Below are 114,438 nucleotides of genomic sequence, written 5' to 3' on the forward strand. Positions count from 1 at the left end.
GTTTTTTTCTAGAGGTGTGGTTTTTGGTTGTGGAAGGGGTGCATCGCACCCATTCCACAACCAATAACCACACATGTGAAACACGACCCCCGATTCTCTCAAATTGTAATTCGTTGGATTTTGCGAAACAGTCGCTAAACCCGCATTTCATCCTATGCACTGCGCCACAATCTTCTCTTTGATCTGAATCAAGGGTTGGCGATCGCACCCATTTAGTCTATTCTTAGATCTTGGAGCGAATCGAATCAGTCCCTCTTTGCGATTTTGACTCCCCATTGCGCGCGGATGTGGCGGAATTGGTATACGCGCACGTTTGAGGGGCGTGTGGCTTTGCCTTGCGAGTTCGAGTCTCGCCATCCGCATTGGCTCGTTCAACTCAGTCTCCTAGTTTGAGCAGGTTTCTACTGTAAGAGCCTGCTCAAATTATGCTGGCCTGCGATTTCTCATTGGCCTACATCGCAGTCGCGACATTGAGATGGGTGATCGGCGCTTTTTGCCCAGGGCGATGGCGATCGCTCCAAAAAAACTGGCTAGCTTGTTGAGCTAGCCAGGATAACCACCAAAAGCAATTTGAAAAGAATCGACGCAGGAGCCAACGGTGATACACCGTGGCTAAACCTAAGATGCAGGCTGTTGGGTTTGCACTTGTAAGAAGGTCATCATTTGCTCCATGCCTCGCTGAATACGGCGAGTCACAGTCATGGGGCTAACGCCAATCCGCTCGGCAACCTCTTTGCGCGACATATCGCTGAAGAACACAAATTCGATAGCGGCACGAGTTTTGTCTTCCAGTTGGCTCATGGCTCGCTGCAACTGTTGGCGATCTTCTTCCAGCCGTTGCAAGGCTTGATAGTGGGTATCAGGCAAGGTCTCACCCAAGGTGATTGAAGAGTCAACTTGCTGTACCGTTGCATCCAAGCTGAGAAGCATCCGATTTTTGACCGCCATCCGAATCTCACGCCATTCGTAAACCGAAATCCCCAAGCGCTCGGCGACTTCATCGTCTGTCGGTTGATGGCCCAGTTCTTTCACCATCTCTGTTCGAACTCGTTGCCCCTCTTTTTGAAGATCTTGCCAACGGCGGGGTACTTTAAGAGCACTGCCGCGATCGCGCAAGAAGTGCAGCATCTCACCACGAATGTAGGGCACGGCAAAAGAGCTAAACGCACATCCCTGGCTAGGGTTGAACCGTTCAATTGCTCGGATCAAGCCAAGGTAGCCAATCTGCTCAAGATCTTCGTAGGGCTCAGCACATTGATGGCTAACGCGGTGAGCAATCTTACGAACCAAACCTGCATTCAATTTCACTAGTTGATTGCGAATACCAACGGTGGGGTTTTGTTGGTATGCCATTAACAGTTCCATGCTGCGAGACCGGAGAGAGGATTGTGTAGCCGTCATCTGGGGATACCTGTGCGTCAGATTTAGGCTTATTGTCGGCAGAGATGAGGGGTCATACCATCGTTGATCTACGGGAATGCGTGGGTGTGCCCTTTAGAGTTTCCGCAGAAACACGGACTCTACCTTTGGGCATAGAAAAGGTGGCCGTTTGATTTGTTGCATTCACTACAAAATGCAGGGAGCTTAAGCATACCGACTCAACCGCGATGGTGCTTTCACTTCTGGTGTAGGCTGAAAAGGAGAGCACAATTGCATGATTAAGCGATATGAACGAGACCGCGTTTCCAGTTGTTTATCTAAGCCTTTTGGTAGGGTTGCTCGTGCTTGTGGCAGTCTTCCTGATTCGGCAAGTGCTGAAGACTCGTCGAGTAGAAACACGGCTTAATAATTTGCAAGCCAAGTTGAGCAAAGAAAAGGGAACAGCACAGGAATATTACGAACTCGGCAGTATTTTGCTGGATAAGCGCTTATATTCCCAAGCGATCGCCCAGTTTCAAAAAGCCCTCAAGTCCAAAGATTTGACTGGTGATGAAAATGTTGCGATTCTTTACAATGCGATCGGTTATGCCTACTCCGCCCAAGAGCAATACGACCTGGCAATTCGGCAATACAAAGAAGCCTTAGAAAAGCAGCCCGGCTATGTTACCGCGCTGAACAATATTGGTTTTGCCTACGAGAAAAAGCAGCTAATCGCCCAGGCCGTCGAAGCCTACGAGCAAGCACTAAAATTAGAGCCGAAAAACTCTACAGCTAAGCGCCGTTCAGATTCCTTGCGCAAGCGTCTCGTTCCAACCACCTAGACACCACCGAACCATTAGTTGGCAAAATAAAATTCTTCTAAATCAACAATGCGTTGCTCACAACTTCGAGCGATTTAGCCGAAACGCTTGTTTCAAATTCAGTCCAAATGTTTCCGGTGTCAAAACGCTGACGGCGATTTAATTAATGTTAAGCTAAGCGAAGAGTTTAGACATAAATACAGACAGCGTCTTCAATCCAATTCAAGATGCTGTCTGTATCTGTAAGTACCTCGACGCTATTAAAACCGAGACCTTAGAACTCTATGCCACCCGCACTGCGGGTGGCATAGAGTTCTAAGGTCTCATGATTAATAATGGCTGCTCTAACGCTCCTAAGTAAAGCAGAACTTTACCTTTGTTTAGGGGCACGGATTCTTGGACAAGCTGCCTCAAAATACATCGCTTTACCACTTATTGAACCGCATGAGACGAGGAGAGTTTTGAGGGTGATTCGGCTACATTTGGGGTCGATTTTGTAACGAGTGGAACCGAGAAAGTTTGCGGAGTTTGGATGACGAAAACAGCACAATTGGCATGGTGTAATACATAATTGCTGACGCTGCCCAAGACTGCTTCTGCCAGTCCTTTTCTTCCCCGTCGTCCAACAACAATTAGGTCTGCTCCCCAATGTTGAGCCGCTTGGCAAATTCCCAGACCCGGTTCTTGATGGCGGCAGAGCCATTGGGCCGCAATGCCATGCTCATGCGCTTGCTGAACATAATGCTGAAACATGTCCTGAAGTTGCTGGGTATGCTGCTCCAAATAAATTTGTTGAGATTGGTAGGCTTGGCTAATCATGTGGGACGACAGACCTAGTTCGCCGGGAAGCAGCATGGGACCTGTGGTCATGTCTTGCGTGAGGCAATGAAAGAGCATGAGCTCTGCTTGGTATTTAACCGCTAAGTCCAGAGCTTGCTCAAAGACACTTTGCCCTAATAAAGAATGGTCAATCGCAACAAGAATTTTGGAAATGGCCATTGCATACTCCTGCCTGCCCGGCACAATGCTAAGTCAGCGAGTTGAGAGCAAGACATGTGTGAAGGAGATTCCACATGCTCTCCTTTCACGCTACTGCACTAAGGAGCGATCGCCACATTCTTGCAACAGTCGCTCATATTTCTCTAAAGAACTTTGTTTGCGACACTCCGGGCAAGACAAACATAACGATTGTGAGGACTATCCTTGGGTTGCTTACATCAGCAATCGTTCGAGTTCATCAATATTGGGGATCGTAAGAATGTCACGATCGCGCACGATTAAATTTTTGCGCTCCAGCTTGCTAAGGACGCGGGTTACCGTTTCGCGGGCGAGACCGCTGAGGCTGCTCAGCTCGCGATGGGGTAGGTTTGGAATCTCGATGCCACCCTGAGCTTTTTTGCCCTGCCCGTCGGCTAAAAACAAGAGAATATCAGCAACACGCGATACACTATCTGACTCGCGCAATCGTAGGCGTCGGTTTACCTGGCGCAGGCGACGTGCCATGAGCTGAGCTAGCTTAATGCCCGCTTGAGGCTCAGTTCGCAGCAATTTGACAAAATCCTGGGCTGGCATATTGCCAATCATGGTAGGAACGAGCGTGATCACATCGGTTGAGCGTGGCACTTCATCAAGAGGTGCCATCTCTCCAAACAGCTCACCCTTGCCAATAATGTTGAGTGTGACTTCTTTGCCGTCCAGGTTGTAGGTGCGAATCTTGACCCACCCCTCCAAGATGAAATAGACCGAACTCCCCCAGTCGTTTTCAAGCAAGAGTACTTGATTCGGAGGATGACTGCGAATCACAACTTGAGTAATCGCACTTTCCACAGCTTCAGCAGGCAACCCCTCAAAGAAAGGGGCAGATCGGATCAACGAAGCATCTCTTGTGTCGCGGAGGCTAAACCGATCTTGCATGGAGGGCGTCATAATCCAACAGTTTGGGGGCAGCCTTAGAGAATGCTAAAGATTGCACTCCCAAGGTTTTCCCAAGTCTAGATGCAATCTTAAACTATTTGCGTCGCTGCGTACCGCTTTAGGGTTGAGTTCTTTGGCTATGAGGTGTAAGCACTGCCAAGTGGTTGCTCAGTTCATGGAGAATTTCGTGAAGAAATATGGAGCGTGTGGCGAGCCCAGCTTGCATCAAGACGCAGCTGTCGTTTTTTTGGCTAAGCACAGTTTACCTGCAGAGCAGGTTTGGACCTATCAAACCACTAGGCTGTTGAACGTCTGGTTGGGTTTCACATGTCTAGAACATTCCCGAACGTTTGTGCGAATTGAAGTGTACTGATGGGTCTCAATTGAACCAAAATTAGAGAATGGTGGAATGAAGTTTAAGCTGATTTTTATCCTAAAAGGAGGCTGAAAAGCTGAGAATTTTTAATGCTGAGATTATCTTCATCTAAGCTTTATGACTGAAGGTGAAAATTAAATATATTGGATCGCGATCGCACAACAATTCATGCTCTATAGAGCTGGCTAATCTAAATCGCATGGGTGAACTAATACGTCGCTTTGTAAACTTCAATAACTAATTGTCGAAATTAATAAATTAAATTCGTTTTCATAGAGAAGGGAGAAGGGCGATCGCCCTTCTCCCTTCTCTATGAAGAAACTCTGTATCTCTCTGTCAGCTTGGATTTCGATAATTCTCCTCAGACTGATACTGCTTTGTCCAACAGCGCTCAAGATAATCCATTCGATAGCAATACCAGAATCTTTGAGGGCTCCAGATCATGGGCGATCGCGGATCAAAAAGACGCTGATTCAAAAACTTCCAAACGGGCATAAGAACGGGTTTGTGAGTAAAGTTCATAGGAGAATGTGAGGTGCAATAGAAGCGTCAATGGAGCGATAGGTTCGAGCGTTAGAACTTGATTGATTCTGATCGGCAATGATGCTGGACAGAACAATATATTAGTACTTCGCCCATTTCTTTAGATGAATTAAATTAATGCTGTGTCGGTTGTAGTCCAATTCAGCTCATCCAAGATCATCTTTCCCACTCCGCCACCAAATCTCGCACTTCCATTCAAGAAATTGTCATCAAATACACATCAAAAAAGGGAGTGCGATCGCACTCCCTTTTTTGACTACAAGTCTTGAACTGTATAAGTGGAGCTGAGGAGAGTCGAACTCCTGTCCGCCTTGGGTATTAGTATCCCATTCATTCACAGGTTTAGCTTCTCTTACCCTCGAAGCGGGAACCGACACTTATCCCTGTCGGTGGGATTCTTTAGTAAAGTCTTAACTAGCAGCTGACTAAAGGCAGGCTACTAGAGCATCCGTTGGGGTTAAGTCTGTAGCCCTTAACGGAGTCAAACTACAGACGCTCGAACCTAAGAGAGGTTTTTTTAGGCGGCAGCAACAGCTACGCGCTTACGAGCAAAAGGAACGATGTTGTTCGCAGTTACGTTTTGTTTGAGCCATTGATTTACGAGAGTTAGCCCGCTCTCGACCTGCATCACAAGATAGTGTTCGCCAAAACGTCGAAACCGGTACAGCCCCGCGTTTAGGTTATGAACTCATTATAGTCAATCTCAGAGAGATATGGAGCAGGACTTTGGGGGGCAGCGTTACCAAGCTACTCTCTCGGCGGTGATAGAGTTGTAGCCCAACGATCGCTTGACCGACGCTTGACCGAGTCCATAGCTTACCTGTGAACGAGGGAGTGGGTGAACGCTTGCCTTGTTTAGTTGGCTCCACTGTAGCCAGTGCCGCGCTGGAAGAGCACGTCATCATCCACAACAGTTACCACGGCAACCGGCACATCGGTATAGGCTCCCAAATGGCTAAAGCCGATGATAGACAACGAGAGCGATCGCTCCAGGTTGTTCGTCGTATTGCCCAACAGCGTCAGCGGTACCCAGGCCGTCGTTTGCCCCGCCGCAAACCCAACCGTCACTAACTGGCCCACATAGTCCACCCCGGCGATCGCCGTGCCCCCCGTCAACCGCACCTGCACCGCACTGGCAAACGCCACATTGCCCGTCCGCACCACCGGAATCAGCACCGTGTTTTGCTGATTGCCCTCCGGCACCCGGAAGCTGGATGCCCCAAAGTTGTAGGCCGTCATCGCATCATCATTCACAACCTGAGCTACCCGTCGCCATGCACTGGGGTTGATAGCGCCATTCACCGGATTGGCTAACTGCACAAAGAAGGTCTCATTCCCCTCATAGCGAACATCCCCATTGACGGCCACCGTCACCGTCTGCTGAGTCATGCCAGGAGTAAAGGTCAGCCGGGTGGGTGCCACTCGGCGGTAGTCGCCATTGCCCACCGTCGCGGTGCCATCCACCGTGGCGTAGTTCACCGTCACCGCCTGGTCGCTGGCATGGGAGAGTGAAACCCGGTAGCTCACCAACCGAGTTCCCGAATTGCCCTCCGCAACGGAATTTTGAATGGGAGTGAAGGAAATGATGGGGTCATTGGCTGCAATCGTCAGGTTGGCAGCCTTGGCAATTGGATTGAGCGCATAGCTGCCAGGCACCAGCGTAATGCGAATGGTTTCGCCCAGTTCACTCAGGGTATCGTTGATGGGGTTGATGACCACATCGACAAAGGATTGACCAGCGGCGATCGTGGCGACGCCAGAGAGGGGAGTATAGTCGATGCCGTTGGTGGCGGTTCCGCCGATGAGGTACTTGACGCTGAGGGGTTGCGAGAGATTGCCCGCGCGGCGAATGCGGAACTTGCCAGAGTTTGGAATGTGCTCGTTGACGATGCCATCAGGTACCCCCAGCGACACCACAGGAGCGTCAAGAATATTGACAGTAGCGGTATTCTGGGTGGCACCGACCGCGTATTGACCGTTTGCCAACCTCAACACTACCGATTCATTTCCTTCTGATACTGCATCCAGGATGGGATTGATGTTGATGTCTACGAAGGTTTGTCCGTTGGGAATGGTGACAGAGATGCGGTTCCCAGAAACTGTCACGTTATTGCTAAAGCGGTAGTCGCTGAGCGAGGCTGTGCCTGCTAGTGTCAGGTTAACGGTCAAGCTACCAACGGTTGTATCCCGTGTGATGCGGAAAGTGCCTCTGTTCCCTGGTATTTCGGTGGCGATCGCATCTGTAGCCACAATTTGCACCTGGGGTAAGGTGGCTTCGTACGCCCCAATATCAATGGTGCCGTACAAAATACGGGTAACCCCGCGCTGATCCACAACAGCACTCACTCCGGTGTTGTTGCCTGCGTTGATGGCTTGGCTGGTGGGCAACAGGGCATGGGTTTGGGTCGAGCCACCGTTGTTTGCTAGCGGAGCCAAATTGGGATTTACTGGAGCGGCGATCGTTCCGACAATGCTGCCGTTGACTCCATTGACTACGCCTGTGCTGCCATTGCTCCTGCCAACCAGGTTATTGCCTCCGTTAATGAACGCTCCTGCCAAATCGGGAGCAGCGGTATTGAGATTGGTCGCAACAATTGTATTTCTAAGGGTAACCGTCCCTTCAACAATCGAGATACCGCCACCAACGCCAGTCGTGGCTGTGTTGTTGGCGACTGTAACATTCGTTAGCGTGGTCTTGGGAACAACGGAACTCGTATTTTCTCTGTTGTAAACACCACCGCCATTTTCGGCACTGTTTCCGCTAATGGTGCTGTTGGTGATATTGGTTGTGGCAGCATTGCTGATGCCACCGCCACTTTTTGCGGTATTGCCGCTAACGGTACTGCGATTAAGGGTAAGCGTTCCGCTGAAGACGCTGATGCCACCGCCGACAATAGACGTATTGCCTGCAATCGTACTGTCTGTAACGGTCATGATTGAGACAATGCTCTCGTTTTGGAGACCACCTCCATCTTGTTCGCTGATGTTGTTGCGAATGATGCTGTTATTGACAGCGAGGATGCCATAATTGCTGACGCCGCCACCAAATAACGATGCGCGATTGTTGCGTATGGTTACATTGTTGAGGGTCAAGTTACCAGCGTTGTTGATGCCGCTACCAAATAAGCTGCGACCATTGGCAACGGTGAAGTCGTTGAAGTAAGCCCTGTTGCCAATGGTGACATCGAAAATTCGAGATGCGTTGTTACCGCTGATAATGAGACGATTTGCTCCAGTGCCATTGATGTAAAGGGTGCTGTTAATTTGCAACTGGCCGCTGGTGAGAGTAATGATGTCGGTTGTGGCGTCGGTAAAGGTTGCTCCCGCAAAGGTTATCGTGTCTGCCCCTGCGATCGCATTGGCGTTTAGGATTGCCTGTCGTAGTGAGCCTGTGCCGCTATCGTTGGTGTTGATAACAACAAAGCCATTTTGGGTAATGCTGATGGCGGCATTGGCATTGGTGCCAATTGTGTAACTGCTGTCGGTTGTCAGATTGAGCTGTAAAGTCTCGGTTGCTTCGGCAAAGCTCAAGGCTTCAGCGATCGCCCCCATGGATACGCTGACTGAAGTTTGCCCATTGGGAATGGTGACCGTTAGGCTGTTGCCCGAGATAGAAACGCTGCCCCCACTCAGGGTATAGTCTGTGGTGGAGGCTGTGCTGCTGCCATCAATCGTGAGGTTAATCGTGAGATCTCCACTGGTGTCGGCTCCGCGAGAGATCACAAAACTGTCAGTTGTACCTTCGGCGATCGCAGCGGTCGATGAGGTGATGGTAACTTCGGGAAGGGTGGGACTGGGCGATCGCAAACTGTCAATCCATGTCGTGTTGTCGCCGCCATTGCCAAGGCCGGGAGTAACGGTGCTGCTGTTGGCCGCGGATTGAGTCCAGTTTACGGCTGTTGCAACTCCTGCTGCACTGTTCCCTGTATAGTAAACAGCTTGGTTTGCGACGGGTCTTAACAAGCCTGTGAATGCGCCGCTATTGGTTTGATCCCAATCGTGAACAATGGCTGAAGCACTATTACTTAAGACTGGATTATCTGTGGCGGTGGCATTGGCAAAGCCCTGCCAGCCAACCCCTACGGTGAATAGGGTGGCGTTGCTATGCGGGGTAATGATTGTAAAGTTGTCATCTGCAAAATTTGTATCATCTGCTGGCAGAATAGTGTCGCGATCGCCGTCATTATAGATAACAATCAGTGTGCCTGCGGCCACAGAGGCCCATTCGTTCACGTTGGCAAAGGTGAAATATGGCGAGGCGGCATTCCCATCGATAAACGTCCATCCCCGCAGATCGGTTGTTTCGGTAACCAGCAATTCCACCCATTCTCTGAGGCCGCCGTTTCCATGCGACCACTCATTGATCACAACGCTGAGGGTATGGCGATAGGCTTCGGTTGCGGAAAGGGCCAAGGGGCTGTCTGCTGCGATCGCTCCAGTGGCAAACTCGAGCACCCAATCCCCGTTATGGGTGGCGCTGCCAGTCAAGTTTTCGGAAGCGGCAACATCGGCTCCGGTGAGTTGGCTGAGGGCTGCAACAAAGGACTTGCCCTGCTCCGTTGCCGCAACGTTGCATCCGTATAGCAGAATGTCGGCATCGTGAGTGAGAGCTTGGCTCCATTGCTGAAGCTGGGGGGCATAGCTGTCCAGGTTGCGGCCTGTTAGCCAATCCCGTCCCACTTGCAGCCCACCGTCTACTCCATGCGACACAATGTGGATGCTGCCAATACCCGACTGATTCTGTAGAGCCTGGGTAATTTGGGCGATCGCATCATGTTCGGGTGTCAGTACATAAACCTGAGTTCCAGCGGCAACTCCAGCGATCAAACTTTGGTAATGATCTACCCGAGAATCGATGAACAGCAGAGATGGAGCGGCTGAAACACGGAGGTTGTTTAAAGTAGGAACAGGGAGCAATGCAGATTGAGGTACGAGGCCATCGGTGGGAACGTTCTCAACCCCTCCAACCTGCCCAGATGAAGACATGGGAATAAAGCTCCGGATGATAGATAGTAAAAGGCTGGGATAGATTCAGCTCAATTGATTGAATTAAAGTGTTGCTGATCGGTTCTTGTCTCAAACCCGTAGGCCTACTGAAGTAACTCGAAAAATGCTGAGAAATTTCCGTAAAAATGCGGTGCAAGATCCGTCGGAACTCCGAAAAATCTAGCAGCCCCAGATTTGGCGAGAATTTAACCAGAGTCTCAACTTTAAAGATAGGATAATTATTTTTGATCAGAGCAATAAGGATGTAGATGCTCATGGCTTAAGGATGCTGTGAATTATCCATTTGCGACAGTTCGGATATGGTAGACAGAATCATCGGTATAACGCAGAGCGATCGCTTTTGGGAATGCGATTCTGATGCAGCCACCGAATTCTAGCTACTACTATCACCATCGCTATTATGAATTGATGAGTGCATCTAGCCGCATTCGAGTGATGTGGGCAATTTCGGATAAGGCCTGCTGAATTTCAGAGTTGACCGAATGGTTGAGCCGTTCTTGAAATGCTTGCAAGATGCTGTCTTTTGTATGGTTTCTCACCGCAACAATGAAGGGGAAACCAAATTTCTCTTTGTAGGCTTGATTGAGGTTTTGGAATAACAAAAATTCTTGGGGGGTTAATCGGTCTAATCCTGCCCCCGCTTGCTCTTGTACCGAAGCCTCTGCCATTTTGGCTTTGCTTCCCAAGTCGGGATGCGCTCGAATGAGGGCGATCTGGCCGGGTTGCCCCATCGCATAAACCACCTGCATCATGTGTTCATGCAGGTGGGCTACATCGTGATATGGACGAGCTTCCCAAGCTTTGTGTGCGATCGCAGGGGTTTCTTCAAATACATTCCCCAATGTTTCCACAAATTTATCTTGGCTCATCTGGTTAATGTCTTGAATGGAATATGACATCACAAATATACGTTTGAATAGGGTTTACTTTGATTTCAAGCTCAATCATGCAATGTGAGTTAGGCTGAGCGTTTGTATCTCTTCCTAGGTCTCCGGTGCAAATGGCCATAACATGTTGAACAGCCTGATTTGGGGCATTGCTTAATTCGGCTATGAAATTTGTTTTGAGAGACATGCTCCGTCTCTCAGAACAAATTTCATAGCTATAATCAGCAACGCCTGATTTAGCTGTCGATTTTAACCCTATGAATGATGTGGGGATATGTCAATCCATACACAATAAATTAAAAAAATGGCTGAGTTTCAACAGTTTGACGTTTGGGTACTGTTTGGCTTTTGGTTCTCTAGCAGACTCATCAGAGTCCACAAAAATTCTGGCTGTTGCAGATGAAACATCCACGACGAAAACGCCACTTGCTCAATCGGCAAAATGCGATCGCGTTGATCGTGCTTCTGCTGTGTCTAGGGCTAACGGGCTGGCTGTGGGCTCAGTCAGAATGGAACATCTTTTCTGCAGAAGGTTTAGAGCAAGCCATTCAAAGCTGGGGTTGGCACGGAGTCTTTGTTTACATTGCTGTTTTAACGCTATCGGTCGTTGTGAGCCCGCTTCCGAGTGCGCCTTTGGCTGTCGCGGCAGGCATGGTGTGGGGGCCTGTATTAGCGGGAATCTACAGCGTGATTGGTGGCTTTTTGGGCGGTTTGTTAGCATATTTTATTGGCTATACGTTGGGGCGTTCTGCCGTTCGTCGCCTAACGGGAAAGCTCATTTACTTTTCTAAGGATCGAGGAGAAGTTTATTTGGGATGGGTTATTTTTATGACTCGGCTACTTCCGGTTCTTTCTTTTGATTTGATTAGCTATGGAGCTGGGATGGCTGGCCTGTCATTGCCAATATACGTTATGGCAACGTTGTTTGGTATGATTCCATCTACGTTTTTGCTAACGTTTTTAGGATCAGTATTAACGATTAATTTTTATATTGCTGCGATTCTGTCAAGTCTATTCCTAGTAGTATTGGTTGGGTTGCCGTATGGAATTCATCGATATAACTGGTTTGGTATGCAGGACATTATTCATATTGAGTAATTTCTTTGAGTCATTTCTACATTTAGGCGATCGCAACAGGCGTAAACTCACTTGATATTTCTGATGTAGCAGCTGATTCTAAACCTGACGTGGAATTCAGTTGGGGTTGGGGAATGGACCGATGGTGTGATGGATAGGCCGCCAGAAAGTGGATTTTCTAAGTTGGCGGCCTGGTGCGATCGCCCGTTATGCGGTTGTGAGAGTGGGTTCGGGTTGCTGTACTGGCAGCTTGGCTGCTTTCCAGGCATTCCATGAGCCAGGAACATTCATGACCTGCTCGAATCCATGCTGTTGCAGCAGACTGGCAGCAATCGACGCGCGGTATCCGCTACCGCAGTAAGTTGCAATGATGTGATCTTTATCTAACTCATCTAAATGTTGAGTCAGATGAGGTACGTAAATGTGTTTTGCTCCAGGTACTTTGCCGTGTTGATATTCATCATCCCCACGTACATCAAGAACCGTAACATTGGCTTGATGTCGATATTCGTTGAGTTCATGTACCGTCCACTCGCCGGTGTGTTCTAGTGGTAAGCCTGCATTCTGCCAAGAGGTCATGCCATTGTGCAAATATCCAATCACGTTGTCATAACCAATGCGAAATAACTGCTGTGAAGCAAGCGTGACACCACGTTCACTTTCTAAGACCAGCAATATCTTGTGTTCAGGATCAATCATCCACCCAATCCAGTTGGGAAATTCGGGTCGCAGTGCGATATTGATGGCTCCGGGAATGTGACCGCCACCAAATGCAAGAATAGAACGAGCATCAATCACGATGGTGTTGTCTTCTTGCATGCGCTGCTGAAACTCTTGCGGCGAGAGCGGTGGCAAAATGGGTACATCTCCCTTAATCGGTGCGCCTTTGGCGTTGACTTTTTTGAGCCGAGCATAATGGCGCGGTGGCTCTGGCATTTCGCTCATAATCCACTCGACAAATTCGGCTTCGGATCGCTCTTTGAACGCTGGGCTAAAGATCCGTTCGTTGCCAATGGTGCTTTGGCGGCGATCGCCAATAGACTTACCACAGGATGACCCAGCACCGTGAGACGGGTAAACCTCGATGCGATCGCCCAAGGGAAGGAATTTGTGAAATAAAGACTGGTAGAGTGCTGCCGCGAGTTTGCGTTCTGTGCCGCCACCCATCAGATCTGGCCGACCAACATCCAGGTTAAACAGCGTGTCTCCGGTGAAAATGCCAAAGGACTCTTGCCCTTGCTTGGCGTCGGAGATCAGAAATGAGACATGTTCTGGCGTATGACCTGGGGTATGGAGTGCCCGCAGCGTTACGTTACCCAGATGCAACTCATCGCCCTCCGTTAACTGATGCAGCTCAAACTGGTAGTCATCACTTTTGCCTCCGTAAATGGGAGCACCCGTGCGCGCCTTTAGCTCGTGTGCACCTGAAACAAAATCCGCATGAATGTGAGTTTCCAGAATGTGGGTAATGCGAACGCCTAATTCGCGCGATCGCTGCAGGTAAACATCGACATCGCGGCGAGGATCGATGACGGCAACCACGCCAGCTTTGTCGTCTCCAACCAGGTACGATAAATGCGCTAATCCTTCTGAGTTAATTTGTTCTAAAACAAGAGCCATGGGTTTGCTCCTAAGCGATTTGCTCCTAAATTGTTCAACTGGCTTGGTGATGTTGCTTGATGTAGTGTTGAAAAAACTGCTTCATACGCGGGCTGGCATCGCAGTTGAATCCATGCTGCTGCCCCATCTCCATGGCTTGCTCGGCAGAGAGACCCTGGCGAGTTGCCACATGCATAAGCGCGATCGCCCCCGAACGCAGGCCACTCTTGCAGTGGATCAGCACGGGTTTGGGAAGTTGGTCAATCGACTGCAGCACCTGATCCGCCAGCTCCTCGGTGATGCGGTCGGGGCTGACCGGAATGTTGGCGTACTCCAGCCCAGTGGCTTGGGCCTGTGCTGGCTCTCCATGCCAAAATCCATCTTCCTGAGGCGATCGCAGGTTTAGGACCGATTGAATGCCTTGATGTGCGCCCTGCTGCAACTGTTCGGTTGTGGGTTGGCCCATTGCAACCGTCATTTGCTCGGTGATTGGTTGAGTTCCTTCCATGCCGTATCCTGTGAACCACTTATTACTAAATTGCCATCTGGGAATATAATGGCATCTAACTTTGGGCAGGGTTTTGGGCAAAAGGCAGGGTGATGTTCTAGCCATGTACAACACAACCGATATCCCAGCAGAGGACAACACGTTTTGGGGAGATGCGGCGGAAGTTCTGCTGTTCAGACGATTCTGTTGTAAGGGGATGTTTCATTCGGTAATGCTCAATTCAAGGTCACGCTTAGGGTCATTCCGGTTTGGCGCAGGCGCTCAGCCAAAACATCGCCCAGGCCGGTCGCCGGGGTCAAGATGCCGCCCCGCGTTGGCCCACCGGGTAGCTCGTGGCTATGGAGGGCTAGGCTTAGGGCTGATTCGCACACAAACTTAACGGTTGCGCGATTGCCTGGATCGCCCTGGTCGCGGATGATGCCTCGTGCCTTGCGTCCATCGCTGCTGGTGCCCATCACTTCGCAAATAAACCACCCCTCGTTCATAGTTTGCTCGGATGGACCACTGCCGGGTTGGGGCAACAGGGGCTGCATGAGCGATCGCAGGGCGGGTTGCTGCAACATTCCCATAAATACCCCCAAACCGGCTGTTACGCCCGCTGCCTTGACCCAGGAAAACGGCTCATCCAGTTTGAAATACTCCTGATAGGTAAAGTTGGGGCCGTAGGGTTCTTGCCACTGCTCATACAGCGCGCTGCTGCGCCGCACAATGCGTGTGTTGACAGGCCCCATAAAGAAGGGAGCCGCCCAGGTGTTGAGGTCGGGGGCGAAGGTGGGAGATTGGGGATCGCGGTTGGCTTCCCATTGGGGAGAGGATTGTCCTTGAGTCCGAAACTCGGGCGGGTTCAGCAAAAAGGGATCGTTGAACTGATCGGTGTCAGTGGAGTCGTAAAGATTGACAGCAGATGCCAGAGTGCCGCCATTTAAACCGCCGTATGCCTGAAAATAGGCTTTCACATCTTGGCAATCAGTGCCCCAGTCTCGCTGCATAGTGCGCACAACCAAGTACGTACCCAAATCGGAAGGCACCGAGTCAAAGCCACAGCAGGGAATGATGCGGGTGCATGTGGCGGCGGCTTGGGCGTGGTAGCGATCGATCAGCGTTTTGACCCAGGGAATTTCTCCAGTAATGTCTACGTAGTGGGTGTTGTGGCGAACGCAGGCATCGACCAGGGTGTTGGCATACAGCGCAAAGGGGCCAGCGGTGGTGAGCATCACTCTGGTTTGGGCGGCGATCGCATCCACAGCAGCTTGATCGGCACTATCGGCAACGAGCACATCAACCCATACCCCAACCTTGGCTCGAACGGCCTCTAGCTTTTGGGGATTGCGTCCGGCGATCGCCCAGCGCAGGTTGGCGGGTGCATGGGTGGCGAAGTATTGCACCGTTTGCCTGCCGACAAAGCCGCTGGCACCGTACAGCACAACATCATAAGTTCGATCAACCATTGGCGAAATCGTCCTAAAGTTGGAGCATTCCCATTCACATTAACGTTAACTGGGTGATCCGTTTCTCTTCCACTTGAGAGATAAATTCTGGTTTGAGATGGCGAAAGGTGAGGTTGTATCGCGGTGTGGAAATGGGCACTGCTTTATGCAGCAGTTTGGTGTTCATCCGTATCACCATTCCATCGGTGAGGGTGTGTCGTTGTTCTCCCAATTCGTAATCGCGCTCGTAATACACGGCTTCGCCCAGGTTCACCATAACGGCGGTGCCTACAAAATGGCCGTGGTCTCGGTGCCAGTGAATGGTGGTGTCGCCGCCACACACCAGCAGGCTGTGCCATCCCGGTAGCAGGCGATCGCCCAAGGCTCGAATGCGATCGCCCGGATCAGCTGCTTGTACAAGCTTGGCGCGACCTTTGGCAATGGATTGCAGGTTGGAGGCAATGCCAAAACACTTGACCCGGCGATTTGGCGCATAGCGGCTGCGCAAAGCCGTTTCCGACAGGGGCACGTCCTCTACCCATTGCCACAGCTCAGCCAATGCCGATCCTTGAATGTGTCCTAAAATTTCCATCCCATAGACCCGATGCCGTTGAATGAGGTGCGATTTCAGCCCACCTACCCTTCTCTAAACAAGCTAGTTCTTTGCATGAGTGCATAAGCCTGACTTTGGGGCGAGTGATGTAAGTTTGCTCATGGCAGAATCGTGGCGATGATCATGGCTATGTCTATTCTCATGCCAATTTCCACGTTTTTGGAATTGGCTGGTGTGGCGTCTTGCCCTATCGCTTGCAGCAATGCTCATCAAGCGTTAAGTTCCATTCATGGCTGCGATCGCGATCGCAGTATAACCCTGTTGCGAGTAGGAGATGGAAGGAGCGATGGCAACTTACCTAGTAACCGGAGCGAATCGAGGCATTGGCTATGAGTATTGCCGCCAACTGCAAGCGCGAGGAGAAACCGTGATTGCAGTCTGTCGCCAAGCCTCGGATGAACTGAAGCAACTGGGGGTACAGGTACAGGAGGGCATTGATATTACATCGGATGCGTCGGTAGCAGAGTTGCGATCGCGCTTGGGTGACCAATCGATTGCGGTGCTAATCAACAACGCAGGCATTCTCCATCGCGTCACGTTAGAAGAGCTGGATTTTGACAGCATTCGCCAACAGTTTGAGGTGAATGCACTGGGGCCGCTGCGGGTGACGCATGCCCTGCTCCCCAATTTAGAGGCAGGCTCCAAGGTGGTGATGATGACCAGCCGCATGGGGTCAATTGAAGACAATACGTCTGGCAGTTCCTATGGCTATCGCATGTCGAAGGTGGCGCTATCCATGGCGGCAAAATCGCTGTCGCATGACCTAAAGCCACGCGGCGTTGCCGTTGCCATTTTGCATCCCGGATTGGTGCAAACCCGTATGACGAACTTCACCTCTAGCGGCATTACCCCCGAGGCTGCCATTAAAGGACTACTCGCCCGCATTGATGAGCTAACTCTGGAGAACACAGGCACTTTCTGGCATTCCAATGGAGAAGTGCTGCCCTGGTAGTTACAAACGATGCATTGCTTTTTGCGAAAAATCGTTTACAAAAGAGTAATTTGCCTCTCATATTTCTTGCTCAGCGCAACAAATGTGACACCAGAGCAAAATAGCGTGACGGCTGACAAAGGCGCCACCCAGATTCGAACTGGGGAATGGAGGTTTTGCAGACCTCTGCCTTACCACTTGGCTATGGCGCCGCTTCAGCCAACTATCATAGCATCTTCTGAGGAGGAAGAGGCAACTTTGCCAGGATGCTGTTGGATTGTAGGCAAACGCGATCGCCCATCCCTGCCGCGATCGCACAGCGATATAATTCTGGATAGAGTTTTGGCGGTGGATATGGGGTCAGCATTGGTAGCGCAGCTTACGGATACGCACCTATTTGCCGAGAGCGATCGCCAAATGAAAGGAGTCACCACAGCCCACACCTTCGAGGCCGTTGTGCGCCAAGTGGCCCAGCTCGTTCCCCAGCCCGACCTGCTGCTGCTGACCGGAGACCTCACCCAAGACGAGACTGTGGAATCTTACCAGCGGTTGCAGTCTGCCCTTGTACCCTTGGGCATTCCAACCCACTGGATTCCTGGGAATCACGATATTCCAGAACTGATGGCCAGTACGCTGGTGCAAGCGCCATTTTCGGCGGCAAAGCAGGTTGAGATGGCAGGATGGTCGATTGTCATGCTGAACTCGGCAGTGCCGGGGCAAACGGCGGGGCGCTTATCGGCGGTGGCCTTGGGGGAGTTGGAGCACCGATTATCGGCTGTGAGCGATCGCCCAACCCTCGTAGTGCTGCACCATCCCCCCTTGCGCATTGAGTCGGAGTGGATGGATGAAATTGGATTAGAGAATAGCGACGAATTTTTGGCCGTGATCGATCGCCATGCCCACGTCAAACTGGTGGTGTTTGGGCATATTCACCAAGCCTTTAGCACCGAGCGCAACGGCGTGCGGTATGTGGGCACCCCTTCGACCTGTGTGCAGTTCAAGCCCAAAAGCCGCGACTTGGAAATTGATGAGAAACTGCCAGGATTCCGGCTGATTTCGCTAGGAGATGACGGGCAATTTGAAACACAGGTGCATCGTGTGGTTTCTCTCCGTTGAATGATGATGCGCCTCCATGCCGACTTTTTCCCAAGTTTGTAGGATGGTTGTTTGAGTGAGGTAATTGTTGGGAAAACGGTTTACCGTGCTGCTGTCATAACCCATTGTTTGCCACAAACCATGACTCCAGATGGGCAACCCGTGTGCGATACAACCGATAGATGGGGCAGGCCAAAGTGATTGAAAGTGCGCGAATTCAGGCGGTACAGTCGCCCATTATTCCGGTGGTGGGTGAGCTAATTCGCCAGCATCCGGGGACGATTTCGCTGGGGCAGGGCGTGGTGTATTATCCGCCGCCCCCGCAAGCAATGGAGCAGGTGACGCAGTTTTTTGCCGAGCCAGAGTACAACAAATATCAATCGGTTCAGGGCATTGCGCCCTTGCAAGCGGCGATCGCCACCAAGCTCCAAACCGAAAACGGCATTGCCCTGTCGGAGCGCAACTGTATTGTGGTGACGGGGGGCAGCAATTTGGGGTTTGTGAATGCGCTGATGGCAATCGCCGATATGGGCGATGAAATTATTTTGCAAACGCCGTATTACTTTAACCATGAAATGGCGATCGCCATGGCGGGTTGTCGCGCTGTCTTGGTGCCCACGGATGAACACTATCAGTTGCAATTAGATGCGATCGCCCAGGCGATGACTCCACGCACCAAAGCGATCGTCACCATTTCGCCCAATAATCCCACGGGAGCCGTGTACTCTGCCGAGTCCCTAAAAGCGGTGAATCAACTCTGCCAATCGCACGGAATTTACCACATTTCCGATGAAGCCTACGAGTACTTTGTGTATGACGATGCGCAGCATGTCTCGCCCGCATCGATTCCCCAAAGTGAAGACTACACCATCTCGTTATTTAGCCTATCCAAAGCCTATGGATTTGCCAGTTGGCGCATTGGATATATGGTGCTTCCCACTCACCTGCTCACAGCAGTCAAAAAGATTCAAGATACGATTTTGATCTGTCCGCCAGTGGTGTCGCAATGGGCCGCAGTTGGGGCATTGCAGGCAGGGCGGCATTACTGTCTGGAGAAACGAGGAGCGATCGCCCACATGCGCGAAAGTGTGCTGCAAGAGTTGTCGAAGATATCAGAAATTTGCACGGTTCCACCCGCACTCGGAGCATTCTATGTGTTGCTGAAGGTGAACACTGCCATGAACGCAAATGAGATGATGGAACGATTGATCCGTGAATATGGGGTTGCCGTAATTCCAGGAACAACATTTGGATTGGAAACAGGATGCTACTTGCGCGTTGCCTATGGTGCTTTGCAACTGAATACGGTACAAGAAGGTATGAATCGATTGCTGAACGGATTAAAGAACCTTGCATAAAGTACACTAGATCTTGAGCTTTGGATGCTTACGTGTGGTGAGCCATTTTGGTTTTCATCATGCGTAAGTTTTTTTTAGTCTATCCAAGCGCGATCGCCATTCGTTTACCCGATGCTTCAACGATGCATTCAGCCAGTCATCATACTGGGGATAAATCGGTAAGCGGGGTTGCAGCTCCCAATCATGAGCCTCCAGCATTTCTGCAAGCTGGGCATCGTGGGGATGGGGATAGTTGGGGTTCACTTCATCTTTGGGGCCAATTCCTCCCAGATCGCGGGCTCCAGCCTCCACGCAAGCTAGCAAAAGCTGTGGTGTGGAAATGAGATTGGGCGGAATTTGCACGGTAATATCATCCGGCAATACCTGCCGCGCTAACTGAATAACCTCCACCAGCTGATGGGATGGAAACGGTTGACCCTGCCAGTGCTGCAAGCTGCCCGGACTGTGGGGCTGCAAAATGACTTCTTGAATATGGCCAAACTGGTGATGGAGTTGGGCGATCGCCCGCAATGTTTCTTCTCGATCTGTCTCGCGTTCGCCCAGTCCCAGCAACAATCCTGTGGTAAACGGAATGCGCAGTTCACCAGCCCATGTCAACTGCTGCAAGCGCACTTCGGGCACTTTGCTGGGCGCGTGTTGATGTACCGTCTGCAATAGAGTTGGGGTCACTTGCTCCAGCATCAGCCCCATCGATACATTGACCGATTTGAGCTGAGCCATTTCATCAAAACTGAGCGGGCCAACATTGGTGTGTGGCAAAAAACCAAACTCCAGTGCCAGCTCACACAGCTCGATAATGCGCTGAAACCATGCCGTGCGACGCGGGCTTTTGGGATGCACCTCTCCACTTAAGATCAGGATTTCGATCACGCCTTGGGCTACCAGGGGCTGCAGTATTGCTTGGGCGTGCGATCGCGTCATCCATTCGTCTTGGCTCGGGTCAACCCGAAAGTTGCAATAGCTGCATCGATTAAAGCACTCGTACGTGGGAACCAGCGTAAAGGCAGGGCTGTAGGTGACCAATCGCGATGTCATGCGCACAGTGTCGTTCTAACTATCGTCCTAGCTAACGTCCTAACTATCGCAGGACTTACGCATTTGTGTTGTGGGGGGGGTGTTGGCCCCCCCCCCCACAACACAAACACACCAGACTTAGTGACTTGCGTAAGTCCATTATTGTTCTAACTAACGCCGAGTAGCATGGCCAGGAGCGCTTTTTGGGCATGGAGACGGTTTTCGGCCTCATCCCACACCCGCGATTGCGGGCCTTCTAGCACGGCGTTGGTGATCTCTTCTTCCCGATGGGCAGGTAGGCAATGCAGCACGATCGCCTCTGGGTCTGCCAATGACATTAGCTCCTCGTTGACCTGAAACGGCTGGAAGAGGGGAACGCGGCTTTCGGCTTCATCCTCTTGACCCATGCTGGCCCACACATCGGTATACACGGCGTGGGCACCTTTGGCGGCTAGCTTCGCATCTTGAGTCACCAATACCTCGGTGCGATCGCCCGCAAGGTGCTTGGCCTTGGCCACAATATCGGGATGCGGCATAAATCCTTCGGGGGAGGCCACACGCACGTTCATGCCCACCAACGCACAGCCCAGCATTAGGGAATGAGCCATGTTGTTGCCATCGCCCACATAGGTTAGGGTGAGCCCTTCCAATCCGCCAAATTCTTCTTGAATGGTTTGCAAATCGGCCAGTACTTGGCAGGGATGCTCCCAGTCGGTCAAGGCATTGATTACGGGAATTTTGGCATAGCTAGCAAAGGTTTCGATTTCGGCCTGGGCAAAGGTGCGAATGGCCACTACATCCAGATAGCGATCGAGCACACGAGCTGTGTCGATGGTGGGTTCGCCGCGCCCAACTTGGGTGAGGGATGCATTCAGATCCAGCACTTGTCCTCCCAGTTGGTACATCGCCACCGAAAAGCTCACGCGGGTTCGGGTCGAGGCCTTTTGGAACAACAGGCCCAACACTTTTTCACACCGAACAATGGTGGTGCCAGCTTTTAGTTCGGCGGCCAGGCTCAAAATCGCGCGAACCTCGTCGGATGTGAGGTCTGCCATGCTCAATAAATCGCGCCCTTTTAATGACATCATGCTTATCCCAACTGGTCTTAACCCTGCAAGAAACTTAAACCCTACCAGATCCATCCCAATCTCTCAATGGACTTACGCAAGTCCACTAAATCTGGCGTGTTTGTGTTGTGGGTGGGGTGCAAAGCACCCCACCCACAACACAAATGCGTAAGTCCTATCTCAATTGGATTTGGTTACCAAATGGCAGGGCAAGCGCAGCGTCTCATCAAGCTGCCAGACACCCAAGGCAAAACCCAAACCAATCGATGCCGGAACCAATCGGCACACGTTTCTCTGCTGAAGATGGGTGATCGCCAATCCTCACTTCAGGTCCCCGCATGGGAGTTGGTTACACAATGGGAACTTGTTGGCGGAGAGTTTGTTTGTTGCGGAGTAGGGTGTCGTTCATTTGATTGAGATGATCGAGCTGGGCTTGCAGATTGGGCAACTTGCGCTTTTCGGCAACTTTACGCTCTAGGGCTGCACGGGCGGCGGCTTCTTTGTTTTGCTGAAGGGCGAGCTGGGCCACCCGGTGCCAGGTGTCCATATCTTTGGTGATGTGGTCGAGTTGGGCTTGCAATTGGGCGCGGGCGATCGCCACGTTTTGCAACGCCTGTTCTATCAAAATTGCAGATTGAATTGGATCTTCGGCTTGGGTGGTCGCATCCACCAAGCCACCCTTGCGAGCGATCTCAACCAGATCAAGGTCGAGGCCAAAGTTGGAGATTTGCTTGCTTTCGTTTCGGCCTATCTTGCACCAAGTGGCAAAGTGTTCGCAATTGTTGGATAGCAGACTGTAGCTGCGATCGCCCAATCGGCTTTCGGCCCGCTCAACCACCACATCGGGAATGTAGCTGACTTCGTATTCTTTAACGTAGACGGGATTTCCCCAAGAAAAGTCTTGCCAACTGCTGCGCTTAATCACGGGCTGAGCTTCGGCCTTACTGAAGTGGATGACAGTGCCGTCTCCGCAGTCAATACCGTGATGCTCGTACACACCATCCATATTGAGGAGAGGACGCATGACATAGATTTGGTCTCCGCGTGCCATAAGAGCTGTGAATCACCGATGTGGAAGTTGGGTTGGGGGCGTAAAAAATTGTGGGATGTACTGCCATGCTACCGTCATAACGTTGATGCGGGCACAGCCTGGGGACACATCAGTTGGTATGCGATGGCTTGAAGACTCTGATGAGGAATGGGGATGACTGGTTGCGGCTTATTTGTAGGCTTGGTGACGCTGGATATGCTGTATTTGGTGGAGCGTGTGCCCGCTAGCAACGAAAAAATTGTGGCAATGGAGAGTGCGATCGCAGTGGGTGGACCTGCAACCAATGCGGCGATCGCCTTTAGCCAGTTAGGGGCTGCAACCGAGACCCACGGCTACCGGACTCAGGTGGTGGGAAGGTTGGGTAACCACCCGCTGGGGCAGCTCATTCGGGCGGAGTTGGAGCAGTACTCAGTAGCGATGCTGGATCTGGCAGCGGAACGACCAGAACCGCCCCCAGTGTCTTCGATTTTGGTGACACGGGAAACGGGCGATCGCGCAGTGGTATCGCGCAATGCAGTCAAGGCGCAGGCAACCGTGGCCGATATTCCAACGGAGGTGTGGGAGGCGATCGCACACCATGCGGTAGATGTGGTGTTGCTGGATGGGCACCAAATGGCGGTCAGTCGGGCGATCGCGCAGCAGACTAAGGCACAGCGCATCCCCGTTGTGGTGGATGGCGGCAGTTGGAAAGCTGGATTTGAGGAGGTGTTGCCCTATGTGGACTATGCCATTTGCTCGGCCAATTTTCACCCTCCAGGCTGCACCACCCCCTCGGAGGTGATTGGCTATCTCAGCGGATTGGGCATTCCGCACATTGCCATTACCCACGGAGCGCATCCCATTCGCTATCAAACGCCGCACCGCGAAGGATCTATCCCGGTTCCAGTCGTGCATGCCGTCAATACACTGGGGGCAGGCGATATCTTTCACGGCGCGTTCTGCCACTTTCTGCTTCAGCATGGATTTGTGGTGGCGCTGGAACAGGCCGCTCAGGTTGCCGCCGAGTTCTGCACCGATTTTGGCCCACGGTTGCAAACGTCGCGATAAAGGTGCGATCGCCAGCCGAATGCCGATTGCAGCGAAAAACCGTAGGGTGGGCAGTGCCCACCCTACAGAAAGCTCAGAAAAGCCCATTTTTGCGTGCACAACGCGCACGCAAAAATGGACGCTTCAGCTTATCCATAACTCACGTTACATAAGGGTTGGATGGATTGGCTCGACGCTGTGAGCTATCTCACGTTCACCACGGCTTGGATAGAGCTTTGGTTTTTGACCAGCACGCCGGGCTCACGCTGAATCGGCAACGTATCGAGAATGTCGAGCTTGGAGCAATAGGCTAAATCTTCGGTGCAGTTCAACCGCAGCAGGCGTTGGCCGTGGGTTGCACTTTTCAGCAAGTCGAGCAGTTGGTCTTGCCATTCCGAAAACAGAGCGGTTGCAGCGATCGCCTCATCATTGCCAGCCAAATCGCCCATCGACACACCCAACGCTTTTTGCAGTTGGTAAATAATGGCTCCTGCACAAACCGTATCTTCTAGCGAGTAGGCTCCTTCCCAACCGGACCCAACAATCCAAATGGTTTCGGGCTTGTGCGCCAGCAAATACTGCACAACCGCCTGTCGATTAATTAAGGCCCCTGCCAAAACCGTCGAAGCCGATTGAATAGCCGTAAGGGCGCGGGTGCCATTGGTTGTGCTGATAAACAGGCGACGGCCTGCCACCGCATCTTCGGTGCAGTCCAGCGGCGAGTTGCCAAAGTCAAACCCATCCACTTTGCTACCACCGCGCTCTCCCGCACGTAGGCGCTTTTGAGGCTCCCACGCTTCGCTAACCTTCATCAGTTCATTGAGATCGCTAAAGACCTGAACAGCTTCAGCACCAACAGATAGCGCGGTTGCCATCGTGCTGGTAGCCCGAAGTACATCAATCGCGATCGCACAATCGGGCGTGCCTTCTGCAGGAATTTGCTCAGGCGTATGAAAAACGAAAACCTTCACGATTCAGCGAACCTGTCACGAGAATGATCGATTTTAATCATACGGGTTTTGGTGAGCAATCCACCATTCGGATTCAACGGAGAGGGAGGGATTCGAACCCTCGGTACCTTTCGGTACACTCGATTTCAAGTCGAGCGCATTCGACCACTCTGCCACCTCTCCAACGGCTAATCTATATTACTGCAATCCTTCGGGCCTGACGAGTCTTGGGATTGAAACCGGGAAATATCCGGCAGTAGGTGGGATATTTCCCGGTGGGATGTCAAATGAGAATGATGCTTATTGCAGAGCATCGGAACCTGGTTGGGTCACCAACTCCGGCTCGGGAAATGGCTTTTGATAAAAAATTTGTTTGGACTTGATGTTGAGATCTTCACTCAGCCACACCAGCGCTGCCTGAGTCACCTCTCCATCTCGCAGCGTCACTAGTGACACATTGCGAAAGCAATCCTCGTCTGTGCGAATAATTCGCGGAACATTGGCCGCGTTGACGTAAACTGTTCCAGCCTCATCCACATGAGTGGGACGCCGCAGCCGATCGCGCCGATGTCGCAACTGGTGATGCATATGCCCAAACGCCACCAGTGGAATTGTTTTGCCCAGGTTTCGAGTTTGGCCGATCGCCATCTGCAAATCGGGGTCACCAAAATCACCGCCCAGCGGCTTCCAATCTCGTCCACAGGGATCTTCCGGCTGATTTCCTAACCCTGTTGGGCCACAGTGACCAATAAACAGCACCGTGTCATAGGCCGTTGCTGCTGCCGCTTTGACAATCCGTTCCGTCGATTGAGCCATATCCTCAACGCCGTAGCGATCGCGATAAAACTGGGCATACTTCCACTCCGAGCCACCCCAGCTAAACGGTCGCCCGCCCACCACCGAAAGCCCAAACTCAGGAAAATCCAGCTTGCCGTAGCCCACATGCGTTTCCCCAAGTAAATCGAGCTGTTGCTGCACCCAATCTTCCTGGGTGCGATCGTAGGGGCACTTGCTGCGGCCCCATTCTGTGGCGGTGTACCACGCATCGTGATTGCCCAAAATGACGGCTTTGGGTAGCTTCATACTGGCGATCGCTCGCACCACGGGCACCGACTCATTGCCAAAATCGCCCACCAGCAGCACCAGGTCAGCACCGAGTCGCCGCAGGGCTCGCTCATCCTGAGCATCCCAGGCATCGTGCACATCTCCCACAATGGCAATGGTCAACGAGTTAGAGGGGTTGGGTTGGTTGTCCTTCTTCATGCTTGCTTTCTGGTCAACTTGCGCGATACAAAAGAAACATTCGTCAATGCCCCAGCCCAAAGATGACCCTGTTTTAGACAGGCCATTTTAGACCATGGGATGGCTTAGGGATGTTGGTGGGGTGCAGATACCGCCCGACGTTGCTGAAAGATTCAGGATTCATAACAATTCAAGCCGTGCATCTGCAACAGGACTGAATCAAGTTCAGAGATATTGGTGTGTTTTGTTGCATATTGAGTGAAAAACACCCAATATGCAGCCAGAAAGCGTGAGTCCTGTGCAAGCTTGAATGCCGCGAACCGTCATCACGAATTGTGAATAGGATGCGTCCTGTTGCGCTGGGTCAGGCTAACCGCATCGCTAGGTCGCGAACGCGTCTGCTGGCTCAAGTCGTCCTCCACCAGGGTTTTTAGGGGCGCAAAGCTCCCAAAAAAAGATTTACAGGGGTTTGATTAGGTTGGCAACTTACCAAAACCTGCGTGGCAGAGTACTAGTCATCCATCCTGTTTATAGCGTAAGGGGTTTGGTGGGTGTTTCGCCCTCTTCCTTTGGCGTTGAGCTGAGGCAGATGTTCTGAAATGTGTTGTGAAGTTGCTGTTGGCTGGGCTGAGGTTTGCTTGATGATGCCTGTTGCTTGTGTGCTCGTTGCTCAACGGTTATTCGCTGGTTGACGCTTGTGAATTGAGTGTTGGGGCTGGGTTTTGAATGGGGGATAGGCATCGCACACCGAATCCGCATACGCTAGATTGTGTGGCCTTGTATTGGCCCTGCTGATTGCAATGTTGGTTTCAGGCATTTAGTGCGGAAAGGATGAATTCCTCGGTGGATCTAATGGCCTGATTGATCCTCAATCTGTTGTGAAGGAGAGTTTGAGCATATGCCTTTCCAGATGGTAAAGTCCGGCAGCATGTGGGTTGGCGTACAGCGCCTGTGGGCGGTACCTGCGCTGGCGGTGGTCGTGGCTGGATTGGCGATCGCCTGCCAAACCCAGACATTGCCTCCCGACACCGCTCAGACATCGCCGCCCGATACCGCAACGCCCAGTGCTACCGCCAATATTCCGGCTACTGATGAGCCAACGGTCTATACCAATTCGGAATATGGCTTTTCCTTTACTTACCCAGAGGGCTATGTGCTGGAAGCTCAATCCGATCCTCGGATGGAGGAAGATCCAGAGCAAAAAGAATCTCTTGATCTGTGGACGGCGCAAAACTATTCGGCTATTCGCTCCAATGTGTATGAAGGGTCGGAGCTGCCTGCCAATGTGAATGTATCGGTGTATGCCAAGCCCGAGTCTGTCGCGCTTCAGGACTGGATTCGGCAGGGTAACCGATTTGTGGAAATTAATAATCCCCAATCCACGCAGCTGGCTGGACAAGATGCGATCGCCTTCTCGTCTACTGGACTGTATGAGCATCAAAACATTGTGCTTGCTAGCCCAGACGGAGCTAATGTTGTGGTGATTAACCTCGCCCGATTTGACGAAGAAAACGAAGCCTACAAGCCTGCGTTTGAAACCGTGGTCTCTACCTTTGCGTTTCAATAACAGGTCGTCCAGGGGCGCGCATCCATTGAGATGAAGTCTTTTGAGATGAAGCCCTTTGAATTCGGTTTAGCGGTGGCATCTGGGGAGTCGCCTTCGCTCACTGCTCAAATCGGCCTCCTGGGGTGCAATCGCTCTGGCTAGCCTCCCAGCCCAGCATGGCGGCCTTGCGCGACAGACCCCAACGGTAGCCGCCTAGCTCACCCGATTCGCGAATGACCCGGTGGCAGGGAATGAGGTAAGCGATGGGGTTTTGGCCAACGGCATTGCCGACAGCCCGAGCCGCTGTGGGCCGACTCATGGCTTGGGCAATGCCCCGGTAGGTCGTCATGTTGCCCGACGGAATTCGCAACAGCGATCGCCACACTTGAATTTGAAAGTTCGTTCCCTTGACCAGTACAGTGAGGGGTTTGCTCGTATCCCAGCGAGACGGATCAAAAATTTGGTCGCACAGGTCTACCGTTGCGGTATTGTCGGGCTGAATATCGGCCTCGGCCCAGTTGTAGCGCAACTCTTCAATAGCTTCGGCCACCGAATCGATAAACTGAAGCGCACAGACCCCACGCGGCGTTGTGGCAATCATCGCTAACCCAAACGGCGTATTGTGCAGCCCGTAGCGAATGCACAGCCCGGCTCCATGGGCTTTGTATTCCCCTGGCGACATGGCCTCCAGCTTGACAAACAAATCGTGCAACCGTCCTGGACTCGACAAACCCACATCCCAGGCCAGGTCAAGCAGGCTACTGCGGCTTTCGTGCAGCTTGGCCTTGGCATACTCCACGGTCAAATATTGCAAAAACCGCTTGGGGCTAATGCCCGCCCATCGGGTAAACAGTCGCTGAAAGTGAGTGTCGCTCAAATGGACCTGCTGAGCGATGGTGGCCAGATCGGGCTGGCTGCGGTAATTTTCGCGCATGTACTGGATGGCGATCGCAATTCGCTCGTAATCTTGATTCGCCTGACCCAAAGGGGGAAGTGCAGCAGTCATAATGAAGGGAGGCAAAGCGTGTGGATAGAATAACCTTACAGTAGCGATCGCCCTGGCCGAACTTCCACCCGTTTCTTGCGATCGTTGCGGGGTATTCTTAACGCGAACTGTAAAGAAGTTTGTATCATTAGTAAAACAACCCCAAGATTTCAGCCTTATCTCAAAAACAAGCTGGTACATTAATCCAATCTCTAAATGTGATCAATGCACTCGCTTGAGGGCTTGCTAAGCGATCGCCCCAGTGCTCTTCCAACCGCACACGGCAATAGCAGTTGCTCTGTCCCACATCAACCCCTGATGGATTGTTCACTCATTCAGCAATCCTGGCGATCGCGCACACTTCCCCCGCCCAACACCGCTTTTCGCCACCCCAAAAGCCGCCCTCCACAGGCGATCTAGTTGCCTTCTTCAGAAGCATATGTGTATCGTAGTGAACTTCCCCCTTTTCCATCCCCTGTATTCCATCTGCTGTTGATCCCTCGCGCCTTCTAAGGAGTTTCGAATGAACGTCACCACTCCTCTCATTCCCACCGATATTGAGCTACCGGAATGGCTAAAAAGCTGCCTCATCTCCGATGCGTCTCCGGTTGTGGGTGACAGCTCCGAAAATCCTCGTTCCGATGCGCACCTGGTTTGCTCGGCGTTTGAATTTGCCTATCGCCTGCACGAAAACCAATATCGACAATCCGGCGAGCCCTACATTGCCCATCCCGTTGCCGTTGCCGGCCTATTGCGCGACCTAGGCGGCAGCGGTGCCATGATTGCCGCTGGCTTTTTGCATGACGTTGTGGAAGACACCGACGTCACCCTAGAAGACATCGAGCAGCGCTTTGGTGAAGAAGTAAAGCATCTCGTCGAAGGGGTCACCAAGCTCTCCAAGTTCAACTTTTCCAGCAAAACCGAACGCCAAGCTGAAAACTTTCGCCGCATGTTTTTGGCCATGGCACAAGATATTCGCGTCATTGTTGTGAAGCTGGCCGATCGCCTCCACAACATGCGCACCCTGGAGTACTTGCCCGACGAAAAGCGTCGTCGCATCGCCCAGGAAACCATGGACATTTTTGCCCCACTTGCCAACCGCCTGGGAATTGGGCGCTTTAAGTGGGAACTGGAAGATCTGTCCTTCAAATACTTGGAGCCCGAAGCCTACCGCTCCATGCAAAACTTGGTGATTGAAAAGCGAGCCAACCGCGAAGCATTTTTGGATGAAGCCACATCGCTCATTCGCCCAGAGCTAGAACATGCCGGAATCAAGGTTCACGAAATTAGCGGTCGCCCCAAGCACCTTTACGGCATCTATCAAAAGATGCAGCGGCAGCAAAAAGAATTCCATGAAATCTTCGACATTGCGGCCATTCGCATCATTGTGCAAACCAAGGACGAGTGTTATCGCACCCTTGCCTTCGTCCACGATCTGTTCCGTCCTATTCCAGGCCGCTTCAAGGATTATATTGGCCTACCCAAGCCCAACCGCTACCAGTCGCTGCATACGGTTGTGATTGGCCTGCGAGGCCGCCCTGTAGAAGTGCAAATTCGCACGGTGGAAATGCACCACATCGCCGAATATGGAATTGCGGCCCACTGGAAATATAAGGAAGTGGGTCACTCTAGCTCTAAGCTTTCCACTGAAGACGAAAAGTTTACTTGGCTGCGTCAGCTTATTGATTGGCAAAGCGACCTCAAGGATGCCCAGGAATATTTAGACAACGTACGCACCAACCTGTTTGATGACGATGTGTACGTTTTCACCCCCCATGGTGATGTGGTTGCCCTCTCTCAAAAATCGACTCCGGTTGACTTTGCCTATCGCATTCACACCGAGGTGGGCAATCACTGTGCTGGAGCCAAAATCAACGGTCGAATTGTGCCGTTGGGTACCCAACTCCACAATGGTGACATCGTTGAAATCATTACGCAAAAGAATTCACACCCGAGTCTGGACTGGCTTAACTTTACGGTGACTACCGGGGCGCGCAACCGCATTCGCCAGTGGTATAAGCGCTCCAACCGTGAGCAAAACATTCAGCGTGGCCGCGACATGCTGGAAAAAGAGCTGGGCAAGCAGGGATTTGAAGCCTTGCTGAAGTCGGAGCCGATGCATGCGACTGCTCAGCGCTGTAACTATCACAGTGTGGATGATTTGCTGGCGGCGCTGGGCTATGGAGAAACCACGCTCAATCTCACCATCAATCGTCTACGAGAAGAGATCAAAGCACGGCAGCCGATTGCCCCGGCGACTGAGGAAAAAGGAGAAGACGTTGGTAAGCTGCTGAATGCTGCTCCATCGGCTCCGGTTCGCCCGAGCCACCGCACACAAGATTGCCCGATTGTGGGTGTTGAGGGATTGCTGTACAACTTGGCGGGCTGTTGCAATCCGCTACCGGGTGAAGCCATTATCGGTGTGGTGACGCTGGGGAGCCGAGGCATCTCGATTCATCGCCAGGGTTGCCCAAATACGGATACGATTCCGGGCGATCGCCTCATTCCCGTTCGCTGGAACAAGTGCGATGCGGTGGCCCAGCCACAGACCTATCCCGTTCAGGTGCAAATTGAGGTGATTGACCGTGTGGGCGTACTCAAGGATATTTTGTCTCGCCTGAGCGACTACAACATCAACGTGCGTAGCGCCCAAGTGAAAACCTTTCCCGGCAGCACTGCCATCATCAACCTCGGCATCGACATTCGCGACCACGACCAGCTAGAGCGCACCTTCACCCAAATTCGCAAGATGAGCGATGTGATTCAGCTTCGCCGAGTCAGCGAAGGAGAAGAACCAAAACCCTTTGACAAACAAAGTGCGGGACATGCATAACCTGTACAAGGCTTGTCTTTGCTTTGCCCAAAGCGCTTGAGTCTTTGAAGGTGCCCGATATAAAAAAGCCCAAACTCCGCTGTCTCAAACGGGGTTTGGGCTTTTGAGGTTGAGTCCCTTGAGGCAGAACCCTAGTGCCCAATGAGCGGATAAATCATGGTTGTTTTGAGCACTCTTGCTTGATCAGAGTCTTTAAGAGGCACAACAGCCCTCCTGTACGAATGACGTTTTGCAGCAATCATTCATGCAGGAGGTCTACTGATTTGCCACCCATGGGCGATTGCGGTATCGGGACAGCACGGTATCGAGACAGAACTATGGCCGGAGGGATAGCTCTGTGCGGGGGCTTGTTTGGCTGCCCTCGGTAGCGGTGGCCTGAATGCGATAGCTCAACTGAGCTGGAATGTTGGTTAATGCTGACGATGGAACCTCCACCTCAAATCGACCATTGCGATCGGCTGTTACAGACTCATCAACCAAGGTTTGGCCATCGAGCCCAATGCCCAATACCGAAGCCCGCAGCACCACTCGCACTTGCACGGTTGCGTTGGGTCGAGTTTGTCCAACTAAGCGGAAACCACTTGTACCGACGCGATCGCCCTCACGATGGCTGGTAAACTGCGGCTGCAATTCTGCCGAAGGTGATGGGCTGGGTGATGGGCTGGGCGTTGGAGATGGGCTAGGGGTGACAGTACCTGCCACATTAAATGCTGCTGCTTGGGGCGCTGCTGCATAAACTGTTTGTCCCTGCCGACGCAAGCGACCAACCACAATGGCCTCATCCATGCGATCGCTCCTTTCCACCCGAACATTGGCGGTATAGGTGCCTGCTGTGGTTTCCCTCGCGGTAATTTCGCGAACCATTTGCCCATCGTTAGAAATGAGCAAAATGGAGGCTTGAGCATCGGGCGTGCCGTTGAGCGTCACTGAGAAGTTATTGCCTGTCACCAAGGGAGTAACCGCATTGTGAGTGACTGCATTAATCCGAATTGCCGAGGGAGCCTGAACCGTAAAGGTCCAGTTTGACGAGAGCGACTGACCGTTGACATTGCGATAATCGACCCGAACCTGCACAACACCGGGAGGAAAAGGCTGCGAAGGCCGATAGGTAAAGAAGTTGCGGGTAATTGTGCTGCGGCTAGTGACATCTAGGTTGTTGACGTACACTCGAACGGAACTTGGATCAACTGCAGGTCTACCCTGGGTTTCAAACTGACCCGTGATAGATGTATCGGGTAAAGCGCTGGTGCTGTTAGACTCGGGGGTTACATCAACAACACGCTGGGCAACTGCCGCAGGAGGAGTGATCCCCGGTAGTAGCAGCAGGCTGGCTGCTGAGAGTAAAGTCCACAAAGGTTTTCGCATGGTATACATCCTGCAAAGAGGCTGAAAACTATCGAGAAATGCCGCTCTTGGATGAGGATGGAACATGACCAACCCATCGTTGAGTGGTTGAACAGTAATGGTATTGTGGTGCGATTGCAAGCGCATGTATGAATGCACCAACCATGCAACATCCACAAATATGGATACCCTATCGATCATTGACCGACCATTCACAGGGCATGTTCCCCTATGAATGGCCAAGCCTCTGGTAATTTATCGCTCAGTCTGGTCTGTGCAAAATCCGTGTGATTACAGAAGAATGAGGGTTGTGTTTCACAGTTGTGGATGGGTGTGGTAGAAGGGCGATGGAGCCGTCCTTCTACCACACCCATCTACATGTTTAGAACATTACCGTTTCGGTTGAGGGTTTTTCTGAGGTTTGCCCGTCGCACACGCAAAAATGGGTTCTCCAGCTTATCCAAAACTCAGGTTGGCTAAATTTTCGGTTGGTGGGGTAGGTCGTTCGGTAGACTGAGAAAACGAAACGAACGCCATTGAAAAGGACGATCTGGCAATGCGACTGTCTCAAATGCTCTTTGTTACCTTGCGCGAAGATCCCGCCGAGGCAGAGATTCCCAGCCACAAGCTGTTGTTGAGGGCGGGTTACATTCGCCGAATTGCCAGCGGAGTGTACGGCTACTTGCCATTGATGTGGCGCGTGTTGCAAAAGGTATCGCAAATTGTACGCGAAGAAATGAACGCCACAGGTGCACAGGAAGTTCTGTTACCTGCACTGCAACCGTCGGAACTCTGGAAAGAATCGGGGCGGTGGGATACTTACACCCAAGCCGAGGGCATTATGTTTGCCTTTACCGATCGCCAAAAGCGTGAAGTTTCCCTAGGGCCAACCCACGAAGAGGTGATTACCGCGATCGCCCGCGATATGATTCGTTCCTATCGTCAGCTCCCCGTGCATCTCTACCAAATTCAAACGAAGTTTCGAGATGAGATTCGGCCTCGCTTTGGCCTGATGCGTGGGCGCGAATTCATCATGAAGGATGGCTACTCGTTTCACACAAACGAAGAGAGCTTGAAGCAAACCTATGCCGATATGGACCAGGCATATCGCAACATGTTTCGCCGTTGCGGGTTGGAATTTCGGCCTGTAGAGGCTGATTCTGGAGCGATTGGGGGTTCTGGTTCGCAAGAATTTATGGTGTTGGCGGATGCTGGAGAAGATGAGATTCTCTTCACCGAAGACGGCAAATATTCTGCCAATACCGAGAAGGCGGTGTCGCGGCCCATGGAGGCCGAGCCCTCTAGCTTCACCCAGTTTGAAATCCTCGAAACCCCCAATACGCCCACGATTGAAACGCTGGCCAATTTCCTAAAGTGTTCGCCCACGCAGATTGTGAAAAATGTGCTGTACCAGGCTGTTTACGATAACGGTATGACCGTGCTGGTGCTGGTGAGCATTCGCGGCGATCAGGATGTGAATGAAGTCAAACTGACCAATGAGCTGGTGAAGGTGGGCGATCGCTTTGGTGGAAAAACGCTGCTTGCCCTGACCGTTCCCGATGCCGATGCTCAACAAAAATGGGCAGCGAAGCCGTTGCCCCTAGGCTATATTTCGCCGGCATTGGAAGATGAGTACATTGCGGCTACCAAGTCAGTACACCCCAAGTTTTTGCGGATGGTTGACCAAACCGCCGTGGAACTCACCCACTTTGTGACCGGATCGAATCAGTCGGGCTACCATACCGTTGGTGGCAACTGGGGTAAAGAGTTTGCCAAGCCCGATCTCGTGGTGGATGTGCGCAAGGCACGTCCGGGCAATCGCGCAGTGCATGACCCCAGCCAAACCCTGCAAAGCGCTCGCGGCATTGAGGTGGGGCATATCTTCCAGCTTGGCACCAAATATTCCAAAGCGATGGGCGCTACCTACACCAATGAGCAAGGAGAAGAAAAGCCCTTTGTGATGGGCTGTTATGGCGTGGGTGTGTCGCGTTTGGCCCAAGCTGCGGTTGAGCAAAATCATGATAGGGATGGCATTATTTGGCCAGTGGCGATCGCGCCTTACCATGCCATCGTTGTGATTCCCAACATTAGCGATGCCGACCAAATTGCTGCGGCTGAAAAGCTCTATGCTGATCTCAACGCCGCTGGTGTAGAAACCTTGCTAGATGACCGCGACGAACGCGCCGGGGTCAAGTTCAAAGATGCAGAACTGGTGGGCATTCCCTACCGCGTTGTGACCGGGCGATCGCTCAAAGATGGCAAAGTAGAAGTGGTGCAGCGTGCCACAAAAGACTCCCAAGAAATCCCCGTCGATGAGGTTGTTTCCACGCTCAAGCAATGGATCGCCGACGCGACCTCCTAGAGGGGCAAATAGGGGCGAATAGAAGCGAACGCTCCTAGCCATTCCCCTATGCGTTATGCAAAATGCCGTGCCCATTGCGCCCGGCATTTTTTACCTGGGCTTCGGTGAAGGACTTTTTTGAGATTTACGCAATGCGAGAACTTCAAAAAGACCATGATTGCGTACGCCTTACACACGCAACAATGGTCACTTCAGCAGACCTCCTGCACGAATCGTTTTTTGAAGCATGAATCATCGCGCGGCACCGCCGCGCAATGATTCATGCCGGAGATCTAGTGTATTCAGAACTGATGTTTTTAGAACCAACGCATTTCGGGTGTGAATGGGGTTCATTCCACCGCATCCAACCCAGGGATGTAACCGAATTGGACCTCTCCGTAAATCTACGTATCGTTTAGCAAAAATGTCGGGCGATCGGTCTGTTCCTTAACCTACTATTTAGCAAAGACAACTTGTGCTAGACTTTCGCAGCTTATTGGGCGATCGAAAGAATTAGCGTATGGGAGCAAAACCAACCGTTTCACCTCCTATGCCACCAAGAGGTTTTTGTTTCGGAAAAAATGAGTTTGGTAGCGAGAGCAACAAACTAAAACGTAAACAGCGCTTCAATGCAAATGGTTTGGTCGTGAGGATACCGCAACGCGATGACGATTGAATGGTTACAGCTACTTCACTATCCCTCGGGCTTTGTTCTTGCTCAGGGAACTGGCCTTACGCTGGATTTTGGCAGAATTTCCGACAACATTCCGTTTATTCTGCAAGGAATTCCCATCACTTTAGCCTTTAGCATCGTGTCGGCTTTGTTTGGCTTTACTTGGGGAACAATTCTTTCAATTTTCAAAATCTCAAATATCAAGCCGCTCAAGTGGTTTGCCGATATTTACACCTCAATTTTTCGGGGAACGCCGCTCATTTTGCAGTTGGCTATCATCTACTTCGCCACACCTCAGCTCACTGGTTTCACCCCAACCGGATTCCAGGCCGGGGTCGCCACCTTTGCGCTCAACTCTGCTGCGTATAGTTCCGAAACCATTCGAGGCGGCATTATGGCTGTCGATCGCGGTCAGCGAGAAGCCGCCATGACACTTGGGGTGAAATATCCCACGATGATGAAAGATATCATTTTGCCCCAAGCTTTTAAGAACATCTTGCCTGCTTTGGTGAATGAAAGTATTGCCTTGTTAAAAGATTCGGCATTGGTTTCCACCGTGGGAGCCCTCGACCTGATGCGACGGGGCCAGGTGGTTGCAGCTGAGAAATTTATCTACTTTGAGCCGCTCATTTTTGTGGCGATCGTTTACTACGTGATGGTGATGGGGCTCACATTTTTTGCTCAACGACTTGAAAGGAGAATGCGGAAAAGTGATTAGAACCGAATTTTTATGCAAATCGTTTGGTAGCTTGAACGTCTTAAATGAAATTTCTACCGAAATTCGTAGAGGTGAGGTGGTGGCGATTCTTGGCCCCTCCGGCTGTGGAAAATCCACGTTTTTGCGCTGCCTCAATCTACTAGAAATCCCAACTCGTGGTCGGGTATACATCAATGATGTGGAGGTTACCAATCCTAAAACAGATGTCAACCGAGTTCGGCAAAAAATGGGGATGGTATTTCAACATTTCAACCTATTTCCCCATATGACCGTGCTGGGTAATGTGACCTATGGCCCGATTCAAGTGCAGAAAAAGACCAAGGGACAGGCCGAGGAGCTGGGCATGGAGCAGCTTCGGATTGTGGGGCTGGATGAGAAGGCTAATGTGTATCCTTCTCGCTTGTCGGGTGGGCAAAAGCAGCGAGTGGCGATCGCTCGCGCGTTGGCCATGCAGCCCGAAGTCATGTTGTTTGACGAACCCACGTCGGCCCTAGACCCCGAAATGGTCAAAGAAGTGCTGCAAGTGATGAAAAACCTGGCTAATTCGGGAATGACCATGGCGATCGTAACCCATGAGATGGGGTTTGCTCGTGAAGTGGCCGATCGCATTTTGTTTTTGGAAGGTGGCCGCGTGGCAGAAGATGCCCCCCCTGACATTTTCTTTTCCACACCCAAGAGCGAACGCGCTCAGCAATTTTTGGAGAAAGTGCTGTAAGCGACCATTGGCCCCCCTGTGAACCCTCCAACGGGAGTTTTGGGTCAGGGCTTTTTCGCGTATCCAAATCACGTGATTCAACAATGAGGGCCACGAGAAACGTGGGGTTGGCAGTGTTTCTCGTAGCCCCAAATTATCTAATTGCCTCACAAGGCCGACGCAAATTTACAGATTGAACTCATCTTGGAAATCGCCGCGGGTCATGGGTTGATCGATCATGATGCCCTCTCCACCTAACACTTCCAGCGGTTGGCCCTCTACAGAAATCCACACCTCTGCATTGGGATCGAGGGTAGAAGCCGTGTAAATGACTTGCGCCAATCGCCCCATCATTGAGGCGCTACCGCCGCCCGTTGTAAATTCTTTTGACAGGTCAACATGAATGCCATCGCTTTCAACATCCAGGCTGCGCAGCTGGGTGTTGTTGGGAATGGTGGAGGCAACTGTGGTTGATTCAGGGCCTTGCAACAATTGCTCGAAGGCAACTGTGAGAACGTCCTGAGGTTGGTCTTGGTCTTGAATGGTAATGGGTGCTGCGGCCAACTCCAGGCGCGTGCCCGTATCTTTAACCCAGTAAATTTGCACAGTGGTTTCAGCTTGTGCGGCCGGGTTTTCCGAAGGCTGATGTGCGGTGTTTTGCGGAACCTGAGCGGTGGGCGCGGTGGGAGATGGCTGCGTTGGTACCACCGTTTCGATGGGCGATCGCGATTCTTCGGTTTGCCGTGCGGTAATCGTTTGCCAGGTAAACCAAGCCGTTGCGCTGCCCGCCAGCAATACGACAGCAGTGAGTGCAGTGGCAACACTCAGCGGAATTCTAGATGCGTTGTGGTGGCTGGATTCGACTGGTGTAGCGGGTTCAGCCTGATGAGACGTGGGAACGGACTGTTGATGAGTATGGTCATTATGCATAATCGGCCCCTCCATTGAGCAATTGGCGGTAGAGCGATATCGCGAGGAGACCCTGATGATCGGGATAAATCGAGATGTGAATTGGGTTGAGATGCTTGCTTGAGAATGAATGCAACGGTGAGGTTCAATTCCTAAGCGTTGAGGCTTAGGAGCAAAGCATCTCTCATCTCATCCACTACACCGACGATTGCCTAGATTCCGGAGATTGCTTCAGGCTTGACTTGAATGAATGCTGCGATTTCAAGTTGCTCCTCATCTATCTTTAATTGTAGGAGTCGAGCTGTAATTTCCCCATCCCCCAAGCTACCGATATCCAATAAGGGCAAAAAACTTTGGGTAATCAGGGGAACGAGTTCCCGAGGTAGGGTTTGACCATTGACCTGCAAGCTGGGGTCGGTGAGCTGGAGCTGGGTGCTGCTTTGGAGTCCTAGCCCTGTTTCTATCACGATTGTAATGGGCTGGAGCGATCGCCCCTCTTGCGCACTGGGTTGCAACGTGACCTGGAGCTGAAGCCGGCCATTGTCGAGCAGGTTAATGGTTGGGTTTTGCACGTCGTACCGTTGGCCCGTGGCGGCTCCGGGAATAGCCAAACTCAGCTGCTGAAGCCGGGCTTGTACCATGGGTGACTGGAGCGATCGCTGCAAATCTGCCTCGGTTAACACCAGCCGAACTCCAGCCTGCAACGGTTGCTGCAATTCCACCTGTCCAGAGCGAATGCGCTGTGGATTGAGGGCGATCGCATCCGTATCCACTTCCAACGCTTGAATGCGCACCCCCTCAATGGGCACAAGCCCACGACCCGCAATCCGAACTCGATCGACTCTCCCCTGCACCAGTTGGTAACTTGGCGTGTTGTCGATGCGAACCTGCAACGACTCAGCCGATTGAAGGCGATCGCGCAGGGCGTTTTCCGCCAGGGTATCGGCCACCACGCCAACAGGAGCCCCCAGGCCCAACAACGCCGACAGCAAAATCGTGACAAATTCCATGCATCACTCCAGATTGGGTACGGTCAGGTTTGGATCAGCCATTGGGTCGCAGGCTAAGTCTACTCTGGCACAATGGGCTGCGGTGGTTGACGATCGAACCCGGCTTCGAGTTGCGCAGGAGTGAGCGATCGCACCAAACTTAGCGGCATCGGTGCACGGCTAATGGATGAAGCATAAGCTGAGCTGAGGTAAGGCCGATAGCGGTCATCCCCCGCGACGTGAACCTGCATCATAGCCAGGGTTATCGCTTTTACATACTCGCTACCCAGCACCGGATCGGGACCCTTGGTCAGCATGAGCAGCAAGCTAGTAACTCGGCTTGGATCGGCCAGTTCAGGATAAAACGTGGCGTGGTTGCCCTGGTCAATCAGCGCTAGATAACGCTCTGATGTGGTAAGCCAGGTAAACGGATGCACTTGCTCGGTCATCATGGGTGTGAGGATGTCGTCGCTGGAGGTGAGCATCATCACAGGAATGTCGATTTCCCCCACATCTTCGGGCGACATGATCCACCCTCCTGCCGGATTCAGGGCTACTGCTGCTTGAATTCGCTCATCCTGTAGATCGTAGCGATCGCCCGGAAGGCTGACCGCATCGCACTGCAACAGAACCGAAAAGTTGAGAAATGGACGCCGATTGGCGCACACCTCTCGCAGTCGGGCAATATCCAGATCGGCACCTGCTACAGCCAAGGTTGTGTAGCCACCGTAGGAGTGCCCCACCAGCCCAATTCGCGAGAAATCCAGGCGATCGCGCCATGATGCACTGGTCTGTGATAGCCGCTCCAACTCATCCAGCGCGAAGCGAATATCTTGAGGGCGATCGAGAAATTCCGCTGGGTTGGCCCGCTGATAGGTTTGGCCCGTGTCCACAGCATTTTGATAAGCGAAATTGCTGCCAATGTGCTCTGGTGCTACCACCACAAACCCATAAGAAGCCAAATGCTCCGCCAAAAATCGCAAGCTGCCCCGATCGGAACCTAATCCGTGAGATAGCACCACCACCGGAGCAGGCTGGGGCGTATTGGGTACATACACATCAACCGCATACTGGCGTAAAACGGGCGCTCCCGCCCATTCCGAAGCGGCACTTTGGCGACTCAGTATCAGCACACGCTTCTCAAATGTAGTCGTTCCGGCTTGGCGCAGATCGGCCAACTGGCCAAAGTCCACATCTGAGATATCGGCGGTTTCCGTTTCGGCCTGCATTTGAATGGTTGCTACGGCGGAGTCACGATAGGTGATCGCCTCCAAGAGCGATCGCTGCAGCCGCGACAATTCTGGCAAATCGACTCGCAACTCTGACGTGGGGAACTGCTGCACCACATTCAGCAGGCTCAGGCCTTCAGGACTGGCGGCTGCCAGCGTAAGGGCTGCTCGCAGCGCCTTCATTCCGTTTTGGCCCGACCCGGTTTGAATGGCCTCTCCCACATCGGTCAAAAACGTTTCTCCCAACTGGGAATAGCCAAATTGATTAATAAAAAGCAAATCGATGGGAATGGGCCGCTGCAACAAAGCTCGAAATTGCTCTGGCTCTGTCACGCCCGCCGTTTGCAGCAAAAAATGAAGTTTGGCATCGGGCTCCCCCGTTTCGGCAAATTGCTCCAGCGACTCCACAGGTAGCGTAAACTCCAACAGCCCCGACGAAAACCGCAGCGTCTCTGCGCTCCAAGCGCTGGCCTGATACCAAAGTGGAGCCACAGCGCCAGCACCCATCACCACCAGCCGCGCAAGCCACACCGAAGTCCGAGACAAAAACGAAGCAGCCATAGTCAACTGTACAAACTATGCCTCTAGCTTATATCAGGTCTTTCTGGCCAGAAGCCGCCGATCGCGCTTCTGGTTTCTGCCACTGTTTATGAACGTTAGTTTTGAATGAGTTTTGAATAACTAAAGCATCCCTTTTTGCGGATGCGATGCCATACAAAAATGGGCTTTTCTTTAAGGGTCGCACAGCTCGCAATCCTCCCCAAAAAAACCTTCACGAAAACAGATAAGCATTAAAAAACAAACCCTAAAACCCTGTGCCGTCCGCATTGCGGACGGCACAGGGTTTTAGGGTTTTATATTTGACTATAGCTGATTACTTAGTGTGTTTGAGAAAATGCGAAGCTACATGCGCTTGTTGGCTCTGAGCATTTCTGCGATCGCACTTGAAGATACCGATGGACTAAACACATGGCCCTGCATGGCATAGTAGCCAATTTGCCGCAGCACGCTGAGTTGCTCCAACGCTTCCACTCCTTTGGCGATCGCCTGAATTTGGAATAAATCGGCGATCGCCACAATAGCTTTAGCCACCGCTAGGGAATCGGCACTGACTGCAATTTTTTGTACAGACGCGCGATCAATTTTTACACTATCGATCGGCAGCTGTTGACCTTGCAGCAACGCTAACAGTTCAAGGCCACAGTCATCGACCGTAATGCTCACCCCTAACTGACGCAACCGTTGCAGCGTTTGATAGCCATAGGCGTGGTCTTCTAGCAGCATTGCTTCCGACACATCCAGCGACAAAGAGGCTGGATCAACCCCACTACAAAAGGCCACGCGAGAAATATGCTCTACCAAGTTGGACTGTTGTAGCTGCGGTTTGGATAAGTTAACCGCCACCCTGAGCGGTGTACGACATTGGGTTTGCCAGGTTTGTGCCTGACAACATGCTGTTTTCAGCACCCATTCGTTAATGGGTACCATCACTCCAGCCTCATGCGCGAGGGGCAAAAACTGATGAGGATATACCGTGCCCAGGGTGGGATGCTGCCAGCGCAACAACGCCTCAACTCCAATAATTTGGCCTGTTTGTAGGTTGACCTGGGGTTGATATTCTAAGTAAAACTCCCGACGCTCAAGGGCTTGGCGCAGCTGCAACCGCATCCACTGATGGTGTTCCAGTCCGCTATCCTGCTGGGCATCGTAAATGTGATAGGCACCGGCACCTTTGCGCTTGGCCTGGCGCATTGCTACGCGGGCATGGTGAAGCAACTCCCCTGCGTTATCGCATTCGGCTGTTTGCTGGGCCAGCCCAATGCTGCTCATGAGCTGGAGCGATTCACCCCCGAGCTGAATGGGTTGGGCGATCGCGGATTGGATAGTTTGCGCTACAGTTTGCAGGTCTTGTGGGGAATTGGCATAACAAATGAGCAGCCCGAATTCGTCGTCTCCCAATCTGGCCAGGGTGCTAGGTTCTGTCACGGCTTGCCGCAATCGATCGGCCACGGTGCAAAGAATGCGATCGCCCACTGCATAGCCATAGCGCTCATTCACCTGAGTAAATTGAGCCAAATTGATGTAGCAAACTACAACAGAATGCTGGAGCTTGCGCTTATAGGTCAAAGCTTCTTTGAGGCGATGGTGAAAAACCGAGCGATTGGGCAATGCTGTGAGGGGATCGGTGTAAACATCGGCACTCTTCTCCTGTGGAGAACTGGGGCATTGCCTGGGATGAATGACGGAGGATGTTGCCCGCAGTCGAAGGGCGATCGCTCTCAACAGTTCGTCTCGTGTAAAAGGCTTGGCCAAGTCTCCCTGACTGGTTGGTCCCTTGCCACAACATTCTTCATCTTGGGCTAACTTAGGCCGCAAAAAAATCACCGGAATCGATGCCGTTCTGGCATGTTGTTCCAATGCTACCTGCACTTGATACCCAGTCCAACCTGGCATCATCATGTCGCACACAATCAAATCTGGCTCGTGTTCTTTGGCAAGGCGCACTCCTGCTTGTCCATTTGCAGCGCTCACAACTTCGAACTTGGCAGACTGAAGAGAGTTGATCATGGCATTGCGAACGAGCTGATCATCCTCAATGACTAGAATTTTCTGCACACAAGATCCCCTGACGTTAAAACTGAAAACTCCAGGACATCACGCACCAAATGATTCAATCAATCAGCGCGTGCTGCTCAGAACTCTAACGATTGATAGATAGGCTAATAAAATGATTTTGTAACTGACGGCTGATAATCTCGCTACCCAATTAGCATCATTTCGATCGCGGCTTTGATAATGGCGAGAGGACCTTAAAATCAGCAATTCAACGTGACAGCTTTCAGTAGGCTCCTTCAGCAAATCAGCACTTTAGAATTTCGCCTCAAGAAATAGTATTCACTATTCTTGTAAAACCCAACTCGGCAATTTCGCTGATTTCTGCTGTATATCTAAGTCATTTAATCAGATGCATACTGAGACAAATAACCCATGGATATGTCTCCAATTTCCCTTTGTAAATCTCTAGATGTCGGGCATTCTTTAGATTCAAAAATAGGCTTCCCTTATCTGAGTGGCCAGCTTAATGCGGTCAATTGGTGATTTGATCCTCGATATAAACGATAGATGCATTTTTGCTTTGCTTCTTATTTGAGCAGCCAATACAGCTCAAATAAGAAATTAAACATACAGTTAGAAATATTATTTTTGAAAATTAAGTGAGGCGATCGCATAGTTTAACCGTAATTTATCTACAAGATGTGCGATCACCCAAACTCGACTTTTGAGAAAAAGCAAACTCCAAAAATCCTCAAAAAGCTTTTAGCATCATGAGTTGTTCGGCTGGATGATGTGTTGTGAAGTTGGGCGATAAAAGATTGTCTAAACCGTAAAAAAAACTGTACAAAGTTTTCTGTGCAAACCTCACAAATTGCGAACTAAAAATGTGCCTGATCAATTTATGGCAGTCACTGAGTTGATTAGGTTCCTTTTGGCCATTCGCCATGTCTTGAACGTGACTCGCAATTGCCTTTGAAAACATCGTAAACAACTCTGAAACGTATTCGTGATCCTAGACAAAGCTGCCATGCGGTTAATTGTAGCTATGACGAGCTATCAACCCGGCATGTGGCATGAATTACGGGTTTTTTTCATGGCGTTTTTAACAATTCTTCAGTTCTGTTCTACGAGATGCAAATTCACAGCCGTTGGTTAAATTTTCAGAACAGCGAATTGGCATCGAGTTGAATAAGAACACACCTGCAAAGTATAAAACGTAACTTGGGTGCCCGTATGGCGAGGCTTGAATATTCAGCAAGTACGACGAATTTGGTCTCAGCATCATGGCGGATAGCTCTCGGCAAATTTTGTTTTGGGATGACAACCGAGGCTGTAATTTCTATTCCTGGTAAGGTCACTTTATGCAGGAGGCTTATGTTGTAGAGGAGTGCTCTCGCTGCAGCTCTGGATTTCAACAGAATTGACTTCATCCTCGGCGATGGCTGAACAGCACTTTTTGGCGATCGCGCATTGATTCGTCAATATTCAGAGGGAACACTACATGCATGTCGTGTTTTCTCTGGCAATTATGAGTCGTCAACCCAGTTTGGTACCCCCCTTACCTCAAAGCCTCACCTCCCAAGAGACTTGGGGCTTTGGATTTAGTGGTTTACTGCTGTGGTTGGGAACGGCCCCCGCAATGCATGCTGCCCTAGGTGCACAAGCAATTTGGGTATGGCTACCTGGCACCATCATTGGCGTCATGCTCAATCTGCAAGTCAAACGATTAGGCAGCTATTATCTGGATGTGGCTGGCGGCACCCCAAACTATATCACTCGCTTGTTGAGTCGATATCCAGGACTCGCACGCTATGGGGCGATTGGTTACTTGCTGGGTTGGGTGTCTGTGCCACCCATGAATGCAATTATTCTCACCGACCTGATTCAATCCAATCTCACACCTCTCGGGATTCCTTGCCCGGAAACGCTGCTAAGAATTGGATTTACCCTGCTGCCGTTTATTGTGGCGTTGAGCGGCACTCGTACGCTGGGGATTTTGCACGCATACTTTGTATTCCCGGCGATTGGCTTGTTGCTGACCTTTTGTATTCAAGGCATCGGGTGGTTGAGCATTGCTCCCAATAGCCCTGGTGTGCTGCCTGATTTGGGCACTGGCATTGCAGCCATAGATTGGATGAAATGGTTCTTCATCGCGGTCTATGCGGTCTATGGCTGCGAGACGGCATCATCTTTTGTGGCCGATAGCCGCCAACCCAGCGTCACACTGCGCTGCCTCAAAGTGGTCGCGTTCATGATTCCGATGGTGTATCTGGGGGGATCGTGGATTTTGATGCGGCTGGCCACAGCGCCCGAACTCGGAGATAGTGCCTATCTCAATTTGGTAGCGGCGACTCAGCCCTTTTGGGGTGCCTTGGCACCTGCTTTGGTGACATTTTTGATGACATCGGGATGCTTGCTGAGTTCTGCGACGGCGGTTTCCAGTTGTCCCCGCTTGTTGTACCAGTTGGCCAAAGATGACTATTTGCCCCCTGTGTTTGCGGTTCTGTCGCATCGAGGGGTGCTAGAACCCAGTTTGTTGTTTACCCTGGCCCTGAGCTTGACCTGTTTGCTATGGGGCGATGTGTCTCATGTGGTGATGGTAACGGGGACGGGCTACCTCAGCTCTATGATGGCCATTCACTTGGGAGAGTGGGTGAGCCGGCGGCGGCCAGAAACTCGGTGGCCCTGGTGGTCGCTGGGTTTCTTTGGGATTGAGACGGTGGTTTTGCTCATGGGTGGATGGGCTTGGGGTTTGCGCTATCTGGCGATTGGGCTGTCGTTGCCCTGGCTGGTGGGCACTTTCGGTGCTTGGCTTCCTCGTGTGAATTTTCTGCTGTTCCGGCCTGAGGGGTGGCTTCGTAAGAGACGACCCGAGGTCAAACTGGGCAGAACTGATTGGTTAGCGTTTCAAGTGACGGTGCTGATTGGCTTGGTGTGTAGCGCAGTGAGTATTGGCTGGTGGGCTAAGGCAGGGCTGAATCAGGCGACTGTGGGTGAGCATGTGGCGCTGTTTAGCATTTTGCTGGTGACGGTGGCGTTTATTGGGGTGGCGATCGCCTGTTGGACGAGTCTGCCGCAAATTGCTGCGATTACCGAGGCGCGTGAGCAAGTTGAACATACCCTGATGAATTTGCAACAAACCCAGATGAAGCTGGTACAGGCGGAAAAAATGTCTAGTTTGGGGCAATTGGTTGCGGGGGTCGCTCACGAAATCAATAATCCGGTGAACTTTATCCATGGCAACCTTGCCCATTTGAGGGATTACACCCAGGGGTTGATGGATTTGGTTGATTTGTATCAGCAGCGCTTTCCGAATACGCCACCGGATATTCAAGCCATGATAGATGACATGGATTTGGAGTTTTTGCAGGAGGATTTGCCGCAAACTCTGGATTCAATGAAGATTGGGACGGAGCGCATTCGCCAAATTGTATTGTCGCTACGAAATTTTTCTCGGGTTGATGAGGCTGACTTTAAGGCGGTTGATATCCATGAAGGGATTGATAGTACGCTGGTGATTTTGGCGCATCGGTTTAAGGCTAAGGGCAATTTTCCAGAAGTTCAGGTTGAAAAAGACTATAGCCCTTTGCCGCTGGTGGAGTGCTACCCTGGTCAGCTCAATCAAGTGGTGATGAATATTTTGGCGAATGCCCTTGATGCGATTGAAGATCGAGGACGTAGCCAAGCTCCGGCAGGACGAAAGGCGCATCCAGGACGCATCACGATTCGAACGTCTCGCTTGAAAACTGATTGGGTAGAAATTGCGATCGCCGACAATGGTGTGGGCATTCCCGAAACGATTCAACGGCGCATCTTCGATCCTTTTTTCACGACCAAACCCGTTGGCAAAGGTACGGGCATGGGGATGTCAATCAGCTATCAAATCATTGCTGAAAAACATGGTGGTCAACTTAAGTGCTTTTCGACCCCAGGCGAGGGAACGGAGTTCGCGATTCAAATTCCGATTCGTCAAGAGTTTCGTGAATATAGCGATAGCCAGTTTGATTAGGACATTTTGGGGGATGGCGTCGCCATCCCCCAAAATGTCCTTGTCTCAACCAAGCTGGCGACAGCTATAGATTCAGAGAAAACTTAGGACTTTGCACCCAGTGTGTTGGCCCTAGAAGGGATAAATGATGGGGATTTGGGGTTTCGCTTGGGCGCGCGTCGCCCCCCAAACCCCCTGACTGGGAGAGACGGCGGCCCGTCCCTCCTAGACCCTCCCTCGGCGAAGGGGACATCGGTGGGAGGTGGGAGGCCGCTTCGCATCGGTTGGGTTGGGATCAGGTTTTGGGTTGGGATTAGGTGTAAAGCTGGTTTGGAAGCGGGGGGGTGAGTTGCTTAAATCGGCAAGCAGCAGGGAATGATAATGCATCCACCCTGGGCTTTTTGGGTGGCTAGTGTTTGGGCGGCGGCTTTGCAGGCTTGGAATCGCTGTGGGGCAAGCTGAATGGCAGCGCTCAAACTTTGATTGGCCAAAATGCGGTGTACATAGGCTGAGCAGGATTCGTCTCCATGGAGCAGGCGATGCGGGCACGAGAACCCTTTGCGTGGCGAAATGTGGGTTCGGTACAGGTTGAGGGAGGCGATCGCCGCCTGGGTCGCAAACGATTCAACGGTGCTGGTAGCCATAGGGGTAACCCGCGATAGACATCTTCCCTCAACTGTTATGGACAATCTGCTTTTTGGCTCTATATCAAAGGTTTAGATTTCTTGAATTCCATGCCGCTCCTGGAGATCTCAAGCCGCAAAGGCTTTATGGGGATGGGGAATGGGTCTCCAGTTTTTCTAACAAGGCCTTTGCCATATCAATTTTGGCTTGTCTTAGGCAATCGGCAGGGCTCTGTTCGATGCATTCTGGGCTGATTTCGTGTTCGGCAATACTGTCTAACATCTGCATTGCCATCCCAACAAAATTCATCCTCTCCAAAATTTGGGCATACTTATCGGCCTGCTGAATGCTGGATCGGTACACAAATAAAAATGTTGCGCCAATAAACTCAGTAATGAGGCCAGCTAAGCTTCCGATCGCCGCAATTCTCCAATTTTCTTCAGGGCGTTGATATCCCAACGCGACACCATAAAGAATGAGAATAAACCCAAGCGACATAACCCCTAGGCTTAGCCAGAAGATCCAGCGAATTTGGCTGAGGTTGCGGTTGAAGTAGCTTTCGAGGGTGAGCTGTGCCATGTCCCATACGGGCTTTGCTTTGCTAGGCTCTGCGCGATGCCGTTCTTGAGCGAGAAGGTATGCTTTTTCCTCCAGTTTGGAGCTGGCTTGCTCGGTGTGAAAGTACAGAAAAAATCCAAGAATTAACAGAATGTAGGGAAATGCTAGAAAAATGTTCGTTAGAAAAGGGCCAAAAACCTGAGTTGAAATCTCCCAAATGCTGCCAATTTGTTGACGAATGGCAATGAACAAAACGCTCGTGCTGATTGTTAAGAGTCCAGCTAGCCTTCGTCGTCTAAAATTTTGCAGGAGCGATCGCTTGAGCTTTTGCGGGTGAGTCATGCTCGGTTTTATGGTTTTGCGACAAATCTGGCTTCACTATAAATGAGTCGATTGCTCACCCTCCACCACGGTGTCCAGGGCATGTGGTACAACCAACAAGGTAAAACCAACAAGAGTTCTATGCACGATGCGATCGCACCCCACAAAAAAAGGCACGTTGCCGTGCCTGTGTTAGAGAGATATCCGAGGAATTGAAAAATTACATGATACCCAGCTGAGACAGAATACCTTGTCCGGTCAGTAGCTCAGTTGCCAAACCAATTGCAAAGCCCAACATTGCAAGACGACCATTCCAGGTCTCTGCAAATTGAGTGAAACCGAATTTACTTTCTTGACTTTCCATGGCTTAAAAACCTCTTCAGGCTAGGTTTAGGTTCTGCAATAGAATGTAACATAACTTTAGATAGAGCGACAACAATCTATCAAAATCTCAAGCTCCATTGACAGGAGTTGATGACATAGCAATGCAAATCGTTGATCACAGCCACCCCCAGCTTTGTGCCAAAATTCGCGATCGCATTTTGGCAGAGCCCAGCCAACGCATACCGTTTGCGGCATTTATGGAGATGGCGCTATATGACCCAGAGTATGGATACTACGCCACTAACTACGTCAACATCGGCAGCTCAGGCGACTTTTACACGGCACCCCATTTAGGCGCCGACTTTGGGGAACTGCTGGCCGAGCAGTTTGCCGAAATGTGGGCACGGCTGAACTACCCTAATCCCTTTACGTTGGTAGAAATTGGGGCTGGACAGGGTTTGCTGGTGCGCGACATATTGCGGTACCTGCATCGCCACCACGATGCCTGCTTTGATGCGGTGGAATATGTGGTGGTGGAGCAATCGGCGGCGCTTGTTGCCCAACAGCAGCAACGCATGGCTAAGCTGGTTGCCTCGTTTGAACGATTGCATTGGCGCACGTGGGATGAAATTGCCATTGACTCGATTGTGGGCTGCTTGTTCTCAAACGAGTTGGTGGATGCACTGCCGGTTCATTGGGTCACTCAGCAGGATGGGCAGCTGAAAGAAATTTATGTGACGTTGGCAGACGCAACTGAAAAACCGTTGGTAACATCTGCTCCGATGGAAATGGAGGTTGATTTATCTGCGTTGTGGTATGGTGCGCCAGCGATCGCTCCGGTATACAGTTCGACCCAGTTTGCCGAGGTGTTGGCGGAGCCATCCACGCCGGAGTTGCAGCGCTACTTCTCCGTCACGGGGATTGATTTTCCTTCGGCGGCCTACTGTCAGGGATACCGCACCGAAGTCAACTTGGCCGCATTGGATTGGATGCAAACGGTGGCCAGTCGATTGCGTCGTGGCTATGTACTGACCATTGATTATGGATATCTTGCACAACGCTACTATTTGCCGAGCCGCAGTGGTGGCACCTTGCAGTGCTATTACCAGCACCAGTATCATTCCAATCCCTATATCCATGTAGGGCGGCAAGACATTACGGCCCATGTTAACTTTTCGGCCCTTCAGCAACAGGGCGATCGCCATGAGTTAGAAACCTTAGGATTCACCCAACAGGGGTTATTCCTCATGGCCTTGGGCATGGGCGATCGCATTGCCAATATTTCTCAACTGGTGCCCGACGAAAAGTTTACCGTTGCCGATATTTTGGCCCGACGCGAGGGGTTGCATTCACTGATTCATCCCAATAGCTTGGGTGGCTTTGGTGTTTTGATTCAAGGAAAAGGACTAGAGCCGCAGATGAAGGTGCTAAAAGGATTGCAGACGCCCGAGCTGAACTTGGAATAATGCGATTTCTGCAATTTCCAGTTCATGATTGAATTAATCATCTGGAAATTGCCAACAGGCAATGCGTTCTACAGAACGGCTTCCACAGCAACAGATTTCTTCTGTGGAGGCAACCCATTCGCGATCGCACACGTGGCAGTGATGCAAAATGTTTGTGTAGTTTGCAAGGTCTAATGCTTGTTGCCAGTCGGCGAGTTCTTTTGGGGTAAACAGGTTGGATGTCTCTTTCATGGGTAAACACCAGGCATAGAAGTGCGCAACGTATGTTGATTCAATATGACTTGAACGACATACCAAAGCGATGATGCGGATGTTGCTTGATCGTATCGCGATCGCCAAAAAAGGAGACATCTAAACAAGATGTCTCCCGGCAGCAGAAAGGAACAGAGAATAACATACTGACTAGACTGGACTTAACTCATCTCCATTCTCTCGATTTCATAGAGTTAGAGATGCAAGTTGCAGGGATGAATTTAGCCTTTTGACAGATGGTCATGAACTGAGTCGTGAACCTTAACTTAACCAAATCATGCATCAATGGATGAATGAATTCCATCAGTTCTAGTTAACAGAAATGACTGTTGCGGGTAAATTGGCTTGGCTGAGTCGCTGCATCATTTGCTCTGCCGAAGGGCGGTCGCGGAATAATCCGGCCTGCATGACTACCTGACCATTGAGCACGGTGCGGAATGCGTCAGGCACAATGGCACGAATGCGCATCTGAGTGCTGGGGCTGCTATCGCGTACAATTACCCGATAGCTAAAGCCCAAGTTGGCGGCTAAACCAGGCGATGTGCCCTGAGGTGTGCCAGTGTAAACAGGATTTTGCCATACTGGAACCGAAGGCAACGTGCCAGGGGTGTGGCCTGTAGGAGTGGGCGGCAGGCCCGGAACTGGCAGCACGGCAATATCACCTGGGCGGCCTGCTGAGGGTGGCGGAGGGAGCGGCGAACCTGAGACCGGAGGCTGGGTGGGACGCGGGGCTGGATTGGATGCTGGTGGTGGTACAGGAATGACAACAGGCCCCGACCCCGGACGGTTGGGAGTTGGATTGACCGCAACGGGTGGAGTCGTGGGAGTTGTAGGACGAGGATTGGAAACTCCGGTTGAGGGGGGTGTGGGGTTGGCTGCAATGACGGTTCCCAGCGGCTGGTCGTTGGTGAGGTAGTAGTGGCCCAGGGTTCGTCCTTGATAGCTGCGGCGCGTAATGCGCCATCCGTTGTTCAAGTTAATTTTTCCAAAGCTGGAGGGAACCCCATTGGTGCGGCCAATTTCGATCCGGCTACCACCTCGGCTAGAAACCGCATACAGCACCATGGCATTGCCAACGGTTTCGGTTCGCAGGCTGTATTGCAAGCCCAAATCTTGTCCACCCACCCGTACCGAGTAGCCGTTGCGATCGCTGGCTCGGTTACAAATTCCGGTAAAGTCGAAGCCCAACAGGAGCGGTTCTACATTATTGCCTGATTCACGCCAGCAGGGACGCGTGTTGCTGACTTGCTCCAAAACTGTGAGTCGGCTTCCGCCTGCCGTTGCCAAGAGCATGAAGCGGCTTTGGTCAACTTCGGCGCTCGCAAAGGTTACCGCAGACGCAGCACTAAACAGTCCACTTGCACCCAATCCCAGAGCCGTTAGCGTTGCGAAACTCAACCAGCCTTTCAGTTTCATAACTTTTCTCTTCTATGTGTCATGTTTTGAGACCTATCGGCGGATTCCCTGATTTTGAGCTGCCGGTAGATAACTACCGAACATACTTCCACCGCTTTCTCACCTCATCCGTAGATTTTTGGAAGCTCTTTTGAAAATATTTTGAAGCTCCAAAAATAGCTGCTAAAAACAAGGGCTGCTGACCTGATTAGGAATCCCAAACTCTTGCTATGAATAAGGCTGAGGCGATCGCCTTTTTGTGTGGTGAAAGCTTTGTACCCTGGACGGTGCGATCGCAAAAAAAGTTTCATTTGCATAAACAAGCCAACAGTAACGAGTAGACAATTTGACAACTATCACATTGCCAACGCCACATTAAACAAACAATAGATGAAATGACTGAGAGTTTAGCTCAACTGGTGACAGCCGCGACATCTTTCTGGCAAAATTTGGCAAAAAAAGACACCCTGTTTGGGTGTCCTTTCCAAAAAATCGCTCTCTCGTTCAATTGATGTCAAGTTCAGTGGGAGTTGAGCCTGGTTTGTTTCAGCATCAACTTTCCCCTGTTAACCATTGCGGATGGGTCGATTCACTCAAGGCTTAGCCATGATTAGAATTGGGTCAAAATGTACAGCAGCGAAAACAGCACAATCCAAATGATGTCAACGAAGTGCCAATAAATTTCGGCCATTTCGATACCGGTGTGCTTGTGCTCGGAGTAGTGCCCTGGGCGGCGCGATCGCCACAACACGCCCAAAATGAGCAGCAAACCCACAAACACGTGCAGCCCGTGAAACCCGGTCGTTAAGTAAAAGCAATTGGCAAAAATATTTGATTTCAGGCCATAGCCCAAGGTGGCATATTCATAGACCTGGCCTGCCAAAAAGATGGCACCCATAATGGCCGTGATGATGTACCACTTGCGCATCCCCTTCACATCATTTCGCTTGATGGCGGTGTCGCCCAGGTGAATCACAAAACTACTCGACACCAGGATGATGGTGTTGATAGTGGGCAGAAGGAGCTCAACCTCGGTGCCTTCGGGGGGCCACTGTGCTGCCGCGCCCCGCAAGAGCAAGTAGGTGGCAAAGAATCCACCAAACATGAGCGATTCGGACATGAGGAAGGTGATTAATCCCCACACCCGCAGATCGGGGTGCTCACTATGTCCAGGGGCGATCGCAGTTTCTGCACCGATGACATCAAGAACCGTATCGGATTCAGTTGTAGAACCTTGCATAACATTCCAGAGAGAGAGGACAGAGAACGAAGGACGACTCATTGCGAAAGGGAAAGCCCTGGGGGCAATCGCCCTTCGCAACAAAGGGATCCGTTATGGAGACGAAACCGCTTCTTCCGCTTCTTTGAGGCGATCGAAACCGTAGTCGTATGGGCCGGTGGTCACCACAGGCAACTCTTCCCAGTTTTCGACAATGGGGGGAGAATCGGTCGTCCATTCCAGCGTTAGTGCATTCCAGGGATTGCCCGATGCTTTGGGGCCTTTAACCCAGCTGTAAATCGCGTTAATGAGGAACGGAATGAGCGAAAAGGCCAACATAAACGCGCCAAACGTGCAGAGTTTGTTGAGCGACTCAAACTGGGGATCGTACATGGCAACCCGGCGCGGCATGCCGTGGGTTCCGAGTTGGTGCATCGGCAAAAAGGTCAGGTTGGTGCCGATAAAGGTCATCACAAAATGAACGCGACCCAGACTTTCGTTCATCATGCGTCCGGTCATTTTAGGGAACCAGTGGTAGATACCCGCATACAGACCAAACACCGAACCGCCAAACAGCACGTAGTGGAAGTGCGCCACCACATAGTACGTATCGTGCACATGCACATCAAATGGCGCTGCACCCAGCGTGACACCGCTCAGGCCACCCAGCACAAACATAGAGAGCAACCCCACCGCAAACAGCATGGCGCTGGTATAGCGAATTTTGCCGCCCCACATGGTCGCGACCCAGCTAAAGATTTTTACCCCGGTTGGTACTGCCACAATAAAGGTGGAAATGGTGAAAAACAGACGCATCCACGGCGGAGTGCCACTGGTGAACATGTGGTGCACCCACACAAACAGGCCCAGCAAACAAATAGCCAAGCTGGAATAGGCGATCGCCTTGTATCCAAAAATTGGCTTGCGTGAGTGAACTGGAATCACCTCGGACATAATGCCGAAGATGGGCAAAATCATGAGATACACCGCTGGGTGCGAGTAAAACCAGAACAAATGCTGGTAAATGACAATATTGCCACCCGCATCTGGCTTAAAGAATGATGTCCCAAAGTTGATATCAAACAGCAGCAGCGTTAGGCCAGCCGCCAGCACAGGAGTGGAGACCAAGGCCAATACCGAGGTCGCCAAAATTGCCCAGCAAAACAGGGGCAATTGATCCCACTGCATGCTTGGAACTTTCATCTTGAGGATGGTGATCACAAAGTTCACAGCACCCATTAGCGACGAGGTTCCCACCAGCACCAGCGAGACAATCCACATTGACTGAGCGGTATTGGCCGTCACTTCGCTTAAGGGGGGATAGGAGGTCCAACCTGACTGCGCCCCACCAAACCAAAAGCTGCTGAGCAGCAGCAATCCTGCGGGTGGGTTCATCCAAAAGGCGATCGCATTCAAGTTGGGAAAGGCCATATCGCGGGCACCCACCATCAGCGGTACCAAATAGTTGCCAAAGCCGCCAATGGCCGCAGGCACCACCCAAAAGAAAATCATGATGGTACCGTGATTGGTCATCAGGGCGTTGTACAACTCTGGGCTGACAAAGTCGGGATCGGGAGTGGCCAGCTCGGTGCGCATTCCCACTGCCATGAGCCCGCCAATGAGGTAGAACACAAAGGCAGTGACCAGATATTGAATTCCAATCACCTTGTGGTCAATGTTGTACGTAAAGTATTCGTACCACCTCCAAGGGCGATGCAGGCTGCTATGGGTTTCCACGCCTGTTTCGAGAGGGATTTGAGCTTGAGCCATAACGCTTCTATAAAAACGATTGTGATTCGGGTAAAGAGAAACTAAACGGAAATGAGCGTGTGTGGGGTGACAACCAGTGACGAGACAGAATACAGCGCGACGTTGTGAGGAACCAGAAGTGAGAAATCCTTGAGGGAACAGTGCTAGGGATGGGAACGCGATCGAGGGGCGATCGCACCGGTCGCTTCCTGGTGGATCTTCGAAAGACCCCAACCCTTACCCCAACAGAAATCTACCGTTCGCCGAACGCATCACTAAGACTGCGATCGCAGTTGAGCCAACATGTTTGAGGTCATGCCCATATCCTGCACATAAGGCTGCAAAAATTCTTCATTGCTCATCGTTGCTGGATTGGCCGCCACCACCTGATCGGGAGACTGCGACTGAGCAACCCGGTTTTGATCCAGCCAAGCCGAAAAATCTTCAGCCGTATGAACAATGACCTGAGTTCTCATGCCACCGTGGTAACTACCACACAGCTCAGCGCATACGACAGGATACGTTCCCACCTTGGTTGCCTTAAAGCGCAATCCTGTTTGCTGCCCTGGCAGAGCATCTTGCTTGAGGCGAAACTGCGGCACCCAGAACGCGTGAATAACATCCTGTGCTGTCAGATTGAGCTGGACATCGGTATCAACCGGAATGTGTAATTCTCCTGTGATTACTCCGCTCGTAGGGTAGTTAAACAACCAGGCAAACTGCATCCCCGTCACATTGACCGTGACATCAGCCTCGGTACCCAAGCCAACCGGAGATGCCCCATACCCATACTTGGGATCAAATGTGGGAGCGGTTTCCCCATCCATGAGGGCCATAGTGTCGCCAGCCACAAGCGTACTTTCGGGAGCTTGTGCCACCAGGGTGGTGTGGTGTTGATGCCCCATCATGGGATGACTGCCCGGAGCCAAGCCGCCCATTTGTTGAAAAACATCCACGCTGTAAATTCCTAGGCCAATCACAATAATGGCCGGAATGGCAGTCCAAAAGGCCTCAAGCGGCAAGTTTCCCTCTACGGGGAGGCCATCGCTCTCATCGCCCTTGGGCTTGCGGTAGCGAATCATAAACCACAGAATGGCCCCCTGCACAACAATGAACAGTGCCGTGCTGATGATGACCATGACATTAAACAAGTCATCGACCAGGGGGGCTTGCTCAGAAGCTTGCTCGGGCAACAGGCCGTGGTGCTGGCCAACCCAAAAACTGACCAAGGTAATCAGAATGCCAGCAATGAGAGTTAATATCGGGGCTGGAATTTGTTTCATGAAAGATCAATGAATCAATTGCGAGTGTAGTGCTGCTGGATGAAGCGGTAGCTCTCAGCCGTTTGAGTCGTCACTTGTACAGAATCAACTTCACAAATCAACTTCACAAGCTAACTGCATCGTTCAACTGGGTGCCAACTCAACAGGAAACTGGCGTCTCCGTCACTCTTCCTGTGATATCACCCGATTTCTGTAAAGCTCGAAAACTTCTGATTTGTTTCACATACGGGGATGGGTTTAGCTGGCGCGTACTGCAAGGAGGCAGATTTGATGTTGCTGCTATTACCAAAGGCTGAATTCCCATTTTGCAAGGGCAAGAATTGCAGCCTAATGCTGAATCAATATCGATGAACGATTGATGGACGACTGCCGGGTAAAGCCAGGCTACAGCGGCGTAGATGAGTCTTGTCAACGACATTTAAGTTCAGGACTGTGATACTTGATACATCAATTTTGCGTGGTAAAAATCAATACAAAAAGAAGTATCAACGAATGATTCTTGCGATGAATTCATTCAACTAAAGAAATAAATCCAAGATGAATGGCAGAACTTAAACGAAAAAATGATGACGACCACATCCAGAAATCATGTTTGAATGAGGTTCAGATTTGATGAATGGCTTCGATATGTCAAAACGAAACGTTTAGGATCGCTGAAGCATCACGAGATTTTCAGGTTGATCTGTTACGAAAATTAACGGCTTTTAGAGAGTAATGTGTGGATGAAATTCAGGACCGACGGCGCTCTTGAATTTACCTTCGATACTAACGTGATCCCCATAGGCGTGCCGGAAGATGTTGCGTTTTGTAGCGATCGCCCGGTTTCATTGGCTGTGGGGCATGGAATCTCGGCTCTCGCACCTTGTTGGCCTTTTGGTTCAAGCTGGTTTAGCCATGATGGAAGCTCATGATCTCGCAATTTCTTCGCTGCAGGCGATCGCGCTCCGACTCTCTCCTCAGCAGGACCTCAAGCACGAGTTAGATCAATTTGCCAAAACTCATCATTTGGATGCGGCGTGCATTCTGACGGGGGTGGGTAGTTTGAGTCAGGTGGTGCTGCGGTTGGCGGGTCAGCCCAACGCCACAACCTATCCTGGCCCGGTTGAAATTGTGTCGCTGATGGGCACGCTGTCGCGCCATGGCTCCCATTACCACATGGCGATCGCCGACTCAATGGGACGCACCTTGGGTGGGCATGTGCTGCACGGCTGCACCATTTACACCACGGCAGAACTGGTGTTGGGTGTGTTGCCCCACCTATGCTTTACCCGACAGCCCGATCCCCAAACGGGATATTGGGAGCTGGCGATCGCATCGCAAAAAGCTGCGCAAACCGAGGTTTAAGGGTGCAAATTAGCCGAAATCAGATTTCGGTTAGCAATTTTTCGAGCTGCGATTAGAATGATGGGCATTTAGGTCATTTTTACCCTTATTGGCGATCGCTCATGATGGACAAACTTCTCAAGCCCCAACGCATCACTTTGGCTGCAACCGTTGCCTGCTTGCTCAGCGTAGGTGTGACTGTTCCCGCCTGGCTTGGCTCAGCGCAGGTCGCCGCCCAAACGGCAACACCCCAGATCCGCCCACTTGCCCAGGCACCCGGCACCATTGTCGATGTTGCTCGCAATAACGGCACGTTTAATACCCTCCTGTCGGCGGTACAGGCGGCTGGATTGACCAATACCCTCGCTGGCCCTGGCCCGTTTACGGTCTTTGCTCCCACAGATGATGCCTTTGCGCTGTTGCCCCAGGGCACGGTAGATGCCCTGCTCCAACCCCAAAACCGAGATTTGCTGACGGAAGTATTGACCTACCACGTGGTGCCAGATGCCGTCACCTCGGATGAGCTGGAAACGGGTGGCCTGGATACGCTGAATGGAGGCTTGGCGGTGCTGGTGACTCCCGATCGCGTGATTGTAAACGATGCCAGTGTAATCCTGCCCGATGTGCCAGCCAGCAACGGGGTCATTCACGCGATTAACCGAGTGCTGCTGCCCATTGGCCTGGTGGATGAGCTGCAAGCTCGCACGGCGGCGGCCCCGGCGGCAACTCCTTCGCCCTCGCCCTCGCCCTCGCCGGTTCCTGGACTCTGGTAAACCTCAGAAAAGCCCATGTTTGCGTCCGCCTCGCGCACGCAAACATGGACACTTCAGCCTATCCAGAAATCAGGTTGGTAACGGTTGCCAACCCGAATGCAACCCATCGCCCGATGGTTGCGCATACAGCCGCAGCCGATGGGGCGACGGGTGGCGGCTATTGAGCGGTGGCGTATTGCACAAGTTGCACTAACCGCTGCCGCAAGGTTTCCAAGCCCAGGCGATCGCCCGCCGAAATAAACGCAGCCGTTGGATACTCGGATTGAGCCAGGGCCAACGTATCGCCATTCACCTGATCAATTTTGTTGAACACCAGCAGAATGGGGCCAGGAGTCACAGGCATTTCCGACAAAATGGCCATGACTGACCGAATATGGCTTTGCCATGCCGGATGGGACAGATCCACCAAATGAATTAGCGCATCGGCTTCGGTGACTTCTTCCAATGTGGCGCGGAAGGCGTCCATCAGCGAGGCGGGCAGCTCGTGAATGAACCCCACCGTGTCGGTGAGGACGATCTGAATGGATTCCAGGCTATCCATGTCAGCGATCGCCACTCGGCGGCTGGTGGGATCAAGCGTCGCAAACAGTTGATCGGCGGTGTACACCTCTGCGTTGGTCAATGCATTTAGCAGCGTGGATTTGCCAGCGTTGGTGTAGCCCACCAGCGCCACCGTCGGCACATCGTGATGCTGGCGTCGTTGCCGTAGTCGGGAACGGTGTGCCTGGAGCTGGTTCACTTCTTGCTGCAATCGGGCAATCCGTTTTTGAATGGCGCGGCGTTCTACTTCCAGTTTGGTTTCACCGGGGCCTCGGGTGCCGATGCCACCGCCCAGTCGCGACATGGCCTGTCCACGTCCGGCCAGCCGGGGCATCATGTATTCCAGTTGGGCCAACTCTACTTGCAGCTTCCCTGCACCGCTTTGGGCGCGTTGGGCAAAAATGTCGAGAATGACTTCGGTGCGATCGACCACGCGCACGCCAATGCGCTGCTCCAAATTCCGCACCTGCACGGGCGATAGGTCGCGATCGAATACGACTAAGTTCGCCCCTAATGTTTGCGCGATCAGGGCAATTTCTTCGGTTTTGCCTTCGCCGACGACCGTTTGGGGATGGGGGCGCGATCGCTTTTGGTGAATGACTTGCAGCACATCGCCGCCTGCTGTTTCCACCAGTCGGCCCAGTTCCATCATCAAATTGTTGAATTGGTGGAGAGACTGTTTCTCGGTCAGCAAGCCCACCAGCAGCACGCGATCCTGGCTGGGGCTCACCTGCCGCGCTACATACTCGCGCCGAAACTCTTCCTCCAATCCTTCCACCAGATCGAGGAAATCTTGCTGAGACAAGGACTCTAACGAAACCGGAGGCGATACGGTCCAGTTGGCTTCGGGATGGGGCACCAGATGGGCCAAATAGGCGGACTGCACGTAACCTGTGGCCCCACCACCTCGTCGCTGAAACCCACCGGATGAAATGGTGAGCATAATCAGGGCATCTAGCCGTTGCAGGGCCATGGCGGTGAGGGCGCTATCGGCGGGTGGCTCTGCTTTTAACTGTGTAGTAATGCAGCGAATGCCGCTGAGTCGCTCGGCTCCGTAGCGTGGCAGTTCCAGGGGGGGAATTTGGGTTTGGCGCACCGTGCCCACTCCCACGCGAATGACTTGTCCTCGGCGGTTGACATAGGCGGAGACGGGCTGTTCAATTTCGCTGCTAATGGCCGCAAGGCGCTGGGCAAACTCCGGCGTGGTGAGGCGATCGCCCGGTAGCCGCTGATGATAAATTCGTTGCAGCTGCTTGAGCTGGCTGGTTTTTAACCCTTGCAGGTTTCCGTAAATCGTTTCGATAGGCAACTGAGATCGGCGTGCGATCCGTAAACTCGACTATCTCGTATTCTAACCAAGGTCGGTTTGTTAAGGTTGGGGGCGATCAAAACGAGACGAATATGAGCGCAAAGCAGGAGACCTCCTAATATTGTTTGTCGCGGGGTGCTGCAAGCAATTCCGACCGACACAAGACTTACGCAGTTGAAAGATGGCTGGGGCGATTAGCGCCCCAGCCATCTTTCAACCCCCTGGTTTTTCGGATGAAGTATGTCAGCCCTAAGATAAATTTGGGCAGCAGGCAAGGTAGAGTTGCTGAATGTTGGGCGGTAGTTGAACGGTAGTTGGGCGGTAGTTGGGCGGTCAATATCGGGATGATTCACTTAAGGGGATTGGCAAACTGATATGAACGGCTACGAGCGTTCTGATAGTCTGGAAAGTGAGATCTGTCTGCGTAGCCACTCATTACCAAAGATCAATGGATACCAAAGCATTTAAGCGATCGCTCAACCATTCCGAAAACTATCACCGCAAGGGATTTGGGCATGATGCCGAAGTGTCGGGCATGATGCAGTCGGAGTATCAGAGCAGCCTCATCCAAGAAATTCGCGACAATGGCTACACGCTGACGCGGGGCAATGTCACGATTCGTTTAGCCGAGGCGTTTGGCTTTTGCTGGGGTGTAGAGCGGGCGGTGGCGATGGCCTACGAAACGCGGCAGCATTTTCCCACGGAGCGTATTTGGATCACGAATGAGATCATTCACAATCCATCGGTGAATCAACGCCTGCGCGATATGAATGTGGCGTTTATCGATGTGGTGAATGGCGAAAAAGATTTTTCGGGTGTGGCCAAGGGCGATGTGGTGATTTTGCCGGCGTTTGGTGCGAGTGTGCAGGAAATGCAGCTGTTGAGCGATCGCGGCTGTACCATTGTGGATACCACCTGTCCTTGGGTGTCGAAGGTGTGGAACACGGTGGAAAAGCACAAGCGGGTTGCCTACACGTCGATTATCCACGGCAAGTACAACCATGAGGAAACCATTGCTACAAGCTCGTTTGCGGGCACCTATTTGGTGGTGCTGAATTTGGAGCAGGCAGAGTATGTGGCGAATTACATTCTGAATGGCGGAAATCGTGACGAGTTTTTGGCAAAGTTCAGCCGCGCCTGTTCGGAAGGGTTTGATCCCGATCGCGATTTGCAACATGTGGGGATTGCGAACCAAACCACCATGCTCAAAAGCGAGACAGAGCACATCGGCAAGCTGTTTGAGCGCACCATGATGAAGAAGTACGGCCCCGATAAGCTGAATGAGCACTTCTTGGCGTTCAACACCATTTGTGATGCGACGCAGGAACGGCAGGATGCGATGTTCCAACTGGTGGAGGAAAAGCTGGATCTGATGGTGGTGATTGGTGGTTACAACTCCTCCAATACGACGCATTTGCAGGAAATTGCGATCGAGCGGAGCATTCCGTCGTATCACATTGATAGTCCTGAGCGGATTGGGCCGGGGAATCGGGTGGAGCACAAGCCGTTGGGTCAGGATTTGACGGTGCAGGAGAGCTGGTTGCCGGATGGCGCAATTACGGTTGGGGTAACGTCGGGGGCGTCTACGCCGGACAAGATTGTGGAACAGGTGATTGAGAAGATCCTGCAGTTGAAGGGGGCATTGGCAACGGCATAAGTTTGCGTTTCTTGGAATTCTTGAACTTCTGATACAAATCCTGCTTGGGGGGAAGTCAATCCCCCAAGCCCCCGCTTTCTGGGGGAGTTATGCCCCCAGACCCCCGTAAGGGCTTAACAACTCGATGCCAATCCGCGCTCCGGGTTAGGGTTTGGGCGGGGTGGCAAAGGGTGGCGGATTGGGGTGTATGCGATCGCCACCCCGAAATTTGAGATGCGTCGTTGAACTAGCCTGGGCTCAATTCAAAATCACAAATCCAAAACCTAAAATCGCATCGCAGGGGATCGCGCTACACTACCGTACATCCAGACGCGATCGCCCCTTTGTCTTATCCCTATGCGGCAACTTCGACTCATCCTTCGGCAATGGAAACGGTGGTACGCCATTTTGTGGGCGATCGCCACCTGTCTTCTTATTGGCCTTACGAACTGCACACCTTCTCAAGATTCGACCGGCAGCTCGACATCGCCTACAGCGGCACAGCAGGTTATCGTGTTTGGCTCCGTATCAGACCCAACGAACTTGGAGCCGGGGAATTACGAAGACTTGTATACGGGGTATGTGACCCGCCAGATTTACGATCAGCTCTTGGATGCGGAGCCAGGAACGACGGAATTGGTGCCGTCTTTAGCAACAGAGTGGGCTGCCTCGGAAGATGGCTTGACCTGGACGTTTACGCTGCGAGAGGGGGTGATGTTTCATGATGGCACTCCGTTCAATGCGGAAGCGGTGAAGGCCAATGTGGAGCGCTGGTGGGACCCGGCGAGTCCGTTGGGCTTTCGGGATGCGGGCAAAAACTATGTGATTTGGAAGGCGCTGTTTAACGGGTTTAAGGGTGAGGAGGGGTCGCTGCTGCAGGCGGTGAATGTGGTGGACGATCGCACTATTCAATTCGTGCTTAGGGAACCGTTTGCAGGATTTCCGTCGGCGATCGCGGCGGGTTACTTTGGCATGGCGAGTCCAACGGCGATTGAGCAAGCCGGGGCAGACTACGGCACGGCGGGTTCGGTGGCGGTGGGCACGGGTGCGTTCCAATTTGTGGAATGGCGCACGGGCGATCGCGTTGTCCTGAAGAAGAATCCCAATTACTGGAAGGAGGGCTTACCCAAAGCCGATCAGTTGGTGATTCGCACCATCAAGGACGCGTCGGCGCGCATGGTGGAGTTGCGCACTGGAAATATTGATTTCACGATCAACCTCTCACCAGAGCAGCGAGCCGAAATTGAGCGTGTACCGGAAATTGACGAGAAGCTGAGTTCTCCATTTAATGTGGGCTACTTAGCGCTCAATACCAGCTACGAGCCGTTCAGCAAACCCGAAGTTCGTCGGGCGATCGCCGCTGCTATCAACAAGCCCGCTATGATTGACGCGTTTTGGGGCGGGTTGGCGACTACGGATGGGCACTTTACGCCGCCTGCGCTGTCGCAATACCAAGATCCCAACGTGACGGACTATGAGTACAATCCCGAAGCGGCAAAGCAACAATTGGCCGATTCGGGTTATCCCAATGGGTTTGACTTGGACTTGTGGTATCCCGATGCCAGTGGCGCGGTGTTTCCGGCACCTAAGTTTATTGCCGAGGCGATCGCCGCCGACCTCACTGACGTTGGCATTCGCGTTAATCTCAACACCAAAGATTGGGCGGGCTATCTAGCCGATCGTCTCAATCCACCCGGATTTCAAGCATTTATGCTGGCCTGGGGTGGCGACTATGGTGATCCCGACAACTTTTACTACTCTCACTTTGGCCCCGGCTCTACGGATGATATTGGCGGCTGGCGGAGCGATCGCGTCATCACATTGCTGAACCAGGCACGGCAAGAGAGCGACGAATCGGTACGGGCCACGCTCTATGCCGAAGTCGATCGCATTTTATTTGACGAAGCGCTCCGCATTCCCCTCGTTCATACTCAAACGCTCATGGCTCAGCGCAAAGACCTACAGGGTTGGGTACCCAGCCCCCTCGGGGCCGAGTCCTTTGAAACCGTGACCAAGTGAGAAGCCAAAACCTTCAATACTCCTGCATTTGCTCATCTTCAAAGCACCACAGCCACTGTTCGCCCAATTCTGCTGAGCTGATGATGGGATGCCCCGTCGCCTCAAAATGCCGCCGTGCGTGTTGATGTTCTGATGAGTCGCAGCACAGCATGGAGCCGCAGGTTTGGCAAATGCGCAGGTGAACCCAGCGACTGTTGATTTTGAGGCACTCTTCGCAGCGAAAGACGGGAAAGTTTGCCTTAGAAATTAGATTGTCGTGGTCGAGCGTATCAAGGTGGGAGCAGCTCATGGGGTAGTTACCAACGTGGAACCGTTGTCGAAATTGTAGCGGTAGCCTGAATTCCTAAGCGATGGGTTGGATACATCCCATCAGATACTCAAGCAAGCACGAACTTGCTTCCATTCAAGATTTATTCACGGGGCTATTCATTTCAAGATTGTGGTTCATTCGTTTTTCTATCCTTAAAATCATTACAAATATTTGATCAGATACAGCTTGTACAACACGCTACAAGCCAGACTCGATACGATAGGAAGCTAATTCAACGATGGTTTGATCGTGTTCTATCGCTGTCGCCAGCGTAGTTGAGACAAGGGCATGTGGGGGGATAGCGAAGCCATCACCCCACATGCCCTAATCAAATTGGCTATCGCTGTAGAGATGGAATTGGAGCAGATTTGGGGCGATCGCCCTAGTCATGCACGCAGAGTTTGCAGCTTAGGTTTTTGTTGAGTTAAAACAGCCAATCTGCGGCTCGATTGTTAAGACAATTCTGCAAAACCCTTCGCTCTACTGGGTTCTGGCGTAATATATCAACCTCAACAAAGCTGCAATTTGGCTCAATTCCTGCATTAGAACCCACCTGTTTTACGACTTTTGGAAACTTCCATACTTTGAACGAATCCCCCCATTACAAATCCATCCCCAAAGGAACTGATATAGAATGCTTAGTCGCATAAAACACTGGCAGGCCGCCCTGTTGGGCGTTTTTACTGCCGTCGCCATTACGCTTACCAACTGTACCCCCTCGCAGCCAACCGATACCGCCAGCCCAGGAGCTAGCCCCACCGCTACTACCGGTGCTGCCACCCTGGTATTTGGCTCGGGCGGTGACCCCGCCAACCTGGAGTCTGGCAACATCACCGATGGCAACTCCATCTATGTGCAGCAACAAATTTACGATCGCCTCATCGACTTTGAACCCGGTACCACCAACCTCGCCCCAGGACTTGCGACCGAGTGGGAAAATTCGGATGATGGCCTCACATGGACATTTACGCTGCGCAATGATGTGACGTTCCATGATGGCACCCCCTTCAATGCCGAAGCCGTGCGCGCCAACATCAACCGCTGGTGGGATCCGGCAGATCCCTTGGGTTTCCGCGATGCAGGTAAAACATTTGAGATTTGGTCTGACTTGTTTGGTGGCTACAAGGGTGATGAGAATTCCCTGCTGTCAGCCATCAACGTGGTGAATGACACCACCATCGAGTTTGTGTTGTCGCAACCGTTTGCGGCGTTTCCGGCGGCGATCGCTTCCGGTTACTTTGGCATTGCTAGCCCCACCGCAATTGAGCAAGCGGGAGCAGATTATGGCATTGCGGGCTCTACCGCAGTGGGCACTGGCCCGTTCAAATTTGTGGAATGGCGCACGGGCGATCGCATTGTGCTGGAACGCAACCCCGACTACTGGCGCGATGGGCTGCCCAAGGTGGATCAGGTGGTGTTTCGGTTCATTCGTGAGCCGGCCTCGCGCTTGGCCGAGTTGCGATCTGGCAGCATTGACTTTACCGTTGACCTGGCTCCCGATCAGTTAAACGAGTTGGTCAGCGACAGCAACTTAGAAGAAGTCCGTCGGCCTTCATTCAACGTGGGCTACTTGGGCCTCAATCCCAGCTACGAGCCGTTGAGCAAGCCCGAAGTCCGCCGTGCGATCGCCATGGCCATTAACCGCAGCGAGATTGTGGAAGCCTTTTGGTCGGGCTTGGCCACCACCGACAGCCACTTCACCCCACCGTCGATGAAGGAGTTTCAGGCAGAATCCCTAGGCGACTACGAATACAACCCCGATCGCGCCAAGCAAATGCTGGCTGACGCAGGGTATCCCAATGGGTTTGATCTGGAGCTGTGGTACATGCCTGTATCCCGTCCCTACTACCCCACACCCAAGCCGATCGCCGAAGCGTTTGCCGCCGACCTCTCCACCATTGGCATTAACGTCACGCTCAATACCAAAGACTGGGCCGCGTATCTCGAAGATCGCAACAAACCGCCAGGCTTCCAGTCCTTTATGCTGGGCTGGACGGGCGACTATGGCGACCCCGACAACTTCCTGTACGCCCACTTTGGCCCCGGTGCCACCAGCGACCTGGGCAACTGGACGAATGAGCGGGTGGTGCAATTGCTCAACGAGGCACGCGAAGTGAGCGAAGAGGGCGATCGCGCCGCTTTGTATGCCGAAGTGGATGAGCTGTTGTTTGAAGAAGCCGTGCGTATTCCCATCGTGCACTCCGAACCCTTGCTGGCCCAACGCTCCAACCTTTCTGGTTGGAAGCCCAGCCCCTTTGGCTCTGAACCGTTTGACGAGATTGAAAAAAGCTAGCCTTTCTCGCAAATTCAGGGGTTTGGGATGACCAGACCCCTGAACTCGCCACACTCGGTTTCGAGTCTATACCTCCCTCCTCGAACCTGCGTCGGACGTTCAGCCCCATCCCCAGTCTGCTTCAAAAAATCAACCGAATTCCACCTCTGGATTTGCTTCGTCCAAGATGAATTGCCCGACCACACGGCCCTAATTTTCTATGCTGAGATATATTGCCAAACGGTTGCTCGACCTCATTCCCGTATTGTTGGGAATTTCGCTCCTCGTATTCCTATTTCTACAGTTCATTCCAGGAAATCCGGCGATCGTGCTGCTGGGGCCTCGTGCGACACCCGCTCAGGTTGAAGCCTTAATGGAGCAAATGGGGCTGAATCAACCCCTGCCTGTGCAGTATTTTGCCTTTTTAAGCAGACTCATTCGATTAGATTTAGGCCGCAGCATCATCAGCGGCATCCCCATCATGCAAGAGATTGGCACCCGCTGGGCCGCCACATTTGAGCTGTCGGTGGCGGCGATGCTGTTTTCCATGGTGGTGGGCATTCCCGCTGGCATCATCGCCGCTGTCAAAAAGAACGGATGGATCGACAACATCGCCATGTCGGGGTCCTTGCTGGGGGTGTCGATGCCCGTCTATTGGCTGGGTTTGCTGTTGGTGTACCTGTTTGCGGTGAACTTGCAGTGGTTGCCACCCAGCGGTCGCATTAGTGTGGGGGTCAACTTTCAGCCCATCACCGGGTTTTATGTGCTGGATGCTCTCATGCAGCTCAACTTTCCTGCCTTAGGCAACATTCTGTCCCACCTGATTTTGCCCGCCATGACCGTGGGGACGATTCCCCTGGCGATTGTGGCGCGCATTACCCGCAGTGCCATGCTCGAAGTGATGTCGCAGGACTACATTCGCACGGCTCGCGCCAAGGGAGTGGTGGAGCGTTTGGTTATTAGTAAACATGCGCTCAAGAATGCGCTGCTGCCTGTTGTCACCATTGTTGGTTTGCAGTTTGGCACCTTGCTGAGTGGAGCCATTCTCACCGAAACGATCTTTTCCTGGCCAGGGCTGGGTTCCTGGATATATGAGGGGATTTTGGCGCGAGATTATCCGGTGGTGCAGGGAGGGGTGGTGTTTGTGGCGATCGTGTTTGTGTTGGTCAACTTGCTGGTGGATGTGTCCTATGCCTTTCTCGATCCACGCATTCAGTACAAATAGGTTTTCTACGTGCTTCGACACCGTTCAAAACCAGACTCTAAAACTCTGTGCCGCCCACTGTGTCGCCCACACAGAGTTTTACGGGTTTATGTTGAATGATGGTTGCTTCCTGACTTGGCTTGCTACCTGCTTGCAGGGACTGATGCACACTCAGGATTCACGCCCGTTGTGCAAAGCCCTGTCGGCTCCGAACCATCCTTCAACTGCATTGGCCCGATTCACTGTGGAGCATCACTCTCGTTATGGACTCTTTGACAGCGCCGCCTATTGCTCAACAGTCGAGTTTGCAAAAGGCAACTCGGCGATTCTTTCGGTCGATTTCTGCGCGGATTGGATTAGGGTTGACGTTGCTGCTGTTGGCCCTGGCTCTATTGGCTCCAATTTTGCGACCATTTGACCCGGCTACCGCGCGAGATTTTGCTGCACGTCTGACCTCACCCAATGCTCAGTTTTTGTTTGGCACTGATGGCTTGGGGCGCGACATGCTGAGTCTGGTTTGGTATGGCATCCGCATTTCGTTGCTGATTAGCGTGGTTGCGGTCACGCTGGGGCTGGTGATTGGCACATTGTTGGGGCTGGTGTCGGGCTATTTTCGGGGTTGGATTGAAACGGTGATTAGCTGGTTTACGGATATTTTGCTGGCGTTTCCGTCAATTTTGCTGGCGATCGCCGTTGCAACGGTCATTGGCCCCAGCCTTCAAAGCGTGATGATAGCTGTGGCCGTGGTGCAGATTCCCATCTTTACCCGACTAACGCGTAGTATGGTGCTGTCTTTGAGAGAGCAGGGATTTGTGCAAACGGTGCGTGCGTTTGGGGCGAACCCGTGGCGGATTATCTTTTTGCACATCTTGCCGTCGAGTTTGGCTCCGCTGGTGGTGCAGTCTACCCTCTCAATTGGTACGGCAACGCTAGAAGCTGCTGGCCTGGGCTTTTTGGGATTAGGGGCCAAACCCCCCACGCCAGAGTTGGGCACGATGCTGTCGGATTCCTTTACCAATGGTTATGCCCTGTCAGCGCCCTGGACCATTTTGATGCCGGGGCTGACGATTACGCTAATTGTGCTGGCGTTTAATTTGCTAGGGGATGGGCTGCGAGATAGCCTAGATCCGCGAGCCAGCAGCTAAGCCCGACGCGCGAACATCCACCATCCACCCACACCTATTACTCCCACGAGTGCGATCGCCCCAAGCCACACGCCAGAGCGATCGCCCATTGGCGGGTTTGGATCATTTTGCTCATTGGCGGTTAGGTTCGGAGTCGAAGCCGCGACGGGAGCAGCGGCGGTGGCGACGGTCACATCGTACTGCATTTGAAATGGGGCAAAATCATCGACCGTTTGTGGGGTGCAGTCTAGTTCCAGCTGGTACAGGCCAACGGCAGGAAAGACGATCTCTGCTCCAGGAATGTTCTGGTAGGTTTCGGCGGCGATCGCCTGTACTTCAGGCTGCAGAATCGGTGCTGCATCGGGTTGACGAGGAGCCGTGTACACCGCCATCTGACAGTTAGCTTCACTCAAGGCTAGAGGTTCGCCACCTTTGCGCGTAAGGGCAACCCAGGCGATCGCAGGTTCTCCAGCCTTGGGTGCATGGTTCGGTTCGATATGCCAAGTGCCCGCAATGTCTCCAGCAACTTGGGTAAAGTGAGCCAAAGCGGGAAACGGGCTAAAACACAACACAAACGCGGCCAAGCCCAAAGGCGCAGGTCGTTTGAAATTAGAATCGCGAGGCATGATATCAAATAGATCTAAGCGATGAGCCAGCTTGGCTCGTTAGTGAGGCTTCCTTTTCTAGCCTTTGTCACTGTAAAGCCCGACCCAAACCCACGGCAAAAGACAACCTGTCAAACTTCGCTGTTTGCGTATGCCAAGAGTACGCAAACATGTGCTTTTCTGGGACGTGTACCGCGCACCCCAGAAAAGCCCCTAACCGAACCTGACGTTAAACTTGATCTCACCCCAATCCTAAACCTGATCCCACCCCAACCGATGCGAAGCGACCTCACGCATCTCACCCGATACCCCCTTGCCGAGGGAGGGGCTGGGAGGGAGGGGCTGCCGTCTCTCTCAGTCAGGGGGTTTGGGGGGCGACGCGCCCCCAAGCGCAAACCTGTATCGCAAAACAAACCAATGAACCAATACACCTCTTGCGTGAATTGTTGTATGGCACTACCACACAACAATTCACCTCTTCAAAAATGCATTGATCCAAGAAGTCCAATACACAATCCCAAAAAATAAGGAGAGCTGAGATGCAGCTCTCCCCCAATGATTGAATGATCAAAGACGTACCGCCTAAGCGCAGGTCGCCAACAATTGGTCAGCCTGCTTCGCCGTCTCAAAGAAATAAGCAACGTTTTCTTCCGGCGTGTTGGGGAGTACACCGTGGCCCAGGTTAAGGATGTGGCCGCGGTTACCAGCTTTTTGAATCGTGTCGAGGATGCGATCGCGAATAAACGCCTTTGACCCAAACAGCACACCCGGATCCAGATTGCCCTGCACCTTCATATCTGGGCCAAGACGCTTACGAGCATCGGCCATATCCACCGACCAATCCACCGTCACAATATCCACACCCGACTTACCCATGCGCTCCAGCACACCTGCGCTTCCGCTCACCAGCAAAATCAATGGTGTGTCGGGATGGGTTTCGCGCACTTGGCGCACGACCTGCTGCTGGTAGGGCAACGCAAACGTATCGTAGTCCTTTGGGCTCAACTGACCAGCCCAGGAATCAAAAAGCTGAACGACCTGCGCGCCGCAGTCGATTTGGTAGCGCACATAGGTGGCGATGGAGTCGGCAATCTTGCTCAAGAACTGGTGCAACACCGTGGGATCGGAGAAGGCCATGTTCTTGATGATGGAATAATCTTTGCTGCCTTTGCCTTCTACAGCGTAGGCGGCTAAGGTCCACGGAGCGCCCACAAAGCCAAGCACGGTGGACTGGTTGCCCACTTCTTGCCGTAGGGTTTGCAGAATTGGCTTGATGAAGGGCAACGATTCTTCCGGCTCCAGAGGCCGCAGGGCATCTACCTGAGCTTGGGTGCGAATGGGGTCGGCAATGATGGGACCTTTGCCTTCGGCAATGTCCATGTCAATGCCCATACCGGGCAGAGGGGTCACAATGTCGGAAAACAGAATTACACCATCGGGTTGGAAGGCGCGCCAAGGTTGCAGCGAAACCTCGATGGCGACTTCAGGAATTTCGGAGCGCTCACGAAACGACGGATACTTATCACGCAGGTCCCGATAAGCTTTCATATATCGCCCTGCTTGCCGCATCATCCACACGGGAGGACGATCTAGCACTTCTCCACGAGCAGCCCGAAGCAAATATGGAACCTGATTCGATCCGGTCATTACAACTCCGTTCTTGATAAAGCAACTTTCAAACGCATTTGCTAGCTTACCATTCAGCGATCGCCCTCCTTGAGTACCCCCGCCGCAACCTGTCATAAAAATTCACGCTTCTTGCGAAAACCATGCAAATGTTCAGCAAACTCAAACAGAGCTGCTATGACCATAGCAACTCTGTTTGAGCCAACGCGGGCTAAATGGGAATATCGCTGAGTTTCCTAACGATCGAGATCATCGAGCTGACGCTCGGCATTCTCGACCCCGTCTTCGTTGTTTTGCTGCTGATACAGCTCTAGCGCCTGCTCAAAAGAGGCGATCGCCTCTTGGTCGCGATCGCGACCAAGCAGCGCCTCTCCCAGCTGATAATGGGCATCGGCATTATCAGGCATCAGCTCAGTCACCCGGCGAAACGAAATAATGGCATCCACATACTCACTCCGCTCCAAGTACAGCTTGCCAAGTTCCATTTGCACATTGGCATTATCTGGCTGCAAATTGGCGGCACGGCGATAGAACGTCATCGCCTGCTCTGCATTATTTTGGGCGCGATACACATCGCCAATTTGTAGAACGATATTGGCATTGCGAGGATCAAGCTCGGCTGCCCGCTTGAGGGCATCCAACCCCTCGCGCACATTGCCCGAATTGATCAGGGCGACCCCCAGCGACGCGTTGATGTAGCCACTTCGAGGAGCCAGCGCCACCGCATCGCGCAATACATTCACAGCTTCTGTGTATTTTCGCTCTCGAATCAGCAGCGCCCCCAAGGTCTCCTGCGTAACAGGATTGCGAGCATCTAGCGCGATCGCTCGTCGGTAGGCATCAATGGCACCCCCATAGTCCTCCTGCCGAGTGAGCACCACCCCCAATCCCAAAAAAGCTTGCAAATTGTTGGCATCTAGCTCGGTGGCACGGCGATAGGATTGGGCCGCGTCGCCATAGTCGCCCAGGTTGGCATAGGCAAAGCCCTGAGCGTAGTGAAATGCAGCATTGCGCTCATCCAGCGCGATCGCCCGATCATAGGCCTGCACCGCTTCAGCAAAGTTGTCTTGATTGGCATAGGCAAACCCAATGGCCGCATGAATCCGAGCGTTGTCTGGTTCTAACGATGCTGCTTGACGGTAAACATTCACCGCTTCGGCAAAATTGTTCGCCTGAACCAACTCGCGCCCACGCCGCAGTAATTCGTTGACCTGTTGAGCCGAGCTGCGATCGCCCTGGTTGGCCTGTGCCATGTGCAGCACTGGGTGCGGAAGCATGGGCAACGTGGGCATTGGTTCAACGGCCACAGCCGAGGAGACCTGAGCCGCCTGCGACGCCATGGCAGGAGCGATCGCCCCTGATACAGCCAGCGTTAGCGCCAAAAAAATATGAGATGTTGCAGCACGAACCGTCATAACGGATCACCTAAACTTGCGAGGAACTGTCTACGGTCTAACGAAAGTTTGAAACTGATACGTAAAAAAATGTTTCAGTTTAGAAGCACCTATTGATCTATATCGGACTTGGGGGTGATTGAAAACAGTGGACAAGGTCTTCACTGCGCACCGAATTTGCCCAAGCCATAGCCACTCTGTGGTTTCGCCAAGTGGCAGAAGACGCAAACCCACAGCAACAAGTTCCCGACTCTTCGCTCAAATCTTTTTATGAGTTAAGGCATTTCAATCGAATTTTTTAGGCGAATTTTTTTCAGGCAAATCTTTGCATGCGAATTTGGAGCCCTGCCAACCTGCGTTAAATCTGCCCCCGCAGCGCCACAAGGTTCTCCCAAACGGTCTGTGGTGCATAGCCCAACGCAAACGCGCGGGAACTATGCAACGACACATCGGGTGGACGAGGAGCTGCCATGGCCACATCCGCCCGATGGCTGGTGCAGATTAACTCCATGGGCAGCTCAAACACCTCGGCCATCTGCCGACCAAACTCATAGCGAGAGAGGCGATCGCGCCCACCCAAGTGCAAAATTCCCTGAGCTGTGTTCAGCGCCAGCAATAGCCCCAACGCGGCATCATATCCACTAACGGGTGTCCGAAACTCATCGACAAATAGTTTGAGCGACTGGCCCGATCGCACCTGATTCACAAACTGCGGCAAAAAGTTGGAGTTGCGGGCACAGGCTCCATACATCAGCGGCATTCGGCAAACCACCGCTTGGGGATAGCCCGCCAAAATGGCCTGCTCAGCTTTGGCCTTTTGCTCGCCATACACACTCATGGGATTGACCGCATCCGTTTCGCAATAGGGCGCACCTAAGCCATCGAACACCAGATCCGTGGATGTGAACACCAATGGAATGTTGGCCTCGGCACAGCGGTTTGCCAACTCAACGGCCGCCGTAACGTTCACCGCGTGCGATCGCGCTACATCCTGCTCACACACATTGGGCTTGGAAATGGCTGCTAAGTGGATGACCGCCTGAGGTCTCACCTCCATCAACGTTTGGGCGATCGCCTGAGAATCGGTTAAATCCAGCCTGAGCATCGCAACGTGGGGAATCTGCGCGGGAGTGCTGCGATAGCTGCCCACCACCCGCCACTGCGAAGCCGCCACCCGTCCCACATAAGCCCCCAAAAAGCCGCTTATGCCGGTGATAAATAACGTTTGTTGTGCGGGCTGCTCGCCTGGCTCCATAGCCCTAGCTCCACAATTTAGCCACAATTTAGGGGGGATATCAGAGGGTTACTATAGGATAAGTCAAGGCTTTGACCTCCTCCTGGCTTTGCGATCGCGCTCGATTTCTCTTCACCGAGCCAGACACTGCTCCGACGGTTGATTCAGCGTACCTCTAGAGGAAGAATGGTTGCGATCGCTGCAAGTGCTACCCTTAATTTTGCAGGAACACCAGCATTTGCAAACGTTTCACCTGATTCGACTAAGGCTGTTCGCTCCGCTTTAAATATGCCTCTAGTGACTGGTGTGCCGCCCGCCCTTGTGCATCCCAATCCTGGCTCTTACAAGGCGTTGCTGTTCGGTTCTACGGTTGATCGCACCATCCATTCCGAGTTCACCTGATTCTCAGTTCACCTACGTCACCCCTTGCGATCGCCCCTATTCTATAGCAGCAACACCAGATTACGCCGCTGTCCAACCCGACCAGGCTCGTGTGTTGAAAAACTATGCCGTTGCCCGGCATAGCCTCATCGCAGGTCAATTCAACTGCGAATGACAACGGAGCAAGGTTCTCCATGATGAATGCTCACCTTCGTATCTCACTCTACTCATGACGGCTCTACCTCCCGACGAACCCACGCTTTGGCATACTCTCTCAGCCCAGCAAGCGATTGAAAAGCTGCAAAGCGATCCGAAACGCGGACTAACCTCACACCAAGTTACCGAACGGCGACAAACTTTTGGTGTCAATGAACTGGACAGCTCGGGCGGGCGATCGTCACTGATGATTTTGCTCGATCAGTTCAAAAACATCATGCTCATCATGCTGATTGCCGTGGCAATCATTTCTGGTGTGATGGACTTTATCGATTTGCAAGCGGGTGAAATTGCGGAAAATGATATTCCCTTCAAAGACACGATCGCCATCCTTGCCATTGTGTTTTTGAACGGCTTGTTGGGGTATGTGCAGGAAAGCCGCGCCGAAAAGGCTCTGGCCGCGCTGAAGAACCTGAGTTCGCCCAAGGTTCGGGTCAATCGAGATGGCCAAATTTCTGAAATCGATTCAAAAGATTTGGTTCCGGGTGATGTGATGATGCTAGAGGCGGGGGTGCAGGTAGCCGCCGACGGACGCATTCTTGAAGAAGCGAATCTCCAGATCCGCGAGTCTGCCCTGACGGGAGAAGCGCAGCCGACCAATAAGAGTAGTTCTGCCACCCTGGAAGGCGATACCTCGCTGGGCGATCGCGACAATCTGGTGTTTCAGGGAACCGAAGTCGTGCAGGGACGTGGCACGGTCTTGGTCACCACCACCGGCATGAAAACCGAGCTGGGCAAAATTGCGACAATGCTGCAAGGCGTTGAATCGGAGCCCACTCCTCTGCAGCAGCGGATGGATCAGCTCAGTAAGGTTTTGGTATCGGGTGCGCTGACCCTGGTGGCGATCGTGGTGGTGGGTGGTCTCCTCGTTGCCGGGTGGGATAGTTTTCGAGATTTGCTGGAAGTATCGCTGAGTATGGCGGTGGCGGTCGTGCCGGAGGGGTTGCCTGCTGTCATTACCGTCACTCTGGCGCTGGGCACCCAGCGCATGGTTCGGCGCAATGCCTTGGTGCGCAAGCTGCCCGCCGTCGAAACGTTGGGTTCCGTCACCACGATCTGTTCCGATAAAACGGGCACCCTCACCCAAAACAAAATGGTGGTGCAGTCCATTCACCCAGCGGGCGAATCATTTCACGTGACGGGCCAAGGCTACGACCCCGAAGGGGATTTTTTGAGTGGGCAACAGGCCGTTGAACCTCAGCAAAACCCCGAAACGATGTTGCTGTTGGCTGCGTGTACTTTTTGTAATGATGCCGTTCTGCAAAAAGAGAATGGTAACTGGGTGATTTTGGGCGATCCTACCGAAGGGGCTTTGCTGGTGGTTGCCGCCAAGGCTGGGATTGATCGCCATCAGCTCAACCATGAGTTTGTACGGGTGTTTGAGGTTCCCTTTACCTCCGAGCGCAAGCGCATGAGTGTGGTTGTAAAACCCGATGGCTCAATTTCTGATAATGTCTGCACGGCGGTGTTGCCCAAAGACGACATGACCCTGTTCTGCAAAGGCTCGGCTGAGCTTGTGCTAGAACGATGCAGCCATATCTTTATAGGCGATCGCCCCGAACCGCTCACTTCAGAGCTGACCCAGCAACTTTTGCAGCATAACGATAAGCTGGCCCGCGAAGGATTGCGCGTGTTGGGATTTGCCTACAAGCCCGTGCACCAGCTCCCCACCGAAGAGGATGCCGAGCATATTGAAAAAGAGCTGATCTGGCTGGGGTTGGTAGATATGTTGGATGCCCCCCGCCCCGAGGTTCGAGATGCAGTTTCCCGCTGCCGCAGCGCGGGTATTCGCCCCGTGATGATTACCGGAGACCACCAGCTCACGGCTCAGGCGATCGCCCAAAATCTCAACATCGCCAATCCCGAAGACGAAGTTCTCACCGGACGCGAGCTAGAGGCGATGAGCCAAGCTGAGCTAGAGGAGCACGTCAATCGGGTCGGCATTTATGCTCGGGTATCGCCTGAACACAAGCTGCGAATTGTTCGAGCGCTGCAACACCGGGGCAAAGTCGTTGCAATGACTGGTGATGGGGTGAATGATGCCCCTGCCCTGAAACAAGCCGATATTGGCATTGCGATGGGCATTACCGGCACCGACGTTAGTAAAGAAGCCAGCGATATGGTGCTGTTGGATGACAATTTCACCACTATCGTTGCCGCTGTTGAAGAAGGCCGCGTCGTTTATACCAACATTCGCCGCTTTATCAAATACATCTTGGGTTCCAACATTGGAGAGGTGATTACCATCGCGCTCTCCCCGCTGTTGGTTTCGGGTGGAGTGCCTCTCACTCCTCTCCAAATCCTTTGGATGAACCTTGTCACAGATGGACTGCCAGCGCTGGCCTTGGCCGTAGAGCCCGCCGAGCCCAACGTGATGGATCGTCCACCCAACGACCCCAAAGAAAGCATTTTTGCACGGGGTCTGGGATTGTACATGATTCGCATTGGCATTGTATTGGCCATCATTGCCACCAGCATTATGGTGATTGCCTTTAACTACACCCAAACCAACTTTGGCAATGGCCTCAGCCCCGAGCGCTGGAAAACGATGGTGTTTACCACCCTGTGTGTTGCCCAGATGGGGCATGCCCTTGCGGTTCGTTCCAATACGCGGCTGACACTACAGCTCAATCCGTTTTCCAATCCCTATGTGCTGGCGTCGGTGGTGCTCACGACTCTGCTACAGTTCGCTCTCATTTATGTGGAGCCGCTGCGCGACTTCTTTGGCACTCACTTGCTCAGCACCATGGATGTGATGCTGTGTTTGGGCTTTAGCACGCTGATGTTTGTTTGGGTGGAGTTTGAAAAGCTGTTTGTGCGTTGGTATATGCGGCGCAAACATGGCTAAAGGGGAATGGCGATATCCGTTCGTGTTTGGGATGAACTCACGTAGGATGATGAACGGATACCGTGCTACCGGGCTGAACCATTGGGCCGATGTTTTTACAGTCCCTCTATCTCCGGCAATTTCGCAATTACCGCGACCAAGGGGTAATATTCGATGCTGCCAAGACTATTGTGCTTGGCGACAATGCTCAGGGTAAGTCCAATCTGCTAGAGGCGGTAGAACTGCTGGCAACCCTGCGATCGCACCGGGTGAGCCGAGACCGAGACTTGGTGCTGGAAGGTGCTAGTGAAGGGGCGATCGCCGCCACGTTGAACCGCAGCGCTGGCTCGGTAGACTTAACCATGACCCTCCGCAGCAATGGCCGTCGCACCACGGCCATCAATGGGCAAACCACCAAGCGTCAACTCGACTTTTTGGGTTTGATGAATGCGGTGGAATTTTCGTCCCTAGACTTGGAATTGGTGCGGGGTGGCCCGGGCTATCGCCGCAATTGGTTGGACACCTTGCTAATTCAGCTGGAGCCTGTGTATGCTCACATTTTGCAGCAGTACACGGTTGCCCTCAAGCAGCGCAATGCCTTGCTCAAGCAACTTGCTAAAGACCCTAGCGCAGCGCAGGCCAACCCCATGGAGCGGGCCGTATGGGATGCCCAACTGGCCGCTTTGGGAACTCGCGTGATCCGTCGCCGCGCTCGAGCGATCGCCCGAATTGCCCCCTTGGCCGAGACCTGGCATCGCAACATTAGTGATGGCAAGGAGCTGCTTACCCTAACCTATGCCCCCAATGTGCCCACCGAGGGCGACGATCCGCAGCATATTCAAACTGCCTTTTTAGAGCGATTCAAGGAAAGGGCGATCGCTGAACAGGTTCAGGGAACGACGCTCGTGGGTCCCCATCGGGACGAAATCGACTTTGCCATTAACCACACGCCTGCCCGCCAGTTTGGGTCGCAAGGGCAGCAACGGACCCTGGTGCTGGCGCTCAAACTGGCCGAACTCAAGCTGATTGAATCGGTAATTGGTGAACCGCCGCTGCTGCTGTTGGATGATGTGCTGGCCGAACTGGACCTGAACCGCCAAAATAAGCTGCTCGATACGATTCAAGATCGATTTCAAACCCTCATTACCACAACCCACTTGGGGTCATTTGATGCACAATGGCTGCGATCGTCCCAAGTGTTGACCGTTGTTGCAGGCCAGATTCAGCCGTAACGGCTCCCCACCGACCCTTCGACTCGCGCCAAGCTGTCCCTTGCATCTGCCGTTACAAAGTGCCGCTACAATGGTTTCCATGCCAACGGTTTCCAAGGGATTCTATGGAATCGTTGCTGTCGCTCCGTTTCCGCTATCTTTTCCCGTTCTGTCTACTGACTGTTGCGCGACCTCATGATGCCTGATTTGCCACCGTTAACGACCGATACCATTTGGGCCATTTTGAATGATGCGATCGATGACCACACTGCGAACCAATTGGTTTGGTATGCGCTGGGCTATCGGTTTGATGCGGCAACGGCTCAATGGGATGCTTCGGGTGTAGAGCCTGATTGGCGAGAGGCGTATCCTGAGCCGCCCGACTTTATTGAAAGCCGCCCTGCAACCGTGAAGCTGACCCGCTCCATTCCCAAAGAGAACAAGCAATTGTTGAAGGAGCAGCTTGGTTTTACCGGCTACAAGGTTGGAGAGCTGGTTCCCCGGTTGACTCGTCGTGCCACAATGGCGAACTGGCTGCTTAGCTACTTGCAGCTCAACCCAATTTCCCATGTTTAGTGCCTCATGCAGTCAACCCTAGAAGGTTGGCTGGGTGAGTTTGGATGATGGGCCTCGTGACACCTTGCATGCTGATATCCCTTGAAGGAGCAGCCTTTTGTCGTTTCAATCCTTTATCTGTGTGCAGTAGCGCTTATGAACTGGTGGGACAAGCTAAAAAATAACGGACCTGCAAAGTTTGGAGCGATTTTGCTCCTGGTGTTTTACCTGTCGATTCTGGCTGCAGAGTTTGTGGCTCCTTATAATCCCTATGCAACTCAGTCAGAGGGTTCGCTGCTGCCCCCGACACAAATTTACTGGCGCAATCAGCAGGGCCAGTTCATTGGGCCACATGTGTATCCCACCACCCAGGGAGCGGTAGATCTGGAGACGGGCGATCGCCCCTTGAATGTGGATTTCAGCCAGCCATCTCCTGTGCGCCTGTTTGCTCAGGGGCCAGAATATCAGCTATTTCGCTTCACGGTCTCGGTGCCAACGCGATTCTCATTTGCCAATCCTGAGTTTCAGCCCCTTTTCACGATCCCTGGAATTCGGGGCGATCGCCATTTATTTGGCACCGTTGGCGAAGGTCGACTCAATATTTTGGGCACCGATGAGCAAGCACGCGATCAGTTTAGCCGATTGGTGCATGGCGGTCGCATTAGCCTCAGTGTGGGCTTAGTTGGAATTTTAATTTCCTTTCCGCTGGGTTTGCTCATTGGCGGAATTTCGGGATATTTTGGCGGCGCGCTTGATGCCATTCTCATGCGCTTTGTGGAAGTGCTGATGACCATTCCCGGCATTTATTTGCTCGTGGCGCTGGCGGCGGTGCTGCCTCCGGGACTAACCAGCACCCAGCGATTTTTGCTCATTGTACTGATTACGTCCTTTGTGGGCTGGGCTGGTGTGGCTCGGGTGATTCGGGGTGAGGTACTGTCGCTGCGAGAGCGAGAATATGTGCAAGCCGCAAAGGCCATGGGCGGGCGATCGCTCTACATCATCCTGCGCCACATTCTGCCGCAAACAGCAACCTACGTCATCATCTCTGCCACCCTATCGGTTCCGGGTTTCATTTTGTCAGAGGCCGTGCTGAGTTTGATTGGGTTAGGCATTCAGCAACCCGATCCCTCGTGGGGCAACATGCTATCGCTGGCCACCAATGCCTCCATTCTGGTATTGCAGCCGTGGCTGGTGTGGTCGCCTGCAATTCTGATTGTGCTGACGGTGTTGGCGTTTAATCTGTTGGGTGATGGCCTGCGGGATGCGCTCGATCCGCGAAATCTGCGTGTCAATCGAGAACTGGTGGATGCAGAGGCAACGGGCACCGCGCTGGGCAATACTCCCCAAACGTAAATGCTAACGAGCTGGATTGAGCTGGCGAACTAGATGAACCAGTTCCGGTAGAATCAGCGACTCTAAGGCTAATTGCACTGCATTGCTAGAACCCGGCAGCGAAAAAACTAGCGTGCCCTGATGCACCCCTGCGATCGCCCGTGATGCCATTGCTCGGGAGCCAATTTCTTGATAGCTAAGCCAGCGAAACAGTTCGCCAAATCCTGAAATTTCTTTGTCGAGCAAAGCTTCGATCGCATCGTAAGTGGTATCTCGTGGCGCAATGCCTGTACCCCCGTTTAAGATCACAACTTCGATTGCGGAGTCTGTGCCCCATTGCCGCACCTGAGCGGCGATCGCTGCGGCTTCATCAGGCAAAATGCGGTACGCTGCAATGCAATGGCCAGCGGTCTCCAGCAAGTGCTGAATGAGTTGGCCACTCCGGTCGGTTTCCACAGTGCGCGTATCGCTAACGGTTAGGACTGCACAGCTCACGGCAACTGGCGCGTCATCAGGATGAGGACGATGGGCCATATCTCCCAACGGGTGAACGACATGGAGTAAGTCAACAAAACAATGGCTCGCGGCTGATATCGCGGCGAGCCATCTGCGTCAATTAATCGGCCTTGCTAAAGCCCAATTCGTTTTCATTGGCATAGCGCTCCATAAACCGCATAAAGCGATCCCACTCTTCTGCACTCTTCATGGAGTACACCGCTTCCAAAGCTTCGGGCTGACCATTCACAAACTTCGCATTGACTTCGCGCGTGACCAACTCTCCCTCTTCATCAATCAGATACATGCCTGTAATGTCTTGGGTGCTATCTTGAGCCAGCGCGTTTGGCTTTTCAAAGTAGAACATGGCACGTCCGCTGTTGCCGTCGCGAGCGCGAGTTAGCCGTACATCGGGCACTACATCTTCGCGAATTCCTCGGGAGAATTGAATTTCCGCCATACTATTCCTTCCACTGCCTTTCTACACTTCGTTGTTATGGCAACATCAGCTCAGGCATGCTTTGAATGGGGTAACGCTATGGTTCCCACGCTGCATTGAACTGCGTTGCTCGGGCTGTCGCCAGCAAACGATGCCCGCGAACATTTGCTTTTGATTGATTTCCTTATATTCCCATCATTCGGTAACACCTATCAAATCCCGCAGCCAGCCTTCGACGCGATCGCCCATGGCCTGGTTGGAATACTGGGCTTCGGCCTGTTGGCGACAGGTTTGCCTATCAATCTGATCAATTTGGGCGATCGCCCGAGTCAGTTCTCTCACACTGTCGGGTTCGACAATCCACCCCGTTAGCCCGTCCTGCACAATTTCGGCAGGGCCACCCCGTCGGTATGCAATCACGGGTACGCCACAGGCCAACGCCTCAATTACCACATTGCCAAACGCTTCGATCCATTTGGGCGTGACTAACAAGGCTCGACACTGTCCCAACTGCTGCTGCAACTCTTGGGTCGATAAAAAACCTTCATATTGGTACGGCGCATCGGGAAACCGCTGCTGAATGTGCTGCCAATACTCTGCATCCGTGAGCGCACCCCAAATTTTCAGCCGGGTTCCCGTTTTCTCAATGGCGGCGATCGCATCCTCCAAGCCCTTTTCTGGTGCAACTCGCCCAACCCATGCCACCTCATGTTGGGGAGTCGCGCAAAACTGATACTGGGTCAAATCAAACCCATTGCCCAAAATGCGACACTCCTCTGCAAAGTCAAAGGTTGCCGCTTGGGCACGACTATGCATCCCAATGCTGCCCGGAAACCGACGGACCGCCTCGCCAATGATCTGATCCATCGCATCCGATAGCGATCCCATACTCACCAAATGGGCGATCGGTCGAGAAAAGTAAGCCGTCAGGTAGAACGGCAACCAATCGTAGGCAAAATTCACCAGCACATCGTACTCATGCTGCACAGATCGGGCATAGTCCCACATATTGGCCAGCACAGAATTGGGCAGCAACAGTATCGGATCTTCCCGGCTCTGGCTTTGGGCCAGCGATTGCAGTTGACCTGAAATGGGCACGACGGGTAGATCGCCCGCTACCGACCCAGCCGGAGCCACAACGGTGATGTTATGCCCGCGTCGCTGCAGTTCTTGCCCTAAGTTGCGCAACGTAAGCTCAACTCCGCCGCCAATGCCCGACCCCAATGGGCCAACCGATGTTGATACAAACAAGATGCGAAGCGGAGATTTTGACACGGTCATAGAGTTTCGACGAACAGGTTTGGGCAGTGTGTGAGGTTAAGCTGTGGGTCAAGAATGAGCGATACCCGTGCATCATTCTCAAACTCGTTCTGTCCAAATACGAACAGCTTTACATCGTCTCATATGGCACAGAGCTATGCACTTCTGTCTAAAGTGCTGATGGTCAGAATCTTACGGAGTTGAATGATTTTTGAGACGATAAGCGCTTCAAAAAACCATTCAATCCCTTGGTTCTTCGTATGAAATGCGTAATTTTTCGTGGTTTTGGATGATGTTTCTTGGGCTTTGTCCACCCAGCAGCATCTAGTTGGCAAGGCTAAATGCTGGGCAAGTGAGCTATGGTTTGTGCACGATGGGCAGAGTTGCCAGAAGCGATCGTGCCGTATCGCAATCCTGCTGAATTTGCGATTTCAGGGCATCAAGAGACTCAAAGGTTTGCTCAGGCCGCAAAAATGCCTCCAAACTCACCGTCAGGGATTGGTCGTACAAGTTGCCTGACCAGTCAAACACATGCACCTCAACCGTTCGCTGCTTTCCGTTGACGGTAGGCCGTATTCCCAAATTCATGACTCCCGCCGCTTCGGTAGCCCCAGCAATGCCCTGCACCCGCACGACGTAAACTCCATCTCGCGGCAAAAACTTTTCGCTAGGAAGCTGCAAGTTGGCGGTAGGAAAGCCAATTTGTCGGCCAAGCTGCTGTCCCTGCACGACTGTGCCGCACAGCGTGTAGGGGCGTCCTAGCAGTTGGTTTGCTTCATCCAGGTTCCCCGATTGCAAAGCTTGACGAATTCGGGAGCTGCTAATGCGATCGCCCAGCTCGGTATGGAGCGCCACTGTATAGACCGTAATGCCGAAATCCGCTGCGATCGCCTTCAGTTCTGTCGCTGTTCCTTTGCGATCGCGCCCAAAGCAAAAATCCTGCCCCACGCTAATGCAATAGGGCTTGAGGCAATTTACCAAAATTTGTTCCACAAAGTCGTAGGGCGATAGGCTGGCCAAGGTTTGAGTAAAGGGCAACAGCACCAATTGCTCAATCCCTAGCGTGGCGAGAAATGCCGCCTTCTCCTCAATCGGGGTCAAAAGCGATCGCTGCCGCCCCGAAAAGAATTCCTGTGGATGGGGGTGAAAGGTGAGAACAGTTGGAACTCCCGCATCATTCCCCGAGTCCTGCCCCGCTTCTGTCTCGGATGTAGAACCTACCACTGCCGAGCGACACACCGTTGAACCCAGCACAATCGGCTCAATGACACACTGATGCCCACGATGAATCCCATCAAAATTTCCCAGGGCAACTCGAGTAGGAGTTCGAACCGAATCTAGCGAAGAGGTGATCCACACACGTCAATGTCCAATACGTCGTCAACAGAGCACACAAGCCATACACATCTTAGAAGACTTCGCACCAACGCCGCGACAGCCATCACCACGCGCTTCATCGCCTGATGATTGACCCTAACCCCAAAATTCGAATAGCGGCCGCATGAGCAATGATGGAGAGACGTTGATTGAGACCGTTAGGTGTAGCGTTTGTAGGTGCAACTTGCACCTACAACCCCATGGGCGATCGCCTACGCTGACATCTTCACGGGCGAGTCAGAGGGCTCTGTAACCTTCAGTACGTCAATTTCCATGCCCTCGTAGGCAACATCACTATTGGGAAAATGAGCCAGCGTATCAGCTTTAATCTGATCCATAAAGTCATCACTGTGCAGCGGATCGTGATGGAAAATGATCAGTTTTTTGACATTGGCTTCCTTCGCAACCTTGACGGCTTCTTGCCAAGTAGAGTGGCCCCAGCCGATTTTGGGCGATTTTTCAGAGTAGTACTCTTCATCGGTATAAGTGGCGTCATAAATCATGACATCGGCATCACGCGCCAGCCACAAAACATTTTCATCCAGGCGATCGGGAAAATGCTCGGTATCCGTAATGTAGGCGACGGCGTGGTTGTTCCAGTTCACCCGATAGCCAACGGCCTCACCAGGGTGATTGAGCAAGGCATTCTCGACAACCACCTCACCAATCTCGACTGTTTCACCCACATCCAAGTCACAAAAGGTTAGATCAGCGCCCATGATTTGCAGAGGCACGGGAAAGTTGGGATGCAGCATTTGGTCGTTCAAGCGTTGCTCTATCGTAGAGCCATTAGGCGCGATCGCCCCATAAATCTTGAACGTATTGGTTGGCACAAACGCCGGCACAAAGAACGGAAATCCTTGAATGTGATCCCAATGAGAATGGGTAAAAAACATGTTGGCTCGCAGCGGCATCTCTCGCAATAGCGACTGCCCCAACACGCGTAGCCCAGTCCCTCCATCAAAAATGAGCAGTTGCCCATTCACTCGCATTTCAATGCAAGAGGTATTACCGCCATAACGCACGGTTTCAGATCCGGGGCACGCAATACTGCCTCTCACACCCCAGAAGCGAACCTTAAATTGGTTTTCCATGCTAGACATGAGGCTTCCTTACTGGCTCAACCAAACTCCGCTACCCCGTTACTTCACCGTCATTTAAATCATTGATTCATTCAAATAACAGCTCATGACATGATGCATATCGGCTAATTTAGCCCAAATACTCTATAAATTTCGCGGAGGGGCTAAGCCGGATGCTCAATACAAGCTTAGTACGAGCTTAAATTAAAACACCTTAAGGCTAAGAGTTCCCAGATTCTTAGCGAAAGCTTCAAAACTGAAAAAAATTACGAGCTAAAAATTTGGCTTGAAAGACACAAACACGGCACGCTACCCCGACCTGAATCATAGATCTATTTCACTAGGTTGAAAACACTAGACTGGATTCCCATCAATTCTCAGGTCATTGCTTTCATCCATTAAAGTCGGTCTCAGGCAGCGTCGTAGCTTAGAACGTTGGCCCTCAAATCTGCAAACCCTGAAGTGCAGCCAGCCCATGGACCGATGTTAGGTTGTACTGCAAAGGCGTGATCGTAATATAGCTTTGGCGAATGGCATGTACATCAGTTTCAACAGACTGCATCCATTCTAGATCCATCCCAACCAAGCTCCCATCGGGAGTCGCCACGAATTCTAACGGAGGCTGAGGAGTGTCTTCCAAAATCTCGCCAGCTAGCCAGTAGTAGGTTTTGCCACGCGGATCGATTCGCTTTTCAAACATATCGATGTAGCGTCGTAACCCTTGACGAGTCACTTTCACCCCAGCAATGTTTTCCTGAGGTACGGGTGGAATATTGACGTTTAACAGGGTCTCTTTGGGCAGGGGGCTGTGTTCAAACCGGGTCAGTAGCGTTTGGGCAAAGTTGGCCGCGGGTTGAAAGTCTTGCCAGGAGAAACTAGCCAAGCTAAAGGCGATTCCTGCCAAACCCTCAATGACCCCTTCCATGGCCGCCGATACTGTGCCCGAATACAGCACATCGGTTCCCAAGTTGGAACCGTGGTTAATTCCAGATAAAACCAAATCGGGAGGGGCATCGAGCAGCGCCCCCAGCGCCAATTTGACACAGTCCGACGGAGTTCCAGAGCAGGCCCATGCTGTAATGCCTGTATGAAACACACCCTCAATCTGTTCTGCCCGAATGGGTTTGTGTAGGGTTAACCCATGCCCTGTCGCCGATCGCTCTCGATCGGGACAAACGACGGTGATGTCGTGTCCGGCGGCGGCTAGCGTGTTAGCAAGCGTACGTACGCCCAGGGAAAAAATGCCGTCATCGTTGCTAATTAAAAGTTTCATAGTCAAGGATATGGACGAGTCGTAGGCGATTGGATGGGGTTGGAAACGTGTGAGTTGAGGGAGAATTGCAAGTTGGGACGGGGAAGCCGCTACAGCCAACCTGTCAAACCCAAATTGGCTAAGACAATCTCACAATTCACTGACAGAGCATCAGAACTGCAGGTCATCAGAGTTTTATCATGCTGGCATTCTAGTGTGCTGGCATGCTGGAAGACTGCGCCCTGCATCAACCTGCATCAAGATGCTGAAGGTGGGCAGACGCTTGCTGCAGGATGGTTAAAGCGCGATCGCCATTTCTCGCCAGCCTATGCTTCCAATTCAGGGTAACGCCTGTTGAGTTGATCACGCTGCGTGGCCGCGACTGCTTTAACCTCTAATTCATGCTTGGGGTTTCCTAGAGCGTAGCGAACTCGTAAACTGAAAAGGATAATGTTTGCTACGTCTACAACGACACGTAATTTTTGCTAATGAGTACTACGATGCAGCCCAGTGAACTGGAGTCTCAACTCGCCGCTCTCCAGGACGAGGCTCAAGAGGCGATCGCCCAAATTGACACGCTCGACGCTTTAGAGCAGCTCCGCATCAAATACTTAGGCAAAAAAGGTAGCCTCTCACAAGTTTTGGGTAGCATGGGGCGGCTTGGGGCCGAGGATCGCCCCCGGATTGGGTCTCTGGCCAACGAGGTTAAAGAAGCCCTGCAAACTAGCTTGGAGAACAAGCGCATTGCCCTTCAAGCTGCGGCAATTGAAGCAAAGCTCGCGGCAGAAACAATTGACGTCACCATGCCAGGGGTCTTCCGCTCTCAGGGGCGTGCCCACCCGCTCACGAGCACCGTCGATCGGATGATCGATATCTTCGTGGGTTTGGGTTATACGGTTGCTACTGGCCCCGAAATGGAAACGGACTATTACAACTTCGAAGCTCTCAATTTTCAGCCTGATCATCCCGCTCGCGATATGCAGGACACGCTGTTTTTGCCAGATGGCAATCTGCTGCGTACGCATACCTCTTCTGTTCAAATTCGCTACATGGAAGAGAATGATCCCCCCATTCGCATCGTGATTCCTGGCCGTTGTTATCGTCGTGATACGGTGGATGCAACCCACTCAGCTGTGTTCCATCAGCTTGAAATTTTGGCGGTTGATGAAGGACTGACCTTTTCGGATCTACGGGGTACTTTGAAGGTGTTTCTTGAGGCCATGTTTGGTGATATCGAGGTTCGCTTCCGCCCTAGCTACTTTCCGTTCACCGAGCCGTCAGCAGAAGTGGATGTGCGATGGAAAGGCCGCTGGTTGGAAGTGATGGGCTGCGGCATGGTTGATCCCAATGTGCTTAAATCTGTGGGGTATGATCCCGAGGTCTACACCGGCTTTGCCGCTGGTTTGGGGGTTGAGCGAATTGCAATGGTGCTGCATCAAATTGATGACATTCGCCGCCTTTATACTAGCGACTTGCGGTTCTTGCGACAGTTTTAGAGACAGTTGGGTTTAGCTCTTGGGTCTAGCTCTATCGCGATCGCCCTTTCTACCGCTGACCGCCGCGCAACTTTAAAGTTTGATACACATTTCACTCAAATTGTTAGATGATGGGGTGTTGGGCTTTGCTCAGTACCCCATCTTTCAATTGATCGAAACTCGCAGAGTACATGCTTTCTAGCTTCTTCAATCTGATAAAAAAGTCTGATCAAGCGATGGACAATCTCTGCTTTATTGTTTATAGTGTTTAATTGTCGCCAAAAATCAGATACGCGCTAAACCGTTCCAGAGTGCTCGGTTTGGCATGGAAAGGATACTGGACGGACAACTGTCCAAGTCCTCGGCGAAATGACCTAGATCGGTCGATTGCTCGATAGCTCTGTAGCAAAAGCCTGTTCATAGGATTGCAGAAATCCATAGAATCGTCTGCTCACTTAACTGGGCGGGCCTCTGGGGTTGTCACTGTAAAGAACTCAATGGAGCCAAAAAGCTGCAAATAGGGCGGCTTGGTTCTATTGTGGCGCGAGAAAAAAGGGAGACGTGAACCGTGTCAGTTGGAATTCTTGGCACAAAGTTAGGGATGACTCAAATCTTTGATGAGTCTGGGAAATCGATACCTGTCACTGTTGTTCAGGCAGGTCCCTGTAAGGTGACCCAAATCAAAACAGTTGACACAGATGGTTATGCCGCTGTGCAGCTTGGATTTGGTGAAGTTGCTGCAAAGGCTCTTAGTAAGCCGGAGTTGGGGCATTTAAGTAAATCGGAGGCACAGCCACTCCGCCATCTCAAAGAGTATCGCCTTGACAATCCTGGTGATTATCAACTAGGGCAAGAAGTTAAGGCAGATATTTTTTCGCCGGATCAGGTTGTTGATGTAATTGGTACCAGTATTGGCCGTGGGTTCGCGGGTTACCAAAAGCGTCATAACTTTAAGCGAGGCCCCATGGCCCACGGTTCTAAGAACCATCGTCTCCCCGGTTCGACTGGCGCTGGTACGACTCCTGGACGAGTGTATCCCGGTAAGCGTATGGCAGGGCGTCTGGGTGGAAGCCAGGTTACGATTCGCAAGCTGACTGTGGTTCAAGTTGATGGCGATCGCAACTTGCTGCTCATCAAAGGAGCAATTCCTGGCAAGCCAGGGGCGCTGGTCAATATCGTTCCGGCAAAACTTGTTGGTAAAGCGAAGTAACGGTTGCGAAATTGAGCCTTGGTGAATCGATCGCCAGCTCTGTTTCTAACAACACCTAGAGGATGAACCCATGGTTGAGTGTGTAGTTAAAAATTGGCAGGGCGAGGAGGCTGGTACAGCTTCTCTCGATCTGCGGACAGCGAAAGAAGAAAATGCGGCTCATATTGTTCATCGGGCCTTGGTTCGCCAGATGAACAATGCCCGTCAGGGTAACGCGTGCACCAAGACTCGTGCTGAAGTGAGTGGAGGTGGCCGCAAGCCTTGGCGCCAAAAGGGAACAGGGCGCGCCCGTGCAGGTTCGATCCGGTCTCCCCTGTGGCGGGGCGGCGGTGTCATCTTTGGACCCAAGCCTAGAGATTACTCCGTCAAGATGAACCGCAAGGAGCGTCGTTTGGCTCTAAGAACTGCATTGCAGGGCCGCGCTGATGATCTGATTGTGGTTGAAGATTTTTCTAGCCAGCTGCCTCGTCCCAAGACGAAAGAGGTGGTTGCAGCTTTGTCTCGTTGGGGTGTTGGCGCGGAGCAAACTGCGCTGCTGATTGTGGCAGAACGCGATGAGAATGTGTATCTCTCGGTTCGCAACATTAGCTCGATCAAAATGATTTCGGCTGCAAATCTCAATGTTTTCGATCTATTGACGGCAGACAAGATTATTGCAACTGCTTCTGCGATCGCCAAAGTACAGGAGGTATACGGTGAGTAAGCTAAATCCACGCGACCTTGCTGACTTGGTTCGGCGTCCTCTTGTCACTGAGAAGGCAACTCGCCTGCTCGAAGACAATAAGTATGTATTTGAAGTAGCTCCTAAGGCAACCAAGCCTCAAATCAAAGCTGCGATCGAAGTCTTGTTTGATGTGAAAGTCACCAGCGTCAATACCAGCAAGCCCCCTCGCAAGCAGCGTCGAGTCGGTCGCTTCATGGGCCATAGGCCTCAATACAAGCGAGCTGTGGTTACCCTGGCTGAGGGCAGCTCAATTGTGCTCTTCCCCGAAGTGTAACCCTAACGTGCTGACACGTTTACTCCTGACTGAACTGTTCTAGCTGGCGATCGCCACACAAACCGAAACTAAGAGAAAGTTATGGGCATTCGCAATTATCGACCCTATACACCAGGCACCCGAGAGCGCTCGGTGTCCGAGTTTTCAGAAATTACTCGTAGTGAGCCCGAAAAATCTCTAACGATTTCCGTCCATCGCCTCAAGGGTCGTAACAATCGAGGCGTTGTCACTACTCGTCATCGCGGTGGCGGCCACAAGCGCCTGTACCGCATCATCGATTTTCGTCGCGACAAACACAACATTCCCGCAAAAGTTGCTTCGATTGAATACGATCCCAACCGGAACGCTCGGATTGCGCTGGTTCACTACCAAGATGGGGAAAAGCGCTACATCCTACATCCCGCCGGATTGGCCGTGGGTACCACGATTATCTCTGGCCCCGATGCGCCGTTCGAGGTCGGCAACGCGCTTCCCGTTGGCAACATGCCGTTGGGTACTACCGTTCACAACGTTGAGCTAATTGCAGGACGCGGTGGTCAAATCGTTCGAGCCGCTGGCACCTCTGCTCAAATCGTGGCAAAAGAAGGCAACTACGTCACCCTGAGACTGCCTTCTACCGAGGTGCGGATGGTGCGCCGCGAGTGCTACGCCACCATTGGTGAAGTGGGCAACGCCGATGTTCGCAACGTGAGCCTGGGTAAGGCAGGCCGTAAGCGTTGGTTGGGACGCCGTCCTGAAGTGCGAGGCAGTGTGATGAACCCTGTAGACCACCCTCACGGTGGTGGTGAGGGCCGTGCTCCAATTGGTCGTTCTGGCCCGGTTACCCCCTGGGGTAAGCCCGCACTAGGAGCTAAGACCCGTAAGAAGAAAAAGCCTAGCAACTCTTTGATTGTTCGTCGTCGTCGTCGTACTTCGAAGCGCGGACGCGGCGGACGTGAGTCTTAGAGCCGCTGATAACGCTGGATGACTTCACGCTGATCGAATTAGGACACCGAGTTTTAGGGTTAAGCAATCATGTCTCGCTCACTGAAAAAAGGACCATTTATTGCAGATCATCTGCTGAAGAAGATCGAAGTACTCAACGAGAAGAATGACAAACAGGTGATCAAGACTTGGTCTCGGGCCTCGACCATCTTGCCTGAAATGATTGGCCACACGATCGCAGTACACAACGGTCGCCAGCATGTGCCCGTGTATGTGACGGAGCAAATGGTGGGTCACAAGTTGGGCGAGTTCGCCCCCACTCGGACGTTCCGGGGACACGCCAAGAGTGATAAGAAGGCTCGTCGCTAGAGGTATTTGCGCGGTTAGCAGCATTGGCTTTTAGCCGCCGCTAAAGCAAATCATCTGTGCTAATCGCAATCAAGGAGTAAAGTTATGGCCGTTACTACTGCAGAGGAAGTTAAAGCGATCGCTCGCTACATTCGGATGTCACCTCACAAGGTGCGCCGGGTGCTCGATCAAATTCGGGGGCGCTCTTATCGAGAAGCGCTCATTATTCTCGAGTTCATGCCCTATCGTGCCTGTGAGCCGATTCTCAAGGTTTTGCGCTCTGCCGTTGCCAACGCAGAGCACAACGCTGGGTATGCTCCTGCGGATCTTGTCGTGACTCAGGCATTTGCAGATCAGGGTCCAGTGCTGAAGCGCTTCCGTCCCAGAGCTCAAGGCCGCGCTTATCAAATTCGCAAGCCGACCTGCCACATTACGATTGCAGTCGCACCGGGTGTTTCTGAAGAAGACTAGACGCCTGAACGTTAAAGCTTGAAATTACTGACCATTCGTTGCACATTTAGTTGCCTGCTCAAGAGGACAGACCGTGGGACAAAAGATAAATCCAGTTGGTTTCCGCCTCGGTATTACTCAAGAACACCGTTCTCGCTGGTATGCCGAAGACAAAAACTACCCCGAGTTGTTGCAAGAAGATTACAAAATCCGCAACTTCTTTCTCAAAAACCCGCTGAAACTGAAGAGCTTGGAGAATCCCAGCATTTCTCAGGTGCGTATTGAGCGCAAGGCGGATCAAATCGACCTGGAAGTCTTTACGGCTCGTCCTGGTGTGGTGGTCGGCCGTGGCGGTGAAGGAATCGAGAAGTTGCGGGAAGGGCTGCAAAGCATTCTGCGCAATAGCGATCGCCAAATCCGCATCAATGTGAAAGAAGTTGAGCGCGTGGATTCTGACGCTGCTCTGATTGCCGAGTACGTTCAGCAACAGCTCGAGCGCCGGGTTTCGTTCCGTCGCGTTGTGCGCCAAGCCATTCAGCGCGCTCAGCGAGCCGGAGCCCAAGGCATCAAAATTCAGGTTAGCGGCCGCTTGAACGGCGCTGAAATCGCAAGAACTGAATATACCCGCGAAGGGAAAGTTCCCCTCCACACCCTGCGGGCCGATATCGACTACCACTACACGACTGCCCAAACCATCTACGGGATCTTAGGCATCAAAGTGTGGGTATTCAAAGGGGAAATCATTCCTGGCCAAGAAGAAGTGGTTCAGACGCCTGGCAATACTCAGCCGCGTCGTCGCCCATCTCGTCGTCGTCAGTTTGAAGACCGCTCTAATGAGGGGTAAGCCGCTGGTGACTTTTAAGTTTCGGCTTCTAAGTCCTGATTCTCAAGGTTATGAGTCATGTTAAGTCCTAGAAGAACAAAATTTCGTAAGCAGCAGCGCGGACGCATGAAGGGTGAGGCGACCCGGGGTAACAAGGTTGACTTCGGAGATTTTGCCCTACAAGCGCTCGAGCCATCGTGGATTACCTCTCGTCAAATTGAGGCAAGTCGTCGTGCGATGACTCGCTATATTCGCCGGGGTGGAAAGATTTGGATTCGCATCTTCCCTGACAAGCCGATTACAATGCGTCCTGCAGAAACCCGGATGGGTTCTGGTAAAGGTAATCCCGAATTCTGGGTTGCGGTTGTCAAGCCAGGTCGCGTCTTGTTTGAAATTGCTGGTGTGCCCGAAGCTACTGCCCGCGAAGCAATGCGCCTCGCCGCCTACAAGCTACCAATCAAAACCAAGTTCATTACGCGTGAAACGGAGGAGTCCTGAGCTATGCCTCTTCCCAAAATTTCAGAATTTCGAGAACTGAGCGATCAGGAACTATCCGATCAGATCCTGGCAGCCAAGCGAGAGCTGTTTGAGTTGCGCTTTAAGAAAGCCACTCGTCAACTTGACAAGCCTCATTTGTTTAAGCATACGCGGCATCGACTCGCCCAGCTAATGACCGTGGAGCAAGAGCGAAAGAGAGCTGCAGCAGATACGTCTCAGTCGGTTGCAGAGTAAGGAGTAAGGTGCGATGGCAGTTAAAGAAAGGGTCGGCATTGTCGTTAGCGACAAGATGCAGAAGACGGTGGTGGTTGCGGTTGAAAACCGTGCTCCCCATCCTAAATATCGCAAGATTGTGGTTCGCACAAAGCGATATAAGGTTCATGACGAAGACGACAAGTGCAAAGTTGGCGATCGCGTTCGCATTCGTGAGACACGACCTCTCAGCCGAACCAAGCGTTGGGCCGTGGTCGACATCCTTGGCGAAGCAGCTGAGGCATAGCCATTAAGGAGATAGACCATGATTCAACAAGAAACATATCTGAATGTGGCGGACAACAGCGGTGCTCGAAAGCTCATGTGCATCCGAGTTCTAGGCGGTAACCGTCGCTATGCCAATGTGGGTGATGTCATCATTGCCGTGGTAAAGGATGCCATCCCCAACATGGCCGTGAAAAAGTCGGACGTTGTTCGTGCAGTTGTAGTTCGTACCAAGAAGGGTCTGCGTCGCGATAGCGGCATGACCATTCGGTTCGACGACAACGCAGCCGTCATCATCAACCAAGATGGCAACCCCAGAGGAACCCGCGTTTTCGGCCCTGTAGCGCGAGAGCTGCGTGATAAGAATTTCACCAAAATTGTTTCACTTGCTCCGGAGGTGCTCTGATGGCGAAAGGTTCAACCAAGCAGCGGTTCAAAGTTCACGTCAAGAAGGGTGACACCGTTCAAGTTATCTCTGGCAAAGACAAAGGTAAGGTCGGCGAAGTCCTGCGAGTTTTGCCTGAAACTAGCAAGGTGATTGTGAAAGGCGTCAACATCAAGACCAAGCACATCAAGCCTCAGCAAGAAGGCGAATCGGGGCAGATTCAAACCATCGAAGGCCCGATTCACAGCTCTAACGTGATGCTTTACTCCACAAAGCAAAAGGTTGCGAGCCGCATTAGCTACACCATCAATGCTGAAGGCCGTAAAGTTCGCATGCTGAAAAAGACAGGCGAAGTTATCGACTAGGCATGTGTGCAAGTGCAATGGATCTCTTAGGATTCTGTCCCAATTTTCATTGCATCACAGTTACATGTATCACCCCTGACCAAGCCCAGGGATTTTCAGAGGAAGCATATGGCAACTAAGTTGAAGTCACGATATCAAGAGCAGGTTGTTCCTAAACTGATGGAGCAATTCAAATACACGAACATCCATCAAGTTCCTCGCCTCGTCAAAGTTACGGTTAACCGAGGTCTAGGTGAGGCTGCTCAAAACGCAAAAGCGCTCGAGTCTTCACTCAGCGAAATTGCACTCATTACCGGACAAAAGCCTGTGGTCACTCGTGCCAAAAAGGCGATCGCCGGATTCAAAATTCGAAAAGGCATGCCCGTCGGTATCATGGTAACCCTGCGTTCCGACCGTATGTATGACTTTGTTGATCGACTCATCAACCTGTCGCTACCTCGAATTCGTGACTTCCGAGGCATTAGCCCCAAGAGCTTTGATGGTCGTGGAAACTACACTTTGGGCCTGAGAGAGCAGTTGATCTTCCCCGAGGTCGAATACGACAGCATCGATCAAATTCGAGGCATGGACATTTCAATCATTACAACTGCAAACACCGACGAAGAAGGCCGAGCATTACTCAAAGAATTGGGAATGCCCTTCCGCGATAACTGAGGCAGTTTGACGAAGAGGAAACTATGGCGGTAAACGACACGATTGCAGATATGCTGACGCGCATCCGGAACGCTAACCTGGCGCGGCATCAGACAACAGAGGTTCCCTCTACCAAAATGACTCGCAATATCGCGAGGGTATTGCTAGAAGAGGGCTTTATTACTGACTTCAGTGAAGCTGGCGAAGGTATCAAGCGAAACTTGGTCATTTCTTTGAAATACAAAGGCAAAAATCGTCAGCCCATTATCAACCAGTTGCAGCGAGTAAGTAAGCCTGGCTTACGAGTTTACTCAAACTGCCGAGAGCTCCCCAGAGTGTTGGGTGGGATTGGTGTGGCCATAATCTCCACCTCAAGCGGCATCATGACTGATCGGGATGCACGTCGCCAAGGCGTGGGGGGCGAAGTTCTCTGCTACGTCTGGTAGTCTTGCCGTCACTGTTCTCAGCGCCAAGCACCAGTTGTTGAAAGCCACTCGATCCGATGTACATGCGCAGTGAGTGGCTAATCGTCCCACCAGGAGTAATTAGTCATGTCTCGTATTGGTAAGCGTCCAATCCAACTTCCACCTAAAGTGGATATCACCATCTCTGGCCAGAAAGTATCAGTCAAAGGCCCGAAAGGTGAACTTTCTCGAGTGCTTCCTGCAGAAGTAGAAGTCGTGCAAGACGGCACTACATTGCTTGTTAACCGCCGCAACGAATCTCGGGTGGCTCGGCAGCGTCATGGCCTTAGCCGTACGCTCGTCGCCAACATGGTCGAAGGAGTTGCCCAAGGCTTCCAGCGCCGCCTCGAAATTCAGGGGGTTGGTTATCGGGCTCAAGCTCAAGGTAAAAACCTGACCCTCTCGGTTGGATATAGCCATCCTGTCCAGTTCGAAGCCCCTGAAGGTATTCAGTTCGCTGTTGAAAACAATACCAACGTTATTGTTACGGGTATTGACAAAGAACTAGTTGGCAATATATCTGCCAAGATTCGTGCGGTGCGTCCTCCTGAGCCATATAAAGGTAAAGGGATCCGCTACGCAGGCGAATTCGTGAGACGTAAGGCTGGCAAAGCAGGGAAGAAATAGTCATGAAATTAACAAGCAAAGAAGCAACGCGGCGGCGCCACAACCGAATTCGTCGTCGGGTCATGGGCACTTCAGAGCGCCCTCGACTCAGTGTGTTTCGTTCCAACCAGCACATCTATGCTCAAGTCATAGACGATACTCAGCATCAAACTTTAGTGTCTGCCTCTACTTTGGATGTCGATCTGCGTAAACAGTTAGAAAACACTGCCAACTGCGATGCGTCAGCTGAGGTTGGTAAGCTCATTGCCAAGCGCTTGCTTGAGAAGGGAGTTTCGAAGGTCGTGTTTGATCGTGGCGGTAGCCTATACCATGGCCGCGTTAAAGCTTTGGCAGAAGCTGCTCGTGAAGGCGGACTCGACTTTTAACGCAATCTATCTTCATGAGTTTCAACCTTAGATTCTAGATATCACCTCAAGGATTGAGCAATGGCAAAGAGTACTAAAAAGAGTAGCCGAGCGAAAGAAAAGGAAACAGATTGGCAAGAACGCGTCGTTCAAATTCGACGAGTTACTAAAGTTGTGAAAGGTGGTAAGAAGCTAAGCTTCCGCGCCATTGTGATTGTTGGAAACGAACGGGGCCAAGTTGGCGTTGGCGTTGGTAAGGCCAGCGATGTGATCGGCGCAGTTCGTAAGGGCGTAGCCGACGGTAAGAAGCATCTCGTGGATGTTCCTCTGACAAAAGCGAACTCAATTCCTCATCCTGTGAAAGGGAATAGCGGTGGTGCAAAAGTAATGATGCGGCCCGCAGCTCCTGGTACAGGGGTTATTGCTGGTGGTGCTGTACGTACTGTGTTAGAGCTGGCTGGAGTTAAGAACATTCTGGCAAAGCGCCTGGGTTCCAGTAATCCTCTAAATAATGCCCGAGCTGCTGCAGAAGCATTATCAGCTCTACGTACCTTTTCCGATGTGGCTGAAGAGCGTGGTATTTCGCTTGAGCGACTCTACTCCTAAGTCGGTCGTCGTGCAAGTGGAAGCCCGCTTCCTGTTTTGATCTGTTCTTAACCCGTAGAGAAGAGCTATGAGACTTTCAGATGCTTTACCCAAAGAGGGGTCGCAAAAACGCAAGCGCCGTGTAGGTCGAGGAATCTCCGCTGGACAAGGTGCAAGCTGTGGCTTTGGTATGCGAGGACAAAAGTCACGTTCTGGTAGCGGAACTCGACCTGGCTTTGAAGGTGGTCAAATGCCCCTTTATCGTCGTATTCCCAAACTAAAGCACTTTCCTTTGATTGGGCGGAAAGAGTATACCGTTGTCAATGTTGGCGACCTAGCTGAGCTACCTGCAAATACGGCAGTTAACCTCGCATCGTTGATGGATGCTGGCATTGTAACTACGGATGACGGCCCCCTCAAGATTTTAGGGAATGGGGAGCTATCAGTTAAGCTTCAAGTGACCGCTGCTGCTTTTACAGCTTCTGCTCGGCAAAAGATCGAGGCTGCTGGTGGAACCTGTGAGCTGTTAGATTAAGTAATGCGACTGTGTCGTTCAAGCTGCATAGGGTTTGAGGACGGATCGACACGTTTTGTTTGCAACTTTATCTGTTGCTATTAAGGAAAAGCCTCCATGGTTCGCGATAAAACACCAACTGCACAAGAAACATTTTTGCAAATGGCTCAGGCAGCCGGCTTAAGAGGTCGGCTGCTCGTCACGATTGGCATTCTGCTATTGATCCGACTGGGAATTTTTATTCCCGTCCCTGGCATCAATCGATTGGCATTTCAACAAGGAATTCAAGATAGTGGTTTGGGCAGCCTTGTTGGATTTCTCGATTTCTTTACTGGCCGGGGCTTGTCGACGCTGGGCGTTTTTGCATTGGGAATTATTCCCTATATCAATGCCTCGATCATTATGCAGCTGTTAACGGCCGCTCTTCCTACATTGGAAGATTTGCAAAAAAATGAGGGAGAGGCTGGTCGCCGCAAGATTGCGCAAATTACGCGTTACGTCACGCTTGGGCTGTCTGTTCTTCAGAGCGTTGGTGTTGCTATTTTAGTCAGCCCCTATGCGCTTGAGCCTGGCCCCTTCTTTATTGTGAGGACGGCGCTTGCTCTGACGGCTGGTTCCCTATTTGTGATGTGGGCGGGAGAGCTGATTACTGAGCGAGGTGTGGGTAATGGGGCATCGCTGTTGATCTTCTTGAGCATTGTGTCTGTTTTGCCGCAGAGTTTGGGGCAAACGGTTGAATTGGCTCAAAGTGGCGATCGCGGCGTTGTTGGCGGTGTCATCATCTTGCTGTTGGTTTTCTTGGCCATGATCGTTGGGATCGTGTTTGTTCAGGAAGGCTCCCGACGAATTCCCATCGTCTCGGCTCGTCGTCAGGTCGGTCGTCGTCTTTATTTGGAAAAGAGCAGCTACTTGCCTCTGCGGCTGAACCAGGGTGGCGTGATGCCGATCATTTTCGCCTCTACTGTGTTTGTTCTTCCCGCATTTCTAGCAAACTTTTTTCCAGGCAACCCCGTGCTAGCCACCATTTCTCAATCTTTACAGCCTGGCAGTTGGGTTTACGTCGTCGCTTACTTGGTGCTCATTCTCTTCTTTAGCTACTTCTATGCATCTATCGTGGTCAACCCCGTAGATATGTCGCAGAACCTCAAGAAAATGGGAGCCAGTATTCCTGGTATCCGCCCTGGTAAGGCGACGAGTGACTATATTGAGCGGGTTCTAAATCGATTGACGTTTTTAGGTGCCATTTTCCTTGGCTTAGTTGCAACAATTCCGACGGCAGTAGAAGGGTTAACTCGGGTACGAACCTTCCAAGGTCTTGGAGCGACCTCTCTCCTGATTCTGGTAGGGGTGGCGATTGATACCGCTAAGCAGATTCAGACCTATGTGATTTCTCAACGTTATGAAGGCATGGTGAAGCAATAGTGGTTCGATTGATTTTTCTAGGGCCTCCAGGAGCAGGTAAGGGAACTCAAGCGCAGCTTTTAGCGAAAAACTGCAGTATTCCTCATATTTCAACCGGAGATATTTTACGGTCTGCTGTCAATCAGCAAACCGAGCTTGGTATGAAGGCCCAGTCTTATATGGATCAGGGTGAGCTTGTTCCTGACGCGCTCATTTTGGATATGGTTGGCGATCGCCTTGGGCAAGACGATGCTCAGCCAGGATGGATTCTGGATGGATTTCCTCGGAATGTGTCTCAAGCCAAGTTCTTGGATGATCTCCTGGAAAAAATTGAGCAGTCCTACGACTGCGTTGTGAACTTAGATGTTCCCGATGAAATTATCATCGCTCGTCTACTGGAGCGGGGACGTAAGGATGATAACGAAGAGGTGATTCGGCATCGGCTCTCGGTTTATCGAGAACAAACTTCACCCTTAATCGATTTTTATCGCGATCGCCAGCAGTTAGTTTCAGTCAACGGTAACCAGCCAGTTGACGAAGTCTCTTCAGCCCTAGAGCAAATCGTTCAACCTTAGAATCGAAAGCTTTTTGAGAAGGGCATCTTTTATTTCCGCCCTTCTCAAAAAGCATTTGTTAAGCTTAATCTAAAGATTTTTTAGCGATTTTTGTTTTCAGAATATTGATGATATAGCCCATTCGTATTTGGCAAAACTCTTTACCGATATCTCTAAATCTGTTGAATCCGCAAGTTGGGAGGATAATTCGCTTGTCTAAACAAGATCTCATCGAAATGGAAGGAACAGTCACTGACTCCCTTCCAAACGCTATGTTTCGTGTTGACCTAGACAATGGGTTCAATGTCCTTGCCCACATCTCGGGCAAGATCCGTCGAAACTACATTAAGATTCTGCCGGGCGATCGTGTCAAGGTTGAACTTACTCCCTACGACTTGACCAAAGGGCGAATTACCTATCGCCTGCGCAAGAAGTAGGCTCAAATGAAGCCCCAGTCAGACTTGGTTTGACGAACGGCGGCTATTCCTGCTAAAATGTTGGGTTTGTAGTCAATAGTGGATTTTGGACATGAAGGTCCGCGCCTCAGTCAAGAAAATGTGTGATAAGTGCCGTGTCATTCGTCGGCGCGGCAGAGTTATGGTGATTTGTGCTAACCCGAAGCACAAACAACGCCAGGGTTAGCGATTCAAAAGCTAGAAGAAAAGTCGGCCGCTCCATCGTGTGCGTCTTACTTTTAACGCCTGTCTGTGTTCTAGCCCGAATGCTTGTTGAACTGACCGAATCAATATCAGGAGAGTAGAGCGTGGCACGAATTGCCGGAGTCGACCTACCGCGTGATAAGCGTGTCGAGATTGGTCTGACTTATATTTACGGAATTGGATTAACCCGATCAAAGCAGATCTTAGAAAGCACTGGGGTCAACCCTGATACCCGTGTAAAAGATCTCGCTGATGCAGATGTCGCAGCCCTTCGCGAAGCCGTAGAGGCTAACTACGAAGTGGAAGGTGACCTGCGTCGTCTTGAAGCGTTGAATATCAAGCGCTTAATGGATATTGGAGCCTACCGAGGCCGTCGCCACCGCATGGGCCTGCCCGTTCGTGGTCAACGAACCCGAACCAATGCACGTACTCGCCGTGGTGCTCGTCGCACTGTTGCAGGTAAGAAGAAGGCTCCTGGTAAGAAGTAACACTCTAGTTGCTTGTTTTGAATTGAAGCGCTGGGGTTTGTATGCTGCTAATCGCAACAGCTTCCTTGGCAAGCAACAAGTGTGTTCCTTAATGTAGAATCTTTCTTCTCAATCACCACCAACAAACAACCTTCAACCTTGAACCTAGACCGGAATAGATAAAGATGGCTCGACAACCTAAAAAGTCTGGACCTAAAAAACAAAAGCGTAATGTGCCCAACGGTGTGGCTCACATCCAGTCAACATTCAATAACACCATCATCACCATCAGCGATGCCAATGGCGAGGCTATTTCTTGGGCCTCCGCTGGTTCTAGCGGTTTTAAGGGTGCTAAGAAGGGAACTCCTTTTGCAGCCCAAACTGCTGCCGAAGGTGCCGCCCGTCGAGCCATGGACCAAGGCATGCGCCAAGTTGAAGTGATGGTCAGCGGTCCTGGCTCAGGACGAGAAACGGCGATTCGTGCCCTGCAGGGTGCCGGTTTGGAAATTACTTTGATCCGCGACGTTACGCCAATTCCTCATAATGGTTGCCGCCCTCCAAAGCGTCGCCGCGTCTAAAAGCACAGTCTTTTAGGATAGTTAGCGAGTTTTGTTCTGTTGATGAATGCGGGTGTACAGCCGGAAAACGGCCGTTAAGCGCCCAAACTATACAAAGCGTTAGCGATTATTGTTTAGGAGCTAACGAAAGGGAGGTTGATCCATGGCACAGTTCAAGGTTGAGTGCGTAGAGTCTGATTCTGCCAACGATCGAGGGTTATACAGCAAGTTTGTATTGGAGCCGCTAGAGCGTGGTCAAGGCACGACTGTTGGTAATGCGCTGCGTCGTGTTTTGCTCTCCAATCTAGAAGGAACTGCAGTAACAGCGGTTCGCATTGCGGGTGTAACTCACGAGTTTATGACAGTTCCTGGGGTCAAAGAGGATGTTTTGGACATCCTGCTCAATATGAAGGAAGTGTCGTTGAAGAGCTATTCTTCCCATCCTCAGATTGGCCGCCTGAGGGTTGAAGGGCCTGCAGAGGTTACAGCGTCTAATTTTGATTTGCCCTCTGAAGTTGAAATTATTGACCCTTATCAATACATTGCAACGGTGGCTACTGGTGCGGTATTGGAAATGGAATTTCGCATCGAGCGGGGGATTGGCTATCGGGCTATCGACCGTAGCCGAGAAGATGCGACTGCCCTCGATTTCTTGCAGATTGACTCGGTCTTTATGCCAGTTCGCAAAGTGAACTACTCCATTGAGGACGCTCGCGTTGGCGGCTCTTTGGAAAAAGATCGGTTGGTGATGGAAGTCTGGACGGATGGTAGTTTGACACCTCAAGATGCGCTGAGCCAAGCTGCGTCTATTTTGGTGGATCTCTTTAATCCCTTGAAGGACATCACCATTGAGGAGATGAAGAGCATCTTCCCCGATGAGGAAGATCCCCATAGCCAGATTCCTATTGAGGAACTGAACCTGTCGGTTCGTGCTTACAACTGTTTGAAGCGGGCTCAAATTAATTCTGTTTCTGACTTGTTGGATTACTCAGAAGAAGATTTGCTTGAGATCAAGAACTTTGGGCAAAAGTCCGCAGAGGAAGTGATCGAAGCATTGCAAACTCGTTTGGGAATTACATTGCCCAAAGAAAAGGCATCTAAGACAAGCTAAGGCTTGGACGTTTAATCGTTTATTAGTTGATGTAGGTGTTTGGTTGATATGCGTCACCGTTGTCGAGTACCACAATTAGGCAAGCCTGCCGATCAGCGCCGAGCATTGCTGCGATCGCTGACAACCGAGTTGATCCGCTATGGCCGGATCACCACAACCAAAGTTCGGGCCAAGGCTGTGCGTTCAGAAGCTGAACACATGATTACCTTGGCCAAGGATGGTTCGCTAGCTGCACGCCGTGAAGCCCTGGGCTACATGTACGACAAACAGCTCGTCCATGCTTTATTTGAGCAGGCAAAAGAGCGCTATGGAAACCGGAATGGAGGCTATACGCGCATCATTCGGACGGTAAGTCGTCGTGGTGATAATGCCGAAATGGCAATCATCGAGCTGACTTAGTTACGTCTTAGCTGAATGAGTGCGATGCTGTTAAATCCGACTGATTCTTCTGAGAATAGAGAACCTTCTTATCCAGAGAGTCAGAGGGTGGCTTTAGTAATTCAATACTTGGGCACCCATTTTCATGGTTGGCAGCGTCAACTTCATCAGCGCACTGTTCAGGAAGAGATTGAGCTTGCAGTTCAGTCTGTGTTGGGCCACCCGACTACTCTGCACGGCGCTGGAAGGACAGATTCGGGAGTTCATGCTGCGGCTCAGGTTGCTCATTTCGATGCCAAAACGCTCATTCCAGCTCATCGCTGGGCGAGCATTTTGAATCATCGCTTGCCGAGTGATGTTTTAATTCGAGCATCGGCTCAGGTTGATACAACCTGGCACTCTCGGTTTTCGGCGACCTGGCGGCGCTACCGCTACACGATCTATACTGATCCTCGGCCCAATTTGTTTGTGCGTCCTTTTTCCTGGCACTATTACTACGCGCCGCTTGATGCTGAACTGATGCAAAAGGCGCTGGATCCAATGCTTGGATATCACCATTTAGCTGCTTTTCACAGAGCTGGTTCACGGCGAGCCCATTCTTGGCTAGAGGTGCAGGAGGTTGAGTGTATTCGAAGGGGCTCATTTATTCAGATTGAAATTCAAGCCAGTGGCTTTTTGTATGGCATGGTGCGTTTGCTGGTTGGGATGCTGGTTGATGTGGGACGAGGGGTGCGATCGCCCGAATCTTTTACTCAACTCTGGAAAGAACAGCGCCGTAGCGAAGTTCGGTATGCTGCGCCACCCCAAGGCTTGTGTTTACTTCGCGTTGGGTACGATCAGTTCCCGTTCTCGCCCAGTATTTGGTACGACAGCCAACCGCAATTTCTATTGCCGTGCGATTTAGACGCCCCCTCTGCTCCAATGATGTCGGTTCCATTGACGTAAAAGTTTCCAAGTTACTCGATTACGCTAACTGTATACAACCATGAATAAAACCTACCTTCCTCCAACCGATGCTATCGACCGTAAGTGGTACGTTGTCGATGCTAAGGGTCAGCGTCTTGGTCGTTTGGCCAGCGAAATTGCGATGGTTCTGCGTGGCAAGAATAAACCTAGCTTTACGCCTCATCTTGACACTGGCGATTTCGTTGTCGTAATTAATGCTGAAGAGATTGATGTCACGGGCAAAAAGCGTGAGCAAAAGCTCTATCGTCGTCACTCTGGTCGCCCCGGCGGTATGAAAGTGGAAACCTTCAACAAATTGCAGGATCGCTTGCCAGAGCGCATCATCGAACAGGCCGTAAAGGGAATGCTGCCCAAGAACACGCTGGGTCGTCAGCTATTTACCAAGCTGAAGGTTTACACAGGCCCTAACCACCCCCATCAGGCGCAGCAGCCTGAGGTGTTGACGATTAAAACCATTCCTGGAGAAGAGTAATGCAAGCGACTGAGAAATCTGGACGAGTTGTGTATTGGGGAACTGGTCGTCGTAAGTCGGCGATCGCTCGTGTACGCCTTGTACCTGGTAATGGCACCCTCACGATCAACAATAAGCCTGGAGAAGAGTACCTTCAGTTCAACCCTGGCTATCTCGCGGTAGTTAAGGCTCCGCTGGAGACGCTGGGCTTGGAAGGCGAGTATGACATTTTGGTGAACGCCCATGGGGGTGGTCTCACTGGCCAGGCTGACTCGATTCGTCTTGGTGTTGCCCGTGCGCTCTGTGAGCTAGATCCAGACAATCGTAAGCCATTAAAAATTGAAGGCTACTTAACTCGTGATCCCCGAGCCAAAGAGCGGAAGAAGTACGGTTTACACAAAGCTCGGAAAGCGCCTCAGTACTCCAAGCGTTAATTTGTTAATCCCCTGCTTTGGCCGTGTACTTGTTATGCTGCAGGCAGGGGAAGGATTGGAATCAGCTTGATTTCGCCAATTACTTGAGCCTTTTTGAAACAAGTCGAGACGTGTCATGGCAAAAGATGGTATTCACCCTCAGTGGTATCCCGAAGCAAAGGTTTATTGCAATGGGGAATTGGTAATGACCGTGGGTTCTACTAAGCCCGAACTCCACGTTGATGTGTGGTCTGGCAACCACCCGTTCTACACCGGTACTCAGAAGATTATTGACACTGAGGGTCGAGTTGAGCGCTTCCGCCGCAAATATGGCATGGGTGGCGCGAAAAAGTCGACTGGTGGCGACAAATAGCAACAGGTCATTGGCTGCTTCTTGGTGAACGGCTGCTTTGTTGCTTAATTCTGCGCTGTATCTCTAGTGTGTTATGGCTGAAGCTTACCTACTTGACAAGCTGAAATCGGTTGAACAAACCTTTAATGAGTTGACGCGACGTTTGGCTGATCCAGACATTGCGACCGATCCGGGTGAGTTTCAGCGGGTAGCGAAGGCACGCTCTTCTTTAGAAGAGACGGTAGCGGCATTTGAGGCGTGGAAAAAAGCTCAGAGCGATTTGGATGAAGCCCGTCATGTGCTGAGAGAGGCCGGTGGTGATGCTGAGTTGCGTGAAATGGCATCGCTTGAGATTGAGGAGCTTCAGTCCAAAATAGCTGAGCTTGAGGTGCTGATGAAGGTGCTCTTGTTGCCGCGAGACCCCAATGATGACAAAAACATCATGTTGGAGATTCGGGCGGGGGCAGGTGGCGACGAGGCTTCGATTTGGGCGGGTGATTTGCTGCGGATGTATTCTCGCTATGCAGAGTCGCAAGGCTGGCGCATTAAGCTGGTGAGCGAATCGCTGGCAGATATGGGTGGCTTTAAAGAGGCGATTCTGGAAATTCAGGGCGATCGCGTTTATAGCAAGCTTAAGTTTGAAGCTGGGGTTCATCGGGTACAGCGTGTTCCTGTGACTGAGGCGGGTGGTCGGGTTCACACATCGACTGCCACGGTGGCAATTATGCCGGAGGTGAACGATGTTGAGGTGGAAATTGACCCCAAAGACATTGAGCTAAAAACGGCCCGATCGGGCGGTGCAGGTGGACAAAACGTGAACAAGGTGGAAACGGCGGTTGACCTGATTCACAAGCCCACAGGAATCCGCATCTTTTGTACTGAAGAGCGATCGCAGCTTCAAAACCGTGAGCGCGCCATGCAAATTTTGCGGGCGAAGCTCTACGAAATTAAGCTACGGGAGCAGCAAGAAGCGGTTTCATCAATGCGGCGATCGCAGGTTGGCAGTGGTGAGCGTTCCGAAAAGATTCGTACCTACAACTACAAAGACAACCGCGTTACCGACCATCGCTTGGGTCAAAACTTTACGCTAAACCCTGTGCTTGAGGGAGACGTTGATCCCATTATTCAAGCCTGTATTTCGCAAGACCAGCAGGAACGGTTGGAGGAGTTGGCAAACTCAACCGCTGGAGAGGCGGTGTAAGCTTTTTAGGCCGCAGCGATCGTCAATTGAATCAATCTTCGGAGGAGTTCCTACTTATTAGTGGGGGCTCCTTTTGTTTTTCTTTGTGGAAATCCTGGGGGAGCCATCCATCATGGCCGATCGCACGTTATAACAAGGAGTGATCCTCCTCGCCTCAATCTGCTTTGTATGGCTCGGTTCCTCCATGTTTCTGATATTCACCTAGGGTTTGACCGCTACGACAACAAAATACGAACCCAAGATTTTTTTTATGCGCTTCAGGATGCATTAGATAAATATGCGATCGCAGAATCTGTTGACTTTGTGGTAATTTCGGGCGATTTATTTGAGCATCGCAATATTTTGCCCAATATCCTGAACCAAGCTCAGCTTTGCTTTCAACCGCTTCAAGATGCTGGAATTCCAATTTTGGCAATCGAGGGCAATCACGACAATCGACCTTATGGAACCAAGACAAGTTGGCTAAGGTACTTGTCGGATTGGGGCGTGGTCAAGCTATTGGAGCCAGGAGATGTCGCGGCGGGAGAGGAGTTTTATCGCCATTGGGATGAGGAAACTCGACGAGGCGGCTACATTGACCTGCCGTGTGGCGTGCGAGTGCTAGGTTCTAATTGGTATGGCTCAACCGCACCGAAAGCCATTGAAAGCATTGCATCAGCCATTCAAGCGTTGCCACCGGGGCCAGCCCATACGGTGCTGCTCTTTCACCACGGAGTTGAGGGGCAAATTTCACGCTATCAGGGGGCATTGCGCTACTCTGAACTGCTGCCACTGAGGGAAGCAGGCGTGGATTATCTGGCGCTGGGCCACATCCACAAACAGTACGAAATTGAGGGCTGGATCTTTAACCCTGGTTCTACTGAGGCCAATAGCGTGGAGGAAGCCAGCTTTCCTCGAGGGGTGTACTTGGTTGAACTCAGTGCCGATGGGGTTAAGGCTGACCTGAAGACCGACTACTGCCAGCGACCGATTGTGAGGTTACGGCACAAGGTGACTGAACACGAAACGATGGATCAGGTGGAGCAGGGGGCGATCGCGCGGATTCAAGCTGCGGTAGATATGGGTAAAATTGACCCCAGCGTTGAGCCCATCGTGGAACTGCGCATTGAGGGCAGTATTGGATTTAACCGACTGGATTTAGATGTGCGTCAGCTTAAAGACCAACTTCAGCACATGAGCGGTGCCCTCATCTTTTTGCTGAAGTTTGACGCGGAAGAGATGACGTTTGACGAGTATGTGGCGGATGGGAGCGATCGCACCGTAATAGAGCGGGAAGTTTTTCACAGCTTGCTTTCGGCCAATGCTACCTATAAAAAACGCGCTGGGGAACTTGCCCAAGGCTTGATTAATCTTAAGGATGAGTATCGACACGGGCGCTCGGATGATGAGCTATATCAGTTTGTCCAGACGCTAATTCATACGGATGAGCTATAGCCATTCTTGGAAAACGAGAAAGCCCTAATGGTTGTGATGTGACCGTTTTCGTGTGTTGCGATTGCGGGTCTTTACCATTCATGCTTCAGGCTTGGTGCGGTCCTTATCTCACCTCCACGGTTCGGTGTCCGCTTTGTTCCCTATCATCTCTGCTCACCCGAAAGGATTTCATGTTCTTCAAACCGTTGCCGCGTTCAATTGCGTCCGTGTTTACCTCCTTATTTGCTGCATCGCTCGGCTTAGGCTACGCAGTTCCTATCTTTGCCCAAACGGCTAACCCTCGCCCCAACGTAACTTCCGACATTTCGGAAGAGTGTGAATTGTTAATTGTTGGTGGTGGACTGTCCGGGGTCAGTGCGGCTTACGAATCCCTACAAATGGGGCGCACGGTGTGCATGACCGAGCTGACCGATTGGATGGGTGGACAGCTAACCTCTCAAGGAACGTCGGCTCTGGATGAGTCCCGTAGACAGCGGGCGCTGCTTTACTACGCCAAGGGGTATTTAGAATTTCGCCAGCGGATTGAGCAAAAGTATGGCAAGCTCAATCCGGGTGACTGTTGGGTGAGTGTGTCTTGCTTCTTTCCCTACGATGCGGAGCAGGTGTTGGAGGGCATGCTGAAGGATGCCGCACGGCGCGGGCGTGGCAAGCTGAAGTGGTTCCCTTCTACGATTATTAAAGAGCTGGAGTACAGCCCAGATGGGCGCTTGATTACAGGGGCGATCGCCATTCAGCATGCGCCAGCTCCCGGTACACCTCCGTTAAATACTGAGCCGTTGTCCTACTTTATTGAGGATGCCTATCGCTACGAGGACTCGGAGCGGCTCAGCAAAACCGTGATTCGATTTTCGCCAAAACCAGTGCAAGGGCGCGATCGCACCTTGGCCCCACCTCAGCCTGCTCCCTGGTATGTGATTGAAGCCACCGAAACGGGTGAACTCATTGCGTTGGCCGATGTTCCCTATCGCGTGGGGCTAGATCCTCGCAGCCCGATCAATCCCTCCTCTGCCAGTGCAACTGGGGATCCCTACTGTACGCAGGGCTTTACCTACACCTTCGCGATGGAGCGCACCGCCGAGCCACAAAACTACGAAAAGCCCGCCTTTTACGATCGCTATCGTCCTTACTATGGCTACGATCCCAATCCCCGTTTGGCCGATATTGATGTGGTGTTCACCTATCGTCGGTTGTGGAGCCCCGAACCCCGATCGAGCGATCGCGTGTTTGGCGTCACTCGACCCAAACCTGGCGACATTTCCATGCAAAATTGGGTTTGGGGCAATGACTACCGCCCTGGCACCGCCAAGGACAACCTCATCTTTACCCGCGATCAGCTAGCAGCATTGGGACAGTTAGAGCCGGGCGGTTGGCTGGGAGGGCTGCGAACCGAAACCCTGCAAGCTGGCGAAGAATTGGCGCTGGGATTCTTCTATTGGATTGTGGCTGACAATACCGACTCTCAACTCGGAGATGGTGTCAAGCAACCGTATCCCAACCATCGATTGCTCACCGGATTTGACTCTCCCATGGGAACGGCCCACGGATTGTCCAAATATCCCTACATCCGTGAAGGACGACGCATTATTGGCCGGCCTACCTACGGGTACAGCCAAGGCTTTGCGATCAACGAAATTGACATTTCCTGGGTAGATTACCAAGACGAGTTCTACCGCACCAACCTTGCTCCCGACGCTTACCAAACGCTGTGGTACGGTCTAGCCGGACTAGAAACAACTGCCGCCATTCGCAACCGCACCCAACCCGAGCAAATTACTCGCCGCACACGGTCAACCATTTATCCCGATTCAGTGGGAATCGCTCAATACGCGATCGACTTCCACCCCTGTATGGCGGCTTCTCCTCCCGAAGCGCCTGGCAATGTGGAGCGCGAAAATTCTCGCCAGGCCCATGGTCGCGCTTATCCGGCTCAGATTCCACTCTCGGCCATGATTCCCCAAAACATTGATAACTTGCTGGTTGCAGGCAAGAGTATTGCGACCAGCCACATTGCTGCTGCTGCCTATCGAGTGCACTCGTTTGAGTGGTCGGCAGGAGCCGCCGCAGGCACAACGGCTTCCTTTGCCCTATCCGAAGGCATTCTGCCCTACCAGTTAACCGACGAGCTGCCTGGGCCAGAACCCAAGCTGATGGAGCTACAAGCGCTATTGCGCAAAAATGGCAACCCGACGGCATTTCCCAACACATCCATCTTTAATGAAGACTGGCAAGATTGGGCTCCATGGTAAAGGGAATGGGGCGGTTGGTTGGGGCTATTGCCTGTGCCATAGCCGGATAGAACCGTCGAGACTACCTGTGATGAGAGACTGATGGGTGACAAATGCGATCGCCCGAATCTCTTTGGCATGTCCGTTGAGTCGGCCACGAAGTTGTCCGGTTTCGGGGTTCCAGAGGCGTAAAGCTGTATCCGTCCCGCCAGTTGCCAGCAATTGACCGTTGGGGCTGTAGGCGATCGCCCCAATCGACCGCATAGGCTGGGAGGGGTCTTGCAGCGATCGCACGGGTTCAGGAGACCCGACCGACCATAGCGTGACCTGTCCGTTGCGGCTGCCCGTCGCAAAAGCTGTGCCGTTGGGGCTGGGGGCGATCGCGACTAGTTCACCCATGGCGGGATAGGTGTGTAGCGTTTCGCCCGTTCTGAGCTGAGTCAGCAACATGCGGGCCTCGTCGATGCTCATCACCATGACATGGCTAAGGGCAACTGCGCGCACCGGAGCCGCATGGGCACGATTGGTGAATACCGATGGACGCGATGACTGTGCCGATAACGGCCAATGTTTTATGCTGCCATCATCACTGCCGCTAATGAGCACCCGACGATCGGGGCTTAGGGCTAGCGATCGCACTGCTGCTGTATGTCCCGACAGCGATCGCAGCATCGTCCCAGTTTTGATATGCCAAAACCGAATCGCGCGATCGGCCCCGGCACTGACCAACAGTTGACCATCAGCGCTCATCGCCAAGGCATATATCGCTCCCTCATGCCCATGCAAACGACAAAACCCAGTGCGCGTTTTCAAATTCCATAGATCGATCGCGCCCTGTTGAGTGGCACTGGCCAACAACCGTCCGTCGGATGCCACCGCTACGGCTGTAATTGGCTCAGTGGGGCGATCGCACAAGATGGTGCTTGTCCATGGCTGCAAGTCAGGAGCCGGGGCTGCTGGGGACGGTTTGGGAGTTGGAGCAGTATTGGAGAGCGATCGCTCAAACTCAAGCTGCTCGGCTTTCTGCAAATCAGCCTGGGCACTGAGCTCATAGCCCAACAGCGAATTGACAAACCCTCGAAATTTATAAGCCTCAGCATACTGACCATCCATCCGAATGGCCGCTCGCAGGTACTCTAGCGCTTCGGGATAGTTGCGTGCCCCTACGGCCTCGGTTGCCATGTCGTAGTAGACCTGGGCATTGGCTGCGCGGGTGCGCACCATTGGCCGACTCGAGGATTGAGACCTCGTTTGTGGCTGGGATGGGGACACTGGAGATTGAGGCGACATGTGCGGTTGCTCCCATGCTTTTGCCTCCCGCAGCAGCCGATAGGCTTCGTTAATGGCTTTCAGTTTCTCTTCCGCTATAGAAGCCTCTTGGCGATTGCTCATAAAGCGATCGGGATGCCACTGTTTGGCAAGGTCGCGATAGGCGGCTTTAATTTCGGCAGCGGATGCGCCCGGCTTCAGACCCAAAGTTTCGTAGTATCGGCTGAGATCAGACATCCGGTTGAGGTGGGTATTTCTTTAACCATAGCCAACGCAAAAAACAGACAGCAAGCTATTCGCCTTCTGCCAAGCCAAGGATGCCCAGCCAGCTAAGGCTTTAAGCTGAGCTTGCCCTCTTCTTTCAGCTTGGGATCAAATCGGAGTGGGGTTTGCACCCCCCGCTCCTGTAATATGCCCAAAATTTCAGCTTCAATGCGGCGTGCGACCTGTTTCAAGGTTTTGATTTTCCCGACCTCATCGCTGGCGGCATAGGCTGCGTGTTCCTCGGGGGTCATGGATTGGGTTGCGTCGATCGCCTGAGTCCAGGCTGTCGCATCATCGGCATTGCCGGGAGGGACGGCATTCTGCTCTGCAAGCCAGTCATGTCGAATTTCTTCTAGCACGGTGCGGTTGGGGCGATCGATGGTGTGAACTTTGAGCCAGTAACACTGGGTTGGCCGGCGGACTAGGTGCTCTTTCAAACTCACATAAATGTCGCGCGAATAGCCGACAAACTGAAGTGCTTGAGCCTCGTTATAAATGGCATAGACGCCAATTTTCCCGGCATGGGTTGCCGTAATGTGGCCCGCCTCATCGAGATAGGGCATAAACGAAAGCTCGGCAAGCGTTGGATTGACCATCGTAAATTTGAGAAGTTTTCCCCGTGAATTGGGCTTTAGCCAAGCGGTATGAATGGCGATCGCTCACGTGTTGGGATCTAGCATGGTACCTCTTAAGCAGGCACCCGAAAGACTAGCCCCCTCCAGGTTTGCGCCATCCAGTTCCGCACATAGCAAATTTGCGCCGTTTGCATTGGTTCCGGCTAGGTTCGCCTCGCGCAAGTCGGTTTCTTCCAGGTTGGCCTCGGTCAACACCGCTCCTTGCAAATTGGCCTGACGCAGGTTGGCATTTTGCAGATTAGCATTGCTGAGATTGGCTCCGCGCAAGTCAGCACCCCGCAAATCCACTCCGTTGAGGTTAACCCCCATCAGGTTGGCACCGCTTAAAAAGGCTCCGCTAAAAACGGCTCGGGTCAGGTTGGCCTGCATCAAATTGGCACCGCGCAAATTGCTGCCGCGCAGGTCGGTCTCGGTTAGGTTGGCCTGCATTAGGTTGGTGCCCAGCAAGTTGGCTCGTAGGTCGGCGCGGCTCAGGTCGCTTCCCATGAGATTGGCTCCATCAAGGCGTGCGCCCGTGAGCCGTGCTTTTGTGAGGATGGCTCCCGATAGGTTCGCGCCGGTCAAATTGGCGCGAGTTAAGTCGGCTCCGGCCAAGTCCTCGTCTTCTAGGTCAGCCCCTGGGAGGTGCTTGAGTGTTCCAGCGTGAATGTCTTTGATGTTCATAAGTTCGGCAAGCGGGGCTATGGGGCTTCGACAGGGTTGGTTTCTAGCGCGATCGCCAACAAATCGTCGTCAGAATGGGAGTCGAGCAGCCACAAGCCAGATGCAATTTTGGGGAGAGAGGTTGACAAATTGAGCCCCTGCTGCATGCCGCCAACTAATAGGGCCAGCGTTTCGATGAGTTTGGGATCCCAGCAACTTCCCTGATCGGCCTTGCACTGGTCTAGCACCTGAGCCAAGGCTTTCATGGGATCAGCATTGGGTTGAGCATTCAGTGCGGCGACCTGTTGCTGAAAGGCAATCACCAGCCCCAAAATTCGTGACTCTAGCGGAATTTCGTCCCGCTGCAAGCCAGCAGGATAACCCTGGCCATCCCAGCGTTCGGTGTGATGGGTCAAAATGGTGGCGATCGCCTTCAGTCGGCTCATGCGGCGCAGCAATTGCGTTCCAGGAATGAGCGGACAGGACAGCGGCTCCTCGCCATGCTCCTCAAATCGAGACGACGTACCGGGACTTAACGGAGCACTGCCCGCTTCAATGCGAGCAATTCGGTGCAGCAAGCTGGCCAGTTGCAGTCGATGCAGCTGCCAAGCGGGCAAGTCCAGCAGTTGCCCCATCGCCTCCGCCAAGGCCGCCACTTCTGCGGCGGCCATCGGATTGCTGAGATCGGTGAGATCAATGAGCTGGGCAATGCGCAAGTAAGCCTGAAGCTCATTGGAAATGAGATTATCGTTGACGGCGTAGCGATTGTTAAAGCCCGCGTCTGTCTCGCCTGAGGACTGAGTTTGCAAGTACTCGACAACCCGAGACACGATATCGCCCAAATTTTCGGCAGTCGGAGCTGCACAGGGCGCGTCGTGGCGCTGTATTTGGGGGGCGATCGCCCTTACCTGTTCCGTCAACTGCTGCTGTAGCTGGGGATTGTATCGGCCAACATGAGCGATCGCCAGCTCAGCCGTTTCCAGCACAAGCGACGGTTCAAACGTCCACAAGCCGTAAAACTTGCGCTCCAAATCGTGGGTGGGATAGCCAGCCGTTTTGTAGTCGGCCTCGGCCAGCTCCTGGCAGAGCACCATGGCCGTATAGTTCGGCGACAAGATAATTAAGTGCCACTCCTGCGCCACCGGATCATCTGCTGCCAAGCCAATTAAGGCAACGTTGTCTCGTTGGCTAGTAGCATGTTCTGCAAAGCCTGCATCATCCGCCGCCAGGATCACAATTTGAGGCGACTTCTCTGCAATATGGCCATAGCGATCGGCCTCCTGCAAGTACCACTTTCCCCGCTGAAATGCGGTAATCACCAGGGGCGAATAGTCATGCTCCAAGATTGAATCTTCTAACGCATGACACAGGGCAACCAATGTGTTTTTGTAGTAAACCCCAAAATTGATTGCCGGTTTGCCCTCAGCTGGATTCGCCTGATGAGCATCTCTAAGCTGTTGCAAGATTGATCCGATTAGCATCCTGGCATTTGCTCGCGATCGCTTGGTCTAATTGGCGCTCTTCGATTTTCGCAGATTTTTCGCATCCATAGGGGATTTCTATCCATCGCTTTCGCTCAGCTTGATGAGATTGGGGATCATTAACTACTGGCGATCGCAGCGTGAACTAACGCTCTGTCCAGCCTTGGGACTGTTTGCGCCTCGTACAGATTGGAAATTGCAAAGCCGTCTAATTTTTTTGCAGGATAAAGGCGATCGCCCACAAAAAAGCCCCAGACGGTTGAATGCCCAGGGCTTTTTCATGGGTATCACACCCCTGCTCGCTCGCCCTTATGCAGCCGAAAGCCCATAGGCTGACATCCGCATAATGTCACGAGTCGAAAACCCAATATTGCTCAATGCTTCGCCGTAGCTAATCATAAAATCTTCCACCAAAGCATCGCGATCCATTCCCAGCTGGCGAGCATCCTCTTCAACCTGGTTCAGCATTCGCCATACCAAAGGCAGATTTTGCTTATTGGCCACTTCTAGCTCATCTTTCACAGCGTCAAAATTAGCCTTGAGCCATTCCTCACCAAAGTTAAGGTGCAGATATTCATCCTTAACGACCCCTTCGGTAATCTTTCGGGCAAAGTCATCTGCAACGGGAATGTAGATGTTGTAAGCCGAAATCGCAAAGCACTCAATCACCAGCGATTGAATCAGCAGACAGGTCACAATATTGCCCTTGGCGGCTGCTTCCTGAAAGTTACGGTGCAGATCCGAGAAGAATGCTTTTGCAAACTCCATGTCTGGAGTGACTTGCAAATTGCGACCACATGCTTGAAACCCTTTTTTGTGGCGGCTTTCCATTTTTGACAAGCTCACCAATTGCTCAGCCTGGTCGGGAATTAGCTCAGCCAAACGCTGATAGTTGGAAACCGCCTCTTCTTCGCCTTCAATTACGATTGCATTGATGCGGCTGTAAGCATCTTTGTAGGCGTCACTATGAAAATCGAGTTCGGGACTAAGCTCAAGCTGAGGCATAAGACTGCAATCTCCTAAAACGGGTCAGGGTTACCATCACCGTAAACAACACTAAATCAGCCAATGCATGATGGGGAATCAGCCATTCTATGCACCAGCTTTAACAACTCTAGCGACTCCTTACAGCACGCTAGAATTGTTCACACTAGAATGTAACCCACTTTATACTCTAATAGTTTGAGCCAAACAGTTGTCA

General features: G+C 52.1%; 106 protein-coding genes, 3 tRNA genes and 1 other RNA gene. 62 read left to right on the forward strand and 48 right to left on the reverse strand.

Annotation, left to right across the window (positions count from 1 at the left end; translation table 11 throughout):
* The first annotated feature begins 281 nt into the window (after window positions 1–281).
* A tRNA-Leu gene (locus ACQ4M4_RS07000) sits at window positions 282–362 on the forward strand.
* A gap of 256 nt (window positions 363–618) precedes the next feature.
* Here the strand turns inward: ACQ4M4_RS07000 and ACQ4M4_RS07005 are convergent.
* Window positions 619–1,401, reverse strand: coding sequence for an RNA polymerase sigma factor SigF (locus ACQ4M4_RS07005; RefSeq protein ID WP_430683762.1), 783 nt, complete (start codon window positions 1,399–1,401; stop codon window positions 619–621).
* 266 nt (window positions 1,402–1,667) lie between these two features.
* On the opposite strand from ACQ4M4_RS07005, the gene ACQ4M4_RS07010 reads away from it, so the two are divergent.
* Window positions 1,668–2,201, forward strand: coding sequence for a tetratricopeptide repeat protein (locus tag ACQ4M4_RS07010; protein WP_430683763.1), 534 nt, complete (start codon window positions 1,668–1,670; stop codon window positions 2,199–2,201).
* Between the two features lie 411 nt (window positions 2,202–2,612).
* Here the strand turns inward: ACQ4M4_RS07010 and ACQ4M4_RS07015 are convergent, their stop codons facing one another.
* The 5 genes from ACQ4M4_RS07015 to uraD all read right to left on the reverse strand — a co-directional run bounded on the left by ACQ4M4_RS07015 (window position 2,613) and on the right by uraD (window position 10,919).
* Window positions 2,613–3,179, reverse strand: coding sequence for a universal stress protein (locus tag ACQ4M4_RS07015; RefSeq protein WP_430683764.1), 567 nt, complete (start codon window positions 3,177–3,179; stop codon window positions 2,613–2,615).
* Window positions 3,180–3,392: 213 nt separating this feature from the next.
* Window positions 3,393–4,094 carry a Crp/Fnr family transcriptional regulator gene (locus ACQ4M4_RS07020; protein WP_430683765.1) on the reverse strand — a complete coding sequence of 234 codons (702 nt, stop codon included), beginning with the start codon at window positions 4,092–4,094 and terminating at the stop codon, window positions 3,393–3,395.
* A 1,195-nt stretch (window positions 4,095–5,289) separates the two neighbouring features.
* Window positions 5,290–5,684: a transfer-messenger RNA gene (ssrA, locus tag ACQ4M4_RS07025) on the reverse strand.
* A gap of 184 nt (window positions 5,685–5,868) precedes the next feature.
* Complete coding sequence (locus ACQ4M4_RS07030; RefSeq protein ID WP_430683766.1) at window positions 5,869–9,999, reverse strand: DUF4347 domain-containing protein; 4,131 nt, start codon at window positions 9,997–9,999, stop codon at window positions 5,869–5,871.
* Window positions 10,000–10,418: 419 nt separating this feature from the next.
* Complete coding sequence (uraD, locus tag ACQ4M4_RS07035; RefSeq protein WP_430683767.1) at window positions 10,419–10,919, reverse strand: 2-oxo-4-hydroxy-4-carboxy-5-ureidoimidazoline decarboxylase; 501 nt, start codon at window positions 10,917–10,919, stop codon at window positions 10,419–10,421.
* A 387-nt stretch (window positions 10,920–11,306) separates the two neighbouring features.
* On the opposite strand from uraD, the gene ACQ4M4_RS07040 reads away from it, so the two are divergent.
* Window positions 11,307–12,005 carry a TVP38/TMEM64 family protein gene (locus ACQ4M4_RS07040; protein ID WP_430683768.1) on the forward strand — a complete coding sequence of 233 codons (699 nt, stop codon included), beginning with the start codon at window positions 11,307–11,309 and terminating at the stop codon, window positions 12,003–12,005.
* Window positions 12,006–12,191: 186 nt separating this feature from the next.
* Here ACQ4M4_RS07040 and ACQ4M4_RS07045 read toward each other — a convergent pair whose 3' ends face one another.
* The 4 genes from ACQ4M4_RS07045 to ACQ4M4_RS07060 form a co-directional block, all read right to left on the reverse strand.
* A complete protein-coding gene (locus ACQ4M4_RS07045; protein WP_430683769.1) occupies window positions 12,192–13,604 on the reverse strand; it encodes an MBL fold metallo-hydrolase in 1,413 nt (470 codons plus the stop codon).
* Window positions 13,605–13,638: 34 nt separating this feature from the next.
* The gene (locus ACQ4M4_RS07050) at window positions 13,639–14,091 is read right to left on the reverse strand and encodes a beta-lactamase hydrolase domain-containing protein (protein ID WP_430683770.1); all 453 of its coding nucleotides are present in this window, start codon (window positions 14,089–14,091) and stop codon (window positions 13,639–13,641) included.
* Window positions 14,092–14,306: 215 nt separating this feature from the next.
* Window positions 14,307–15,539 carry a saccharopine dehydrogenase family protein gene (locus ACQ4M4_RS07055; RefSeq protein ID WP_430683771.1) on the reverse strand — a complete coding sequence of 411 codons (1,233 nt, stop codon included), beginning with the start codon at window positions 15,537–15,539 and terminating at the stop codon, window positions 14,307–14,309.
* A gap of 34 nt (window positions 15,540–15,573) precedes the next feature.
* Window positions 15,574–16,110, reverse strand: coding sequence for a hypothetical protein (locus ACQ4M4_RS07060; RefSeq protein ID WP_430683772.1), 537 nt, complete (start codon window positions 16,108–16,110; stop codon window positions 15,574–15,576).
* 144 nt (window positions 16,111–16,254) lie between these two features.
* Between ACQ4M4_RS07060 and ACQ4M4_RS07065 the strand changes: the two genes are divergently transcribed.
* On the forward strand, window positions 16,255–16,464 hold the full coding sequence (locus ACQ4M4_RS07065) for a hypothetical protein (RefSeq protein WP_430683773.1): 210 nt from the start codon (window positions 16,255–16,257) through the stop codon (window positions 16,462–16,464).
* Entirely contained in the window at window positions 16,418–17,083 is a 666-nt protein-coding gene (locus tag ACQ4M4_RS07070) for an SDR family oxidoreductase (protein WP_430683774.1), read from the forward strand. Before ACQ4M4_RS07065 ends, ACQ4M4_RS07070 begins: the two co-directional genes overlap by 47 nt.
* A gap of 119 nt (window positions 17,084–17,202) precedes the next feature.
* Here ACQ4M4_RS07070 and ACQ4M4_RS07075 read toward each other — a convergent pair.
* Window positions 17,203–17,274: transfer RNA gene (locus ACQ4M4_RS07075), tRNA-Cys, on the reverse strand.
* A 46-nt stretch (window positions 17,275–17,320) separates the two neighbouring features.
* Here ACQ4M4_RS07075 and cpdA point away from each other — a divergent pair.
* Both cpdA and ACQ4M4_RS07085 read left to right on the forward strand, forming a co-directional pair.
* Window positions 17,321–18,178, forward strand: a complete 858-nt coding sequence (gene cpdA / locus ACQ4M4_RS07080; RefSeq protein WP_430683775.1) for a 3',5'-cyclic-AMP phosphodiesterase — start codon at window positions 17,321–17,323, stop codon at window positions 18,176–18,178.
* Window positions 18,179–18,339: 161 nt separating this feature from the next.
* Window positions 18,340–19,515 carry a pyridoxal phosphate-dependent aminotransferase gene (locus tag ACQ4M4_RS07085; protein WP_430683776.1) on the forward strand — a complete coding sequence of 392 codons (1,176 nt, stop codon included), beginning with the start codon at window positions 18,340–18,342 and terminating at the stop codon, window positions 19,513–19,515.
* A gap of 57 nt (window positions 19,516–19,572) precedes the next feature.
* On the opposite strand, the gene cofG is transcribed toward ACQ4M4_RS07085, so the two are convergent.
* From cofG to ACQ4M4_RS07100, 3 genes are all read right to left on the reverse strand, one after another.
* Window positions 19,573–20,550: a 7,8-didemethyl-8-hydroxy-5-deazariboflavin synthase subunit CofG gene (cofG, locus tag ACQ4M4_RS07090; protein WP_430683777.1), complete on the reverse strand. Its 978-nt coding sequence runs from the start codon at window positions 20,548–20,550 to the stop codon at window positions 19,573–19,575.
* A gap of 146 nt (window positions 20,551–20,696) precedes the next feature.
* Entirely contained in the window at window positions 20,697–21,617 is a 921-nt protein-coding gene (gene argF / locus ACQ4M4_RS07095) for an ornithine carbamoyltransferase (protein ID WP_430683778.1), read from the reverse strand.
* Window positions 21,618–21,945: 328 nt separating this feature from the next.
* Window positions 21,946–22,647 carry a lecithin retinol acyltransferase family protein gene (locus tag ACQ4M4_RS07100; RefSeq protein ID WP_430683779.1) on the reverse strand — a complete coding sequence of 234 codons (702 nt, stop codon included), beginning with the start codon at window positions 22,645–22,647 and terminating at the stop codon, window positions 21,946–21,948.
* Between the two features lie 153 nt (window positions 22,648–22,800).
* On the opposite strand from ACQ4M4_RS07100, the gene ACQ4M4_RS07105 reads away from it, so the two are divergent.
* Window positions 22,801–23,694 carry a PfkB family carbohydrate kinase gene (locus tag ACQ4M4_RS07105; RefSeq protein ID WP_430683780.1) on the forward strand — a complete coding sequence of 298 codons (894 nt, stop codon included), beginning with the start codon at window positions 22,801–22,803 and terminating at the stop codon, window positions 23,692–23,694.
* A 182-nt stretch (window positions 23,695–23,876) separates the two neighbouring features.
* Here ACQ4M4_RS07105 and ACQ4M4_RS07110 read toward each other — a convergent pair whose 3' ends face one another.
* The 3 genes from ACQ4M4_RS07110 to ACQ4M4_RS07120 form a co-directional block, all read right to left on the reverse strand.
* The gene (locus tag ACQ4M4_RS07110; protein ID WP_430683781.1) at window positions 23,877–24,644 is read right to left on the reverse strand and encodes a 2-phosphosulfolactate phosphatase family protein; all 768 of its coding nucleotides are present in this window, start codon (window positions 24,642–24,644) and stop codon (window positions 23,877–23,879) included.
* Between the two features lie 77 nt (window positions 24,645–24,721).
* Window positions 24,722–24,806 (reverse strand) — tRNA-Ser (locus ACQ4M4_RS07115).
* A 117-nt stretch (window positions 24,807–24,923) separates the two neighbouring features.
* Window positions 24,924–25,886 carry a TIGR04168 family protein gene (locus tag ACQ4M4_RS07120; RefSeq protein ID WP_430683782.1) on the reverse strand — a complete coding sequence of 321 codons (963 nt, stop codon included), beginning with the start codon at window positions 25,884–25,886 and terminating at the stop codon, window positions 24,924–24,926.
* A gap of 877 nt (window positions 25,887–26,763) precedes the next feature.
* Between ACQ4M4_RS07120 and ACQ4M4_RS07125 the strand changes: the two genes are divergently transcribed.
* A complete protein-coding gene (locus ACQ4M4_RS07125; protein WP_430683783.1) occupies window positions 26,764–27,432 on the forward strand; it encodes a hypothetical protein in 669 nt (222 codons plus the stop codon).
* A gap of 97 nt (window positions 27,433–27,529) precedes the next feature.
* On the opposite strand, the gene ACQ4M4_RS07130 is transcribed toward ACQ4M4_RS07125, so the two are convergent.
* The gene (locus ACQ4M4_RS07130; RefSeq protein WP_430683784.1) at window positions 27,530–28,417 is read right to left on the reverse strand and encodes a bifunctional helix-turn-helix domain-containing protein/methylated-DNA--[protein]-cysteine S-methyltransferase; all 888 of its coding nucleotides are present in this window, start codon (window positions 28,415–28,417) and stop codon (window positions 27,530–27,532) included.
* Window positions 28,418–28,621: 204 nt separating this feature from the next.
* Here ACQ4M4_RS07130 and ACQ4M4_RS07135 point away from each other — a divergent pair, with 204 nt between their 5' ends.
* Window positions 28,622–28,816 carry a hypothetical protein gene (locus ACQ4M4_RS07135; RefSeq protein ID WP_430683785.1) on the forward strand — a complete coding sequence of 65 codons (195 nt, stop codon included), beginning with the start codon at window positions 28,622–28,624 and terminating at the stop codon, window positions 28,814–28,816.
* Window positions 28,817–28,919: 103 nt separating this feature from the next.
* On the forward strand, window positions 28,920–31,229 hold the full coding sequence (locus ACQ4M4_RS07140; RefSeq protein WP_430683786.1) for a RelA/SpoT family protein: 2,310 nt from the start codon (window positions 28,920–28,922) through the stop codon (window positions 31,227–31,229).
* A 315-nt stretch (window positions 31,230–31,544) separates the two neighbouring features.
* Here ACQ4M4_RS07140 and ACQ4M4_RS07145 read toward each other — a convergent pair whose 3' ends face one another.
* On the reverse strand, window positions 31,545–32,594 hold the full coding sequence (locus ACQ4M4_RS07145) for a hypothetical protein (RefSeq protein ID WP_430683787.1): 1,050 nt from the start codon (window positions 32,592–32,594) through the stop codon (window positions 31,545–31,547).
* 535 nt (window positions 32,595–33,129) lie between these two features.
* On the opposite strand from ACQ4M4_RS07145, the gene ACQ4M4_RS07150 reads away from it, so the two are divergent.
* The 3 genes from ACQ4M4_RS07150 (at window position 33,130) to ACQ4M4_RS07160 (ending at window position 37,020) form a co-directional block, all read left to right on the forward strand.
* Window positions 33,130–34,935: a proline--tRNA ligase gene (locus tag ACQ4M4_RS07150; protein ID WP_430683788.1), complete on the forward strand. Its 1,806-nt coding sequence runs from the start codon at window positions 33,130–33,132 to the stop codon at window positions 34,933–34,935.
* Window positions 34,936–35,579: 644 nt separating this feature from the next.
* On the forward strand, window positions 35,580–36,305 hold the full coding sequence (locus ACQ4M4_RS07155) for an amino acid ABC transporter permease (protein ID WP_430683789.1): 726 nt from the start codon (window positions 35,580–35,582) through the stop codon (window positions 36,303–36,305).
* A gap of 31 nt (window positions 36,306–36,336) precedes the next feature.
* Window positions 36,337–37,020, forward strand: coding sequence for an amino acid ABC transporter ATP-binding protein (locus ACQ4M4_RS07160; RefSeq protein WP_430683790.1), 684 nt, complete (start codon window positions 36,337–36,339; stop codon window positions 37,018–37,020).
* A gap of 165 nt (window positions 37,021–37,185) precedes the next feature.
* On the opposite strand, the gene ACQ4M4_RS07165 is transcribed toward ACQ4M4_RS07160, so the two are convergent.
* From ACQ4M4_RS07165 to ACQ4M4_RS07180, 4 genes are all read right to left on the reverse strand, one after another.
* On the reverse strand, window positions 37,186–37,929 hold the full coding sequence (locus tag ACQ4M4_RS07165) for a GerMN domain-containing protein (RefSeq protein ID WP_430683791.1): 744 nt from the start codon (window positions 37,927–37,929) through the stop codon (window positions 37,186–37,188).
* A gap of 191 nt (window positions 37,930–38,120) precedes the next feature.
* On the reverse strand, window positions 38,121–38,918 hold the full coding sequence (locus ACQ4M4_RS07170) for an LmeA family phospholipid-binding protein (protein ID WP_430683792.1): 798 nt from the start codon (window positions 38,916–38,918) through the stop codon (window positions 38,121–38,123).
* A 59-nt stretch (window positions 38,919–38,977) separates the two neighbouring features.
* Window positions 38,978–40,687, reverse strand: coding sequence for an alpha/beta hydrolase (locus tag ACQ4M4_RS07175; RefSeq protein WP_430683793.1), 1,710 nt, complete (start codon window positions 40,685–40,687; stop codon window positions 38,978–38,980).
* Window positions 40,688–41,029: 342 nt separating this feature from the next.
* Complete coding sequence (locus ACQ4M4_RS07180) at window positions 41,030–42,742, reverse strand: two-component system response regulator (RefSeq protein WP_430683794.1); 1,713 nt, start codon at window positions 42,740–42,742, stop codon at window positions 41,030–41,032.
* Window positions 42,743–44,183: 1,441 nt separating this feature from the next.
* On the opposite strand from ACQ4M4_RS07180, the gene ACQ4M4_RS07185 reads away from it, so the two are divergent.
* Window positions 44,184–46,691 (forward strand): ATP-binding protein, encoded by a 2,508-nt coding sequence (locus ACQ4M4_RS07185; RefSeq protein WP_430683795.1) that lies wholly within the window; start codon window positions 44,184–44,186, stop codon window positions 46,689–46,691.
* 332 nt (window positions 46,692–47,023) lie between these two features.
* Here the strand turns inward: ACQ4M4_RS07185 and yidD are convergent, their stop codons facing one another.
* From yidD to ACQ4M4_RS07200, 3 genes are all read right to left on the reverse strand, one after another.
* A complete protein-coding gene (yidD, locus tag ACQ4M4_RS07190) occupies window positions 47,024–47,314 on the reverse strand; it encodes a membrane protein insertion efficiency factor YidD (RefSeq protein WP_430683796.1) in 291 nt (96 codons plus the stop codon).
* Between the two features lie 124 nt (window positions 47,315–47,438).
* Window positions 47,439–48,194, reverse strand: coding sequence for a TRADD-N-associated membrane domain-containing protein (locus ACQ4M4_RS07195; protein WP_430683797.1), 756 nt, complete (start codon window positions 48,192–48,194; stop codon window positions 47,439–47,441).
* Between the two features lie 199 nt (window positions 48,195–48,393).
* The gene (locus ACQ4M4_RS07200; protein ID WP_430683798.1) at window positions 48,394–48,537 is read right to left on the reverse strand and encodes a chlorophyll a/b-binding protein; all 144 of its coding nucleotides are present in this window, start codon (window positions 48,535–48,537) and stop codon (window positions 48,394–48,396) included.
* Between the two features lie 121 nt (window positions 48,538–48,658).
* Here ACQ4M4_RS07200 and ACQ4M4_RS07205 point away from each other — a divergent pair, with 121 nt between their 5' ends.
* On the forward strand, window positions 48,659–49,963 hold the full coding sequence (locus ACQ4M4_RS07205; protein ID WP_430683799.1) for a class I SAM-dependent methyltransferase: 1,305 nt from the start codon (window positions 48,659–48,661) through the stop codon (window positions 49,961–49,963).
* 33 nt (window positions 49,964–49,996) lie between these two features.
* Here ACQ4M4_RS07205 and ACQ4M4_RS07210 read toward each other — a convergent pair whose 3' ends face one another.
* The 5 genes from ACQ4M4_RS07210 to ACQ4M4_RS07230 all read right to left on the reverse strand — a co-directional run bounded on the left by ACQ4M4_RS07210 (window position 49,997) and on the right by ACQ4M4_RS07230 (window position 55,861).
* Window positions 49,997–50,194, reverse strand: coding sequence for a hypothetical protein (locus tag ACQ4M4_RS07210; protein ID WP_430683800.1), 198 nt, complete (start codon window positions 50,192–50,194; stop codon window positions 49,997–49,999).
* Window positions 50,195–50,524: 330 nt separating this feature from the next.
* Window positions 50,525–51,631 (reverse strand): DUF3747 domain-containing protein, encoded by a 1,107-nt coding sequence (locus ACQ4M4_RS07215; RefSeq protein ID WP_430683801.1) that lies wholly within the window; start codon window positions 51,629–51,631, stop codon window positions 50,525–50,527.
* Between the two features lie 589 nt (window positions 51,632–52,220).
* On the reverse strand, window positions 52,221–52,850 hold the full coding sequence (locus tag ACQ4M4_RS07220; protein WP_430683802.1) for a cytochrome c oxidase subunit 3: 630 nt from the start codon (window positions 52,848–52,850) through the stop codon (window positions 52,221–52,223).
* Window positions 52,851–52,943: 93 nt separating this feature from the next.
* Window positions 52,944–54,599, reverse strand: a complete 1,656-nt coding sequence (gene ctaD / locus ACQ4M4_RS07225) for a cytochrome c oxidase subunit I (protein WP_430683803.1) — start codon at window positions 54,597–54,599, stop codon at window positions 52,944–52,946.
* A 254-nt stretch (window positions 54,600–54,853) separates the two neighbouring features.
* Window positions 54,854–55,861, reverse strand: coding sequence for a cytochrome c oxidase subunit II (locus tag ACQ4M4_RS07230; RefSeq protein WP_430683804.1), 1,008 nt, complete (start codon window positions 55,859–55,861; stop codon window positions 54,854–54,856).
* Between the two features lie 795 nt (window positions 55,862–56,656).
* Between ACQ4M4_RS07230 and ACQ4M4_RS07235 the strand changes: the two genes are divergently transcribed.
* Window positions 56,657–57,205 (forward strand): PPC domain-containing DNA-binding protein, encoded by a 549-nt coding sequence (locus tag ACQ4M4_RS07235; RefSeq protein WP_430683805.1) that lies wholly within the window; start codon window positions 56,657–56,659, stop codon window positions 57,203–57,205.
* A 101-nt stretch (window positions 57,206–57,306) separates the two neighbouring features.
* The gene (locus tag ACQ4M4_RS07240) at window positions 57,307–57,957 is read left to right on the forward strand and encodes a fasciclin domain-containing protein (RefSeq protein WP_430683806.1); all 651 of its coding nucleotides are present in this window, start codon (window positions 57,307–57,309) and stop codon (window positions 57,955–57,957) included.
* A gap of 157 nt (window positions 57,958–58,114) precedes the next feature.
* Here the strand turns inward: ACQ4M4_RS07240 and hflX are convergent, their stop codons facing one another.
* Entirely contained in the window at window positions 58,115–59,806 is a 1,692-nt protein-coding gene (gene hflX / locus ACQ4M4_RS07245; protein WP_430683807.1) for a GTPase HflX, read from the reverse strand.
* Window positions 59,807–60,254: 448 nt separating this feature from the next.
* On the opposite strand from hflX, the gene ACQ4M4_RS07250 reads away from it, so the two are divergent.
* The gene (locus ACQ4M4_RS07250; protein WP_430683808.1) at window positions 60,255–61,463 is read left to right on the forward strand and encodes a 4-hydroxy-3-methylbut-2-enyl diphosphate reductase; all 1,209 of its coding nucleotides are present in this window, start codon (window positions 60,255–60,257) and stop codon (window positions 61,461–61,463) included.
* Between the two features lie 336 nt (window positions 61,464–61,799).
* Window positions 61,800–63,461 (forward strand): ABC transporter substrate-binding protein, encoded by a 1,662-nt coding sequence (locus ACQ4M4_RS07255; RefSeq protein ID WP_430683809.1) that lies wholly within the window; start codon window positions 61,800–61,802, stop codon window positions 63,459–63,461.
* Between the two features lie 13 nt (window positions 63,462–63,474).
* On the opposite strand, the gene ACQ4M4_RS07260 is transcribed toward ACQ4M4_RS07255, so the two are convergent.
* Window positions 63,475–63,750, reverse strand: coding sequence for a UBP-type zinc finger domain-containing protein (locus tag ACQ4M4_RS07260; protein ID WP_430683810.1), 276 nt, complete (start codon window positions 63,748–63,750; stop codon window positions 63,475–63,477).
* A 655-nt stretch (window positions 63,751–64,405) separates the two neighbouring features.
* Between ACQ4M4_RS07260 and ACQ4M4_RS07265 the strand changes: the two genes are divergently transcribed.
* The 3 genes from ACQ4M4_RS07265 (at window position 64,406) to ACQ4M4_RS07275 (ending at window position 68,392) form a co-directional block, all read left to right on the forward strand.
* The gene (locus tag ACQ4M4_RS07265; protein ID WP_430683811.1) at window positions 64,406–66,064 is read left to right on the forward strand and encodes an ABC transporter substrate-binding protein; all 1,659 of its coding nucleotides are present in this window, start codon (window positions 64,406–64,408) and stop codon (window positions 66,062–66,064) included.
* Between the two features lie 199 nt (window positions 66,065–66,263).
* Complete coding sequence (locus ACQ4M4_RS07270) at window positions 66,264–67,268, forward strand: ABC transporter permease (RefSeq protein WP_430683812.1); 1,005 nt, start codon at window positions 66,264–66,266, stop codon at window positions 67,266–67,268.
* A gap of 242 nt (window positions 67,269–67,510) precedes the next feature.
* Window positions 67,511–68,392, forward strand: a complete 882-nt coding sequence (locus ACQ4M4_RS07275) for an ABC transporter permease (RefSeq protein WP_430683813.1) — start codon at window positions 67,511–67,513, stop codon at window positions 68,390–68,392.
* Here ACQ4M4_RS07275 and ACQ4M4_RS07280 read toward each other — a convergent pair.
* The 4 genes from ACQ4M4_RS07280 to ACQ4M4_RS07295 form a co-directional block, all read right to left on the reverse strand.
* Window positions 68,389–68,997: a hypothetical protein gene (locus ACQ4M4_RS07280; protein WP_430683814.1), complete on the reverse strand. Its 609-nt coding sequence runs from the start codon at window positions 68,995–68,997 to the stop codon at window positions 68,389–68,391. The two genes, ACQ4M4_RS07275 and ACQ4M4_RS07280, sit on opposite strands and share 4 nt — an antisense overlap.
* Window positions 68,998–69,558: 561 nt before the next feature.
* A complete protein-coding gene (hemE, locus tag ACQ4M4_RS07285; RefSeq protein ID WP_430683815.1) occupies window positions 69,559–70,623 on the reverse strand; it encodes a uroporphyrinogen decarboxylase in 1,065 nt (354 codons plus the stop codon).
* Window positions 70,624–70,838: 215 nt separating this feature from the next.
* On the reverse strand, window positions 70,839–72,017 hold the full coding sequence (locus tag ACQ4M4_RS07290) for a tetratricopeptide repeat protein (RefSeq protein ID WP_430683816.1): 1,179 nt from the start codon (window positions 72,015–72,017) through the stop codon (window positions 70,839–70,841).
* 337 nt (window positions 72,018–72,354) lie between these two features.
* Window positions 72,355–73,251, reverse strand: a complete 897-nt coding sequence (locus ACQ4M4_RS07295) for an SDR family oxidoreductase (RefSeq protein ID WP_430683817.1) — start codon at window positions 73,249–73,251, stop codon at window positions 72,355–72,357.
* 589 nt (window positions 73,252–73,840) lie between these two features.
* Between ACQ4M4_RS07295 and ACQ4M4_RS07300 the strand changes: the two genes are divergently transcribed.
* The 4 genes from ACQ4M4_RS07300 (at window position 73,841) to ACQ4M4_RS07315 (ending at window position 79,773) form a co-directional block, all read left to right on the forward strand.
* Complete coding sequence (locus tag ACQ4M4_RS07300) at window positions 73,841–76,675, forward strand: cation-translocating P-type ATPase (protein ID WP_430683818.1); 2,835 nt, start codon at window positions 73,841–73,843, stop codon at window positions 76,673–76,675.
* 89 nt (window positions 76,676–76,764) lie between these two features.
* Complete coding sequence (gene recF, locus ACQ4M4_RS07305) at window positions 76,765–77,886, forward strand: DNA replication/repair protein RecF (RefSeq protein WP_430683819.1); 1,122 nt, start codon at window positions 76,765–76,767, stop codon at window positions 77,884–77,886.
* A 174-nt stretch (window positions 77,887–78,060) separates the two neighbouring features.
* Window positions 78,061–78,441: a DUF1823 family protein gene (locus ACQ4M4_RS07310; RefSeq protein ID WP_430683820.1), complete on the forward strand. Its 381-nt coding sequence runs from the start codon at window positions 78,061–78,063 to the stop codon at window positions 78,439–78,441.
* Between the two features lie 135 nt (window positions 78,442–78,576).
* Entirely contained in the window at window positions 78,577–79,773 is a 1,197-nt protein-coding gene (locus tag ACQ4M4_RS07315; protein WP_430683821.1) for an ABC transporter permease, read from the forward strand.
* A gap of 3 nt (window positions 79,774–79,776) precedes the next feature.
* Here ACQ4M4_RS07315 and ACQ4M4_RS07320 read toward each other — a convergent pair whose 3' ends face one another.
* From ACQ4M4_RS07320 to surE, 6 genes are all read right to left on the reverse strand, one after another.
* Window positions 79,777–80,286 (reverse strand): MogA/MoaB family molybdenum cofactor biosynthesis protein, encoded by a 510-nt coding sequence (locus ACQ4M4_RS07320; RefSeq protein ID WP_430683822.1) that lies wholly within the window; start codon window positions 80,284–80,286, stop codon window positions 79,777–79,779.
* Window positions 80,287–80,368: 82 nt separating this feature from the next.
* Window positions 80,369–80,707, reverse strand: a complete 339-nt coding sequence (gene psb28, locus ACQ4M4_RS07325) for a photosystem II reaction center protein Psb28 (RefSeq protein WP_430683823.1) — start codon at window positions 80,705–80,707, stop codon at window positions 80,369–80,371.
* A gap of 174 nt (window positions 80,708–80,881) precedes the next feature.
* Window positions 80,882–81,967 carry a glycosyltransferase family 4 protein gene (locus tag ACQ4M4_RS07330; RefSeq protein ID WP_430683824.1) on the reverse strand — a complete coding sequence of 362 codons (1,086 nt, stop codon included), beginning with the start codon at window positions 81,965–81,967 and terminating at the stop codon, window positions 80,882–80,884.
* Between the two features lie 336 nt (window positions 81,968–82,303).
* A complete protein-coding gene (locus tag ACQ4M4_RS07335; RefSeq protein WP_430683825.1) occupies window positions 82,304–83,305 on the reverse strand; it encodes a bifunctional riboflavin kinase/FAD synthetase in 1,002 nt (333 codons plus the stop codon).
* Window positions 83,306–83,535: 230 nt separating this feature from the next.
* Entirely contained in the window at window positions 83,536–84,426 is an 891-nt protein-coding gene (locus tag ACQ4M4_RS07340; protein ID WP_430683826.1) for an MBL fold metallo-hydrolase, read from the reverse strand.
* Between the two features lie 421 nt (window positions 84,427–84,847).
* Complete coding sequence (gene surE / locus ACQ4M4_RS07345; protein WP_430683827.1) at window positions 84,848–85,678, reverse strand: 5'/3'-nucleotidase SurE; 831 nt, start codon at window positions 85,676–85,678, stop codon at window positions 84,848–84,850.
* A gap of 467 nt (window positions 85,679–86,145) precedes the next feature.
* On the opposite strand from surE, the gene pheS reads away from it, so the two are divergent.
* From pheS to ACQ4M4_RS07515, 34 genes are all read left to right on the forward strand, one after another.
* Complete coding sequence (pheS, locus tag ACQ4M4_RS07350; protein WP_430683828.1) at window positions 86,146–87,153, forward strand: phenylalanine--tRNA ligase subunit alpha; 1,008 nt, start codon at window positions 86,146–86,148, stop codon at window positions 87,151–87,153.
* Between the two features lie 547 nt (window positions 87,154–87,700).
* Window positions 87,701–88,342: a 50S ribosomal protein L3 gene (gene rplC, locus ACQ4M4_RS07355; protein WP_430683829.1), complete on the forward strand. Its 642-nt coding sequence runs from the start codon at window positions 87,701–87,703 to the stop codon at window positions 88,340–88,342.
* A 70-nt stretch (window positions 88,343–88,412) separates the two neighbouring features.
* Window positions 88,413–89,045 carry a 50S ribosomal protein L4 gene (gene rplD, locus ACQ4M4_RS07360; protein ID WP_430683830.1) on the forward strand — a complete coding sequence of 211 codons (633 nt, stop codon included), beginning with the start codon at window positions 88,413–88,415 and terminating at the stop codon, window positions 89,043–89,045.
* Window positions 89,038–89,340, forward strand: coding sequence for a 50S ribosomal protein L23 (locus tag ACQ4M4_RS07365; RefSeq protein ID WP_430683831.1), 303 nt, complete (start codon window positions 89,038–89,040; stop codon window positions 89,338–89,340). Before rplD ends, ACQ4M4_RS07365 begins: the two co-directional genes overlap by 8 nt.
* An 81-nt stretch (window positions 89,341–89,421) precedes the next feature.
* Window positions 89,422–90,285: a 50S ribosomal protein L2 gene (gene rplB, locus ACQ4M4_RS07370; RefSeq protein WP_430683832.1), complete on the forward strand. Its 864-nt coding sequence runs from the start codon at window positions 89,422–89,424 to the stop codon at window positions 90,283–90,285.
* Between the two features lie 69 nt (window positions 90,286–90,354).
* Window positions 90,355–90,633, forward strand: coding sequence for a 30S ribosomal protein S19 (rpsS, locus tag ACQ4M4_RS07375; protein WP_430683833.1), 279 nt, complete (start codon window positions 90,355–90,357; stop codon window positions 90,631–90,633).
* An 84-nt stretch (window positions 90,634–90,717) separates the two neighbouring features.
* Window positions 90,718–91,083, forward strand: coding sequence for a 50S ribosomal protein L22 (rplV, locus tag ACQ4M4_RS07380; protein WP_430683834.1), 366 nt, complete (start codon window positions 90,718–90,720; stop codon window positions 91,081–91,083).
* Window positions 91,084–91,156: 73 nt separating this feature from the next.
* Window positions 91,157–91,906, forward strand: coding sequence for a 30S ribosomal protein S3 (gene rpsC / locus ACQ4M4_RS07385; RefSeq protein ID WP_430683835.1), 750 nt, complete (start codon window positions 91,157–91,159; stop codon window positions 91,904–91,906).
* Window positions 91,907–91,963: 57 nt separating this feature from the next.
* Window positions 91,964–92,383 (forward strand): 50S ribosomal protein L16, encoded by a 420-nt coding sequence (rplP, locus tag ACQ4M4_RS07390; RefSeq protein WP_430683836.1) that lies wholly within the window; start codon window positions 91,964–91,966, stop codon window positions 92,381–92,383.
* Window positions 92,384–92,386: 3 nt separating this feature from the next.
* Complete coding sequence (gene rpmC, locus ACQ4M4_RS07395) at window positions 92,387–92,617, forward strand: 50S ribosomal protein L29 (RefSeq protein ID WP_430683837.1); 231 nt, start codon at window positions 92,387–92,389, stop codon at window positions 92,615–92,617.
* A 13-nt stretch (window positions 92,618–92,630) separates the two neighbouring features.
* Window positions 92,631–92,882 carry a 30S ribosomal protein S17 gene (gene rpsQ / locus ACQ4M4_RS07400; RefSeq protein WP_430683838.1) on the forward strand — a complete coding sequence of 84 codons (252 nt, stop codon included), beginning with the start codon at window positions 92,631–92,633 and terminating at the stop codon, window positions 92,880–92,882.
* Between the two features lie 18 nt (window positions 92,883–92,900).
* Window positions 92,901–93,266, forward strand: coding sequence for a 50S ribosomal protein L14 (gene rplN, locus ACQ4M4_RS07405; RefSeq protein WP_430683839.1), 366 nt, complete (start codon window positions 92,901–92,903; stop codon window positions 93,264–93,266).
* Window positions 93,266–93,610: a 50S ribosomal protein L24 gene (rplX, locus tag ACQ4M4_RS07410; protein ID WP_430683840.1), complete on the forward strand. Its 345-nt coding sequence runs from the start codon at window positions 93,266–93,268 to the stop codon at window positions 93,608–93,610. Before rplN ends, rplX begins: the two co-directional genes overlap by 1 nt.
* 108 nt (window positions 93,611–93,718) lie before the next feature.
* Complete coding sequence (gene rplE / locus ACQ4M4_RS07415; RefSeq protein WP_430683841.1) at window positions 93,719–94,264, forward strand: 50S ribosomal protein L5; 546 nt, start codon at window positions 93,719–93,721, stop codon at window positions 94,262–94,264.
* 23 nt (window positions 94,265–94,287) lie between these two features.
* Window positions 94,288–94,689, forward strand: a complete 402-nt coding sequence (gene rpsH / locus ACQ4M4_RS07420) for a 30S ribosomal protein S8 (RefSeq protein ID WP_430683842.1) — start codon at window positions 94,288–94,290, stop codon at window positions 94,687–94,689.
* Between the two features lie 105 nt (window positions 94,690–94,794).
* A complete protein-coding gene (gene rplF / locus ACQ4M4_RS07425) occupies window positions 94,795–95,334 on the forward strand; it encodes a 50S ribosomal protein L6 (RefSeq protein WP_430683843.1) in 540 nt (179 codons plus the stop codon).
* Between the two features lie 2 nt (window positions 95,335–95,336).
* The gene (gene rplR, locus ACQ4M4_RS07430; RefSeq protein WP_430683844.1) at window positions 95,337–95,699 is read left to right on the forward strand and encodes a 50S ribosomal protein L18; all 363 of its coding nucleotides are present in this window, start codon (window positions 95,337–95,339) and stop codon (window positions 95,697–95,699) included.
* Window positions 95,700–95,759: 60 nt separating this feature from the next.
* Complete coding sequence (rpsE, locus tag ACQ4M4_RS07435) at window positions 95,760–96,284, forward strand: 30S ribosomal protein S5 (protein WP_430683845.1); 525 nt, start codon at window positions 95,760–95,762, stop codon at window positions 96,282–96,284.
* 67 nt (window positions 96,285–96,351) lie between these two features.
* Window positions 96,352–96,798 (forward strand): 50S ribosomal protein L15, encoded by a 447-nt coding sequence (gene rplO / locus ACQ4M4_RS07440; protein ID WP_430683846.1) that lies wholly within the window; start codon window positions 96,352–96,354, stop codon window positions 96,796–96,798.
* A gap of 96 nt (window positions 96,799–96,894) precedes the next feature.
* Window positions 96,895–98,199 (forward strand): preprotein translocase subunit SecY, encoded by a 1,305-nt coding sequence (secY, locus tag ACQ4M4_RS07445; RefSeq protein WP_430683847.1) that lies wholly within the window; start codon window positions 96,895–96,897, stop codon window positions 98,197–98,199.
* On the forward strand, window positions 98,199–98,753 hold the full coding sequence (locus ACQ4M4_RS07450; protein ID WP_430683848.1) for an adenylate kinase: 555 nt from the start codon (window positions 98,199–98,201) through the stop codon (window positions 98,751–98,753). Before secY ends, ACQ4M4_RS07450 begins: the two co-directional genes overlap by 1 nt.
* Window positions 98,754–98,944: 191 nt before the next feature.
* On the forward strand, window positions 98,945–99,169 hold the full coding sequence (infA, locus tag ACQ4M4_RS07455) for a translation initiation factor IF-1 (RefSeq protein WP_036002386.1): 225 nt from the start codon (window positions 98,945–98,947) through the stop codon (window positions 99,167–99,169).
* A gap of 91 nt (window positions 99,170–99,260) precedes the next feature.
* Window positions 99,261–99,374, forward strand: coding sequence for a 50S ribosomal protein L36 (gene rpmJ, locus ACQ4M4_RS07460; RefSeq protein ID WP_071819462.1), 114 nt, complete (start codon window positions 99,261–99,263; stop codon window positions 99,372–99,374).
* A 121-nt stretch (window positions 99,375–99,495) separates the two neighbouring features.
* The gene (gene rpsM, locus ACQ4M4_RS07465) at window positions 99,496–99,879 is read left to right on the forward strand and encodes a 30S ribosomal protein S13 (protein WP_430683849.1); all 384 of its coding nucleotides are present in this window, start codon (window positions 99,496–99,498) and stop codon (window positions 99,877–99,879) included.
* Between the two features lie 164 nt (window positions 99,880–100,043).
* Window positions 100,044–100,436, forward strand: coding sequence for a 30S ribosomal protein S11 (gene rpsK, locus ACQ4M4_RS07470; protein ID WP_430683850.1), 393 nt, complete (start codon window positions 100,044–100,046; stop codon window positions 100,434–100,436).
* A gap of 142 nt (window positions 100,437–100,578) precedes the next feature.
* On the forward strand, window positions 100,579–101,526 hold the full coding sequence (locus tag ACQ4M4_RS07475) for a DNA-directed RNA polymerase subunit alpha (protein WP_430683851.1): 948 nt from the start codon (window positions 100,579–100,581) through the stop codon (window positions 101,524–101,526).
* 48 nt (window positions 101,527–101,574) lie between these two features.
* Window positions 101,575–101,925, forward strand: a complete 351-nt coding sequence (gene rplQ, locus ACQ4M4_RS07480; protein ID WP_430683852.1) for a 50S ribosomal protein L17 — start codon at window positions 101,575–101,577, stop codon at window positions 101,923–101,925.
* An 87-nt stretch (window positions 101,926–102,012) separates the two neighbouring features.
* Window positions 102,013–102,849, forward strand: a complete 837-nt coding sequence (gene truA, locus ACQ4M4_RS07485; RefSeq protein ID WP_430683853.1) for a tRNA pseudouridine(38-40) synthase TruA — start codon at window positions 102,013–102,015, stop codon at window positions 102,847–102,849.
* Window positions 102,850–102,889: 40 nt separating this feature from the next.
* Complete coding sequence (gene rplM / locus ACQ4M4_RS07490; RefSeq protein ID WP_430683854.1) at window positions 102,890–103,342, forward strand: 50S ribosomal protein L13; 453 nt, start codon at window positions 102,890–102,892, stop codon at window positions 103,340–103,342.
* Window positions 103,342–103,755, forward strand: coding sequence for a 30S ribosomal protein S9 (gene rpsI, locus ACQ4M4_RS07495; RefSeq protein ID WP_430683855.1), 414 nt, complete (start codon window positions 103,342–103,344; stop codon window positions 103,753–103,755). The genes rplM and rpsI overlap by 1 nt, the downstream gene beginning before the upstream one ends.
* Window positions 103,756–103,870: 115 nt before the next feature.
* Window positions 103,871–104,107, forward strand: a complete 237-nt coding sequence (gene rpmE / locus ACQ4M4_RS07500; RefSeq protein ID WP_430683856.1) for a 50S ribosomal protein L31 — start codon at window positions 103,871–103,873, stop codon at window positions 104,105–104,107.
* Window positions 104,108–104,180: 73 nt separating this feature from the next.
* Window positions 104,181–105,287, forward strand: coding sequence for a peptide chain release factor 1 (prfA, locus tag ACQ4M4_RS07505; protein ID WP_430683857.1), 1,107 nt, complete (start codon window positions 104,181–104,183; stop codon window positions 105,285–105,287).
* Window positions 105,288–105,455: 168 nt separating this feature from the next.
* A complete protein-coding gene (locus tag ACQ4M4_RS07510) occupies window positions 105,456–106,721 on the forward strand; it encodes a metallophosphoesterase family protein (protein ID WP_430683858.1) in 1,266 nt (421 codons plus the stop codon).
* A gap of 206 nt (window positions 106,722–106,927) precedes the next feature.
* The gene (locus ACQ4M4_RS07515; RefSeq protein ID WP_430683859.1) at window positions 106,928–108,967 is read left to right on the forward strand and encodes an FAD-dependent oxidoreductase; all 2,040 of its coding nucleotides are present in this window, start codon (window positions 106,928–106,930) and stop codon (window positions 108,965–108,967) included.
* 24 nt (window positions 108,968–108,991) lie between these two features.
* On the opposite strand, the gene ACQ4M4_RS07520 is transcribed toward ACQ4M4_RS07515, so the two are convergent.
* The 4 genes from ACQ4M4_RS07520 to ACQ4M4_RS07535 all read right to left on the reverse strand — a co-directional run bounded on the left by ACQ4M4_RS07520 (window position 108,992) and on the right by ACQ4M4_RS07535 (window position 113,237).
* Window positions 108,992–110,452 carry a DnaJ domain-containing protein gene (locus ACQ4M4_RS07520; RefSeq protein WP_430683860.1) on the reverse strand — a complete coding sequence of 487 codons (1,461 nt, stop codon included), beginning with the start codon at window positions 110,450–110,452 and terminating at the stop codon, window positions 108,992–108,994.
* A 92-nt stretch (window positions 110,453–110,544) separates the two neighbouring features.
* Window positions 110,545–111,075: a GIY-YIG nuclease family protein gene (locus tag ACQ4M4_RS07525; protein WP_430683861.1), complete on the reverse strand. Its 531-nt coding sequence runs from the start codon at window positions 111,073–111,075 to the stop codon at window positions 110,545–110,547.
* A 63-nt stretch (window positions 111,076–111,138) separates the two neighbouring features.
* The gene (locus ACQ4M4_RS07530; protein ID WP_430683862.1) at window positions 111,139–111,777 is read right to left on the reverse strand and encodes a pentapeptide repeat-containing protein; all 639 of its coding nucleotides are present in this window, start codon (window positions 111,775–111,777) and stop codon (window positions 111,139–111,141) included.
* Window positions 111,778–111,794: 17 nt separating this feature from the next.
* Entirely contained in the window at window positions 111,795–113,237 is a 1,443-nt protein-coding gene (locus ACQ4M4_RS07535) for a DICT sensory domain-containing protein (RefSeq protein WP_430683863.1), read from the reverse strand.
* Window positions 113,238–113,340: 103 nt separating this feature from the next.
* On the opposite strand from ACQ4M4_RS07535, the gene ACQ4M4_RS07540 reads away from it, so the two are divergent.
* The gene (locus tag ACQ4M4_RS07540) at window positions 113,341–113,568 is read left to right on the forward strand and encodes a hypothetical protein (RefSeq protein WP_430683864.1); all 228 of its coding nucleotides are present in this window, start codon (window positions 113,341–113,343) and stop codon (window positions 113,566–113,568) included.
* On the opposite strand, the gene ACQ4M4_RS07545 is transcribed toward ACQ4M4_RS07540, so the two are convergent.
* On the reverse strand, window positions 113,547–114,242 hold the full coding sequence (locus ACQ4M4_RS07545) for an aldehyde oxygenase (deformylating) (RefSeq protein WP_430683865.1): 696 nt from the start codon (window positions 114,240–114,242) through the stop codon (window positions 113,547–113,549). The genes ACQ4M4_RS07540 and ACQ4M4_RS07545 overlap by 22 nt on opposite strands.
* Window positions 114,243–114,438 lie beyond the last annotated feature (196 nt).

This window comes from Leptolyngbya sp. AN02str (assembly GCF_050565595.1).
GTDB lineage: Bacteria > Cyanobacteriota > Cyanobacteriia > Elainellales > Elainellaceae > Kaiparowitsia.

Excerpts from the sequence above, each read along its gene's own strand:
- ACQ4M4_RS07005 (WP_430683762.1), bottom strand. The coding sequence starts at position 1,401 with ATGACGGCTACACAATCCTCTCTCCGGTCTCGCAGCATGGAACTGTTA.
- ACQ4M4_RS07010 (WP_430683763.1), top strand. The coding sequence starts at position 1,668 with ATGAACGAGACCGCGTTTCCAGTTGTTTATCTAAGCCTTTTGGTAGGG.
- ACQ4M4_RS07015 (WP_430683764.1), bottom strand. The coding sequence starts at position 3,179 with ATGGCCATTTCCAAAATTCTTGTTGCGATTGACCATTCTTTATTAGGG.
- ACQ4M4_RS07020 (WP_430683765.1), bottom strand. The coding sequence starts at position 4,094 with ATGCAAGATCGGTTTAGCCTCCGCGACACAAGAGATGCTTCGTTGATC.
- ACQ4M4_RS07030 (WP_430683766.1), bottom strand. The coding sequence starts at position 9,999 with ATGTCTTCATCTGGGCAGGTTGGAGGGGTTGAGAACGTTCCCACCGAT.
- uraD (WP_430683767.1), bottom strand. The coding sequence starts at position 10,919 with ATGTCATATTCCATTCAAGACATTAACCAGATGAGCCAAGATAAATTT.
- ACQ4M4_RS07040 (WP_430683768.1), top strand. The coding sequence starts at position 11,307 with ATGAAACATCCACGACGAAAACGCCACTTGCTCAATCGGCAAAATGCG.
- ACQ4M4_RS07045 (WP_430683769.1), bottom strand. The coding sequence starts at position 13,604 with ATGGCTCTTGTTTTAGAACAAATTAACTCAGAAGGATTAGCGCATTTA.
- ACQ4M4_RS07050 (WP_430683770.1), bottom strand. The coding sequence starts at position 14,091 with ATGGAAGGAACTCAACCAATCACCGAGCAAATGACGGTTGCAATGGGC.
- ACQ4M4_RS07055 (WP_430683771.1), bottom strand. The coding sequence starts at position 15,539 with ATGGTTGATCGAACTTATGATGTTGTGCTGTACGGTGCCAGCGGCTTT.
- ACQ4M4_RS07060 (WP_430683772.1), bottom strand. The coding sequence starts at position 16,110 with ATGGAAATTTTAGGACACATTCAAGGATCGGCATTGGCTGAGCTGTGG.
- ACQ4M4_RS07065 (WP_430683773.1), top strand. The coding sequence starts at position 16,255 with ATGGCTATGTCTATTCTCATGCCAATTTCCACGTTTTTGGAATTGGCT.
- ACQ4M4_RS07070 (WP_430683774.1), top strand. The coding sequence starts at position 16,418 with ATGGCAACTTACCTAGTAACCGGAGCGAATCGAGGCATTGGCTATGAG.
- ACQ4M4_RS07085 (WP_430683776.1), top strand. The coding sequence starts at position 18,340 with ATGGGGCAGGCCAAAGTGATTGAAAGTGCGCGAATTCAGGCGGTACAG.
- cofG (WP_430683777.1), bottom strand. The coding sequence starts at position 20,550 with ATGACATCGCGATTGGTCACCTACAGCCCTGCCTTTACGCTGGTTCCC.
- argF (WP_430683778.1), bottom strand. The coding sequence starts at position 21,617 with ATGATGTCATTAAAAGGGCGCGATTTATTGAGCATGGCAGACCTCACA.
- ACQ4M4_RS07100 (WP_430683779.1), bottom strand. The coding sequence starts at position 22,647 with ATGGCACGCGGAGACCAAATCTATGTCATGCGTCCTCTCCTCAATATG.
- ACQ4M4_RS07105 (WP_430683780.1), top strand. The coding sequence starts at position 22,801 with ATGACTGGTTGCGGCTTATTTGTAGGCTTGGTGACGCTGGATATGCTG.
- ACQ4M4_RS07120 (WP_430683782.1), bottom strand. The coding sequence starts at position 25,886 with ATGAAGAAGGACAACCAACCCAACCCCTCTAACTCGTTGACCATTGCC.
- ACQ4M4_RS07125 (WP_430683783.1), top strand. The coding sequence starts at position 26,764 with ATGCCTTTCCAGATGGTAAAGTCCGGCAGCATGTGGGTTGGCGTACAG.
- ACQ4M4_RS07130 (WP_430683784.1), bottom strand. The coding sequence starts at position 28,417 with ATGACTGCTGCACTTCCCCCTTTGGGTCAGGCGAATCAAGATTACGAG.
- ACQ4M4_RS07135 (WP_430683785.1), top strand. The coding sequence starts at position 28,622 with ATGCACTCGCTTGAGGGCTTGCTAAGCGATCGCCCCAGTGCTCTTCCA.
- ACQ4M4_RS07140 (WP_430683786.1), top strand. The coding sequence starts at position 28,920 with ATGAACGTCACCACTCCTCTCATTCCCACCGATATTGAGCTACCGGAA.
- ACQ4M4_RS07145 (WP_430683787.1), bottom strand. The coding sequence starts at position 32,594 with ATGCGAAAACCTTTGTGGACTTTACTCTCAGCAGCCAGCCTGCTGCTA.
- ACQ4M4_RS07150 (WP_430683788.1), top strand. The coding sequence starts at position 33,130 with ATGCGACTGTCTCAAATGCTCTTTGTTACCTTGCGCGAAGATCCCGCC.
- ACQ4M4_RS07155 (WP_430683789.1), top strand. The coding sequence starts at position 35,580 with ATGACGATTGAATGGTTACAGCTACTTCACTATCCCTCGGGCTTTGTT.
- ACQ4M4_RS07165 (WP_430683791.1), bottom strand. The coding sequence starts at position 37,929 with ATGCATAATGACCATACTCATCAACAGTCCGTTCCCACGTCTCATCAG.
- ACQ4M4_RS07170 (WP_430683792.1), bottom strand. The coding sequence starts at position 38,918 with ATGGAATTTGTCACGATTTTGCTGTCGGCGTTGTTGGGCCTGGGGGCT.
- ACQ4M4_RS07175 (WP_430683793.1), bottom strand. The coding sequence starts at position 40,687 with ATGGCTGCTTCGTTTTTGTCTCGGACTTCGGTGTGGCTTGCGCGGCTG.
- ACQ4M4_RS07185 (WP_430683795.1), top strand. The coding sequence starts at position 44,184 with ATGCATGTCGTGTTTTCTCTGGCAATTATGAGTCGTCAACCCAGTTTG.
- yidD (WP_430683796.1), bottom strand. The coding sequence starts at position 47,314 with ATGGCTACCAGCACCGTTGAATCGTTTGCGACCCAGGCGGCGATCGCC.
- ACQ4M4_RS07195 (WP_430683797.1), bottom strand. The coding sequence starts at position 48,194 with ATGACTCACCCGCAAAAGCTCAAGCGATCGCTCCTGCAAAATTTTAGA.
- ACQ4M4_RS07200 (WP_430683798.1), bottom strand. The coding sequence starts at position 48,537 with ATGGAAAGTCAAGAAAGTAAATTCGGTTTCACTCAATTTGCAGAGACC.
- ACQ4M4_RS07205 (WP_430683799.1), top strand. The coding sequence starts at position 48,659 with ATGCAAATCGTTGATCACAGCCACCCCCAGCTTTGTGCCAAAATTCGC.
- ACQ4M4_RS07210 (WP_430683800.1), bottom strand. The coding sequence starts at position 50,194 with ATGAAAGAGACATCCAACCTGTTTACCCCAAAAGAACTCGCCGACTGG.
- ACQ4M4_RS07215 (WP_430683801.1), bottom strand. The coding sequence starts at position 51,631 with ATGAAACTGAAAGGCTGGTTGAGTTTCGCAACGCTAACGGCTCTGGGA.
- ACQ4M4_RS07220 (WP_430683802.1), bottom strand. The coding sequence starts at position 52,850 with ATGCAAGGTTCTACAACTGAATCCGATACGGTTCTTGATGTCATCGGT.
- ctaD (WP_430683803.1), bottom strand. The coding sequence starts at position 54,599 with ATGGCTCAAGCTCAAATCCCTCTCGAAACAGGCGTGGAAACCCATAGC.
- ACQ4M4_RS07230 (WP_430683804.1), bottom strand. The coding sequence starts at position 55,861 with ATGAAACAAATTCCAGCCCCGATATTAACTCTCATTGCTGGCATTCTG.
- ACQ4M4_RS07235 (WP_430683805.1), top strand. The coding sequence starts at position 56,657 with ATGTTGCGTTTTGTAGCGATCGCCCGGTTTCATTGGCTGTGGGGCATG.
- ACQ4M4_RS07240 (WP_430683806.1), top strand. The coding sequence starts at position 57,307 with ATGATGGACAAACTTCTCAAGCCCCAACGCATCACTTTGGCTGCAACC.
- ACQ4M4_RS07250 (WP_430683808.1), top strand. The coding sequence starts at position 60,255 with ATGGATACCAAAGCATTTAAGCGATCGCTCAACCATTCCGAAAACTAT.
- ACQ4M4_RS07255 (WP_430683809.1), top strand. The coding sequence starts at position 61,800 with ATGCGGCAACTTCGACTCATCCTTCGGCAATGGAAACGGTGGTACGCC.
- ACQ4M4_RS07260 (WP_430683810.1), bottom strand. The coding sequence starts at position 63,750 with ATGAGCTGCTCCCACCTTGATACGCTCGACCACGACAATCTAATTTCT.
- ACQ4M4_RS07265 (WP_430683811.1), top strand. The coding sequence starts at position 64,406 with ATGCTTAGTCGCATAAAACACTGGCAGGCCGCCCTGTTGGGCGTTTTT.
- ACQ4M4_RS07270 (WP_430683812.1), top strand. The coding sequence starts at position 66,264 with ATGCTGAGATATATTGCCAAACGGTTGCTCGACCTCATTCCCGTATTG.
- ACQ4M4_RS07275 (WP_430683813.1), top strand. The coding sequence starts at position 67,511 with ATGGACTCTTTGACAGCGCCGCCTATTGCTCAACAGTCGAGTTTGCAA.
- ACQ4M4_RS07280 (WP_430683814.1), bottom strand. The coding sequence starts at position 68,997 with ATGCCTCGCGATTCTAATTTCAAACGACCTGCGCCTTTGGGCTTGGCC.
- hemE (WP_430683815.1), bottom strand. The coding sequence starts at position 70,623 with ATGACCGGATCGAATCAGGTTCCATATTTGCTTCGGGCTGCTCGTGGA.
- ACQ4M4_RS07290 (WP_430683816.1), bottom strand. The coding sequence starts at position 72,017 with ATGACGGTTCGTGCTGCAACATCTCATATTTTTTTGGCGCTAACGCTG.
- ACQ4M4_RS07295 (WP_430683817.1), bottom strand. The coding sequence starts at position 73,251 with ATGGAGCCAGGCGAGCAGCCCGCACAACAAACGTTATTTATCACCGGC.
- ACQ4M4_RS07300 (WP_430683818.1), top strand. The coding sequence starts at position 73,841 with ATGACGGCTCTACCTCCCGACGAACCCACGCTTTGGCATACTCTCTCA.
- recF (WP_430683819.1), top strand. The coding sequence starts at position 76,765 with ATGTTTTTACAGTCCCTCTATCTCCGGCAATTTCGCAATTACCGCGAC.
- ACQ4M4_RS07310 (WP_430683820.1), top strand. The coding sequence starts at position 78,061 with ATGATGCCTGATTTGCCACCGTTAACGACCGATACCATTTGGGCCATT.
- ACQ4M4_RS07315 (WP_430683821.1), top strand. The coding sequence starts at position 78,577 with ATGAACTGGTGGGACAAGCTAAAAAATAACGGACCTGCAAAGTTTGGA.
- ACQ4M4_RS07320 (WP_430683822.1), bottom strand. The coding sequence starts at position 80,286 with ATGGCCCATCGTCCTCATCCTGATGACGCGCCAGTTGCCGTGAGCTGT.
- psb28 (WP_430683823.1), bottom strand. The coding sequence starts at position 80,707 with ATGGCGGAAATTCAATTCTCCCGAGGAATTCGCGAAGATGTAGTGCCC.
- ACQ4M4_RS07330 (WP_430683824.1), bottom strand. The coding sequence starts at position 81,967 with ATGACCGTGTCAAAATCTCCGCTTCGCATCTTGTTTGTATCAACATCG.
- ACQ4M4_RS07340 (WP_430683826.1), bottom strand. The coding sequence starts at position 84,426 with ATGTCTAGCATGGAAAACCAATTTAAGGTTCGCTTCTGGGGTGTGAGA.
- surE (WP_430683827.1), bottom strand. The coding sequence starts at position 85,678 with ATGAAACTTTTAATTAGCAACGATGACGGCATTTTTTCCCTGGGCGTA.
- pheS (WP_430683828.1), top strand. The coding sequence starts at position 86,146 with ATGAGTACTACGATGCAGCCCAGTGAACTGGAGTCTCAACTCGCCGCT.
- rplD (WP_430683830.1), top strand. The coding sequence starts at position 88,413 with ATGGTTGAGTGTGTAGTTAAAAATTGGCAGGGCGAGGAGGCTGGTACA.
- rplB (WP_430683832.1), top strand. The coding sequence starts at position 89,422 with ATGGGCATTCGCAATTATCGACCCTATACACCAGGCACCCGAGAGCGC.
- rpsS (WP_430683833.1), top strand. The coding sequence starts at position 90,355 with ATGTCTCGCTCACTGAAAAAAGGACCATTTATTGCAGATCATCTGCTG.
- rplV (WP_430683834.1), top strand. The coding sequence starts at position 90,718 with ATGGCCGTTACTACTGCAGAGGAAGTTAAAGCGATCGCTCGCTACATT.
- rplP (WP_430683836.1), top strand. The coding sequence starts at position 91,964 with ATGTTAAGTCCTAGAAGAACAAAATTTCGTAAGCAGCAGCGCGGACGC.
- rpmC (WP_430683837.1), top strand. The coding sequence starts at position 92,387 with ATGCCTCTTCCCAAAATTTCAGAATTTCGAGAACTGAGCGATCAGGAA.
- rpsQ (WP_430683838.1), top strand. The coding sequence starts at position 92,631 with ATGGCAGTTAAAGAAAGGGTCGGCATTGTCGTTAGCGACAAGATGCAG.
- rplN (WP_430683839.1), top strand. The coding sequence starts at position 92,901 with ATGATTCAACAAGAAACATATCTGAATGTGGCGGACAACAGCGGTGCT.
- rplX (WP_430683840.1), top strand. The coding sequence starts at position 93,266 with ATGGCGAAAGGTTCAACCAAGCAGCGGTTCAAAGTTCACGTCAAGAAG.
- rplE (WP_430683841.1), top strand. The coding sequence starts at position 93,719 with ATGGCAACTAAGTTGAAGTCACGATATCAAGAGCAGGTTGTTCCTAAA.
- rpsH (WP_430683842.1), top strand. The coding sequence starts at position 94,288 with ATGGCGGTAAACGACACGATTGCAGATATGCTGACGCGCATCCGGAAC.
- rplF (WP_430683843.1), top strand. The coding sequence starts at position 94,795 with ATGTCTCGTATTGGTAAGCGTCCAATCCAACTTCCACCTAAAGTGGAT.
- rplR (WP_430683844.1), top strand. The coding sequence starts at position 95,337 with ATGAAATTAACAAGCAAAGAAGCAACGCGGCGGCGCCACAACCGAATT.
- rpsE (WP_430683845.1), top strand. The coding sequence starts at position 95,760 with ATGGCAAAGAGTACTAAAAAGAGTAGCCGAGCGAAAGAAAAGGAAACA.
- rplO (WP_430683846.1), top strand. The coding sequence starts at position 96,352 with ATGAGACTTTCAGATGCTTTACCCAAAGAGGGGTCGCAAAAACGCAAG.
- secY (WP_430683847.1), top strand. The coding sequence starts at position 96,895 with ATGGTTCGCGATAAAACACCAACTGCACAAGAAACATTTTTGCAAATG.
- rpmJ (WP_071819462.1), top strand. The coding sequence starts at position 99,261 with ATGAAGGTCCGCGCCTCAGTCAAGAAAATGTGTGATAAGTGCCGTGTC.
- rpsK (WP_430683850.1), top strand. The coding sequence starts at position 100,044 with ATGGCTCGACAACCTAAAAAGTCTGGACCTAAAAAACAAAAGCGTAAT.
- ACQ4M4_RS07475 (WP_430683851.1), top strand. The coding sequence starts at position 100,579 with ATGGCACAGTTCAAGGTTGAGTGCGTAGAGTCTGATTCTGCCAACGAT.
- rplQ (WP_430683852.1), top strand. The coding sequence starts at position 101,575 with ATGCGTCACCGTTGTCGAGTACCACAATTAGGCAAGCCTGCCGATCAG.
- rplM (WP_430683854.1), top strand. The coding sequence starts at position 102,890 with ATGAATAAAACCTACCTTCCTCCAACCGATGCTATCGACCGTAAGTGG.
- rpsI (WP_430683855.1), top strand. The coding sequence starts at position 103,342 with ATGCAAGCGACTGAGAAATCTGGACGAGTTGTGTATTGGGGAACTGGT.
- rpmE (WP_430683856.1), top strand. The coding sequence starts at position 103,871 with ATGGCAAAAGATGGTATTCACCCTCAGTGGTATCCCGAAGCAAAGGTT.
- prfA (WP_430683857.1), top strand. The coding sequence starts at position 104,181 with ATGGCTGAAGCTTACCTACTTGACAAGCTGAAATCGGTTGAACAAACC.
- ACQ4M4_RS07510 (WP_430683858.1), top strand. The coding sequence starts at position 105,456 with ATGGCTCGGTTCCTCCATGTTTCTGATATTCACCTAGGGTTTGACCGC.
- ACQ4M4_RS07520 (WP_430683860.1), bottom strand. The coding sequence starts at position 110,452 with ATGTCTGATCTCAGCCGATACTACGAAACTTTGGGTCTGAAGCCGGGC.
- ACQ4M4_RS07525 (WP_430683861.1), bottom strand. The coding sequence starts at position 111,075 with ATGGTCAATCCAACGCTTGCCGAGCTTTCGTTTATGCCCTATCTCGAT.
- ACQ4M4_RS07530 (WP_430683862.1), bottom strand. The coding sequence starts at position 111,777 with ATGAACATCAAAGACATTCACGCTGGAACACTCAAGCACCTCCCAGGG.
- ACQ4M4_RS07535 (WP_430683863.1), bottom strand. The coding sequence starts at position 113,237 with ATGCTAATCGGATCAATCTTGCAACAGCTTAGAGATGCTCATCAGGCG.
- ACQ4M4_RS07540 (WP_430683864.1), top strand. The coding sequence starts at position 113,341 with ATGAGATTGGGGATCATTAACTACTGGCGATCGCAGCGTGAACTAACG.
- ACQ4M4_RS07545 (WP_430683865.1), bottom strand. The coding sequence starts at position 114,242 with ATGCCTCAGCTTGAGCTTAGTCCCGAACTCGATTTTCATAGTGACGCC.